This is a genomic window from Cellulomonas edaphi, assembly GCF_030362815.1.
GTDB classification, from domain to species: domain Bacteria; phylum Actinomycetota; class Actinomycetes; order Actinomycetales; family Cellulomonadaceae; genus Cellulomonas; species Cellulomonas edaphi.
This window is the reverse complement of sequence record NZ_JAUCGR010000001.1, coordinates 966,241-1,065,370: the sequence shown is the minus strand read 5'-3', so window position 1 is coordinate 1,065,370 and position 99,130 is coordinate 966,241. Positions and strand designations below refer to the sequence as shown.

At 73.4% G+C, this 99,130-nt stretch carries 77 protein-coding genes, 2 tRNA genes, 1 pseudogene and 1 riboswitch (1 of these 81 cut by a window edge); of the genes and pseudogenes, 37 read left to right on the top strand and 43 right to left on the bottom strand.

What is annotated here, in order from left to right; translation table 11 throughout:
* Window positions 1-1,833, top strand: a 1,833-nt coding sequence (locus QRT05_RS05005; protein ID WP_289445841.1) for a PKD domain-containing protein, incomplete at its 5' end; no start/stop codon positions are given.
* Between the two features lie 52 nt (window positions 1,834-1,885).
* Here QRT05_RS05005 and QRT05_RS15525 read toward each other — a convergent pair.
* A complete protein-coding gene (locus tag QRT05_RS15525) occupies window positions 1,886-2,143 on the bottom strand; it encodes a DapH/DapD/GlmU-related protein (protein WP_407650310.1) in 258 nt (85 codons plus the stop codon).
* A 465-nt stretch (window positions 2,144-2,608) separates the two neighbouring features.
* Here QRT05_RS15525 and QRT05_RS04995 point away from each other — a divergent pair, with 465 nt between their 5' ends.
* Complete coding sequence (locus QRT05_RS04995; RefSeq protein WP_289445839.1) at window positions 2,609-4,693, top strand: acyltransferase family protein; 2,085 nt, start codon at window positions 2,609-2,611, stop codon at window positions 4,691-4,693.
* Window positions 4,694-4,958: 265 nt separating this feature from the next.
* On the opposite strand, the gene QRT05_RS04990 is transcribed toward QRT05_RS04995, so the two are convergent.
* The 5 genes from QRT05_RS04990 to glmU form a co-directional block, all read right to left on the bottom strand.
* A complete protein-coding gene (locus QRT05_RS04990; RefSeq protein ID WP_289445838.1) occupies window positions 4,959-6,488 on the bottom strand; it encodes a sugar transferase in 1,530 nt (509 codons plus the stop codon).
* A 159-nt stretch (window positions 6,489-6,647) separates the two neighbouring features.
* Complete coding sequence (pth, locus tag QRT05_RS04985; RefSeq protein WP_289445837.1) at window positions 6,648-7,265, bottom strand: aminoacyl-tRNA hydrolase; 618 nt, start codon at window positions 7,263-7,265, stop codon at window positions 6,648-6,650.
* 73 nt (window positions 7,266-7,338) lie between these two features.
* Window positions 7,339-7,968, bottom strand: a complete 630-nt coding sequence (locus QRT05_RS04980; RefSeq protein WP_289445836.1) for a 50S ribosomal protein L25/general stress protein Ctc — start codon at window positions 7,966-7,968, stop codon at window positions 7,339-7,341.
* A 272-nt stretch (window positions 7,969-8,240) separates the two neighbouring features.
* Window positions 8,241-9,227, bottom strand: coding sequence for a ribose-phosphate diphosphokinase (locus QRT05_RS04975; RefSeq protein WP_289445835.1), 987 nt, complete (start codon window positions 9,225-9,227; stop codon window positions 8,241-8,243).
* On the bottom strand, window positions 9,224-10,849 hold the full coding sequence (gene glmU, locus QRT05_RS04970) for a bifunctional UDP-N-acetylglucosamine diphosphorylase/glucosamine-1-phosphate N-acetyltransferase GlmU (protein ID WP_289445834.1): 1,626 nt from the start codon (window positions 10,847-10,849) through the stop codon (window positions 9,224-9,226). Before glmU ends, QRT05_RS04975 begins: the two co-directional genes overlap by 4 nt.
* A gap of 257 nt (window positions 10,850-11,106) precedes the next feature.
* On the opposite strand from glmU, the gene QRT05_RS04965 reads away from it, so the two are divergent.
* Window positions 11,107-11,841, top strand: a complete 735-nt coding sequence (locus QRT05_RS04965; RefSeq protein WP_289445833.1) for a hypothetical protein — start codon at window positions 11,107-11,109, stop codon at window positions 11,839-11,841.
* 158 nt (window positions 11,842-11,999) lie between these two features.
* Complete coding sequence (locus QRT05_RS04960; RefSeq protein ID WP_289445832.1) at window positions 12,000-12,425, top strand: hypothetical protein; 426 nt, start codon at window positions 12,000-12,002, stop codon at window positions 12,423-12,425.
* A 578-nt stretch (window positions 12,426-13,003) separates the two neighbouring features.
* Here the strand turns inward: QRT05_RS04960 and QRT05_RS04955 are convergent.
* Entirely contained in the window at window positions 13,004-14,014 is a 1,011-nt protein-coding gene (locus QRT05_RS04955; protein ID WP_289445831.1) for a hypothetical protein, read from the bottom strand.
* 491 nt (window positions 14,015-14,505) lie between these two features.
* A tRNA-Gln gene (locus QRT05_RS04950) sits at window positions 14,506-14,577 on the bottom strand.
* A 117-nt stretch (window positions 14,578-14,694) separates the two neighbouring features.
* Between QRT05_RS04950 and QRT05_RS04945 the strand changes: the two genes are divergently transcribed.
* Both QRT05_RS04945 and QRT05_RS04940 read left to right on the top strand, forming a co-directional pair.
* On the top strand, window positions 14,695-15,303 hold the full coding sequence (locus QRT05_RS04945) for a TetR/AcrR family transcriptional regulator (RefSeq protein WP_289446120.1): 609 nt from the start codon (window positions 14,695-14,697) through the stop codon (window positions 15,301-15,303).
* Window positions 15,304-15,344: 41 nt separating this feature from the next.
* Window positions 15,345-15,854, top strand: a complete 510-nt coding sequence (locus QRT05_RS04940) for a MarR family winged helix-turn-helix transcriptional regulator (RefSeq protein ID WP_289445830.1) — start codon at window positions 15,345-15,347, stop codon at window positions 15,852-15,854.
* A 75-nt stretch (window positions 15,855-15,929) separates the two neighbouring features.
* Here the strand turns inward: QRT05_RS04940 and QRT05_RS04935 are convergent, their stop codons facing one another.
* From QRT05_RS04935 to QRT05_RS04885, 12 genes and pseudogenes are all read right to left on the bottom strand, one after another.
* Window positions 15,930-20,678 carry a GH92 family glycosyl hydrolase gene (locus QRT05_RS04935; RefSeq protein WP_289445829.1) on the bottom strand — a complete coding sequence of 1,583 codons (4,749 nt, stop codon included), beginning with the start codon at window positions 20,676-20,678 and terminating at the stop codon, window positions 15,930-15,932.
* Window positions 20,679-20,826: 148 nt separating this feature from the next.
* The gene (locus tag QRT05_RS04930; RefSeq protein ID WP_407650309.1) at window positions 20,827-22,146 is read right to left on the bottom strand and encodes an ABC-F family ATP-binding cassette domain-containing protein; all 1,320 of its coding nucleotides are present in this window, start codon (window positions 22,144-22,146) and stop codon (window positions 20,827-20,829) included.
* 2 nt (window positions 22,147-22,148) lie between these two features.
* A pseudogene (locus QRT05_RS15540) lies at window positions 22,149-22,614 on the bottom strand (ATP-binding cassette domain-containing protein); the annotation flags it as partial.
* Window positions 22,615-22,830: 216 nt separating this feature from the next.
* Window positions 22,831-23,298: an SRPBCC family protein gene (locus tag QRT05_RS04925; RefSeq protein WP_289445827.1), complete on the bottom strand. Its 468-nt coding sequence runs from the start codon at window positions 23,296-23,298 to the stop codon at window positions 22,831-22,833.
* The gene (locus QRT05_RS04920; protein WP_289445826.1) at window positions 23,295-23,621 is read right to left on the bottom strand and encodes an ArsR/SmtB family transcription factor; all 327 of its coding nucleotides are present in this window, start codon (window positions 23,619-23,621) and stop codon (window positions 23,295-23,297) included. Before QRT05_RS04920 ends, QRT05_RS04925 begins: the two co-directional genes overlap by 4 nt.
* Before the next feature lie 184 nt (window positions 23,622-23,805).
* Window positions 23,806-24,744 (bottom strand): 4-(cytidine 5'-diphospho)-2-C-methyl-D-erythritol kinase, encoded by a 939-nt coding sequence (locus QRT05_RS04915; protein WP_289445825.1) that lies wholly within the window; start codon window positions 24,742-24,744, stop codon window positions 23,806-23,808.
* A complete protein-coding gene (gene rsmA / locus QRT05_RS04910; RefSeq protein WP_289445824.1) occupies window positions 24,741-25,673 on the bottom strand; it encodes a 16S rRNA (adenine(1518)-N(6)/adenine(1519)-N(6))-dimethyltransferase RsmA in 933 nt (310 codons plus the stop codon). Before rsmA ends, QRT05_RS04915 begins: the two co-directional genes overlap by 4 nt.
* 85 nt (window positions 25,674-25,758) lie before the next feature.
* A complete protein-coding gene (locus QRT05_RS04905) occupies window positions 25,759-26,982 on the bottom strand; it encodes a resuscitation-promoting factor (protein WP_289445823.1) in 1,224 nt (407 codons plus the stop codon).
* Between the two features lie 305 nt (window positions 26,983-27,287).
* The gene (locus QRT05_RS04900; RefSeq protein WP_289445822.1) at window positions 27,288-28,487 is read right to left on the bottom strand and encodes an aggregation-promoting factor C-terminal-like domain-containing protein; all 1,200 of its coding nucleotides are present in this window, start codon (window positions 28,485-28,487) and stop codon (window positions 27,288-27,290) included.
* A 154-nt stretch (window positions 28,488-28,641) separates the two neighbouring features.
* Entirely contained in the window at window positions 28,642-29,571 is a 930-nt protein-coding gene (locus QRT05_RS04895; protein WP_289445821.1) for a TatD family hydrolase, read from the bottom strand.
* A 3-nt stretch (window positions 29,572-29,574) separates the two neighbouring features.
* Window positions 29,575-31,359, bottom strand: a complete 1,785-nt coding sequence (metG, locus tag QRT05_RS04890) for a methionine--tRNA ligase (protein ID WP_289445820.1) — start codon at window positions 31,357-31,359, stop codon at window positions 29,575-29,577.
* A 25-nt stretch (window positions 31,360-31,384) separates the two neighbouring features.
* A complete protein-coding gene (locus QRT05_RS04885; protein ID WP_289445819.1) occupies window positions 31,385-32,581 on the bottom strand; it encodes a PQQ-dependent sugar dehydrogenase in 1,197 nt (398 codons plus the stop codon).
* A 44-nt stretch (window positions 32,582-32,625) separates the two neighbouring features.
* On the opposite strand from QRT05_RS04885, the gene QRT05_RS04880 reads away from it, so the two are divergent.
* Window positions 32,626-33,204: an isochorismatase family protein gene (locus QRT05_RS04880; RefSeq protein WP_289445818.1), complete on the top strand. Its 579-nt coding sequence runs from the start codon at window positions 32,626-32,628 to the stop codon at window positions 33,202-33,204.
* Window positions 33,205-33,261: 57 nt separating this feature from the next.
* Here QRT05_RS04880 and rsmI read toward each other — a convergent pair whose 3' ends face one another.
* Window positions 33,262-34,107 carry a 16S rRNA (cytidine(1402)-2'-O)-methyltransferase gene (gene rsmI / locus QRT05_RS04875; protein WP_289445817.1) on the bottom strand — a complete coding sequence of 282 codons (846 nt, stop codon included), beginning with the start codon at window positions 34,105-34,107 and terminating at the stop codon, window positions 33,262-33,264.
* A gap of 95 nt (window positions 34,108-34,202) precedes the next feature.
* Here rsmI and QRT05_RS04870 point away from each other — a divergent pair, with 95 nt between their 5' ends.
* Window positions 34,203-36,125: a dolichyl-phosphate-mannose--protein mannosyltransferase gene (locus QRT05_RS04870; RefSeq protein WP_407650296.1), complete on the top strand. Its 1,923-nt coding sequence runs from the start codon at window positions 34,203-34,205 to the stop codon at window positions 36,123-36,125.
* Window positions 36,126-36,165: 40 nt separating this feature from the next.
* Here QRT05_RS04870 and QRT05_RS04865 read toward each other — a convergent pair whose 3' ends face one another.
* The 3 genes from QRT05_RS04865 to QRT05_RS04855 all read right to left on the bottom strand — a co-directional run bounded on the left by QRT05_RS04865 (window position 36,166) and on the right by QRT05_RS04855 (window position 39,307).
* The gene (locus QRT05_RS04865) at window positions 36,166-36,717 is read right to left on the bottom strand and encodes an isochorismatase family protein (RefSeq protein WP_289445815.1); all 552 of its coding nucleotides are present in this window, start codon (window positions 36,715-36,717) and stop codon (window positions 36,166-36,168) included.
* A gap of 57 nt (window positions 36,718-36,774) precedes the next feature.
* Window positions 36,775-38,238 (bottom strand): beta-N-acetylhexosaminidase, encoded by a 1,464-nt coding sequence (locus tag QRT05_RS04860; RefSeq protein ID WP_289445814.1) that lies wholly within the window; start codon window positions 38,236-38,238, stop codon window positions 36,775-36,777.
* Between the two features lie 82 nt (window positions 38,239-38,320).
* Window positions 38,321-39,307: a bile acid:sodium symporter family protein gene (locus tag QRT05_RS04855; protein ID WP_289445813.1), complete on the bottom strand. Its 987-nt coding sequence runs from the start codon at window positions 39,305-39,307 to the stop codon at window positions 38,321-38,323.
* A 95-nt stretch (window positions 39,308-39,402) separates the two neighbouring features.
* Here QRT05_RS04855 and QRT05_RS04850 point away from each other — a divergent pair, with 95 nt between their 5' ends.
* The 6 genes from QRT05_RS04850 (at window position 39,403) to QRT05_RS04825 (ending at window position 43,409) form a co-directional block, all read left to right on the top strand.
* Window positions 39,403-39,657: a GlsB/YeaQ/YmgE family stress response membrane protein gene (locus QRT05_RS04850; protein ID WP_289445811.1), complete on the top strand. Its 255-nt coding sequence runs from the start codon at window positions 39,403-39,405 to the stop codon at window positions 39,655-39,657.
* Window positions 39,658-39,751: 94 nt separating this feature from the next.
* Window positions 39,752-40,585, top strand: coding sequence for a hypothetical protein (locus tag QRT05_RS04845; RefSeq protein WP_289445810.1), 834 nt, complete (start codon window positions 39,752-39,754; stop codon window positions 40,583-40,585).
* Window positions 40,582-42,036: a hypothetical protein gene (locus QRT05_RS04840; protein WP_289445807.1), complete on the top strand. Its 1,455-nt coding sequence runs from the start codon at window positions 40,582-40,584 to the stop codon at window positions 42,034-42,036. Before QRT05_RS04845 ends, QRT05_RS04840 begins: the two co-directional genes overlap by 4 nt.
* Before the next feature lie 11 nt (window positions 42,037-42,047).
* A complete protein-coding gene (locus tag QRT05_RS04835; protein ID WP_289445805.1) occupies window positions 42,048-42,326 on the top strand; it encodes a hypothetical protein in 279 nt (92 codons plus the stop codon).
* A complete protein-coding gene (locus tag QRT05_RS04830; RefSeq protein WP_289445803.1) occupies window positions 42,323-42,952 on the top strand; it encodes a hypothetical protein in 630 nt (209 codons plus the stop codon). The genes QRT05_RS04835 and QRT05_RS04830 overlap by 4 nt, the downstream gene beginning before the upstream one ends.
* A gap of 16 nt (window positions 42,953-42,968) precedes the next feature.
* Window positions 42,969-43,409: a DUF3093 family protein gene (locus tag QRT05_RS04825; RefSeq protein ID WP_289445801.1), complete on the top strand. Its 441-nt coding sequence runs from the start codon at window positions 42,969-42,971 to the stop codon at window positions 43,407-43,409.
* A gap of 154 nt (window positions 43,410-43,563) precedes the next feature.
* Here the strand turns inward: QRT05_RS04825 and QRT05_RS04820 are convergent.
* The 5 genes from QRT05_RS04820 to galU all read right to left on the bottom strand — a co-directional run bounded on the left by QRT05_RS04820 (window position 43,564) and on the right by galU (window position 47,536).
* Window positions 43,564-43,636 (bottom strand) — tRNA-Ala (locus tag QRT05_RS04820).
* A 48-nt stretch (window positions 43,637-43,684) separates the two neighbouring features.
* Window positions 43,685-44,644: a hypothetical protein gene (locus tag QRT05_RS04815; protein ID WP_289445799.1), complete on the bottom strand. Its 960-nt coding sequence runs from the start codon at window positions 44,642-44,644 to the stop codon at window positions 43,685-43,687.
* A gap of 90 nt (window positions 44,645-44,734) precedes the next feature.
* A complete protein-coding gene (locus QRT05_RS04810; RefSeq protein WP_289445797.1) occupies window positions 44,735-45,349 on the bottom strand; it encodes a GNAT family N-acetyltransferase in 615 nt (204 codons plus the stop codon).
* On the bottom strand, window positions 45,349-46,572 hold the full coding sequence (locus QRT05_RS04805; protein ID WP_289445795.1) for a molybdopterin molybdotransferase MoeA: 1,224 nt from the start codon (window positions 46,570-46,572) through the stop codon (window positions 45,349-45,351). Before QRT05_RS04805 ends, QRT05_RS04810 begins: the two co-directional genes overlap by 1 nt.
* Window positions 46,573-46,627: 55 nt before the next feature.
* Entirely contained in the window at window positions 46,628-47,536 is a 909-nt protein-coding gene (gene galU, locus QRT05_RS04800; protein ID WP_289445793.1) for a UTP--glucose-1-phosphate uridylyltransferase GalU, read from the bottom strand.
* A 114-nt stretch (window positions 47,537-47,650) separates the two neighbouring features.
* Here galU and QRT05_RS04795 point away from each other — a divergent pair, with 114 nt between their 5' ends.
* Entirely contained in the window at window positions 47,651-48,298 is a 648-nt protein-coding gene (locus QRT05_RS04795; protein WP_289445791.1) for a 5-formyltetrahydrofolate cyclo-ligase, read from the top strand.
* Between the two features lie 27 nt (window positions 48,299-48,325).
* Here the strand turns inward: QRT05_RS04795 and QRT05_RS04790 are convergent, their stop codons facing one another.
* Entirely contained in the window at window positions 48,326-50,884 is a 2,559-nt protein-coding gene (locus QRT05_RS04790) for a penicillin acylase family protein (protein WP_289445790.1), read from the bottom strand.
* 148 nt (window positions 50,885-51,032) lie between these two features.
* Here QRT05_RS04790 and QRT05_RS04785 point away from each other — a divergent pair, with 148 nt between their 5' ends.
* The 3 genes from QRT05_RS04785 (at window position 51,033) to mscL (ending at window position 52,796) form a co-directional block, all read left to right on the top strand.
* Complete coding sequence (locus tag QRT05_RS04785) at window positions 51,033-51,359, top strand: FmdB family zinc ribbon protein (protein WP_289445789.1); 327 nt, start codon at window positions 51,033-51,035, stop codon at window positions 51,357-51,359.
* A 171-nt stretch (window positions 51,360-51,530) separates the two neighbouring features.
* A complete protein-coding gene (locus QRT05_RS04780) occupies window positions 51,531-52,208 on the top strand; it encodes an SAF domain-containing protein (RefSeq protein ID WP_289445787.1) in 678 nt (225 codons plus the stop codon).
* A gap of 63 nt (window positions 52,209-52,271) precedes the next feature.
* Window positions 52,272-52,796 carry a large conductance mechanosensitive channel protein MscL gene (mscL, locus tag QRT05_RS04775; protein ID WP_289445786.1) on the top strand — a complete coding sequence of 175 codons (525 nt, stop codon included), beginning with the start codon at window positions 52,272-52,274 and terminating at the stop codon, window positions 52,794-52,796.
* Between the two features lie 187 nt (window positions 52,797-52,983).
* On the opposite strand, the gene QRT05_RS04770 is transcribed toward mscL, so the two are convergent.
* Window positions 52,984-53,238 carry a hypothetical protein gene (locus tag QRT05_RS04770; protein ID WP_289445783.1) on the bottom strand — a complete coding sequence of 85 codons (255 nt, stop codon included), beginning with the start codon at window positions 53,236-53,238 and terminating at the stop codon, window positions 52,984-52,986.
* 49 nt (window positions 53,239-53,287) lie between these two features.
* The gene (locus tag QRT05_RS04765; RefSeq protein ID WP_289445780.1) at window positions 53,288-58,204 is read right to left on the bottom strand and encodes a hypothetical protein; all 4,917 of its coding nucleotides are present in this window, start codon (window positions 58,202-58,204) and stop codon (window positions 53,288-53,290) included.
* A 617-nt stretch (window positions 58,205-58,821) separates the two neighbouring features.
* Here QRT05_RS04765 and pstC point away from each other — a divergent pair.
* The 7 genes from pstC to QRT05_RS04730 all read left to right on the top strand — a co-directional run bounded on the left by pstC (window position 58,822) and on the right by QRT05_RS04730 (window position 69,343).
* Window positions 58,822-59,844, top strand: a complete 1,023-nt coding sequence (gene pstC / locus QRT05_RS04760; protein ID WP_289445778.1) for a phosphate ABC transporter permease subunit PstC — start codon at window positions 58,822-58,824, stop codon at window positions 59,842-59,844.
* Window positions 59,844-61,115: a phosphate ABC transporter permease PstA gene (gene pstA / locus QRT05_RS04755; RefSeq protein ID WP_289445776.1), complete on the top strand. Its 1,272-nt coding sequence runs from the start codon at window positions 59,844-59,846 to the stop codon at window positions 61,113-61,115. The genes pstC and pstA overlap by 1 nt, the downstream gene beginning before the upstream one ends.
* The gene (locus QRT05_RS04750) at window positions 61,112-62,800 is read left to right on the top strand and encodes a phosphate ABC transporter substrate-binding protein PstS (protein ID WP_289445774.1); all 1,689 of its coding nucleotides are present in this window, start codon (window positions 61,112-61,114) and stop codon (window positions 62,798-62,800) included. The genes pstA and QRT05_RS04750 overlap by 4 nt, the downstream gene beginning before the upstream one ends.
* Window positions 62,797-65,367: a RodZ family helix-turn-helix domain-containing protein gene (locus tag QRT05_RS04745; protein ID WP_289445772.1), complete on the top strand. Its 2,571-nt coding sequence runs from the start codon at window positions 62,797-62,799 to the stop codon at window positions 65,365-65,367. Before QRT05_RS04750 ends, QRT05_RS04745 begins: the two co-directional genes overlap by 4 nt.
* Before the next feature lie 110 nt (window positions 65,368-65,477).
* On the top strand, window positions 65,478-67,508 hold the full coding sequence (locus QRT05_RS04740; protein WP_289445770.1) for an Ig-like domain repeat protein: 2,031 nt from the start codon (window positions 65,478-65,480) through the stop codon (window positions 67,506-67,508).
* A gap of 1 nt (window position 67,509) precedes the next feature.
* Window positions 67,510-68,415, top strand: a complete 906-nt coding sequence (locus QRT05_RS04735; RefSeq protein ID WP_289445768.1) for a sortase — start codon at window positions 67,510-67,512, stop codon at window positions 68,413-68,415.
* A gap of 163 nt (window positions 68,416-68,578) precedes the next feature.
* Complete coding sequence (locus QRT05_RS04730; RefSeq protein ID WP_289446119.1) at window positions 68,579-69,343, top strand: phosphate ABC transporter ATP-binding protein; 765 nt, start codon at window positions 68,579-68,581, stop codon at window positions 69,341-69,343.
* 30 nt (window positions 69,344-69,373) lie between these two features.
* Here the strand turns inward: QRT05_RS04730 and QRT05_RS04725 are convergent, their stop codons facing one another.
* Window positions 69,374-71,059 carry a bifunctional 3'-5' exonuclease/DNA polymerase gene (locus QRT05_RS04725; protein ID WP_289446118.1) on the bottom strand — a complete coding sequence of 562 codons (1,686 nt, stop codon included), beginning with the start codon at window positions 71,057-71,059 and terminating at the stop codon, window positions 69,374-69,376.
* A gap of 190 nt (window positions 71,060-71,249) precedes the next feature.
* Here QRT05_RS04725 and QRT05_RS04720 point away from each other — a divergent pair, with 190 nt between their 5' ends.
* The gene (locus tag QRT05_RS04720; RefSeq protein ID WP_289445766.1) at window positions 71,250-71,822 is read left to right on the top strand and encodes a DUF998 domain-containing protein; all 573 of its coding nucleotides are present in this window, start codon (window positions 71,250-71,252) and stop codon (window positions 71,820-71,822) included.
* Between the two features lie 19 nt (window positions 71,823-71,841).
* Here the strand turns inward: QRT05_RS04720 and QRT05_RS04715 are convergent, their stop codons facing one another.
* The 5 genes from QRT05_RS04715 to QRT05_RS04695 are packed head-to-tail and all read right to left on the bottom strand — an operon-like array spanning window position 71,842 to window position 77,474.
* Window positions 71,842-72,333 (bottom strand): beta-ketoacyl-[acyl-carrier-protein] synthase family protein, encoded by a 492-nt coding sequence (locus tag QRT05_RS04715; protein WP_289445764.1) that lies wholly within the window; start codon window positions 72,331-72,333, stop codon window positions 71,842-71,844.
* The gene (locus tag QRT05_RS04710; RefSeq protein WP_289445762.1) at window positions 72,330-73,457 is read right to left on the bottom strand and encodes a beta-ketoacyl synthase N-terminal-like domain-containing protein; all 1,128 of its coding nucleotides are present in this window, start codon (window positions 73,455-73,457) and stop codon (window positions 72,330-72,332) included. The genes QRT05_RS04715 and QRT05_RS04710 overlap by 4 nt, the downstream gene beginning before the upstream one ends.
* A gap of 5 nt (window positions 73,458-73,462) precedes the next feature.
* Window positions 73,463-73,717 carry an acyl carrier protein gene (locus QRT05_RS04705; RefSeq protein ID WP_289445760.1) on the bottom strand — a complete coding sequence of 85 codons (255 nt, stop codon included), beginning with the start codon at window positions 73,715-73,717 and terminating at the stop codon, window positions 73,463-73,465.
* Entirely contained in the window at window positions 73,717-74,625 is a 909-nt protein-coding gene (locus QRT05_RS04700; RefSeq protein ID WP_289445758.1) for a C25 family cysteine peptidase, read from the bottom strand. Before QRT05_RS04700 ends, QRT05_RS04705 begins: the two co-directional genes overlap by 1 nt.
* Window positions 74,589-77,474, bottom strand: coding sequence for a hypothetical protein (locus QRT05_RS04695; RefSeq protein WP_289445756.1), 2,886 nt, complete (start codon window positions 77,472-77,474; stop codon window positions 74,589-74,591). The genes QRT05_RS04700 and QRT05_RS04695 overlap by 37 nt, the downstream gene beginning before the upstream one ends.
* Window positions 77,475-77,800: 326 nt before the next feature.
* Here QRT05_RS04695 and QRT05_RS04690 point away from each other — a divergent pair, with 326 nt between their 5' ends.
* From QRT05_RS04690 to QRT05_RS04670, 5 genes are all read left to right on the top strand, one after another.
* Window positions 77,801-78,181: a peptidase inhibitor family I36 protein gene (locus tag QRT05_RS04690; protein ID WP_289445754.1), complete on the top strand. Its 381-nt coding sequence runs from the start codon at window positions 77,801-77,803 to the stop codon at window positions 78,179-78,181.
* Between the two features lie 13 nt (window positions 78,182-78,194).
* Window positions 78,195-78,758 carry an RNA polymerase sigma factor gene (locus tag QRT05_RS04685; RefSeq protein ID WP_289445752.1) on the top strand — a complete coding sequence of 188 codons (564 nt, stop codon included), beginning with the start codon at window positions 78,195-78,197 and terminating at the stop codon, window positions 78,756-78,758.
* Window positions 78,755-79,822, top strand: a complete 1,068-nt coding sequence (locus QRT05_RS04680) for a hypothetical protein (RefSeq protein ID WP_289445750.1) — start codon at window positions 78,755-78,757, stop codon at window positions 79,820-79,822. The genes QRT05_RS04685 and QRT05_RS04680 overlap by 4 nt, the downstream gene beginning before the upstream one ends.
* Window positions 79,823-79,925: 103 nt before the next feature.
* Window positions 79,926-81,266, top strand: a complete 1,341-nt coding sequence (locus tag QRT05_RS04675) for an MFS transporter (RefSeq protein WP_289445746.1) — start codon at window positions 79,926-79,928, stop codon at window positions 81,264-81,266.
* A 67-nt stretch (window positions 81,267-81,333) separates the two neighbouring features.
* Window positions 81,334-81,894, top strand: a complete 561-nt coding sequence (locus tag QRT05_RS04670) for a type 1 glutamine amidotransferase domain-containing protein (RefSeq protein WP_289445744.1) — start codon at window positions 81,334-81,336, stop codon at window positions 81,892-81,894.
* Here QRT05_RS04670 and QRT05_RS04665 read toward each other — a convergent pair.
* From QRT05_RS04665 to QRT05_RS04650, 4 genes are all read right to left on the bottom strand, one after another.
* On the bottom strand, window positions 81,891-82,574 hold the full coding sequence (locus QRT05_RS04665) for an NUDIX domain-containing protein (protein WP_289445743.1): 684 nt from the start codon (window positions 82,572-82,574) through the stop codon (window positions 81,891-81,893). The two genes, QRT05_RS04670 and QRT05_RS04665, sit on opposite strands and share 4 nt — an antisense overlap.
* Window positions 82,571-83,164 carry a GNAT family N-acetyltransferase gene (locus tag QRT05_RS04660; RefSeq protein WP_289445742.1) on the bottom strand — a complete coding sequence of 198 codons (594 nt, stop codon included), beginning with the start codon at window positions 83,162-83,164 and terminating at the stop codon, window positions 82,571-82,573. Before QRT05_RS04660 ends, QRT05_RS04665 begins: the two co-directional genes overlap by 4 nt.
* 162 nt (window positions 83,165-83,326) lie before the next feature.
* Window positions 83,327-84,844, bottom strand: a complete 1,518-nt coding sequence (gene arfA / locus QRT05_RS04655) for an arabinosylfuranosidase ArfA (protein WP_289445740.1) — start codon at window positions 84,842-84,844, stop codon at window positions 83,327-83,329.
* 78 nt (window positions 84,845-84,922) lie between these two features.
* On the bottom strand, window positions 84,923-85,546 hold the full coding sequence (locus tag QRT05_RS04650) for a hypothetical protein (RefSeq protein WP_289445738.1): 624 nt from the start codon (window positions 85,544-85,546) through the stop codon (window positions 84,923-84,925).
* A 241-nt stretch (window positions 85,547-85,787) separates the two neighbouring features.
* Between QRT05_RS04650 and QRT05_RS04645 the strand changes: the two genes are divergently transcribed.
* The gene (locus QRT05_RS04645; protein WP_289445736.1) at window positions 85,788-86,426 is read left to right on the top strand and encodes a dihydrofolate reductase family protein; all 639 of its coding nucleotides are present in this window, start codon (window positions 85,788-85,790) and stop codon (window positions 86,424-86,426) included.
* Window positions 86,427-86,464: 38 nt separating this feature from the next.
* On the opposite strand, the gene QRT05_RS04640 is transcribed toward QRT05_RS04645, so the two are convergent.
* Window positions 86,465-91,792 carry a discoidin domain-containing protein gene (locus tag QRT05_RS04640; RefSeq protein WP_289445724.1) on the bottom strand — a complete coding sequence of 1,776 codons (5,328 nt, stop codon included), beginning with the start codon at window positions 91,790-91,792 and terminating at the stop codon, window positions 86,465-86,467.
* Window positions 91,793-92,091: 299 nt separating this feature from the next.
* On the opposite strand from QRT05_RS04640, the gene fdhD reads away from it, so the two are divergent.
* From fdhD to QRT05_RS04615, 5 genes are all read left to right on the top strand, one after another.
* Window positions 92,092-92,979 carry a formate dehydrogenase accessory sulfurtransferase FdhD gene (gene fdhD, locus QRT05_RS04635; protein ID WP_289445722.1) on the top strand — a complete coding sequence of 296 codons (888 nt, stop codon included), beginning with the start codon at window positions 92,092-92,094 and terminating at the stop codon, window positions 92,977-92,979.
* Window positions 92,979-95,252 (top strand): FdhF/YdeP family oxidoreductase, encoded by a 2,274-nt coding sequence (locus QRT05_RS04630; RefSeq protein WP_289445720.1) that lies wholly within the window; start codon window positions 92,979-92,981, stop codon window positions 95,250-95,252. The genes fdhD and QRT05_RS04630 overlap by 1 nt, the downstream gene beginning before the upstream one ends.
* A 124-nt stretch (window positions 95,253-95,376) precedes the next feature.
* Window positions 95,377-95,491, top strand: a riboswitch (SAM riboswitch).
* Window positions 95,492-95,677: 186 nt separating this feature from the next.
* Complete coding sequence (locus QRT05_RS04625; protein WP_289445717.1) at window positions 95,678-97,150, top strand: dicarboxylate/amino acid:cation symporter; 1,473 nt, start codon at window positions 95,678-95,680, stop codon at window positions 97,148-97,150.
* A gap of 40 nt (window positions 97,151-97,190) precedes the next feature.
* Window positions 97,191-98,714, top strand: a complete 1,524-nt coding sequence (locus QRT05_RS04620; protein WP_289445715.1) for a fibronectin type III domain-containing protein — start codon at window positions 97,191-97,193, stop codon at window positions 98,712-98,714.
* Window positions 98,715-98,832: 118 nt separating this feature from the next.
* Window positions 98,833-99,130, top strand: partial view of an Ig-like domain-containing protein gene (locus QRT05_RS04615; protein WP_289445713.1) — the beginning only. The gene runs 2,474 nt beyond the window's last position; 298 of the gene's 2,772 nt are visible here — the first part of the coding sequence; the start codon lies at window positions 98,833-98,835; its stop codon lies off the right edge, out of view.

The following is a 99,130-nucleotide window of genomic DNA, read 5'->3' as shown; positions in this document are numbered from 1 at the left end:
GGCTCCACCGGCACGGGCGTGACCCCCCAGCACACCTACGCCGCGGCCGGCACCTACACCGTCGGCCTCACCGTGACCGACGACGAGGGCGCCAAGCACTCCACGAGCGCCCAGGTCACCGTCCGGGTGCCCAACGTGGCCCCCGTCGCGGCGATGACCTCCAAGGTCACCGACCTCGCCGTCGCGTTCGACGCCACCGGCTCGCGCGACTCCGACGGCACGATCGCCTCCTACGCCTGGACCTTCGGCGACGGCTCCACCGGCACGGGCGTGACCCCCCAGCACACCTACGCCGCGGCCGGCACCTACACCGTCGGCCTCACCGTGACCGACGACGAGGGCGCCAAGCACTCCACGAGCGCCCAGGTCACCGTCAAGGCGCCCGCGCCGCAGTACCAGACCATCGCGGCCGACACGTTCTCGGCCAGCCGGACCAACGGCTGGGGCGCCGCGCAGACCGGCGGCACGTGGACGCACGCCGGGCTCATCGGCAACTACTCCACCTCGGGCGGCACGGCTCGCCAGCTCGTGAGCACCGCGGGCTCCACCCGGACCAGCGAGCTGCACGACGTCTCCTCGACGGATTCCGACCTGCGGGTCACCGTCGCCGTGGACAAGGCGCAGTCCGGCTCCGGCACGCAGCTGAACTTCTGGGCGCGCAAGGTGGGCAACTACACCTACGGCGCACGCATCAAGCTCACGGCGGACGGCAAGGCGACCCTGCTGGCCCAGGAGAACTCGACGACGATCGCGTCCGCCGCGATCGGCACGTACACCCCCGGGACCAAGCTCAACGTCCGCGTGCAGGCCACGGGCACCAACCCGACGACCGTGCGCGCCAAGGCGTGGGCCGCCGGCACCACCGAGCCCTCCGCCTGGCAGGTCAGCCAGACGAGCTCGGCCGTGGGTGCGCAGAGCGCCGGCTCGATCGGCCTGAGCGCCTACGTCGCGAGCAACGTCACGGCCGCACCGGTGACCGTCTCGTACAGCAACCTGTCCGTGGTCTCGGAGGCCTCGTCCGTGGGTGACGGCACCGTCGCGCCCCGTCCGACGCCCCCGGGGATGCCCGGGGCCGACTCCACCGGCGTCCCGCAGGGCACCGCGATCGCGAAGGTGCACGAGGGCAACCTCGTCATCGACAAGGCCGGCACCGTCATCGACGGCTGGGACATCCGTGGCTACGTCTCGATCAAGGCGAAGGACGTCGTGATCAGGAACTCCTACATCCGCGGCCCCCTGGTCCCCGAGAAGAACGACCTCGTCCGGGTCCAGAACAACGCCTACTCGGTCACCATCGAGGACTCCACGCTCGCCGCGCAGACCAAGAGCCCCGACGTCGACGGCGTCAAGGGCTGGAACTTCACGCTGCGCCGGGTGGACATCTCCAACGTGATCGACCCCGTGCACATCCACGGCAGCAACGTGCTGATCGAGGACTCGTGGCTGCACGACAACGCGCACTACTACAACGACCCCAACTGGAACGGCGGCCCGAGCCACAGCGACTCGATCCAGATCCAGGGCGGCGACAACATCGTGATCCGCAACTCCACGATCACGGGTTCGAAGAACGCGGCGATCATGGTGACCCAGGGCACCGGCCCGGTGTCCAACCTGTCCGTGACCGGCAACTACCTGGATGACGGTGCGTGCACCCTCAACATCTCCGAGGCGGCCTCCGGTTCGCCCACGGGCGTGACGGTGGCGAGCAACACGTTCGGCCGCGGCCAGCAGTACGCCAACTGCGCGGTGCGCATCCCCAGCGCGTACAGCCTGGACCTGCGGGGCAACGTCTACGAGGACGGGGCTGCGGTCACCCGCACCAACATCTGACCGCCTCCGACGTCGGACCCGTCCCGCTGCTGCGGGGCGGGTCCTCGTCGTCTCACTGGAAGGGCAGGTGCGTGCCCAGCTCGTAGGTCAGGTCGCGCGAGCGTGTGCCGATCTCACGGGCGGGGACGCCGCCGACGATCGTGTACGGAGCGACGTCGCGCACCACCACCGCGCCGGCCGCGACCACGGCGCCCTCACCGATCGTCACGCCGGGCAGGACCGTCGCGCGGCTGGCGACGTACGCGCGGTCCTCGATGACCACGGGCGCCCCGGTCGCACGGAAGCCGGCGTCCTGGGGGTCGTGCTCCATGGTGAAGATGTGCACGTGGCCGCCGATGTTCACGTTGCGGCCGATGGTGAGGCGCTTGCGGCCGTCGAGGAAGCAGTCGTTGCCCACCACTGAGCGCTCGCCCAGCGACACGCCCTCCGGCGCGAAGAAAACCGCACGCCAGTGCACCACCGCACCCGGCGCGAGCCGCATCCCGAGGCGGCGGTAGACGGCGTGCCGCAGCGCGAGCACCGGCACCCGCCCCACCAGGAAGGCGACGTAGAGGCGTGCGCCCTGTCGATAGCGCTTGAGCGACGTCATGGCAGTCCTTGTCTCGGAGGTGCTCATCGTGCCGGGCCGCTGCCCGGGGCGTCCATCGGCCCGCGCACCGGACAGCGGGCGAAATCCGGACGATCCGCCCCGGTCGCCGCTGGTCGCCTGTAGCGTTTCGATCTCGCGCGCGGCTCCGTGGTGCGTGCGTGCCGGGACCGCGACGGGAGGCCTCAGGTGAGCGTCACCACCAGCCCGTCACCGCTGCGAGCCCCCGAGCTGACCCGCGCGGTGCGTCCCGAGATCCAGGCCCTGCGCGCGGGCGCGGTGCTCCTGGTGCTCGCCTTCCACGTCGCTCCGCAGGGGCTGCCCGGCGGGTACATCGGCGTCGACGTCTTCTTCGTCATCTCCGGCTACCTCATCACCGCGCACATCGCGCGTCCGCTGCGCGCAGGGACGTTCACGTTCGGGGGGTTCTACGCCCGACGAGCGGTGCGCCTGCTGCCCGCGGCGATGCTCGTGCTGCTCGTGACGCTGGTGGGCACGTGGCTGTTCGTGCCCCGCACGCTGTGGCCGACGTTCGGCGAGCAGATCTCGGCGAGCGCGGTGTACGTGGAGAACTGGGTGCTGGCGGGCAACGCCACCAACTACTCCGCCCCGGCTGCCGGGGTCAGCCCCGTGCAGCACTTCTGGTCGCTCTCCGCCGAGGAGCAGTTCTACCTCGCCTGGCCGGCGCTGCTGGTCCTGGGCCAGCTCATCGCGGTCCGGGTGCGCCGGTGGCGGCGCGCCTACCTGCTGGTGCTGGGCCCGCTCGCGCTCGCCTCGCTCGCCTGGTCGGTCTACGCGACCGCGCACGAGCCCGCCTCCGCGTACTTCGCCACGACGACGCGCGCGTGGGAGTTCGCCGCGGGCGGCCTGCTCTGGCTGGTGGTGCACCGACTCGAGGTGCTGCCGGACCGGCTGCTCGCGGCGGCGAGCTGGGCCGGGATCCTGCTCATCGGGTACGCCGCGTTCACGTTCGACGCCGCGACGCCCTTCCCCGGCTGGCTCGCGATCCTGCCCGTGCTGGGCACCTGCCTCATCATCGCCGCGCGTTCGCCCCGCGCCCGATGGAGCCCCTCCGCGCTGATGGCGTGGCGCCCCGTGCAGTCGACGGGCGACATGTCCTACGCGCTGTACCTGTGGCACTGGCCCCTGATCGTGCTGCTCCCCTACGCCGCGGGCGCCTCGCTCGGGCTGCGCGGACGTGCGCTGGCCGTGCTCGTCGCGGTGCCGCTCGCCTACGTCACGCGCCGGTTCGTCGAGGTCCCCGTGCTCGCGGCATACCGCCCCACGGGGGGCTCCTTCTGGCGGCGCAAGTCGACCGTCGCGCTCGCCGTCGTGTCGGCGATCGCGGTGGTCGCGGTGCCGGCGCACGCCATGAACGTGCGCGTCGAGCAGGAGAAGGCCGACGCCTGGGTGGCGCTCGACGCGGCGCTCGCGGCACCGGGTCCGTGCTTCGGAGCGGCCGCGATGGCACCCGGCAGCGGCTGCGCCGAGCCGGCCGCGGCCGACCCGACCGCGGGTGTGCTGCCGGACCCGGTGATCGCCGAGTCCGACGACTTCGGCATCGAGCACGCCGGCTGCCAGATCCGGGGCCAGGTGACGGCGGCCGTCACCTGCACGTTCGGCGCGCCCGGTGGCACGCCCGTGGCGATCGTGGGCGACTCGCACGCGGCGCAGTGGACGCCCGCGCTCGCCAAGGTCGCGTCCGAGCGCGGCTGGCAGCTCACCACCTACCTCCGCTCGGGGTGCCCGCTGTCGGCGACCCCGCCGGCCGGCGGGGGCGCGACCAAGCAGGCGTGCGCCGTCTGGCAGGGCAACGTGCTCGACGCGGTCGAGCGCGGCGGCTACCACTACGTGTTCACCTCGGCTCTGTCCAGCACGCAGTACCGGGGCGGCGACGCGGTGGGCGGGTTCGTCGACGCGTGGCAGCGGATCGGCGCGAGCGGCGCGAAGGTCGTCGTGCTGCGCGACAACCCGGACCCCACCGCGGCGGGCATCGAGGCGACGCCCGTGTGCGTCGCCGAGCGCGGGGCGGCGGCGTGCGCCACGGCCGAGCGGACGACGCTGCGGCCCGACCCGTTGGTCACCGCGGCCCAGGCCTCTCCCGAGGTCGGGGTGGTGGACCTGACCGCCTCCTTCTGCGCGAGCGGGACCTGCCCGGCGGTCATCGGCGGCGTGCTGGTCTACCACCTGAACCAGCACGTGACGATGACCTACATGGAGACGCTGGTGCCCGCGCTCGACGCCGCGATCGAGAGCACGCTCGCCGCGAGCTGACACCGGCGAAGCGGCCAGGAGTGCCGGGCTCCCCGGACAATCGCGCCGCCCGAGGCCCGAGCTGGCCCGCGCCGCCCGAGGCCCGAGTTGCCCCGACCCGCGGCCCCGCCCGCTGGTCGTCACCCCGATGCCTGGGCCGTCGCGCCGCCCGGCCCGGCCCCAGAGCCCCCGGCGTGTGTGTGGCGGGCGACGCGCCGCGCTCTCCTCGCCCCCCGCAGCCCCGAGGCGGAACGCCTCGACCGCTCAGCTCACGCGCGGCGGGCGCTCAGTACGCGCCGGACCCCGTGAGCACGGCGCGGCCGGTCTTCCACAGGATCATGAGGTCCATGGCGACCGACCAGTTGTCCACGTACCGCAGGTCGAGGCGCACGGCCTCGTCCCACTCGAGGTCGGAGCGCCCGCTGACCTGCCAGAGGCCGGTGAGCCCGGGCTTGACGCACAGCCGGCGGTGCACCTCGTCCTCGTACGCGCCGACCTCGACCTCGAGCGGGGGACGCGGGCCCACGAGCGACATGTCACCGCGCACCACGTTCCACAGCTGAGGGAGCTCGTCGAGCGAGTACTTGCGCAGGAAACGGCCGACCGGGGTCACCCGCGGGTCCTTGCGCAGCTTGAACAGCAGCCCCGCACCTTCGTTCTCCGCCATGAGCGCGTCGCGGCGCTCGTCCGCGTCGACGTACATCGTGCGCAGCTTCCAGATCGTGAACGGCTTGCCGTCCACCCCCACGCGCGTCTGGCGGAAGAACGCGGGCCCGCTCGACGTGAGGCGAACGGCCACGGCGGCGCCGGCGACCACCGGGAGCAGCACGAGCCCGGCGAGGACCGCGAGGGAGACGTCGATGATCGACTTGGCGACGAGCCGCCGACGCGGCGTGTCCACCTCGACCTCGAGCAGCGAGAGGCCCGCGGTGGGGCGCACAGACAGGCGCGGGCCCGACACCTCGACGATGTCCGGGGCGACGACCATGTGCGCACCCGCGCGGCCGAGCGCCCAGGAGAGGCGACGCAGCGCGTCCCCGCTCAGGCTCGAGCCCGTGATGATGACGACCTCGGCGGCGCGGTCGGCGACCACCTGGACGACGTCGGCGACGGCGCCCACCACGGGCACGCCCGCGATGTCGTCGATGCCGTCCCCCGACTGCAGGCACAGGCCGTCGATGCGGTACCCGTGGTGGGGCGCCGCGGTGAGGTCCGCGATCACACGCTGCACCGACGTCGGGTCTCCGACGACGAGCGTGCTGCGCATGGCCGCGCCGGCGCGCCGCGCCTCGTGGAGCCGGCGCCGGCGCGCGTAGCGGACGAGGCAGGAGGCGGCCGCGACGAGCGGCACGCCGAGGAACACGGCCTCGCGCGGCACAGCCGCCTTGAAGAGGAAGGCGTACCCCACCAGGGCGACCGCCACCAGGGAGGCCGCGCGCAGCACGGCCTGGAACTCCCCAGGCCCGTCCCCGAGCCGGTCGCGCGCGTACCCGCCGCTGGCGGCAGCCATCGCGGTGAACAGGGCGGCGCCTGCCAGGCCGGCGAGCGCCGCCTGGCCGAGGGGGAGGTAGCCGACCGCGACGGCGTACCCCGCGATGCCGGCGATCGTCGCGTCCACCGTCGCGGTGACCGCGGCGTACTGGTGGCCCACGGCGCGCCAGGCGCTCGCGCGGCGCCGGCCGGCGACGTTGAACACCGTCTTGCGCGGCTCGAAGGGCTGCATGGACGCCCAGGACCGGCGGGGCTCGCGTGCCCTGCTGCGACGCTCGAACTCGTCCCCCGACCACAGCACGCCACGATCCGCGGTGAGCGTCATGTGTACTTCCCCCAACGTGAATCCGACGAGATCGTCGTGGACTAGTCGGAGGTTATACGTCCGGGTCTGTACTGATCAGTACGATCTGTCCGATTTCACCCTGTTCGCCAGGACTTCACCCTCGGAAGGGTGACGTGGCGCCGCCGGTGTGGGAAGGTCCTACGCCTTGGTGTGGAAGCGGAGCTGAGCGGCCTCGAGGCCGGCGGTCACCACGAGCTCGACCGCGTCGGCCGCGGCGTCCACCAACCAGGCGAGGTCCTTGCGCTCCGCCGCGGGGAAGTCGCGCAGCACGTAGTCGGCGGCGTCCATGCGGCCCGGGGGCCGCCCGACGCCCACGCGGACGCGGAGGTAGTCCTTGGTGCCGAGCGCCTTGGTGGTGTCCCGCAGCCCGTTGTGCCCCCCCTCGCCGCCGCCGCGCTTGAGCCGCACGTCGGCGAACGGGATGTCGAGCTCGTCGTGCACCATCACCACCTTCTCGGGCGGCACGTCGTAGTACCGCGCGAGGGCCGCGACCGGGCCACCGGAGACGTTCATGTAGGTGGTGGGCTTGGCCAGCACCACGCGAGGGCCGGGCGCACCGCCGGGCAGCACGCCGAGCCGCACGTCCGCCGTGACCGCCTGCGGGCGCCGGCCCAGCAGCCCGCCCGACGAGCCGAACGAGGCCGAGCCACGGCGCGCCAGCTCGTCGAGGACCATGTGGCCCACGTTGTGCCGGTTGCCCGCGTACTGGGCCCCGGGGTTGCCGAGCCCGACGACGAGCCAGGGTCCCTCACTCACGAGTCCTCCTCGATGCGCAGACGACGACGCCCGGCACCGTTCGAGACGGTACCGGGCGTCGAGGGGGTCAGGCTCAGGCGTCGCCCTCGGCGGCGGCGGCCGACGCGGCCGACTGCGCGGCGGCGATGTCGGCGGCGGCCTCCTCGGCGGCGACGTCCGCGGCGGACGCCTGCGGGACCGTGATCGTCACGATGATCGTGTCGGGCTCGGTCACCAGCGTCGCGCCCTTGGGCAGCTCGACCTCGCCGGCGGTGATCGTGGAGCCGGCAGCGGCGCCCTCGATCGACACGTCGACGTGCTGCGGCAGGTGCGTGGCCTCAGCCTCGAGCGCCAGGGACTGGATGTCCACGAGGTGGATGGTGCCGGGGGCCGACTCGCCGACGACGTTGACGGGGACCTCGACGGAGACCTTCTCGCCCTTCTTCACGATGAGCAGGTCGACGTGCTCGATCGTGTTCTTGACGACGTCACGCTGGACGTCCTTGGTGATCGCGAGCGTGGTCTTCCCGTCGAGCTCGATGGCGAACAGGGCGTTGGCCTGCTTCACGGCGAGCATCGTGGCGTGGCCCGGGAGGGCGACGTGCAGCGGGTCCGAGCCGTGCCCGTAGAGCACCGCGGGGATCTGGTCGGCGCGGCGCAGGCGGCGCGCGGCGCCCTTACCGAACTCGGTGCGGGTGGTGGCGGCAAGCTTGATCTCGGACACGATGACTCCCAGGAGCAGACGACGAGTGAGGCGCCGGGACGGCGCGATGATGGCGACAAGCGGTTCACGATGTGGTGGCCTCGACGCGGGGCGCAGGACGGACTGGCGCACGCACGGAGGCGTTCACCCTGTCGATCACGGACGGGGTGCGGCCTCGTGGCCGTCCGTCGTCCCTCGCCGAGGCAACTTGCCGATCTTACCTGCTGGCGGGCGGGACGAGAAACCCTCGGGCGTGCGACGACTGCCACACGCCCGAGGGTCTCGGGAGAAGGTCAGGCGTTGCCGTCGAACAGCGACGTGACCGACCCGTCGTCGAAGACCTCGCGGATGGCGCGGGCCACGAGCGGGGCGATCGAGAGCACCGTCAGCTTCTCGAACCGCTTGTCGTCCTCGATCGGCAGCGTGTCGGTGATGACCACCTCGCGCGCGCCGCACTCCTGCAGCCGGTCCACGGCCGGGTCCGAGAGGATGCCGTGCGTCGCCGCGACGATGACGTCCTTGGCGCCGGCCTCCATGAGCACGCGCACCGCCTCGGAGATGGTGCCGGCCGTGTCGATGAGGTCGTCGACCAGCACGCACGAGCGGCCCTCGACGTCACCGACGACGCGGTTGGCCACCGCCTTGTTGGGGCTCCGCACGTCGCGCGTCTTGTGCACGAAGGCGAGCGGCCCGCCGCCCAGCTTGGCGGCCCACTGCTCGGCCACGCGGATGCGGCCGGCGTCCGGCGACACGACGGTGACGTTGGAGACGTCGACGCGCGAGCGCACGTAGTCCACCAGGATCGGCATGGCCCACAGGTGGTCCACCGGCCCGTCGAAGAAGCCCTGGATCTGCGCGGTGTGCAGGTCGACGCTCATGATGCGGTCGGCGCCCGCCGTGCGGAACATGTCCGAGATGAGGCGGGCCGAGATCGGCTCGCGGCCCCGGCTCTTCTTGTCCTGGCGCGCGTACCCGTAGAACGGCGCCACCACGGTGATCGTCTTGGCCGAGGCGCGCTTGAGGGCGTCGACCATGAGCAGCTGCTCCATGATCCACTGGTTGATCACGGGCGAGGCGTGCGACTGCAGCACGAAGGCGTCCGCACCGCGCACGGACTCGCCGAAGCGGGTGTAGATCTCCCCGTTGGCGAAGTCGTAGGTGGTGGTCGGGAGCAGCTCGATGCCCAGCTCGTCGGCAACCTGCACGCCCAGCTCGGGGTGCGCACGTCCGGAGACCAGGACCAGCCGCTTCTCTCCGTCGTGGGAGACGATCCCGGTCATCGCACATCCTTCGTGGTCGTGCCGGCGTCCGCCGGCGGGGTGGTCCGCGGTGTCTCGGGGAAGTCGGGCGGCGGCGTCACGGGGATCCCGCGGGCGGCCGTGGCGGCACGCTCACGCTCCGCGCGCGCCTGGGGCGACAGCTCGTCGGGCGCACCCGCGGCGATCGCGGCTGCGGTGCCGGGACGCGCGCGCGCCACCCAGCCCTCGATGTTGCGCTGGGCGCCCGCGCTCACGCCGAGGGCACCCGAGGGCACGTCGCGCCGGATCACCGAGCCGGCGCCCGTGTACGCACCGTCGCCCACCGTGACGGGAGCGACGAACATGTTGTCCGCGCCCGTGCGGGCGTGCGAGCCGATCGTCGTGCGGTGCTTGTGCACGCCGTCGTAGTTCACGGTGACCGAGGCGGCGCCGATGTTGGTGCCCTCGCCGATGGTCGCGTCCCCGATGTAGGACAGGTGCGGCACCTTGGAGCCGGCGCCGATCTGCGCGTTCTTGGTCTCGACGAACGTGCCGATCTTCCCCTTCTCGCCCAGGTCCGTGCCCGGTCGCAGCAGCGCGAACGGGCCGACGGTGGCTCCCGCACCCACCACGGCGAGCGTCCCCACGGTGCGCGTCACGGTGGCCCCGGGGCCCACCTCGACATCGGTGAGAGTGGTGTCCGGGCCGACGGTCGCGCCCTCGCGGACCACGGTCGCGCCGTGCAGCTGCGTGCCCGGCAGCACGGTGACGTCGCGCTCGAGCTCGACGTCGACGTCGATCCACGTGGTCGCGGGGTCGATCACCGTGACGCCCTCGCGCATCCAGTCCTCGACGATGCGGCGGTTGTACTCGCGCGCGAGCACCGAGAGCTGCACGCGGTCGTTGACGCCCTCGACGACGAAGGGGTCGTCGGTGCGCAGCGCGCGGACGTGGCCGCCGTCCTCGCGGGCCAGCGCCAGCACGTCGGTCAGGTAGACCTCGCCCTGCGCGTTGTCGCGGCCCAGCCGCCCGAGCGCGCTGCGCAGCACCGTGGCGTCGAAGACGTAGATGGAGGAGTTGATCTCGCGGATCTCGCGCTGGTCGTCGGAGGCGTCCTTGTGCTCGACGATGCCGACGACGTCGCCCGTGCCCGGCTCGCGCAGGATCCGGCCGTAGCCGGTCGCGTCGGCGACCTCGGTGGTCAGGACCGTGACCGCGTTCTGGTCCTCGTGGTGCGCGGCGAGCAGCTCGCCCAGCGTGCCCGCGTCCAGCAGCGGGACGTCACCCGCGACGACGACGATCGCGCCGGTCAGCAGCGCAGCCGCGGCCGACCCGGGGGTCGAGCCGTCCGCGGAGTCGGCCTGCGCCGCGCCGTCGAGCCGTGTCATGGCCACCTGGACCGCGCGGCCCGTTCCCGGGATGTCGTCCTGGTCGGCGAGCAGCGCGGCGGCGTCGATCTCGGCGATGTGCGCGGCGACGCGCTCGCGCTCGTGCCGGACCACCACCACGACGCGCTCCGGCTCCAGGCCGCGGGCCGCGGCGAGCGCGTGGCCCACCATCGACCGCCCGGCGAGCGTGTGCAGGACCTTGGGGGTGGCCGAGCGCATCCGTGTGCCTTCACCAGCGGCGAGGACGATGACGGCGGCTGGGCGGGGATACGTCACCTTCGGGGTGCTCCTCGCGGGTCTGCCCGCACGTGCGGGCTGCGGTTCCGTGCGCGCGCCCACTCTACCGTCGCGCGCGGGCGGGGTCCGACGGGACAGGGGTCCCACCTCTTGTCCCGGTGGTCCCCATCGACCTGCACACACCGGATGAAATCGGCCGTGGCCCTTGCGCTCCGGGGCATCACAGGTCTACGCCGGACTGAGGCGGTGCCGCCCCGGGCGGCGCCGGAGGCCGATCCTCGACGAGGAGCGTCGCCATGACGACGGCACGAGCACGACGACGGAGCGCGACGTGGTGCGCGGTCCTTCTCCTCGTCGCCGCGCTCGGCCTCGCCGCCGCGCCGCCCGCCGCAGCGACGGGATGGCGGACGACGCTCGCGCTGCACGGTCCGGGCACCGTGGTGGCCGGTGTGCCGTTCGCCGTCACGGTCGCCGCCGTCGGTCCGCGAGGGAGGATCGACCATGCCTACCGCGGCATGGTCCGCTTCGGCACCGGCGACACGCTCGCCCGCGCGCTGCCCGCCAGGTACTCCTTCACGCGCGCGGATCGCGGCCGGCACACCTTCACCGGCGTCACGCTCGTGGGCACGGGCACGACGTGGCTCACGGTGCGGGACGTGCGCCGCGGCTGGCGGCACGACACCGACCCCGTGCGTGTCGCGAACGCGGGGGCCGCGCTCGAGGGCCAGGTGCTGTCCGAGCTCGACCCCGTCGAGGGCGGGATCGTGACCGTCTACGACGCGGTCACCGGTCTCGCGGTCGGCTCGGGCCCCGCCGACACCGACGGCTACCGCTACCGGATCACCGGGCTGCCCGCCGGCGCCGTCAAGGTCGGAGCCGTGGTGCCCGGCCCCTACGCACCGGACTTCGCCAACGACCGGAACACCCTCGCCGAGGCGGACGTGTTCGTGCTCAGCCCGGGCGCCACGCTGGTGCAGAGCTGGGAGGTCGCCGACTTCGGGCCGTACCTGGACGTGCGGCCGCTGGGCTGACGCCCGCGCGCGCGGTCTCGCCGCCGGTCAGCGCGCGGCACGCCGCACCCGGCACGCGCCCGCGCCCAGGACGACGGCGAGCAGGGCGACCGCCCCCGCTCGCTGCGGTCCCCGGCCGCGGACTGCTGCTCGCCGCCAAGGCGGCGGCGCTGGCCGCCGTGCTGCTGCCCGCGGCGCTCGTCGCGGCCGTCGCGGCGGCCGTGCTCGGCACGCGTCTGCTCCCGGGTGGCGCCCCGGCCCTCACGGACCCGACCGTGATCCGCGTCGTGCTCGGCTCGGTCGCGTACCTCGTCGGCATCGCCCTCATCGGCCTCGCGCTCGGCGTGATGCTGCGCAGCACGGCGGGCGCCGTCGCGGCGGTGCTCGGCGCCGTCATGATCCTGCCCGCCATCCTGGGAACGGTCCTGGCCGACTCCTGGTCCCGCGTGATCGAGGTGCTGCCGTCGTCGGCCGGTGACGCCCTCGTCACCACAGGACACGTCGACGGCGTGCTCGCGCCGCTGCTCGGCGGGGCCGACTTCGTCGCCTGGGTGGCGATGGTGCTCGCGCTCGCCGCCGTGTCGCTCACTCGTCGGGACGCGTGACCCACGGTGCCGGATGAGGGTCGCACGCCCAGGTTCGGATGGACGGTCGCACACCTGCCAAAGGTCATCTCCCAGCGCTCCACCATCGAGGTGCGTTCGACCTCTTGGTCGCCGTTTTAGCGCCGTGACCTGCCGTAACGCGAGGGCCGTGGTGTCCCTTCGGGGTATCGAGGTCGCTGGGCGGTGCATGAGTCGCGGCGTAGATGACGAAGTCGACATGTCGCGAATAGTGAGCAATGCACCCACGAAGATGCCAACGGACAATGCGAACCACCCAGGCTCAACCGGATGGTCCGAGGTCGGGTGGGCCAACCGTCCGCGCTGATGTGCAGGCGAGACCAGTTGACGGGTTTACGGCCGAGCAGCAGTGCGGCTCAGCGCGGCTGTTGCGGCTCGCTCACGGCGTGCCCCGTCTCCGCGCTGACGAAGACTCACGTTCCCTGACCCCGCCAGCGTTGAGTACCTCGTTCACGCGAGCATGTGCACGGAGAGCTTCATCCGTGTGCTGCTGGGCCGCACTCGGACCACAACTCCGCTCTTTGGACTTAAAGAACTCAACGTCAGCCCCGGCGCCGCAGTCACTCGTTCACTAGACGGTGGCTGACTTGCACGACAACCTGAGCCGTGGCGCCGTCACGACCGACAAGCGGACCCGCCAAGTACTCGCCTTCGTCACCAATAACCGTCCTGACGCGGTCCGGTTGACTGCGCGCGCTCACCATCGTGACGGTCACGTTGTACACCCCATGAGGAAGCGGCCCTCCGTTGTCAGAGAAGGGGCCGAACTCAGCGGCACCAGCGTGCAACGCTGTAGAGGCATGCGCATGAAACGCACCTTCGGCGGAAACAGAAGCGTGTAGCTCCGTACCTTCGGGCAAGTTGGACGACGCCCAGACGAATATCGTGCCATCTTCGTCGCTGATGTCCTGACCCACCGCAAGCTCAACCCAGAGCAGCTCGCGGCTCGGTGCGTCTCTGTGGTGACTTAGATCGTGCAAGCGGTTACGGGCGACGGCGCGGACGTCGGCGACGCGGCCGTGTTCTGCCAGCGCCTCGAGGACCACGCTCCTCGGGTTGTTCGCGGCAGCCGCCGCTTGGCCCCAGTCCGTCAAACGTGCGACGTCCCGCGCAATCGATTCGGCGTCATTCGAGTCGTGCAAGGCGCGAAGGTACGCAACTTCGTTTGCGCGCAAGCGAAGTTCCTTCCGGTGCGATGGGATGACCAGCCTTGCCCACGGTGCGGGATCCTCGGTCGGACCCGAGATGACGTCGATGGCGACTGCGCGGACGAGCCAAGGATCGGTCTCTTCGCGCAGCGACTCGTAAAGCGGTCGCAGTGTTTCGAAAGACCGGCTCTCATCGATCCCATCGAAGCTTTTTAGCGCACAACGATAGACCTGGTATCGATTCGCATCAACACGCAGGTCAAGGTTTGCGGAAGCGCCTTCCCCGATGTGAGCGAGGAGCGAAGAGAAAGCATCGATGCCGTCGGCCGCATTGCGCTCCACTCGACGCCCACGCGCACGGACGGCCACTCTATTCCACCTAAGAACCGCGGCCAGCCAGCCGTAGACGTCTTTTTTGTTCACGCTGCCACCACCCATCAGTAAGGCTTTGGTGTGCCGCCGGGCGGCACATAAGGATACCAATCCATAGATGCAGTGATCGCCTTGCGGTGCTTCTTAACGACGGCTCGCTGCTTCGGACTCAAAGCGCGTTCTCCCTTCAAGGGCTTCAAGTCGCGTCCCACGCGAACTTCCTTACCCTCCCCCTTGATGTGAACGTGCTCGGGCTCGTGATCAACCTTGTACCTATACACGCTAACGCGATTCGATTTAACGACCCGTGACGGCCTTCCGCCAAAGCCGCCGGCAGGCTCGCCAAATCCCCCGCTGGGCATCGTGGTCATCCACGTCAACCCACATCCTCGGCGCCCGATCCGGGCCGCTTCACGGGCCGCACGACCCCAAACTTGCTCGCCCCGCGGACCTACGCCCCGACAAACGGCGCCTGCGATTCCGCAGGTCAGGAGCATAGATTGCTGTGCGACCTCACCCCCGAAGCTGCGACCCGTCCCCGGCTCCGCCCCCAGGATTCGAACCTGGACTGCACGGCTCCAAAGGCCGGCGTGCTGCCGTTACACCAGGGCGGAACGACGGGCGCGGTGGCCTCGTCGGCGGCCCAGTCTGCCAGGCCGTCCGGGCGCGGGCCCCATGCACGGCATGATGGGCGCGTGGCTTCCGAGACCAAGCGCGTCCCCCGTTCGCGCATGACCGGCACGCAGCGGCGCGCGCAGCTGCTGGACGTCTCGCGCCGCCTGTTCGCCGAGAAGGGTTTCGACGGGACCAGCGTCGAGGAGATCGCGGCCCGCGCCGAGGTGTCCAAGCCGGTCGTGTACGAGCACTTCGGGGGCAAGGAGGGGGTCTACGCGGTCGTCGTCGACCGGGAGATCCAGGCGCTCACCGGGGCGCTGACCGGCGCGCTCGAGGGTGGTGGCCACCCGAAGGTGCTCGTCGAGCGGACCGCGCTCGCGCTGCTCACCTACATCGAGACGTCGGAGGCGGGATTCCGCATCCTGGTGCGCGACTCGCCAGTGGCGCAGGCCACCGGCACGTTCTCCTCGCTCATCGGCGACGTCGCCACGCAGGTGGAGCACCTGCTGGCGGACCAGTTCCGCACGCAGGGCCAGGACCCCAAGGCCGCGCCCATCTACGCGCAGATGCTGGTGGGCATGGTGGCCCTGACCGGGCAGTGGTGGCTGGACGCCCGGCGGCCAGGCAAGTCGGAGGTCGCCGCGCACCTGGTCAACCTCGCGTGGAACGGGCTCTCCGGCCTCGAGCGCCGGCCCCAGCTGACGCGCCCCGACGACCAGGGCTGACCTCCCCGGCGGGTGTCTCGACGTCGAGTAACCTCGGCCGCATGGCGGCTCCCGACGACGTGCGCGACGAGGTGGACCGCATCGTGCACGCCTGGCAGCGCGAGCGCCCGGACCTGGACGTGCGGCCCCTCGAGGTCCTCTCGCGCGTGTCGCGGCTCGCGCGCCACCTGGACCTCGCGCGGCGCAGCGCGTTCGCCCGCCACCAGCTGGAGACGTGGGAGTTCGACGTGCTGTCCGCCCTGCGACGCGCGGGCGCGCCCTACCGCCTGTCCCCCGGCGTCCTGCTCAACCAGACCCTGGTGACGAGCGGCACGATGACCAACCGCATCGATCGCCTGGTGGAGCACGGCCTGGTGGAGCGTCAGCCCTCGCCCGACGATCGTCGCGGGGTGCTCGTGCAGCTCACCGAGTCCGGCCTCTCCCGCGTCGACGCGGCGTTCGCCGACCTGCTCGACGTGGAGCGGGGCCTCCTCGCGGGGCTCGGGGACGACGCGCGGGACCAGCTCGCCACGCTGCTGCGCGAGCTGGTCACCCCGTTCGACGCGAGCTGACCCCGGCCGGCCCCTCCGGACCGCCCGGCACCCCCGCCCGCGAGGGCAGGAGCACCGGGCCGTCCGGAGCGAGGGTCAGCGCACCCTGGACGACGACGCCGTGGTGTACGCCTTCGTGGCGTATCCCGACCTCGTCAGGGTCACCTTGACCGCGATCTTCGCGCCACGGTCGGCGGACCGGAGCGTGTAGGCCGTCGACGTCGCCCCCTTGATGGCGACGCCGTCGCGCAGCCACCGGTAGGTCGCCTTCGCCGACGACGGGGAGGACGAGCCGCGCACCACCTTGAGGGTGGAGCCGACCTTCGCCGTACCGGCCACGCGAGCCTTGCTGGTGACGGTGATGGTCCCGGCCACGACCTTCGAGGTCGCCCTCGACGTGGTCACCACCGTCGCGTAGCCCGCCTTGCTCACCGTGGCCCGGACGCTGATCGCCTTGCCCTTGTCGGCGGCCGTGACGGTGTACCTCGTGGACGTGGCGCCCGTGATGGCGACGCCGTTGCGGAGCCACCGGTAGGCCACGGCCACCGACGACGGCGAGTACGTGCCCGGCGTGACCTTGAGCGTCGAGCCGACCTTCGCGGCGCCCGTGACGGCGACGTTCCGCCCGATCGTGATCGTCCCCGCCTTGACCGGAGCGGTCGTCGTCGAGGTGGTCACGACGGTCGTGTACCCGGGCTTGCTCGCCGCGACGCGCACGCTCATCCTCGCGCCCTTGTCGGCGGCCGTCAGCGTGTACGTCGCGGACGCGGCGCCCTTGACGCCGGCGCCGTTGCGCAGCCACTGGAAGGCCACCTTGACGCCGGGCACCGAGTAGGAGCCCGCGCTGGCGGTCAGCTTCTGGCCCACGACCGCGGTCCCGGAGATCGCCGGGGCCCTGGTCACGGTGATCGACGAGGCGACGACCGGGACGGTCGGAGCCGTCGTGACCGGCTCGGCCGGCGCGTAGCCGGCCTTGGCCGACGACACCGTCACGCTGACCCTGGTGCCGAGCTGCTCGGCGCCGAGCTTCAGCGTGGCGCCCGTGGCCCCCGCGATGACGGCACCGTCCGCACGCCAGACGTACGACTCGACGACGTCGGGCGTGCTGTACGTCCCGGCGGAGACGGACAGCGTCGCGTCGACCTGCGCGGTACCCGAGAGCGTCGGCTCCGTCAGCACCGTGTAGGTGCCGAGCGCGACCGGGTCCGTCTCAGGCGTCGTGGTGACGATGACGTTGCTCAGAGCCGGGTGCCGTGCGCTGACCGTGAGGGAGATCGTCGAGCCCGCGAGCTCCGCCGTGAGCGGGAGCGAGTCCTTCGTCGCCCCGTCTATCGGCTCACCGTCGGCCCGCCACTGGTAGGACTCCACGAAGCCGGCGGTCGGGTACGTGCCCGGCACGGCCTCGAGCGTGCTGCCCACCGCCACGGTGCCGCGGATCGCGGGAGCGACCGTGGCCGCGGTGTCGCGGGCGATCGCGAAGACGTGCACCTTGGGTGTGTTCGGCCAGGTGATCGACTGGAGGTCCTTGCCCGGGGAGAGGCTGTAGGACTTCGTCGCCCACAGGCCGCACGCCAGGTTCTGGATCCCGCCGGCCCAGCGCTGAGGCGTCTTGCCGACCAGGACGTTGCCCTCGGTCTGCGGGCTCCCGCTGCACCAGTCGGTGAAGCCGAAGTCCGCGATCGTCTGCGTCGAGCCGTCCGTGTACGTCAGCGTCAGTGGAGCAGGCGCGACCGGACCGTTGTTGACGCTGCCGATGAACGCGATCTTCGTCGCCCCCGCCATGCCCTCGGTCACGTCCGTGGTCTGGCCCTGCGCGAGCAGGTTGTCGTACTGCTGCGGCGTCGACTCGGGCCCCAGGTCGTGGAGCACGTAGGTCAGCGAGCTGTCCGTCGGCGCCGTGAGGACGACCCCGGGCGCCAGGCCGGCGCCCGCCATCCCCGAGCGGATGAGGAACTCGCCGTTCGCGAAGTTCGCCGAGCCGGCGACGGGCTGGCCGATGGCCTTGTTGTCGAAGGCCCCGGTGGCGGCCAGCCACGAGCGCTGGCCCACCGAGATGACGGCGGTCCCGCTCGCGGCGACGCCCTCCGTCGTCTCGATCCGCACGGTGATCGGGTAGACCCCGGGCGGCGCGTCGTCGGCGACCTTGAGCGGGATCGGCAGCTGCACCGAACCGCCGCGCGTGTCCGCGGTCCACTCACCCGAGCCGACGGCGCTGATCTGATCGGTGCCGACCACCGTGACCGTCCCGCTCAGGGCCTGGGGCCCCTGCACGATCGCCGCGATCTTGCCGGTGAGGGTCTCGCCCGGCTCGGCGGCCACCTGGGCCGTGCCGTTCGGGACGTACACCCGCGTGGGCGCCTCCGCGGTGGCGATGGTGCCGGGCGCGGCCGCGGGCGCGGTGGCCCACGACGACGGCGCGGAGCCCACCGTGTAGTCGATCGTGCCCGCGTTGACGAGCTCCGGGCCGGTCAGGTGGGCACGGTCGATCGTCTCGCCGCCCACCCGGAGGGACTGCACGTAGCGGTCGGCGTCGGTACGCCCGGGCGCGTTGATGACCAGATGGCCGTTGCTACCGGGGTAGAACGACTCGTCGAGCGTGATGTCGATCGAGGTGAACACCGGCGTGCTGAGTCCCCAGACGTCGGAGCCGGGCATGATCGGGAAGATCCCGAGCGAGCTCGCCACCGCCCAGGAGGACATCTGGCCGAGGTCGTCGTTCCCGGTGACACCCTGCGGACCGTCGGTGAAGAGCGTGAGCGCGGCGCGCACCACGTCCGTCGTCTTCCACGGCTGGCCCGTCCACAGGTACACGAACGGGGAGTGGAGGTCGGGCTCGTTGTTGGGGTTGTAGGTGGTGGTGCCGTAGTAGCTGTAGGCGCCAGTCACCCAGCCGCCCTCGCTGTTGGTCGCCGGCTTGGCGACCGCATTGGGCGTCGCCAGCAGCTCGGGACCGTAGACGAAGAAGTCGTCGAGCCGCTCGTTGGTGGCGTCGGTGCCGCCGAACAGGTCGATCAGCGCCGGGATGTCCTGCTGCGCGAGCCACTCGTACTGCAGCGAGGTGCCCTCGTGGAAGCCGTCGATCTGCGACGGGTCGGTCTCGGCGACGAACAGGCCGTCCGCACCGCGGGAACGGAACGTCCGGTGCTCGGCGTCCCAGACGGCGCGGAAGTTCTGGCCGCGCTGCGCGTAGCGCTCGGCATCCTTCTCGTGCCCGAGGTCGGCCGCGAGCGTCGAGAGCGTCGCGTCGGCGAGCGCGTACTCGAGCGTGGCCGAACCGCCGTGGGCGAGGTCGAAGTCGCCCGGCTTGTGGGCAGCGCCCGGGTTGAACGCGACGTAGCCGTCCTTGATGTAGGTCGGGTTGCCCATGCGGCCGTTGAACACCGACGACGCGGGCGGGACCTCGTCCGCGTTCTGCCTGAGCACCGCGTACGCGCGCTCGGCCTGGGGACGGGTGAGCAGGCCCTGGTGCCAGGCGCTGACCAGGAACGGCGTGACCGGGTCGCCGGTCATGATGTTGGTCTCGACCGGGCCGTAGCCCCAGCGCGGAGCCCAGCCGCCCTGCTCCGACTGGAGCACGACCGACAGCGCCATGTCCTTCGAGCGCTGCGGCTCGAGAAGCGCGAGCACCTGCTGCTGCGTGCGGTACGTGTCCCACAGCGAGTAGTTCTGGTAGTACTTCCCGAGACCCGGCTCGGCGTCGACGTCGTGGATGCCGGCGTCCCAGCCGCGGTAGCGCCCGTCGACGTCGGTGCCGGTGTTCGGCGCCAGGAACGTGCGGTACAGCGAGGAGTAGAAGGTTCGCAGCTGCGTCGCGTACGGAGACAGCGGGTCCGGGTCCGACGAGGTCGCGGGCACCTTGATCTTGGCGAGCTGGCTGTTCCACGTGGAGCTCGCGGCCGCCTTCGCCGCGTCGAACGTCGTCGCCTCGGCCGCCAGGTTCGCCTTGGCGCCCGCCTCGTCGACGTAGCTGATGGCCGTCTGGAAGGTGACGTCGCGGCTGTTCGCGCCCGACGTGTCGAACTGCAGCAGCGCGCCCGTGCGCTTCGACGAGCTCGCCTCGGTGCTCGCGCTGTACGTGTTGTCCACCCACGTCTTGGCGCTGGCGAAGGGGCGCGAGAACTTCGTCACCGAGTAGACGGTGAACGGGGCGGTCGCCTGGCAGAAGCCGCTCACGGTGCTCGTCGTCAGCACGGTGTCGTCGCCGACCACCGTGACGCTCGAGGCGCTCACCGACGACAGGGACTGCCCCGCGTTGATGAGCACGTTCGCGGTCGTGGTCTCGGGATAGGTGTAGCGCTGGAGGCCCGTGTGCTCGGTGGCCGTGAGCTCGGCCCGGATGTCGACGTCCGTGCCGGAGGTCAGCGTCGCGGTGTAGTAGCCGGGCGCGGCCGACTCGACCTTGGCACCGTCGACCTTCTTGAACGAGCGGTTGTAGCCGCTGCTGGCGTAGTCCGTGCTGCTCGGCGTCGAGGTGGTGGGCAGGATCGGCACGAAGCCGTCGAGCCCGCAGCCGACCCCGGACATGTGCGTCGTGGAGAACCCACGGACGGTGCCCTGCGTGTAGTCGTACCCGGTGTTGTGCCCGGTGTCCGGGGACAGCTGCACCATGCCGAACGGGACGGTCGCGCCCGGGTAGGTGTTCCCCTCGTCCTGCGTCCCGATGAACGGGTTGACGTACTGCGCGGGGTCGCTCACGTAGGCCACGGGCTCGGCGGCCTGGGCCGACGGCGCCACGATCAGGCCGGCGGCGGTCGTCGCCGCGGCGGCCACGAGTGCCGTGAGCGTGGCAGTGCGGCGGCGAGGTCGAGGCGTCTCGGGCGCGCGAGGGCGCAGAGTTCGGGCCATGAAGGAGATCTCCATCCACGTCGATGGGGGATGACAGCGTTGTCAGGTCGCGGAACTCTAACCCGGCAAATCCCTCCGGTCAACGCAGAGCGGGCAGGCAGCCGGCGACGGGATCCCCCGGACCGGCTGCTCCGAGCACGCGCGGATCTCAGTCCGCGAGGTCCGCCGCCTCCAGCCAGGCCGCCTCGAGCTCGTCCTTCTCGTCCGCGAGCGCGCGCAGCTCCGCGTCGAGCGCCGCCACGGCGACGTGGTCGGTCGCCTGGGCCGCCATCTTGTCGTGCAGGCGGGACTCGAGCTCGGCGATCTTGGACAGCCGCCGCTCGATGCGGCCGATCTCCTTGCGCGCGGCACGCTGGTCGGCCGCCGAGACGGCGCCCGTCCCACCGGGCGCCTGGACGGCGGCCGCGGGGGCTGGCGCGTCGACCTGCGCGAGGGCCTGCCGGCGCAGGTCCAGGTACTGCTCGACGCCGCCCGGCAGCTCGCGCAGCGCGCCGTCGCCGAGCAGCGCCATCTGCCGGTCGCACACGCGCTCGAGCAGGTAGCGGTCGTGCGAGACGACGATCAGCGTGCCCGGCCAGCCGTCGAGCAGGTCCTCGAGCGCGGCCAGGGTGTCGGTGTCGAGGTCGTTGGTGGGCTCGTCGAGCAGCAGCACGTTGGGCTCGCCCACCAGCAGCCGCAGCAGCTGCAGACGCCGGCGCTCTCCCCCGGACAGGTCCCGGACGGGCGTGCGCGCGCGCTCGCGCGTGAATCCGAGGCGCTCCACCAGCTGGGCCGCGGTGAGCTCCTTGCCGCCGACGACCACCGAGCGCTTCTCGGACTCGATGACCTCGACCACCCGCAGCCCGGCCAGCTCGTCGAGGTCCTCCACGTCCTGGCGCAGCTCGGCCACCTGGACCGTCTTGCCGCGCTTGACCCGGCCCTGCGTGGGCTGCAGCCGCCCCGACAGCAGCCGCAGCAGGCTCGTCTTGCCAGCGCCGTTGACGCCGACCATCCCGATCCGGTCACCGGGCCCGATCCGCCACGTGACGTCGTCGAGCAGCGTCCGGTCCCCGAACCGCAGCGTCACGTCCTCGACGTCGAGCACGTCCTTGCCCAGCCGCGCGGTGGCCATCTTGGACAGCTCCATGCGGTCGCGCGGCGGCGGCTCGTTCTCGATGAGCGCGTTGGCCGCGTCGATGCGGAACTTCGGCTTGGACGTGCGCGCGGGCGCGCCCCGGCGCAGCCACGCGAGCTCCTTGCGCAGCAGGTTCTGCCGCTTCTCCTCGGCGGTCGAGGCGGTGCGAGCCCGCTCGGCGCGGGCCAGCACGTAGGCGGCATATCCGCCCTCGTACTGGTCGACGACCCCGTCGTGCACCTCCCACGTGCGCGTGCAGACGGCGTCGAGGAACCAGCGGTCGTGCGTGACCACCACGAGGGCGCCGTTGTTGCCGCGGTAGCGGTCCGCGAGGTGGTCGGCGAGCCAGGCCACGCCCTCGACGTCCAGGTGGTTGGTGGGCTCGTCGAGCACGAGCACCTCGTCGTCGCGCACCAGCAGGGCCGCGAGCGCGACGCGCCGCCGCTGACCGCCCGAGAGCGTGGAGACGTCCGCGGTCATGTCGACGTCGGGCAGCAGCCCGTCGTGCACCTGGCGGATGCGCGGGTCGGCCGCCCACTCATACTGCTCGGTGCTGCCGTGGATGTGCTCGAGCACGGTGCCGGAGCCGAGGTCGTCGCGCTGCTCGAGCACCGCGACGCGCGTGCTGCCGGAGCGGGTGACGCGGCCGTCGTCGGGCGCCTGCACGCCGGACAGGACCCGCAGCAGGGTCGACTTGCCGGCGCCGTTGGGTCCGACCACGCCGATGCGCTGGCCGTCGTCGAGGCCCAGGCTGACCTCGTCGAGGAGCGTGCGCGTGCCGAGCGTGAGGGTGACGCGGTCCGCGCCGAGCAGGTGAGCCATGAGGGCTCCGAGGCTACCCGCCTCCGGCCGGATCCCCGTCGCCGCCCGGGGCCGTCACTTCGCCGATCCAGCACCGATCCGCCGATTCGAATCGGCGGATCGGTGCGGAATCGGCGAAGCGATCGGGCGACGAGCCGGACGCGTCGGACGAGCCGGGCGGGGCGGACGAGCCGGGCGTGGCGCGTGCCGGGCGTGGCCTGCGCGCTGCGCGTGGCGTCAGCGCGTCAGGAACGCGCCGAGGGCGTCGAGGATCCCGGCGCAGCCCTGCTCGCGCTGGGGGGCGTGGTCGAGCACGTCGAAGTAGACGCCCTGCTCGGTGTAGGTCAGCCGCGTGCCGCCGTCGACAGGCTCGAGCTCGGTGGTGGCGATCGACGTGGACAGGTGCTCCCCGTCCACCCACATGTCGTAGGTGTTGACGATGCGGCGGTTCTCGACGATGTCCGTGTACGTGGACACGTAGCGGCTGGTCGGGCCGTCGTGCCAGCGGCCGTCGTTCACGGTCCGCCCGCCCACGCGGAAGTCCTGGGTGTCCTCGGTCGCGACGAACGAGTCCTCGGCGCCGAACCACTGCACGCGCTGGGCGTTGTCGGCGTGCGCGGCCCACACGCGCTCGACCGGCACGGGGTAGGTGCGCTCGACGACGAAGGTGGCGTGCTGGGTGAAGCGGTCGGTGAGCGTGGTCATGAGAGGTCCTCCGGAGGTGACAGGTGAACGGAGAGGCGGTCGAGCCGGGCCTCGGCGGGCAGCCGCTGGCGGCCGATCCACGCGGTCGCGGGGCCGAGGCCGCCGGGCACGAGCTGCACGGTGCGCACGCGGCCGGTCTTGTGCGAGCTGACGATCCCGGCGGCCTCGAGCACCGCGAGGTGCTGGACGACGCCCGGCAGGCTCATCGCGAAGGGCTCGGCGAGCTGGCTGACGGATGCGGGACCACGCACCAGGCGTTCGACCATGGCGCGACGGCTCGCGTCGGACAAGGCACCGAACACCTCGTCCAGATTGTTAAGCATGTGCTTAAGTATTGCCCCGCGCGTCGGGATGTCAAGGGGTGAGCGAACTCGATGTCGCGGTGCTGCGCGGCGCGTCCGCGCGCGCGGGCACGTCTGGGCTCGGCAGGATTCGCCTCTGCGTGGCGGGTGAGCCACCGGGTGACGCGGGCACGCCTGCCCGCGGAAGGGCGGCCCGCGACCGCGGTCAGTCGGCGGCGAGCACCCGTGCGCCGGACACCGGACCCGTCGCGGTCAGCACCCGGTCGGCGACGCCCGACGCGGTGAACGCGGCCGCGAGCGCGAGCGCGTGCTGCCGGCTGCGCCCGAGCGCGGCGACCGTGGGCCCCGAGCCCGACACGACGACCCCCAGGGCTCCCGCGTCGGTGGCCACCGTGAGCGGCTCGGCCAGCAGCGGGTCGAGCTCGAGCGAGGCGACCTGCAGGTCGTTGTGCAGCGCGGCACCGAGAGCACGGGGGTCCCCGGCACGCAGCGCCTGCATGAGCGGCACGTCCAGCTCGGGGTCGGGCCCGCCCAGCGAGCCGCCGTGCACCTCGTCGAACGCGGCGTAGACCGCACTCGTCGACAGCCCGCGGTCCTGCACGGCGAACGCCCAGTGGAACTCGCCGCGCGTGAGCGCCGGCGTGAGCAGGTGACCACGGCCCTGGCCCACGGCAGTGTGGCCCATGAGGATGAAGGGCACGTCGGAGCCCACCTCCGCGGCGAGCTCGATGAGCTCCGGCCGGGACAGCCCCGTGTGCCACAGGGCGTCGCACGCCACGAGCGCCGCGGCGGCGTCGGCCGAGCCGCCCGCCATGCCGCCCGCGACGGGGACGCCCTTGTCGAGGTGCAGGTGCACGCCGTCGTCGATCCCGGTGTGGCGCGCGAGCACCTCGACCGCCCGCAGCGCCAAGTTGCTCGCGTCGGTCGGCACCAGCTCCGCCTGCACGCCCGACAGGGTCACGGTGCGCGCGTCGGACGGCGTCGCCACGACCTCCTCGTACACCGACACGGCCTGGAACACGGTGCTCAGCGGGTGGTACCCGTCCTCCTGGCGCGCGCCGACGCGCAGCGAGAGGTTGACCTTCCCTGGGGCTCGCACCCGGACCTCGTGCTCGGGCAGCGGCTCCACGGGGGTCAACGTCACGCTTCCACCCTGCCAGACAACCGGGGGGCACCACTCGCCAGGCGCTCGGCGATGCGCGCGAACCCGACGATGTCCACGCGCTCCCCGCGCGCCTGCGGGTCCACGCCCGCGCCCTCGATCGCGGCCACGGCGGCGTCCGCCGAGCCGGCCAAGGGCGCGAGGGCCGAGCGGAGCATCTTGCGGCGCTGGGCGAACGCCGCGTCGACCACCGCGAACACCTCGGCCCGCGACGCGGTCGTCGACGGCGGCTCGCGCCGGTCGAAGCGCACCAGCGCCGAGTCGACGTTGGGCACGGGCCAGAACACGGACCGCCCGATGGTCGAGGTGCGCCGCGTGGCGGCGTACCAGGCCGCCTTGGCGGACGGGACCCCGTAGGTGCGACTGCCGGGCGGCGCGGCGAGCCGGTCCGCGACCTCGGCCTGCACCATGACCAGACCGCGCTCGATCGAGTCGAACCGCTCGAGGAAGGTCAGCAGCACCGGCACCGAGACGTTGTAGGGCAGGTTGGCGACGAAGGCGACGGGCCGCTCGCCCGGGAGTGCGGTGACGTCGAGCGCGTCGGCCGTGACGAGCGTGAGCCGGGCACGCCCCGCCGGGTCCCGCAGCACGACGGCATCGCCCTCGGTCGTCGTGGTCAGGTCGGGCACGTGCCGGGAGACGGTCTCGGGCAGCAGGCGCGCCAGCACGGGGTCGATCTCCACCGCGGTCACGTCCGCGCCCGCCTCGAGCAGGCCGAGCGTCAAGGAGCCCAGCCCGGGGCCCACCTCGACCACCCGGTCGCCCGGCTCGACGTCCGCCTGGCGCACGATCTTGCGCACGGTCCCGCCGTCGAGGACGAAGTTCTGCCCCAGCTGCTTGGTGGGGCGGATGCCGGCCCGGGCAGCCAGCTCACGGATCTCCGTGGGCCCGAGCAGGGCGTTCGTCGACATGCGCCCGAGCCTATGCGAGAAGACGACGACGCCCGCCGCTCGGAGCGAGCGGCGGGCGTCGGACGTGGTGCGTCGGGCGTGTGCGTCAGGAGAAGAGGCGCTTGCCGCACACGGGCCACTGACCGGCACCCGAGCGGTTGTAGAGCATCTTGGCCCGAGCGGTCTGCTCCGAGGCGCTGGCCTGCGACGGGACGCCCGCGCCGCCGACCGCGTGCCAGGTGCTCACCGAGAACTGGTAGAGCCCGTGGTACAGCCCGTTGGACGACACGATGCGGGGGTTGCCGCCCGACTCGCACGCGGCGAGCGCGGCCCAGTTGAGGGAGTCGGCCTTGCCGCCCGCCTTGATGGGGCCGGACGAGGAGGAGCCGGAGCCCGAGCTCGAGCTCGAGCGGGTGGTCTCGGGGACGACGACGACCGGGCGCTCCTTGGTGCCGATCGCGACGACCTCGTCGACCGGCTTGCGCGTGACCTTGTCCGACAGCTTGACCCTGTCGGTCACCTTGCCGTCCACCGTGGTGACGCGGGTGACGATGGTCCGCCGGCCCTTCTTGCCCTCGGTGGTGACGACCTTGGTGCCCTCGTAGCGCGAGGCGTCCTTCTTCGTCGTCGAGTCGAAGCCGACCCTCTTGTGCGTCGTCTTCTCGGCGACGACCACCCGGTTGACGACGACCTCGACGCGGCCGGTCTCGCTCTGGCGCACGGAGACGCGGTCGAGCGGCGCGAGGGTCACATCGAGCTCGCCCAGCACCTGGCCCACGGACGCCTCGGCGTCCTGCCCGGTGAGGGTCTTGCCGTCGACCAGCACGTCCACCGACCCGTGCAGCACGAGGTCCAGCGGCAGGTCGGCGCGGCCGCCCGAGCTGCGCGACGCGACGAGCGACACCGACGCGTCGCGCGCGGCGAGCGTGTCGAGCGCCTCGTCGGCCGTGAGCGCCGTGGTCCAGACGGACCGGTGCACGCCGTCCTCGGCGACGGTGATCTGGTGCGCGTGCCGCACGACCACGTCCTGGCCCTCGGACAGCCCGCCGGTCGCGGAGACGGCGTCGCGGGCACCTACCCGCACGCCCTCGTCCGCCAGCAGGGCGTCCACCGAGCCGGCGAAGGTGCCGACGTTGCGGACCTGTCCGTCCACGTCCAGCTGGACGGTCTTGTGCACCTGCGCGTAGGCGGCCGTGCCGCCGGCGAGGACGAGCACCGTGGCACCGGCCACGATGGGCAGGGTGCGACGACCGGATCGGCGGTCCCCCTGCTCGTTGTCGGAGGGTCGCTTGCGCGTGAAGGGACCGAGGATGCGGGTCGTGAACTGCACGGGGCTCCAGCCGTCGAGGTGCCCGGGCACGGGGTGCGGAGCGCGTGCCGATCCCGGCACACCCGGCGGCGGCCCCGGTGCTGCGGGCCGGCGGACGCCTGGAGGGAGGCGTCCCCGTCGGTTCCGGATCCCCGATCCGGCCGTCTCGGCGCCCGGGCTCAGCCCGGGGCCGTCCGCTCCGGCGACGGGTTCAGGACGACCAATGAGGCGAATCCGTCAGGAGCGACACGCGACCGTAACCGAATCGTGACCGACGTGCCAACTCTGCGGCGGACTCCGCTCCGAGCCCTCCGGTCAAGCGTTGGTCAGTACCAGCCCTGCGCCTGGAAAGACGACCAGGCCCCGCAGGGGGTCTTGTACCGGCTCTTGATGTAGTTCAGGCCCCAGGTGATCTGCGTGACCGGGTTGGTGCGCCAGTCGGCCCCCACCGAGGCCATCTTGGTCCCGGGCAGGGCCTGCGGGATGCCGTAGGCGCCCGACGACCGGTTCTCGGCGTTGACCCGCCAGCCGCTCTCGTGCGTCCACAGCGGGACCAGGCAGGCGAACTGGTCGTCGCCCCACCCGCGCGCGGCGGCGAGTCCACGGGCGATCTCCTGGGCGCTGCCGGGTGCCACCTTGATGTCCGTGGGATCCGGCAGCACCATCGTGCCGACGTGGACCACCTGCGTCACGGGCTTCGTGGTGACGACCGACGAGAGTGCCTGCCGCCCGGTGACGACGCCGCCGACGGAGTCGAGCTGGTACGTGGTGGTGCGGATGCCGGCCTTGCCCTTGGTGACGATGACCTTGGTGCCCTTGGCCAGGCCGGGGTCCTCGATCTCCTCGGTGGCGAACTTGACGGCCTCGGTGCGCGTCTCGGCGTCGGTCTGCGCGCGGGTCACGAGCACGGCCAGGCCGTCGACGGCCGTCGCGTCCAGCGGCACCGACACCTCGTCTCCCTCGTTGAGCACCAGGCCGATGTCCTTGAGCGCGTCGCGCACCGTGGGCGCGCTGCTGACCCCGTCGATGATCTGCCCGTCGACCACCAGGTGGATCGTCTTCTGGGTGGAGACGCGCAGCGCCTCGCGGCCCAGCGGCGCCGACCGGGATGCCGACAGCCGCACGTCGCCGTCGCGCAGGCCCATGCCCTCGACGGCCTCGCCGACGGTCAGCGCCGTGGTCCACACCGTCTGCGGCTCGCCGTCGACAACGAGCTCAAGGTTGCGGCCGTGGCGGACGACGATCTGCTCGCCCTGGGTCACGCTGTCGTGCAGCGAGGGCGCGACGAGGTCACCGGCACCGACCTCGATCTCGGCTCCGGCCAGCACCGAGCCGACGGTGCGCCCGAAGCCCTCGACCTGGACGAGCCTGCCGTCGACGTCGACGGTGACCTGCTTGTGCATCACGGCGAAGGCGCTGGTCGCGCCTGCCACGACGGCGAGGACGGCGGCCTGCGCGACGAGGGTGCCGCGGCGCCGGCGGCGCGCGGCGGTGCGCGTCCCCGCGCCCTGCTCGCCGTCCCTCACGCGTGTCCTCTCGCCGTCCCGGCGGGTTCGTCCCGCCCGAAGCATCGTCAGACCGTAACCGATCCGTGACCGGAGCAGGAACCCGAGATCGGACACCGCGGGCCGCACTCACCCGTCTGCGTCGCGCGCACCGGCGTGTCGGGCGGCGTGTCGGTCACCAGGTGCCGTACACGGCCTCCGAGTTCACCGAGATCCTGCGGCACGCGCTCTCGAGGTCCAGCCCGAGCTCGTCCGCGACCACCCGCACGGTCCCCGGCAGCAGGTACGGGGCGTTCGGGCGGCCACGGAACGGGTGCACCGTGAGGTAGGGCGCGTCGGTCTCGACCAGCACGAGCTCCGCGGGCAGCTCGCGCAGGGCCGCCCGGAGCTCGCCGTTGGCCCCGAAGCTCACCGGACCGGCGAACGAGCAGTACCACCCCTGCTCGGCGGCGACCTGGGCCAGCGCGGGGCCACCCGAGAAGCAGTGGAAGACGGTGCGCTCGGGAGCGCCGTCGTTGAGCAGGACCTCCACGACCTCGTCGTGCGCGTCGCGGTCGTGGATCTGCAGGGCCAGGTCGAGCTCCTTGGCGAGCGCGACGTGCGCGCGGAACGCGTCGCGCTGCACTGCACGCCCCCTCGGCCCGGCGCGGAAGTGGTCGAGCCCGGTCTCACCGATCGCCCGGATGCGCGGGTTCGCGCGGGCGGCCTGCATCACCGCGTCGACCGCGTCGTCGAGCGACGACGCGTGCCGCGGCTGCGGGTCCGGGTCGAGCCCGTCCGGCGCCACCTCGTGCACACCCGCGTGCAGGACGGCCTCGTTGGGATGGATCGCGACGGCCCCCAGCAGCTCGGGGTGTGCGCGCACGACCCGGTCCGTCCACCTCACCGCGTCCAGGTCGCACCCCACCTGGACCATGCGCGTGACGCCGACGGCAGCCGCCCGCTCGAGCTGCTGCTCGAGGGTCGTCGTCCCGGCCGCGGAACCCTGCTCCCACCCGTCGGCGACCCACTCCACCACCGTGTCCAGGTGGGTGTGGTTGTCGACGACCGGCACCGGCAGCGGCTCCGGTGTCGCCGGCCAGCCGCGCTCGCGCGTGCGGGCCACGTGTCAGCCCTTCGTCGCGCGCTCGATCTCCTGCTCGACGATGTCGTCGTCGAGCTTGGTGAACACGGGGGTCGGCTTGCCGACGGGCGTCCCCGCGACCACCGGCACGGAGGCGAACCGCGGCGTGCCGCTGTAGTCGCCGGTGATGATCGGGTAGGTGCGCGAGTCGTCGTCCAGGTCGGTGACCTCGTCGATCCGCGGCTGCGGCGCGAACGTGCCCGTGCGCCCGAACGTCTCGTGCACCTTCTGCGCGGCGAACGGCAGGAACGGCGCGAGCAGCGTGTTGGCGTCGGAGACGGCCTGCGCGGCCGTGTTGAGCACCGTGCCGAGCCGCTCCCGGTCGCCCGAGAGCTTCCAGGGCTCGGTCTCCGAGATGTACCGGTTGGCCTCCTGCACCACGCGCATGGCCTCGCCGATGGCTGCGCGGTTGCGGTGCCCGCCCAGCAGGTCGCCGACCGACCCGAACGCCTCGCCCGTCGTCGCGAGCAGCGCGCGGTCCACGGGCTGCAGCTCGCCGGCGGCCGGGATCTCCCCGAAGTTCTTCGCGATCATGCTCGCGGTGCGGTTGACCAGGTTGCCCCAGCCCGCGACGAGCTCGTCGTTGGTGCGCCGCTTGAACTCGGCCCACGTGAAGTCCACGTCCTGCGTCTCGGGCCCGGCCACCGACAGGTAGTAGCGCAGCGCGTCCGGCTGGTACCGGCTCAGCATGTCGCGGACGTAGATGACCACCCCGCGCGACGAGCTGAACTGCTGGCCCGCGACGTTGAGGTACTCGCTCGAGACGACCTCGGTGGGCAGCTGCAGCGTGCCGTACGGGCCCGGCGCACCGCCCTTGTCGCCGCGACCGTCGTAGCCCATGAGCTCGGCGGGCCAGATCTGGGAGTGGAACGTGATGTTGTCCTTGCCCATGAAGTAGTAGCTCAGGGCCTCGGGGTCGTTCCAGAACGGGCGCCACGCGTCGTCGTCGCCCGTGCGCCGCGCCCACTCGATGGATGCGGACAGGTACCCGATCACGGCGTCGAACCAGACGTAGAGCCGCTTGTTCGGGTTGTCCTCCCAGCCGGCGAGCGGCACCGGGATGCCCCAGTCGATGTCGCGCGTCATCGCTCGCGGGCGCATGTCGTCGATGAGGTTGAGCGAGAACTTCAGGACGTTGGGGCGCCAGCCCTGGCGACCCTTGAGCCACGCCTCGAGCGCGCTCGCGAACGCCGGCAGGTCCAGGAAGAAGTGGGTCGACTCGACGAACTTCGGCGTCTCGCCGTTGATGCGGCTGTGCGGGTTGATGAGGTCGATCGCGTCGAGCTGGTTGCCGCAGTTGTCGCACTGGTCGCCGCGCGCGCCGTCGTACCCGCAGATGGGGCACGTGCCCTCGATGTACCGGTCGGGCAGCGTGCGCCCCGTGCTCGGGCTGATCGCGCCCATGGTCGACTGCTCGACCATGTAGCCATTCTTGTGCACCGTGCGGAACATCTCCTGCACCACGGCGTAGTGGTTGCGCGTGGTGGTGCGCGTGAACAGGTCGTAGGACAGGCCCAGCTGGGCGAGGTCCTCGACGATGACGCGGTTGTAGCGGTCCGCGAGCTCCTGCGGGCCGACGCCCTCCTGCTCGGCCTGCACCAGGATGGGGGTCCCGTGCTCGTCCGTGCCCGAGACCATCAGCACGTCGTGGCCCGCCATACGCATGTACCGGGAGAACACGTCCGAGGGGACGCCGAACCCGGCGACGTGACCGATGTGGCGGGGGCCGTTGGCGTAGGGCCACGCGACGGCGGACAGGATGCGAGACATGCGCCGATCCTAGGTGCCCGCGGGGTCAGCCCACCGTGATGCGCACGATGCGGTCGTCACCGTCGCGCGGCGAGCCCCGCCCGTCGGTGTTGTTCGTCAGCACCCAGAGGGAGCCGTCCGGGGCGAGCGCCACCGCGCGCAACCGACCCCGGTCCGTGAGGAGCGCCTGCGGCTTGCCGACCCCGTCCGCGCGCAGCGGCGCCCGCCACAGGCGCTGGCCTCGAAGGCCCGCGAGGTAGACGCCCTCGTCCGTCACCGCGAGCCCGCTGGGCGAGGCGTCGGACGTGGCCCACTGGCGCAGCGGGTCCGTGTAGCCCTTCTGCCGGCCGATGCCCTCGACGACGGGCCAGCCGTAGTTGCGCCCGGGCTCGATGAGGTTGAGCTCGTCCCACGTGTTCTGCCCGAACTCCGAGGCGAACATCCGCCCGTCGGCGGCCCAGCCCAGGCCCTGCACGTTGCGGTGCCCCAGCGACCACACGGGCGACCCGTCGAAGGGGTTGCCCGGAGCGGGGTCACCGTCCGCCGTGATCCGCAGGATCTTGCCGTTGAGCGAGTCCTTGTCCTGCGCGTCGGGCCGGTTGCTGGCGTCGCCCGTGGTGACGTAGAGGAAGCCGTCGGGACCCACCGCGAGGCGTCCGCCGTCGTGGTTGCCGGCCTTCGCGATCCCGGTCAGCAGGGGCGTCACCGTCCCGAGCCGCGCTCCGGTGAGCGTCGCGCGCAGCACGCGGTTGTCGTCGGCCGCGGTCGCGTACAGCGCGAGGTCGACGCCGTCGTCGTCGCTGCCCAGCACCGCCACACCCAGCAGGCCGGCCTCGCCGTCGGGCCGGACGAGCTCGTCGAGCTGGTCGGCCCCGGGGCCCGTCACCGGGCGCACGTCGCCGTCGGCGGAGACCAGGACCAGCTTCTTCTCGTCGCGCAGCGTCACGACCGCGTCACCCGACGGCAGGAAGGCGATCCCCCACGGCACGTCGAGGTCCGTCGCGACAACGTCCTCGTGCGTGACGGACACCCTGGCCGGACCCGCCGAGAAGGTCGGGGTGGACCTCGGGGTCGCCGCGGTCGGGGTGGGCGACGGCGCGGCGGTCTCGGTCGGGCTGGGCGACGGTGCAGGCGCCGCGGGCGTCGTCGGGTCCGCGACGTCCGCGCCGTCGTCGGTGCACCCGGCGAGCAGGGCGACGGCGGTGGCGGCAGCAACCGCGGCGACGACCAGCGTGCGAGGCATGCCCCAGCCCAACACGTCGGGCGCGCGCGTGCCACCCTGGGCTCATGAGCGAGCACCGCGCACTGGTCGTCGTGGACGTGCAGCCCACGTTCTGCGAGGGGGGCGCGCTCGCGGTCGCCGGCGGGAACGCGGTGGCCCGGGCGATCGCCGAGCACGCGGCGGCGCGCCGCGACCGGTACGCCCTGGTGGTCACCACCCAGGACTGGCACGTCGACCCGGGCGAGCACTTCAGCGACACCCCGGACTTCGTCGACACCTGGCCGCCGCACGGCGTGGCCGGCACGGCGGAGGCCGAGCTGCACCCCGCGCTCTCGGAGCTCGGACCGGACGCGAGCGTGCGCAAGGGCGCGTACGCGGCGGCGTACTCGGGCTTCGAGGGCACTGACGCGCAGGGGCGCCCGCTGGCGGCGATCCTCGCCGCCGAGGGGATCACGGCCGTGGACGTGGTCGGCATCGCGGAGTCGCACTGCGTGCGGGCCACGGCGCTCGACGCGCACGCCCTGGGTCTGGACACGCGGGTGCTGACCGACCTGACCGTGCCGGTCACCCCCGAGCTGGGCGCCGCGGCGCGTGAGGAGCTGCGGGCCGCGGGCGTCACCCTGACGACGTCGACGAGCCTCTAGCCGGAGGGGGTCCCGGCCCGCGCGCCGCCCCGCGCCGGAGGCGTCCCGGCCCGCCGGTCAGCGCGCCCGCGCCGCCAGGGCCGCGGCGTACAGGTCGCGCTTGGCCACGCCGGCGGCCGACGCCACGTCCGCGACGGCCTCCTTGAGCCGCTCCCCCGCGTCCGCTCGGGCGAGCACCTCCGCGACGAGGTCGGCCGTCGAGGCCTGGGGGCGCTCGGACCCGGCCACGACCACGACGATCTCGCCGCGGACCTCCGTGCCCTGCGCCCACGTCACGAGGTTCGCGAGCGAGTCGCGCAGCACCTCCTCGTAGGTCTTGGTCAGCTCGCGGCACACCGCCGCGGGACGCTCGGGACCGAAGGCCTCGGCCATGGCCGCGAGCAGCTCGCCCACGCGGTGCGGCGCCTCGAAGAACACCATGGTGCGGCGCTCGTCGGCCAGGTCGGCCAGCGCGCGCGCACGCTCGCCGGCCTTGCGCGGCGGGAAGCCCTCGAAGCAGAACCGGTCGGTCGGAAGCCCGGAGAGCGCGAGCGCGGTCAGCACGGCGCTGGGGCCGGGCGCCGACGTCACGGTCACGCCCGCGCGCACGGCCGCCGCGACGAGGCGGAAGCCGGGGTCGGAGACCGAGGGCATGCCGGCGTCGGTGACGACGACCACGGTCCCGCCGCCGTCCACCACCTCGAGCAGCTCTTCGGCCCGGGCCGCCTCGTTGTGCTCGTAGTAGCTGACCACGCGCCCGCCGACGGTCACGCCCAGCCGAGCCGCGAGCGCGCGCAGCCGCCGGGTGTCCTCGGCCGCCACCACGTCGGCCTCGGCCAGCAGCCGCCGCAGGTGCGCCGAGGCATCCTCCGCGTTGCCGATGGGCGTCGCCGCCAGCACGAGCCGTCCACGCTGCTGTTCCACCCGCCTACCCTCCCATCCCGCTCTTCGGCCGCCCGCCAGTCCCACACGGGGTCCCCAGCCGGAGTTCGGGGAGTTCGGGGCTTCCCGCCCCTACGATGACGGGCGTGCCGCCTGCCACCGACGACGACGTCCCCGCCGCGCCCGACGCCGACGGCCCGCCGCCCACCCCGGCGGGCGCGACGTCCGGGACGGAGTCGCGCGGCGAGGTGGGCGCGACGCCCGGCGCGGAGTCGCCCGCCGCTGCGGCCGCACCGAGCGCGCGGCCGGCCGACGACCGTGCCGGCGAGGCCGTCGAGCCCGCGGGCCGCGACGCGCTGACGGGCAGCGCCGCGCGGTCCTGGCCCGAGCTGGGCGAGACCGACGCCGAGGCCGCCGACGACGGCACGGACACCCTCGTCGCGACGGCGCCCCACGACGACGATCGCGCCGAGAGCACGCACGACCGCCTGCTGCGCCGGCTGCTGGGCGATGCCGCGCTGCGGCTCGACTCCACCCGGGCGGCGCGCATCCTCGGCTGGGCCCTGCCGCTGGCCGTCATGGTGCTCGGCGGGATCATGCGCTTCCTGCACCTGGGCACACCGCACCAGCTCGTGTTCGACGAGACCTACTACGTCAAGGACGCCTGGTCGCTCCTGCAGAACGGCTACGAGGCGAACTGGGACGACAACTCCAACCCGCAGTTCGAGGCCGGCGACCCCAGCGGCCTGCGGACGGACGCCGAGTACGTGGTGCATCCGCTGGTGGGCAAGTGGCTCATCGCGCTCGGCATGCACCTGGGCGGCGGCATGGAGAGCTCGACGGCCTGGCGGCTGTCCGCGGCGCTGTTCGGCACCGTCGCGGTGCTCATGGTGGGGCGGATCGCTCGCCGGCTCTTCGCGTCGACGGCGTGGGGCACGGTGGCGGCGCTGTTCTTCGCGCTCGACGGCCAGGCGATCGTCATGTCCCGCATCAGCCTGCTCGACGGCTTCCTCATGTTCTTCGTGCTCGCGGCGTTCGGCGCGCTGGTGCTCGATCGCGAGCAGGCCCGCAGGCGGCTGGCGGCACGGACCGCGGCCTGGATCGACGAGGGCAGGGACCTGGGGTGGGGCCCCGGGCTCGGCATGCGCTGGTGGCGCGTGGTGGCGGCCGTCATGCTCGGGCTCGCGTGCGGCACCAAGTGGTCGGGCATCTACTTCATCGCGGTGCTCGGGCTGCTCACGGTCGCCTGGGACATGGCCGCGCGGCGGATCGTCGGCGTGGACCTGTGGGCGGTCGCGGGAGCGGTCAAGGACGGGATCGTCGCCGGCGTGGTGCTGGTGGGCGGCGCGTTCGCGGTCTACCTGGCGTCCTGGGCCACGTGGTTCACGCACCCGGGCGCGTGGGGAAGGCAGTGGGCGGCGGAGAACCCGGGTCAGGGCGTGCAGTGGCTGCCCGAGTCGCTGCGCTCGCTGTGGAAGTACCACCGCGACATGTGGGACTTCCACACGGGCCTGGACACGCCCCACGACTACGCCGCGCACCCGCTGGGCTGGATCGTGCAGTGGCGGCCGACGTCGTTCTACTACCCGAGCAGCATCTCCGGGCTGAGCGGGCAGGAGGCCCTGGACGCGTGCGGCTCCACGAGCTGCTCGCAGCCGATCGTCGCGCTGGGCAACCCCCTGCTGTGGTGGGCCGCCGCCGCCGCGATCCTCGTCGCCGCGGTGTGGCTGGTGCGGTACCGGGACTGGCGCGCCGCGGCGGTGCTCTCCGGCATCGCCGCCGGCTGGCTGCCGTGGTTCCAGTACCCGCACCGGACCATCTTCACGTTCTACTCGGTGGTGTTCGTGCCCTGGATCGCCATGACGCTGGCCTACGTGCTCAGCCTCATCGTCGGGCCGCCCGAGCTCGACGCACGGGGCCGGCGCAAGGCGATCATCGCTGTGAGCGCCGTGGTGGCGCTCATCGTCGCGGCGGGCTTCTACTTCTACCCGGTGTGGAGCGGGTGGGTCATCTCCTACGACCAGTGGCACTCGCGCATGTGGCTGCGCTCCTGGATCTAGCCACCCTCGTCCGCGGCCCGGCCCCCGGCCCACGTCGCCGTCAGGTCAGCACCAGCTCGGCCGACTCGACGACCTGGGCCACGCGCCCCGGCCCGTCCTGGTACTGCCAGTAGAGGTTGGTGAGCGCGATGACCTTGTCGGGCGGCGGTGCACCCCAGTCCGAGAGGTCCTCCGTGGTGTGCGCATCGCTCACCAGCGTCGTGTCGTACCCCCGGACGAACGCCCCGTGGATCGTCGCGCGGATGCACGCGTCCGTCTGCGCACCGACCACGACCACGCGCCCCACCCGGTGCTCGGCGAGCACGGACTCGAGGGGCGTCGCCTCGAACGAGTCGCCGTACTCCTTGAGGATGCGGGCCTCTCCCTCGGCGGGCGACAGCTCGGGCACGATCGCCCAGCCGTCGCTCCCCTCGACGAGCCGCTCGTCCGTCTGCTGGACCCACACCACCGGCACGTCCGCGCCGCGCGCGCGCTCGACGACGCCCGCGATGCGCGCGACGGTGTCGTCGCGCTCGTGAGCGCCCTCGACCACGGCGTTCTGCACGTCGATGACGAGCAGCGCCGTCCGGTCACGGTCCTGGAGCGTGGTCATGGTGCCTCCTACGGTCGTCGTGTCCGTCTGACCGTAGGTGGCACCACCGACACGACCTCAGCGGCGCCACTCCACCTGCGGGCTCGGGTACCAGCGCAGGCCGAGCCGGTCCCAGAACGCCGCCTGGCCGGCCACCCGGTCGCTGAAGTCGTCCCAGTCGCGCAGCTCCTGCGCCGTCCACGCCACCTCGGCCACCGCGGCGAGGCGCGGCAGCAGCATCGACATGAGCGAGGGCAGGTCACGCAGGGTCTCCGTCCACACGGCCGCCTCGACGCCGATGACGGCCTCGGGCGGCATCCCCTCGATGAGCGTCGCGGGATCCCAGTCGTAGGAGTCGCGCAGCTCGATGTGCCCGGCCCACTCCAGGCCCAGCTCCGTGCTCGCGTCGTACTTCATGTCGAGGTACGCCTTCGACCCCGGGGACATGAGGAACTTCGCGCCGGCCTTGGCGGCCTCGACGAACGGTGCCGAGTCGACCCGCGGGTCCCAGAACTGCACCACGGTGCCCGGCTCGAGCGGCGTGTGCGCGATCTCCTGCCAGCCCACCACCTGCCGGCCGGAGGACCGCACGGCCTGGGAGGCGGTCGCGACGAGCGACGCGTACTCCTCCGGAGCCATCGTGAGCACCTCGTCGCCGCCGATGTGGATGTAGGCGTCCGGCGACACCGCCGCGACGTCCCCGAACACGGCCTGCAGGAACGGCGTGGTCGCGGGCAGGTCGGCGGTGAGGAAGCTGAAGCCCACCTCGATGCCGGTGTACGCGTCCGTGGGCTCCCCCGACGGCGTGAGCTCCCCGTACGCGTGGGTGGCGGCGTTCACGTGGCCCGGGACGTCGATCTCGGGCACCACGCGGATGCCGCGCGCGCCGGCGTACTGCACGAGCGCCGCGAAGTCGGACGGCGAGTAGAAGCCGCCCGGGTCGCCATCGACCGCGGTGCTCGCCGACAGACGGGTGAGGTTGGGGCGCGACGGGATGTGCAGCCGCCACCCCTGGTCGTCGGTGAGGTGCAGGTGCAGCACGTTGAGCTTGTAGTGCGCCATCACGCCGATGACGACCTTGAGCTCCTCGACCGTGAAGAAGTGCCGCGCGACGTCGACGGACAGGCCTCGCCAGGCGTACCGGGGCGAGTCCTCGATGCGCACGGCCGGTGCTGCGGTCCGGCCCGCCCGGTCGCGCACGAGGAGCTGTCGCAGCGTGACGACGCCGCGCATGAGCCCGGCCGACGAGCGCGCCTCGACATCGACACGGTCGGCGCGCACCGTCAGCCGGTACGCCTCCTCCCCGGCGGGCAGCTCGTCGGTGAGGCGCAGCAGCAGCACGCCGCGCTCGCCGGCATCCCGGTAGCGCACCTGGATGGCCTGCTCGCCCACCCGTCCCAGCAGGTCAGCGGCCAGCACGGCGATCTGGATGAGCTCCGGTCGGGGCTCCACCACGACGGTCGTCGCCTCGTCGAGCACGAAGGGGGGCGCGTCCTGGACCTCGACCGACCGAGGGCGAGGAACGAGGGCGATCTGGGGCACGGTGCTTCCTTTGCGACGCTCTGCGTGGATCTGGGGATGACGCTACTGGACGGACGGTCGCGCGGAGGGGACGACGGTCCCCTCAGTCGCGGCGCGTGGCCAGCCGCCGGGCGATCACGGCGCACGTCGCGAGCTGGAGCTGGTGGAAGGCGATCACGGGCAGCGCGATGCTCGCGGCCGTCGCGGGCGCGAAGAGCACGGCCGCCATCGGCAGCCCGGTGGCGAGGCTCTTCTTCGAGCCCACCATGAGCAGCGCGATGCGGTCGGCGAGCGGCATGCCGCGTCCGGTCAGCCACGTCAGGCTCAGCATCGCCGCCAGCATCGCGGCGCACACCGCGAGCAGCAGCAGCAGCACCCGCAGCGTCACGCCCGCCCACGCCCCGGACGTCTGGGCCTCGCTCACGGCGGTGTACGCCACGAGCAGGATGGTGGCCCGGTCGGTGGCACGCGTCAGCGAGCCGTGCGCGCGCACCCACCCGCCGATCCATGGCTGCAGCAGCTGCCCCGCGACGAACGGCACCAGGAGCTGGAGCAGGATGCCGCCGAGCGAGCCGGACGTGCTGGCCCCGGCGCCCAGGAGCAGCGCGACCAGCAGCGGGGTGACGACCACACCGGCGACGTTGGAGATGGTCGCCCCGGTGATCGCGCCCGCCACGTTGCCGCGAGCGATGGACGTGAACACGACCGACGACTGCACGGTCGACGGCAGCACGGACAGGTACAGCACCCCGCTGGCGAGCTCGGGCCCGAGCACCGTCTCCGGGAGCAGCTGGGCCGCGAGCCCGAGCAGCGGGAAGACGACGTAGGTCGCGGCGAGCATGGAGCCCTGCAGGCGCCAGCTGCGCAGGCCGTCCCACACCTCGCGCGTGGGCATGCGTGCGCCGTAGCCGAAGAAGAGCAGCACGATCGCCACGGTGCGCACCGTCTCCAGGACGTCCGCGGCCGTCCCCGTGGCCGGCAGCACCAGGCCGAGCGCCAGCACGGCCAGGATCGCCACCACGAGCGGGTCCACCCAGCCGCGCGCCGTGGCCACGAGCCCACGGCGCGGCGGGGCGTGGCGGTCGGGCACGGCGCCCATCCTCGCAGCGTTCGACAGGCGGGATCGGCCAATCCCGCCTAGCCTCCCCTTCGCGGCTCATCCGCCGAACAACGAGGGAGATCAACATGACCATCGAAGGCATCATCAGCGCCATCGTCATCGGGGCCATCATCGGGGCGCTCGCCCGGCTGATCCTGCCCGGGAAGCAGAACATCTCGGTCCTCGTGACGATCATCGTGGGCATCGTGGCGGCCCTGCTGGGCACCCTGATCGTGGGCAGCCTGCGCGACACCGACGGCATCGACTGGATCGAGATCGCGGCCCAGCTCGTGCTCGCCGTGATCGGCGTCGCGCTCGTGTCCGGGCGCAAGCGCCGCTGACGCGACGGCGGCGCCCGGCGACGGGCGCCGCCGGACGCCCGTGTCGGTACTCTGCTGCCCGGCACGGGACAAACGGGGCACCAGGGGGTAGGGCATGGCGCGGCTGGACGAGGTCAGGCAGCGGATCGAGCTGACCGACCACGAGCTCGAGACGCTGCGGCGGGTGCACAACGGCGAGCCTGTCGACGAGGCGCAGCGGCAGCTGCTGCAGGACACCGGTCTGGTCGACGCCGAGGGCGTCGTCGCCCCCCTGGTGCTCGACCTCGTCGCCGTGGTCACCGCGCCCATGATCGAGTGCTCGATCGAGACGGCCGGCCCCCAAGGCCCGGCCAGCGCGGTGCTCGCCGTCCGCGAGGAGACCGTCTGGTACACCGACCCGTGGCCTCGCGCGGACGTGGACGCGCCCGTCACCTACTGCCGCGACGAGCTGCCCCAGCTGCTGTGGATCCTCGCGCGGCTCGTCGGGCTGCGCCGGCACGAGGTGCCCCGTGCGGCCAGGTCGTTCACGGTCCCCCTGCGGGCGATCGACGCCGTGGTGCAGACCATGTCGCTCGAGGAGGGCCAGTGGGAGCCGGCCCGGACCGTGGCCACGGCCCAGCTCGACCGCTTCTTCCGTGAGGTCGGCGATCCTGACCGCACCATGCTCATGGCGACGCTGTCCCACCTCGAGGCCAGCAGCCGCGTGACCATGGTGTGGGGCCCCGACGTGGCGTCCGACGCGCGCGGTCTCGCGCTGTGGAGCTGCGGGGACGGCGGCTACTGGCTGCGGACCGCGCCCGCCGAGCCGCTCGCCGACGCCGACATCACCCCCGACACTCTCGCGACGTTCGAGCCCGTGACGGGTGGGCAGGTGTGGCGAGCCCTGGCCGACCTCCTGCCCTCGTCGGCCGAGCTGCGCGGCACGGTCGAGCGGGCAGCCGCATCGTGACCGTCCGCGTCGACAAGGAGGTCCTGGCCGCCACGGTCGTCGCGCTGGACAACCTCGCGGCCGAGCTGCCCGGCCTGTTCTCCCGCGCCGCGAGCCTGGACGCTCGGATCGACCTGGCCGGGCTCAACGGCGCGGACGCCTGGGCCGTCGACACGGTCAAGGACCTGCAGGGACGGATCGGCGTCCTGGAGCAGATGTCCGAGGCCAGCCCGTCGTTCGGCGGCGTGCGGATGACCGGCCCGCAGGCGCTGGAGATCGCCGGCCAGTCGATGCACGTCGAGGACGCGCTCGTCGCGCTGCGCACCACGGGCACGGCCGCCGGCGCCTGGGAGAACGAGGACCCGGCCAACCTCAGCGAGTGGTTCGACCAGCTCGAGGCCGAGGCGCTGCGCAAGCTCGCCGGGATGACCGACGCCGAGCAGGCGCAGAAGCTCGTCGACGCGTACCACGACATGCGCGACCTCCAGACGACGAGTGCCCAAGCCATCGCGGTCACCTCGCAGCTGCTGCTCAAGGGCGGTCCGGCGCTGGTGCGGTGGCTCGGCGAGCACCGGGTGCTGGCCGCACTCGACACGCTCGGCCAGCCCGGGAACAACCCGGCGCTGGCCAACAAGCTGCGCGCGGCGTTCGAGTTCGCCAACACCAACTACCTGCGCGGCAAGGCCTCGTTCACCGCCCCCGGCACCTTCGTGCCCAACCTGACGCAGCGCGTCCTGCTCAAGGTCAGCCCGGCCGTCGAGAGCTTCGACGAGTGGGTCGCGACGATGGCGGCGAAGCAGAAGCCCTACCAGGTGCTGGTGAGGGGCGAGTCGCAGCTGCGGCCGACGATCCTGGCGCAGCTCCTCCAGAGCAGGCAGGGCGTGACCGTCACGTCGTGGGTCTCCGACCTCCTCAAGACCGCGCCCGGCCAGACCGCATCGCGCCTCGCCGGCTGGGGCCAGACGTGGTTCGGTTCCGGGTGGGTCGACGCGGCGGGCAACACCTACGTCCGCGGCGGCGGCAACCTCCTCAAGCTCGCGGGCGAGTCGGGCCTGGCGACGGCGGCCAAGACCGCTGGCGTCCTGCGCGTCGCCGGCGTCGCAGGCAGCGCGTTCGCCACCGTGGACGGCGTCGTCGGGCTGGTGAACGACCGCGAGGAGAACGCGAAGGCGTGGTCCGAGGGCGGGACCACCGGCAAGGCCCACGTGATCGGCGAGTACGCCGAGACCGCGTTCAACGCGTCGATGACGGCGGCCCTCATCGCCCCCAACCCCGTGACGCTCGGCCTCGTGGCCGTCACGGGCGCGGTCTGGGCGGGCGCGGAGGTGGTCGAGCACTGGGACGACATCACGCACGCCGCCGACGTCGCCGCCGACTGGGCCGGGGACCGCGTGGACGACGCGGCGGACTGGGCGGGCGATCGCCTGGACGACGTGAAGAACTCCAAGGTCAACCCGATGAACTGGTTCTAGGGGGCCATGCCATGACATCCGTGGAGCTGTACGCCAAGGCCCACCACCTCGACGCGCTCGCCGACGACGTCGAGGTGTGCGTTGACACCGCGATCACCGTCTCGAGCTCCGAGAACTGGGAGTGCGAGAACGCCCATGACGTGCGCGACGCGCTCAAGCACTGGCGGTCGGCCGCCCGCAGCGCGGCGCGCAACCTGCGCGACGAGGCCGCGCGGGTGCGCGGGGAGGCGCGCCGTGCCGCCGACCACGAGAAGGAGGCGCGCGAGCGACGGGATCGGCAGCCGCAGTGAGCGAGGTGGACGTCTGGGCTCCGCTGGGCCGCGCGGGGCGGATCCCGGTCCGGGACGAGCTGAGCGTCACCGACCTGCTCACGATGCCGCGGGCGACGCCCTACGCCCACCGATGCGACCTCGACGTCGCCGGGCACCGGGTCGACCTGAGCTGGCACCACCGCGAGCTGGTGGCGTCGCTCGCCTCCGCCGACGGGCCGCGCGAGATCGTCCGGGCGACGGCCGAGTCCGGTTCGGGCCCCGGCGGGATCGTGTGGGAGTTCACCGTCATGCCCGCCCTGGTGCTGGGCTTGCGGGTGGACGTCCAGCGCCAGCGGAGCGGCCTCGACCGGTGGAGCCTCGCGGTGCACGGGCCCGGCGGACGCACCTGGCAATGGCGGCCCGAGGGCCGGATCCTCGCCGACCGGCTCGACCTCACGCGGGCCGGGGAGAAGGCTGCCGTGGTCACGCACGAGCTGCGCCCCGTCCCGGGCCGGTCCCGGTCCGACACCGGGCCCCCGCACGTCGCCTGGCAGGAGTCCGCCTCGCTCGCCGAGGTGCTGCTGCCCGTGATGTGGGTGCTCGACCGCGCGTACTCCGGCCTGCTGCCCAAGCAGCAGCGCATCGTCCAGTTCGACTTCCTGTGACGAGGGGGCAGGTGTGGTGATCCGGTACCAGGAGCGCTCTCCCGGTCGCCGTGCGTGGCTGGTGCTCCTCGGGGCGTGCGCGGTGGGCTGGGCGGCGCTCGCGCTCGCGGGCGGCGGCTGGGTGCTGGCCTCCGTGCTCGTCGGGATGCTCGGGTCGATCGCCGCACTGACCATGTGGAGCACCGGCCGGTACGGGAACATCACGCTCACCGACGTCGAGCTGCGCGCCGGGCGCGCGCGCATCCCGCTCGCCGACATCCAACCGTGGGGCGTCTCGCGGGAGGGCGACTCGATGGGCGGGCGGTTGGTGGGCGGCGCCTACGTCCAGACCATCGGGACCGCCGTGGTCGGCCTGACCATGCGCACCGGCGAGAACCTGCTCGTGCAGTCCCGGGACCCCGCGGCACTGCGCGCGGCGCTCGACGACGCGATGGCAACCTTCCGCGCAGGCGACTGACCCACGCGCCGGGCGGCCGCAGCCCTCGAGCCGGTCGTTGTCCACGCTTCCGGCCCGGAACGCGGGCAACCACAGGCTCGACCGCCGCGCGGCCCGTGCCGCCCTGACAACGACGAAGCGGGACACCTGACCGATGTCCCGCTTCATCCTTCGGTGGAGCTGAGGGGATTCGAACCCCTGACCTTCTCATTGCGAACGAGACGCGCTACCAACTGCGCCACAGCCCCTCGAGCGGGCAACACATTAACACCCTGCGGGCGTCGAACAGAAACCGCCTACTCGCCCGACGCGCGACGCTTCGCGAGCACGGCGTCCAGGTCGATCGACCCCGTGGTCTCGGCCACGGGCTCGGCCACGCGCACCTCCGTCCGGGCGTCCTCGGCGGGCCGCACGGCCGTCGAGCCCTCGAGGTTCTCCAGGGCGGCGGGCTCCCGGCGCGGGGCCGGCGCCTTCATCGTGTACGTGGGCCGGGGAACCGGGACCGGCGACCAGCCGTCGGCGTCGGCGGCGGGGCTGTCGATCACGACGGCCGCGAACATCTCGGTGTCGGTGTTGGAGGGCCGGACCGCGCGACCGGGAGCCGCACTGCGGGCGACCAGCGTGCCGCGCGCGGGCGTGGCGGTCCGGGCGGCAGCAGCCCGCGCCTCGGCGGCCTGACGGTTCTCCCACGCCACGTCGGCGGCACGACCGGCCAGGACGGCACGGCGGCCCAGCACGACGACGGTCGCGAGCAGCACCGTGGGGATCGCGCCGGCGACCCACGTCACGGCGGGCGCGACACCGGCGACGACCCACCCCGCCACGGTGGCGAGCGTCAGGAACCCGGCGAGCATGCCCCGTCGTCGGGCGGCGGCGCCCCGCCGCGCGGTAGCGGCGGCGTGCGCGGCACGGGCCTGCGCGGTGCGGCGCGCGGCCTCGGTGGCGATGCGGTCCTGGGTCGCGGTGGGTCGGTCCACGGTGGTACCTCCTGTGTCGGGACCCGACCGGCGGACCGGGACCCCCTTGCCCGGGGTCAACAACCCCGTGGTGCTGCGTGCTGCGGGTCGGCGCGCCTCGCTGGTGCGGAGCGACCGGCCGGACCGGTCGCTCACCGCCACCACACGCAACGCGTCCGAGTACCGGTCATCCGCCCGGGACTCGAGCAGCTGTTGCCGGTGCCGCAGCTTGTGCGGCACCAGGTAGGCGACCCACAGGACCACCAGCGCGAGCGCGACGGGTCCTGCGAGATCTGTCACGCACCGACGGTAGGGCGCGCGAGCCGCCCAACGCCGGAGCCGGGCGGCGTGTCGCCGGCTGTGAACCAGCGGTGCCCTCACCCGCGCCGCTTAGCGCGGGTCAGCGCCCCCCGAGCGGGTCGCGTGCCACCGTGCCAGCAGGCCCTCCGGGACGTCTTCGGTGGTCAGCGCGAACGTGCGGTGGTCGCACCACGCGTCGCCGATGTGCAGGAACCGCTCGCGCAGCCCCTCGTCGCGGAACCCGAGCTTGTCCACCACGCGCAGCGAGGGGCCGTTCTCGGGCCGGACGTTGATCTCGACCCGGTGCAGGTCCAGCACCTCGAAGCAGTGGTCCGTGGCCAGCGCGACGGCCGTGGGGATGATGCCGAGCCCGGCCACGTGCCGCGACACCCAGTAGCCGATGCTCGCGGAGCGCAGCGAGCCGTACGTGATCGAGGAGACGGTGAGCTGGCCGACGAGCGCCCCGCGGAACTCCACCGCGAAGGGCAGCGCCGTCCCGGCGCGTGCCTGCGCCGCGAGCGTGCGCACGAACGTCGGGAACGTGGGGCGCGGACCCTCGAGCGGCACCGGGCTCGTGGCGTCCCACGGTTCGAGCCACGCGGCGTTCGAGGCGCGCAGCAGCATCCAGGTGTTCTGGTCCCTGCGGCGCAGCGGACGCAGCACGACGTCACCGTCGACGAGGTGGGCGGGCCAGCCGACGGCCATCAGCCCTCCAGCACCAGGCAGTGGACCGTCTGCCCGGGCTGCACCGACAGGTCGTGCTCCCCGACCACGGCGAGCGCGTTGGCGTGCGCGAGCGCGCTGATGGACGGCGCCGAGGGGTCCCCCACGGGCGTCACGCGGTAGCCCTCGTCGGGCGAGCCGAGCACCACGGCGGGGACGAACTGGCGCAGCCCCGGCGGCGAGGACCAGCCCTCGGTCGCGCGCGCGGCGACCGACGGGCGGAACACCTCGGTGTGCCCGGCCATGGCGCGCAGCGCGGGCCGGACGAAGACCTCGAACGACACCTGCGCGGCGACGGGGTGGCCCTGGAGCGCGAAGATCGGGACCGCGCGCTCCCGGCCCAGCTCCGAGCCCACCGTGCCGAACCCGTGGCGGTGCCCGGGCGTCATGGCCACCTGGTCGAGGCGCACGGTGCCCAGCGGGGCGAGCACGTCCTTGACGGTGTCCTCCGCGAGCTCGGACAGCCCGCCGCAGACGACCACGAGGTCGGCGCGGACCAGCTGGTCCTCGAGCGCCTCACGCAACCGGCCGCGGTCGTCGCCCTGGATCGCCACCCGCACGGGCGACGCACCCGCGTCCCGCACGGCCGCCTCGAGGGCGTGACCGTCGGCCTCGAACACGGCGCCCTCCTCGAAGCGCGTGGACCCGGGCTCCACCAGCTCGTCGCCGACCGCGAGGAGCACCACGCGCGGCGTCGGGTGCACGTTCAGCCTCCCGCGCCCCAGCGACGCGGCGATGGCCAGCTGCCGCGCACCCAGGCGCGTGCCCGCCTCCAGCACCACGTCGCCCGCGCGGACGTCGGATCCCGCGGCCCGCACGTGCTGCCCCGCGACGGCCGGCCGCTGCAGGGCCACGCGGACGGTCCCCCGGTCCGACTCCTCCAGCGGGACCACCGCGTCGGCACCCAGCGGCAGCGGGGCGCCCGAGGCGATCCGCACGGACTGCCCCGGCGCGAGGCGCAGGGGCGCGCCGCGGCCGGGACGCACGTCGTGCGCGACGGGCAGCACAGCGTCCGGGTGCACGGTCTCGTGCGCGGCCACGGCGTAGCCGTCGCGCGTCGCGGCCGCGAAGCGGGGCAGGTCGGCGTCCGCCACGAGGTCGGCGGCGAGGATGCAGCCAGCCGCGTCGTGCAGCGCCACGTCCAGGGGCGCCACGGGCCCGACCGCGGCCAGCACCGCCGCCAGGTGGTCCTGGACCGATCTCATGCGCGCATTGTGCCCCGGCGGCGCGTCCGGCACCGGCGGGGCGCGACGGGCGCGATCAGTCCTGTCCGTCCAGCGACGGGACGAACTCGGACAACCAGGACCGGAAGTCGGGGCCCAGGTCCGGCCGGTCGACCGCGATGCGCACCACGGCCTTGAGGTAGTCGAGCCGGTCCCCGGTGTCGTACCGCCGGCCGCGGAAGACCACGCCGTAGACACCCCCGCCCTGCTCCGCGGGCATGCCCGCGAGGGTCGCGAGCGCGTCCGTGAGCTGGATCTCGCCGCCGCGGCCCGGCTCGGTGCTTTCCAGCACGTCGAACACCGCCGGGTTCAGCACGTACCGCCCGATGATGGCCAGGTTGCTCGGTGCCTCGTCGGCCGCGGGCTTCTCGACGAGCGCCGTCACGCGCACCTCGTCGTCGTCCGCGGCGCCCTCGAACGGCTCGACGGCCGCGCAGCCATACAGCGAGATCTGCTCCGGGGGCACCTCCAGCAGCGCGATGACCGACCCTCCCGTGCGCTCGGCGACCTCGATCATGGTGGTGAGCAGCACGTCGCGCTCGTCGATCAGGTCGTCGCCCAGCAGCACCGCGAAGGTCTCGGAGCCCACGTGGTGCTTCGCCTGCAGCACCGCGTGGCCCAGACCCTTGGGCTGGCCCTGCCGCACGAAGTGCACGTGCGCCAGCTCGGTGGACTCGCGCACCTTCGCGAGCCGCTCCAGGTCGCCCTTGGCCTCCAGGGCGGCCTCGAGCTCGGGCACCGCGTCGAAGTGGTCCGCCAGCGTGCGCTTGGACCGGCCGGTGATGAGCAGGACGTCGTCGAGACCCGCGGCGCAGGCTTCCTCGACGACGTACTGGATGGCGGGCTTGTCGACGACCGGGAGCATCTCCTTGGGCGTCGACTTCGTGGCGGGCAGGAATCGGGTACCGAGACCGGCTGCGGGGATGACTGCCTTGTGGATCGTCATACGTTCGGAGGCTAGCGGCGCACGCGCCGGCGCGCCGCACCTGGCGCCGACTCGTCATGTGACGTTCGCCGCGTTTGGTTCAAAGATCCGCTTGGAGTTTGGGAGAGTGGATGCATGAGCACCGCCGCCCAGCCGTACCCGCACGCCGCCGAGGGCGACGAGATCGAGGACGTCAAGGAGCGGCTGCGCACGGCGATCCGAGCCGGTCGCCGCGCGCGCTCGCAGCGCCTGCGTGACCAGGCCGCGGTCGCACTGGCCGACGTGGTCGCCGGGATCCCCGCCGTCGCCGAGGCCCCGGTGCTGTCGGTCTACGCGGCCCGCCCCACCGAGCCGGGGACGCTCGAGCTGCTCGAGCGGCTCGCAGCGCGGGGTGCGCGCGTGCTCTTGCCCGTGCTCGGCTCCGGGCTGCAGCGCGACTGGGCGGAGTACGCGGGCCCGGAGGACCTGCGCGAGCGCGCCCCCGGCAGGCCGCCCGAGCCGGGCGGGCCCACGCTGGGCCCCGACGCCCTTGCCCAGGCCGACGCGATCGTCGCCCCGGCGCTCGCGGTGGACACCGACGGCGCGCGGCTCGGGCAGGGCGGCGGCTGGTACGACCGCGCCCTGGAGCACGCCCGGCCGGGCGTCCCCGTGATCGCGCTCGTCTTCCCCGAGGAGCTCTACGACGCCTCGACCCGTCCCCTGCCGCGCGAGCCGCACGACCGCACGGTCGACATCGTCGCGACGCCGGACGGCTGGCGCTCGGTGGGCCCCGGCGCGCGCTGACACCCCGGCCCGAGCTCGGGCGCCCGGCTACGGCGTGAACGTCAGGTGGTCGCTCGCGTCGGCCTGGACGGCGGCGGGCGAGAACGGCCACGGGTAGGTGGTGCCGTGCGCCCACGCAGCGAACTGGTCGGTGTAGTGCTTGCTGGCCGGGTGTCCCGACGAGCCCGTGAGGTTCACCCAGGTCGAGGAGTCCAGGTCGCCGAGGTCGACCACCATGCGCATCGACGGGCCCGCCGTCACGCCGTACGAGTCAGAGCTGGCGTCCCAGGCGGTCGCGTCCACGATCGACGACCCGCCGCCCACCTGCAGCGGCTGCGGGTTGACCAGGCGGCGCACGAGCGCCGGGAGGCTGTCGCCGCCCAGCACGGCGTGCTCGGGCGCGGCGACGTGCAGGCGGCCCCAAGCCCAGTCCTGCGGGTCGCGCCCCAGCTTGGCCGTCAACTGCCGGCGTGCGTTCACCATGGCCCGCGTCAGCACCTCGTCGCGGCCCTCGACCACGCCCGGCGTCGACCGGTCGTCCCACCAGGGCGACTCCGGCTTGGACAGCAGCTCGCGCACCACCTCGAGCCACCGCGAGCCACCGTCGGGCGACTCCGCGTCCGGCAGGTCGTCGTCGAACGCCAGACGCAGCACGTCCGCCCACACGGCCGCGAAGTACGCCGCGGCGGCCGAGTCCTTCGCGTTGGTGCGGTCCCAGGTGCGCAGCAGGTCCTGCCCGTCGTCGTCGAAGTCGTTCTCGATGTTCAGCGAGAGGAGCGTCGGCACCAGCACGTCGGCGTACGGGTTGTGCTGGTCGAGCTGGATGGTGGCCATGTCGGCGACGCCGAGCGTGCCGTCGTCCTCCACGGCGGCGCCGAGCAGGTCGAGGATGCGCTGGCTCCGGAAGCCGTAGTCCCAGTCCTTGGTGAGGAAGGGCCCCGTGCCCCGGGGCGTGACCTGCTGGTTCGCCGCGACGATCACGCCACTGGCGGGGTCGAGAGCATGCGGCATGTCGGTCGGGTCGACGTAGCCCTGCCAGTCGTACGCGCTGTCCCAGCCCGGCCGCGGCCACGTGCCGTCCGAGGGCACCGCGCCCGGGATCCGTGCGCGGACGGGGATGCGGCCCGGCGCCTGGTAGCCGATGTGGCCGTCCGTGGTCGCGAACACGATGTTCTGCGAGGGCACCTCGAGCAGCCGGCCGACCTTGGCGATGTCGTCGGCGTCGCGTGCCGTGTCGATCGACAGCAAGGCGTCCGCGGTGTGCCCCGGTGCGAGTGCCGTCCAGCCCAGGGACACGGCGTAGCTGCGCCCCACGGAGCCGTCCGCCAGCGGCGCGTCGCCCACGGCGTCCGCGTCGATGACGTCGGAGATGATCGGGCCGTGCCGGGTGCTGCGCACCTCGATCTCGACCGGCTCGGCGCCGTTGACCTTGATGGTCTCGGTGCGGATGGTCATCGGCTCGGTCCCGCCGTCGCGCTCGACGACCGTGCCGTTGACGCGCTCGAGGAAGAAGTCGGTGACGTCCGCCCCCAGGTTCGTCAGTCCCCAGGCAAGCTGCGCGTTGTGCCCGATGACCACCCCGGGCATACCGGCGAACGAGAACCCGGACACGTCGTACGGGCACGCCGTGCCGACCTGCGCGCAGCGCAGCCCGATCTGCTGCCAGATGCCCGGCGCCGAGATGGACAGGTGGGGGTCGTTGGCCAGGATCGGCTTGCCCGACGCGGTGTGGTCGCCGCCGACCACCCAGGAGTTGGAACCCACGCCCTCGCCCTGGCCGACGAGGTGCGGGACCGCCGTGAGAGCGGCGTCCGCCGCGTCCAGCGCCTTCTGCAGGTCGGCGTCGTGCAGGTCGAGCGGGTGCTGCGACGCCACGGTGGTCGTGTCCTCGACCACGTCCGCGCGGCTGAGGATGGGTGCGTTCGTGTCCTCGGGGTACGTCGGGAAGAGCGCGTCGACCTTCTTGACGTCACGCACCGAGGCGAACGTGCGGGCGCGGGACAGCTCGTCGTCGTAGTTGCCGCGCAGGTCCCACGCCATCGCCTTGAGCCAGGCGAGGGAGTCCACGGGGTCCCACTTCTCCGGGGCGTCGACGTCGAGCTGCAGGCCGAGCACCGTGTACTCGACGGCGATCTGCGAGGGGGCCTTGCCGTCGAGGTAGGCGTTCACGCCGTCGGCGTAGGCCTGCAGCGCCGCCTTGGTCTCCGGCTCGATGAGCGACCACTCCTGCTGGGCCACGCGGCGCCAGCCGAACGTGCGGATCACCTTGTCCGCCTCGAGGGCGTCCTCGTTCTCGCCCACCAGCTCCGAGAGGCGGCCGGCCGTGACGTGGCGGCGGTAGTCCATCTCGAAGAACCGGTCCTGCGCGGCCACGTATCCCTGCGCCCGGAAGAGGTCGGCGCTCGTCTTCGCGGTGATGGTGGGGATGCCGCGGGCGTCCCGCGTCACCAGCACCGGCGCGGTGAGCCCGGGGAGCTTCAGGCTCCCGCTCGTCTGCGGCAGGGGGCGACGGATGACGACGACCGCCGCCACGATGGCCGCCACGAGGGCGACGACGAGCACGATGGCGACGGAGACGACGGTGAGTCGGACAGCACGGCGGGACACCCTGCGAGGGTAGTTCGTCCTCCGGGGGCCGACCGCCGACTCGCCCCGTGGAACATCGGACGGGTTCGGGCGGTTACGATTGGCACTCAGACCCTGTGAGTGCCAGCGGCGACGGCCGCCCGGCGAACGTCTGCCAGTGGAGAACCTTGTGCCTACCTACTCCTACGCGTGCACCGTGTGCGGCCACGCGTTCGACATCCAGCAGTCCTTCAGCGACGCGTCGCTGACCGTGTGCCCCGAGTGCGACGGGCGCCTGCGCAAGGTGTTCTCCTCGGTGGGCGTGGTCTTCAAGGGCTCCGGCTTCTACCGCAACGACGCGCGCGCCGGCTCGGGTAAGTCGTCCTCGATCCCCGCGGCCAGCTCGAGCGACTCGTCCACCTCCACGGCTCCCGCGTCGACTCCGGCCGCCCCGGCGCCCGCCGCTGCGCCCGCGTCCTCGGCACCGGCCGCCGCGGCCAAGCCCGCCGCGGGCTGACCCCGCCGCGGGCTCGGACTCGCCGCCGGCTGACCTTTCCGCCGGCACCTGAGCCAGCTGCGGCCCCTGCAGCGCGTCGAGGCATCCACAGCCGCGCACCGGGCGTGCCCGCCGCACACACGTGTCACGGGAGGCTGACCGGCAACTCCGGGCGTCGTTACCGTTCCTCGCGTGAGCCACTTCGCCTCCGCGCCCCCGCCGCTCGAACGCCGACGGGCACCCTTCGCGGTCACCGTGCGCGCGCTGATGTGGCGCGGACGCTTCGTGGTGGTCGCCGTCTGCCTCGCGGCCGTGGCCTCGTCGGTCGTGGACGCGCTGCGGCCTCCCGAACCGCCGACGGTCGGCGTTGTCGTGGCAGCGCGCGCGCTCCCGGCCGGGCGCACGCTGGGAGTCGACGACGTGCGCCTCGTCCGGCTCCCGGTCGCCGTGGCGCCCGACGGCGCGGCGCACGGAGCGGCGGCGCTGCTCGGCGCGGCCACCGCGGTGCCCCTGACCGCCGGCACGCCCGTGGTGCCGGGCCTGCTGGTTCCCGACGACCTCGCCGGGCCGCCAGGCACCGTGGTCGCGGCCGTCCGGCTGGCGGATCCGGCGGTCGCTTCCCTGCTGGCCGCGGGCATGCGCGTGGACGTGCTGTCGGCGACACCGGACGACGAGCGCGGGCGGGTGGTCGCGGCCCGAGCGCTGGTGCTGCCTGCGCCACCCGCCGCGGCGGACGAGCCCGGCCCCTTCGCCGTCCCCGCCGGTGACGACACCAGCTACCCCGTGCTGCTCGCCGTCGCCCCCGACGAGGTGGACGAGCTGGCGGCCGCCGCTGCGTCCGCCTTGCTGTCGGCGGTCGTCGTGCCATGATCGAGCCGGCCGGGGCATCGTCCCAGGCAGCGACGACCGTGGGGCACCAGCGAGGAGGCGTACGTGGCGAAGGACCAGGCAACGACCGCGACGGGGAGACGCCTGACCGGTCTCGCGAAGGTCGGTCAGGGGTTCAAGGACTTCATCTCGCGAGGCAACGTCGTCGACCTCGCAGTCGGCGTGGTCATCGGCGCGGCCTTCGGCAAGGTCATCAGCGCCTTCGTCGAGGCGGTCATCAACCCGCTCGTCGGGTGGATCTTCGGCCAGCCGAACCTGGACCACCTCTGGGACATCGGCCCCTACTCGTGGGGCGACGAGCCCGCCCAGCCCATCCAGGTCGGTGTGGTCATCAACGCGCTGGTCCAGTTCCTGCTCACCGCGGCGGCCATCTACTTCCTCATCGTGCTGCCGCTCAACGCGCTCGCAGCGCGCCGCAAGCGCGGCGAGGAGGCCGAGCCGGCCGCACCCGCCGAGGACATCCTGCTGCTGCAGGAGATCCGCGACCTGCTCGCTGCCCGCCCCAACGCGGCGGCCGCGAACGACGCCGGCCCGGCAGCTCCCCCGCCCGGACCCCCGCCCGCGTACTGACCGCGGTACCCAGCCGGCTACCGACCGCACCTTCCGGCCGCTCCCCGGCCCGCGTCGGCCGCTTCCCGGCACCTCCCCGGCCCGCGTCGGCCGCTTCCCGGCACCTCCCCGGCCCGCGTCGGCCGCTTCCCGGCACCTCCCGGGCCCGCGTCGGCCGCTTCCCGGCCCCGTCCTGACCGCGGGCCCGCTACCAGTGCGGCGGCTTGTCGCGCTGCAGCCGGTCGTCGTTACCGCCGCCCGCCTCGCCCCAGCCGAGGTCGGTGTCGTCCGCGCTGCGCAGGTCGATCGCCGGCTCGCGAACCGGGGAGGGGGCCGCGCTCACGGGCTCAGGCCGATCGGGGGCCGGCGCCGCGGGGTGCGAGGACACGAGCACCGCGTCGTCGGTGCCCACCGTCCCCGCCGGGCGCACGGCCCGGCGGCTGCGCGGTCGAGGCTGGTTCACTCCTCGATGATCCCACCGCACGCGATGGGCGCAGACCCGTCGGGAAGAGTCAGGACTCCGAGGCGAGGCCGCGGGTCACGGCACCCCGCACGGCGGTGTCGACGCGGTAGGACCGCCGGGTGATCCCCAGCTCGTCGCGCAGGGCCGCGGCCAGCTGGTCGCGGGTGCGCTCCTGCCCGTCGGACCGCAGCCAGGCGACGAGCTCGTCGAGCTGGTCGTCGGAGTAGGCACCGATCGGCAGGCCCTTGCGCACATCCGGGCGCTGCCGCGTCGGCACGGCGAGCACCAGCTGCAGGGGCTGGGACGCCGGCGCCGGCTCCGCGTCGGCCGCGTCGGTCGCGCGCTTGACCGCCGCGGCGGCCTTGGGCGACGGCGCGAGCACCCCGGCCGCAGGGGTGGAGACCGTGACCTCGAGCAGAGCGCCGGGGAGCGCCGGCTCCACCGGCGCGAGGATCTCCATCACGCCGCCGTGCACGGTCGCCATCGGCTGCGAGTGCCGCGCGGGCTCGTCGTCGGCCGGCGCCGGGCGCGATGCGGTGGGCACGGAGTCGGGAGCGGCTCGGTCGACCACGCCGGCGTCCCGCGCGTCCGCCACGGGTGCGGCGGCCTCGTCGATCACGCCCGCGTGCGGCGCGTCCGCCCCGGGTGCACCGGCAGGCTCGTCCGGACGCGCGCCGTCCGCCACGGCGACCGCCCGCTCGTCCGCCATCCGCTCGTCGTCGGCCCGCTCGTCGCCCTGCCCGGACGCGACCGGCGCGGGGACCGCGACGACGTCGTCGGCCTGCTCGGACTCGACCACCACCGGCACGCTCAGCGTGGCAGACCTCGGCTCGACCGGCTGCGCGGGCACGCAGGCGTGCACCGCGCGGCGGATCCGGTCCACCTCGGCCTGCGGGTCCAGGAACGCCGCGGCCGACCACACGCGGATCACCGACCAGCCCAGGTCGGCGAGCCTGTCGGCCACGAGCCGCTCACGCACGCGGATGCTCGGCTCCGCGACGTAGGCGTCGTCGTCCGTCAGCACCGCGACCAGCATCCGACCGGGCACGTCGGGGTGACCCACGACCATCGGGATGCGGGTGCCGCCGGGGATGCCGTAGTCGACGTCCACCACCAGGCCGTGCCGCCACAGGCGCTCGGCCAGGTCGAGCAGCAGGCGATCGGGCTCGGGGGCGGCGGCGGGGTGCTGGTCCGCAGCCGGGGCGTCGGTCGGTGCGGCGCCAGCGACCGGGCCGGCCTGCGTGTGCGAGGCGTCGTCGCCGGTCGGGACCTCGTCCGTCCGGGCGCCCTGCGGGCCGGCGTCAGCGGAGGAGGCGGCGCCGGTCGGAGCATCGGCAGAGCCAGAGCCAGAGCCAGCCTCGGAGTCAGATGCGGACTCGGCGCTGGCGTCGGAGTCCGAGCCGACGCCCGAGTCCTCCCGGAGCCCGTCGGCGGCGGCCACGGCGTCGCTGACGATCCCGACCAGCGACCCGGCCTCGGGAGCGAGCGGCGCCTCGGTCCAGTCGGCCTCGAGCTCGGTCCCGCCGGCCGCGCGGGACGCCGCGAACGCGAGCAGGTCGCGCAGCAGCCGCGGCCCCGGCCCGCGCAGGCGTGCCCGGTCCAGGTCGTCGGCCGCGAAGCAGGAGACCACCGTGAGCCGGTGCGCGGTCGACCCCAGCGCGTCCAGCAGCAGTGCGTCCCCGCCCGGGCCGCTGATCGGCCCGAAGGTGTGCAGCACCCGCCGGTGCGGCGTGCGCCCCAGCCCGAACGTGAGCAGCACCGCGTCCCGGCGCAGGCCGGCGACGTTCGTCAGGTCGGTCACGACGAACGGCTCCGCGCGCCCGGCGTCGAAGAACGCGGCCAGCGCGGGGTTGGTGCGCACCTCGGCGAGCACCGCCTCACGGACCGCCTCGGCGTGGGCGGGGGTGACGGTGACCACCGCGAGCGACTCCTCGGGGCGGCTCAGCGCGTGGTCGAGGACGACCTCCAGCACGCGGTCCACCTCGGCAGCCGTCGTCGCCACCATGCCCGTCTCGCCGTCCGGCATCCCCGTGCCGTCCACGAGCTCGAGGTGCACGAGCGGCTCCTGCTGCGGCAGCGGCAGCGCGCTGAGCACGCCCTCGTAGCCGTGCCGCGCCAGGAAGGCAGTGAGGTAGGGGTCGCGGCGCGAGGCGCGCGCGTGCAGCGCGACGCCCGGGAGGACCCCGGCGAGCTCGCGCACGGCGGTGCCCGAAGCACAGCGGGCGTCGCCGACGACGACCACCTGCCGCCCACGGGACACCGCGGCGAGCGCCATCTCCACCGGCAGGTGCGCGGCGGAGTCGATCACCACGAGGTCCACGGTGCGCGACGGCGGCAGCACCTGAGGCACCAGCATGGGGCTCGCGGCGATGATCGGGCGCAGGCGACGGGCCACGTCGGGGTGGCGGCCGAAGGTGTCGCGCAGCGACGTGAGGCGCTCCTCGACCAGCTCGGCGAACAGGTCCTCCGCCTGCGCGCGGTGCTGGCGCAGCACCGTGCTCACGTGGGCGACCGCGCCCGTGAGCACCGGTCCCGACAGGCGCGCGACGTGCTCCCGGTCCAGCTGCGCGTACTGCGCGGCGAGCGAGCCGAGCGCGGTCCCGTCGTAGCCGGCCAGGGTCGGCTCGGCGCCCAGGATCTGCTCGATCACGGTGCTCCACCACGCGAGGTCCAGCTCGGCCGCAGCCAGGCCCGGGTCGACCGACCGGTGGGCGAGGTCGTCGACCAGCTCGCCCAGGCCCGCGCCGCGCAGGCGGTGCAGCAGCGCGGTGCGGTCGGGCAGCGTGTCCAGCGCGTCGGCACCCGCGCGCAGGCGGGTGAGCCGCTCGAGCAGGGTGCTCAGCGGAAGGTCGGACAGGCCGGCGCCGTCCGGCGTCGTGGCGAGCACCCCGTCGAGCGCCTCGATGTCGCCGCGGAGCGCGGCGAGCTCCTCCTCGATCTGCTCCAGGCCGTCGGGCAGGCGGGGCCAGCCGCCGCCGGGGCAGTGCGCGTGCCAGATCTGCCGCTGCTCGGCGACCTCCAGGAGCGCGCCGTGCAGGTCGGCGACCGGCCGGCCCGGGCGCACCATGTCCTTGGCCTGCTTGCGCAGCCGGCGACGCACGACCGAGCCCATGTCGATGCCGCGCTCCTGCCGCCACTGCGCCGTGGCGGTCGCCGCGACGAGGTCGGAGGCGGTGCGCTCGAAGACGATCGGCTGGAACACGTCCAGCGCGGCGCGCACGCCGTCGAGCATGGCGAGCTGCTCGGACCAGGCGGCGAGCGTCGTCGCCCGGTTCAGGCCCGTCTCGTTCGCCACCTGCTCGGTGCGCTCGAGCAGCGTCGGGATCCCGGAGTCGAGCAGCCGCTCCAGGCGGCGCACGGCGACGTCCGCGTCGGCGCGCGTGCGCAGGTCGGCTCCGTACCAGGGCGTGTCGGTGGGGCGGACGCGGAACGCGCCCAGCTCGCCCACGCGCGTGAGGGCGTCGGCGAGGTCGGCCCGGGCCGCGGCGTCGAGCACGCGCGTGACGTCGGGCGCGAGCCGCACGGTGGTGCGGGGCGTCGGGCGCGTGGAGGTCAGGCGCGCGAGCTGCTGGAGCGCGTCGTAGGCCGAGACCCCCCACGGCTCGCGCGGCGCGTGCAGGCCGACGACGTAGCCTCGCAGCTGCTCGCGGCGCGCCACCAGCTCCGAGCGCAGCGTGTGCAGCCCGTGCGCGTCCACACCGGGCACCTCGAGGGTCATCGCGCCGAGCAGGCGGCGGGCCGCCGTCGTCCGCCAGCCCGCCTCGGGCGCGACGTCCAGGACCAGGTCGCCCAGGCCGAGTCGCTCGAGGCGCTCGACGAGCGCGGTCGCCGAGCGTCGGTGCCCGGGCACGTAGAGCACCGTCCGGCCCGAGGCCGCGGCGTCGGCCACCAGGGCGGCCAGGGTGCCCGTGACGTCGGCTCCCGTCGGGGCGTCGACGAACAGGTGCGTGCCGGTCGCGACGACGTCGAGGACGTGCTGCTGCGCCGGGTCGAGGTCACCGACGCCGCGCTCGAGCGCGGGGTCGCGGTCGCCCACCACGGGCTCGGGCAGCGCGCGGCCGGCGAGCGCATCGGCGTCGACGCCCGCGAGCGCCGCAACCACCTCGTGCCGGTCCAGCGTGCCGGCCAGCTGGTCGAGGTCGTCGACCAGCACCTGGCCCGGGTGTACGAAGGTGCCGACGACCACCCGCTCCGCGAGCGCGAAGTCCTCCAGCACGGCCTCGCCGAGCGACGCCAGCCGCTTGAGCGCGGCCCGCGGGTCGAAGCCCGACGGGGTGAACGCGCCGCGGGCGACCGCACCGGGATCGAGCAGCGCTCCCCGCGACCGCAGCGCACGGGCCAGGACGGGGTTCACCTCGAGCGACGGCTCGAGCGCGAGCTCGTAGTCGGCCTCGCCCGTCCCTCGCGCGCGCAGCGTGACGGGACGGAGCAGCACGGGGGCTCGGACGGTGCGCGGCGAGCGGTCGGCGGGCTCGTCGTCGGGCCGCTGGCGCTGCCGCGTGATCGAGGCGAGCGCGGCCACGTCGTCCTGCGCGGCCTCGGGCGCCGTGCGCTCGGTCCAGGTGGCGACACCGATCGCCACCGACGTGGGCGCGATGCCGTACTGCTGCGCGTAGGCCGCCGACCTGGCGCCCACCGCGCGGGCGCGCCGTCGCGCCGTCGAGAGGGCCGAGCCCTCCCGGACCAGGTTGGACAGTCGGGTCTCGCGGCCGGCGAACAGCTGCGCCATGCCCGAGGGGTGCGCGGCGGACAGGTCCAGCGCCGCGTCGCCGAGCAGCTCGACGTCGGCGAGCGTCGACCCGCCCGCGGCCTCCACGAGGGCCGCGCGCCACGTGGCGACGGCTCCCTCGACGAGCTCGTCGGCCGACGGGGGCTCGACGAGGACGACGGCAGGGTTGTCTGCGACGGGAACCTGCACCTGACCCGGTGTGGTTCCCGTGCCGGGCACGCGCGCGGGAACGGTCACGGATCGACGGTAACCGCGCCCCGGGCGCCAGCCGCGCAGACACTCCCGCACGCGGCGCGTGTTCCGCCACGCACGCGCCACACCTGCCCTGCGCGCGGCCTACCCCGCACGCGGCCTACCCCGCACGGACCCGCCCCCCACGCACGAAGGGCGGGACCGGTGGAGGTCCCGCCCTTCGCGGACGTGAGCGACGGTGCGCACCGCGCAGGGGGCAGGCGATACGCACCGTCGATGCGAGTGTGCGCCACGAACGGCCTGCTGGTCAAACGTCCAGGCCAGTTCGGTGGGTGATTCTCCCGGCCCGTCCGCGCGTGCCGATGACGACCGTCGAGGGACGCCTGCGTGGCTCCGCGACGGGGCGCACCGGCACGCCGCTCGCGCGCACCCGTGACCTGCACGTTCGCACGGCACGCGCCGGACCGAGCACCCCTGCGCCGCGCTGCCGGACTCGTCCGGGTCGCGCCACCACTTCATCCACGCGCCGGTTCCCCGTCACCCAGCCGACGCCTGGGCGTCGGCCGGACGCGGGACGGTCTGACCGGCCGCGCGGAACCCGTACGGCCGCGCGGCCGCGGTGCGGTCGTGCACGGCATGCCGCACGACGAGAGACGGGGTCCATGAGCGCGACCATGCAGGCGCCACGGGTCCAGCCGGAGGTCCCGCGCGACGCCGACGTGCCTCGCCCGATCGGCACCCGCCGCTCCCTCGGCGACCGCGTCTTCCGCGCGGTGCTGCTGTGCGGTGGCGTCGCCGTGCTCGCGATCATGGGGTTCGTCGGCATCTTCCTGTTCCTGCGGGCGTGGGACGCCCTGAGCCAGGCGGGCTGGGACTTCCTCACGACGCAGGCGTGGGAGCCCGACTCGGGGAACTTCGGCATCGCCGCGATCCTGGTCGGCACCATCCTCATCGCGACCGTCGCCGTCGTGGTGGCCGTGCCGTTCGCGGTCGGCGTCGCGCTCTACATCAGCGAGTACGCGCCGCCCAGGCTCCGGCAGTCGCTCATCAGCATCGTCGACCTCATGGCCGCCATCCCCTCGGTGGTGTTCGGCCTGTGGGGCTTCTTCTTCCTGCAGGGCCACATCACGGGGCTTGCCCGGTGGCTGTCGACGACGTTCGACTGGTTCCCGCCGTTCCAGGTGCCCGGCTCCGACCCCGACGACCCGCTGGCGACGGCGACCGTGTACACGTCGTCGACGTTCATCGCCGGCCTCGTGGTCGCCATGATGATCACGCCGGTCATCGCCTCGATCATGCGCGAGGTGTTCACCCAGGCGCCCGTGGGCGAGCGGGAGGGTGCCCTGGCCCTGGGGGCGACCCGCTGGGGGATGATCCGCCGCGTCGTCCTGCCCTACGGCAAGGGCGGGATGATCGGCGGCACCATGCTGGGCCTGGGCCGCGCGCTCGGCGAGACCATCGCGGTCTACATGATCATCTCGCCGGTGTTCGCCATCCAGTGGCACGTGCTGGCGAACGGCGGCAGCTCGGTCTCCTCGCTCATCGCCCTGCGCTACGGCGAGTCGACCCCGTTCGGGATGTCCGCCCTCATGGCCGCCGGTCTGGCGCTGTTCCTCATGACGCTGGCCATCAACTTCGGGGCGTCGTCGGTCGTCGCGCGGTCCCGCTCGGGGGCGAGCAGCTGATGGCCGACCTGGCACCGGCCCGCGGCGAGGTACGCCGTCAGCTCACCGGCCTGCGCATCAGCGACCTGCTCAACCTGTGCGGCGCCGGCGCGGCGGCCGTCGCGCTCACCGCGCTGATCAGCAGCCAGCTGGCCCCCGTCACCAGCCCGCTGGGCTTCGTCGCGCTCGCCGCGGCGATCTTCCTCGCGCTGTACGCCCTGCTCGTCTCGCTCGCCGAGCGCGGCGTCGCCGTGCGCGACCGGCTCGTCACCGTCATGGTGCACGGCCTCGCGTTCACGGTGCTCGCCGTCCTGGTGTTCATCGTGGTGTTCACGTTCGCCCGCGGCGCGGCCGCGCTGCCGCACCTCAACTTCTTCACCGACGACATGGCCAAGGCCGGGCCGCTGGACCCGCTGGACGTCGGCGGCATCGCGCACGCCATCGTGGGGACGCTGATCCAGATCACGATCGCGCTCGTCATCACCATCCCGCTGGGCCTGCTCACGGCGGTGTTCCTCACCGAGATGCCCGGGCGGTTCGCGCGGCTGGTGCGCACGGTCGTGGAGGCCATGACCGCGCTGCCGTCGATCGTCGCGGGCCTGTTCGTCTACGCGACGCTCGTGCTCGCGCTGGGCGTCCCCAAGTCCGGCGTGGCGGCCGCCACCGCGATCAGCATCATGATGCTGCCGATCATGATCCGGTCGGCCGACGTGGTGCTGCGGCTGGTGCCGGGCACCCTCAAGGAGGCGTCGTACGCGCTGGGCGCGGGCCAGTTCCGCACGGTGCGGCAGGTGGTGCTACCGACCACGCGGTCCGGCCTGACCACGGCGGTCATCCTGGCCACGGCCCGAGGCATCGGCGAGACCTCGCCGGTGCTGCTCACCTCGGGCTTCACGGCCGCGATGAACTCCGACCCGACCTCCGGGCCGATGGTCAGCCTGCCGCTGGCCATCTTCCAGTTCGTGAAGTCGCCGGAGCCGACGATGGTCGCGCGCGGCTTCGGCACCGCGGCCGTGCTCATGCTCCTGGTGCTCGCGCTGTTCGTCGTCGCGCGGGTGATCGGCGGCAGCAACCCGTTGAAGAAGGACGAGCGGCGTCGCGCCAAGGAGCAGGCACGCGCCCGGCGGCGCACCTCGCGCAGCAAGAGACCCGCGCGGCTCTCCTCGCTGTCCGCCCTCGCCCGCGAGCATGCCGCGGCGCCAGGCGGCTCCACCCCCGTCAAGCACACCCCTGTCGAGCACACCCCTGTCGAGCACCTCCCGCTCGAGCCCTCCCCCCAGGAGCAGTCATGAGACGCGCCCTCGCCCTCCTCGTCCTCGCGGGCTCGCTGCTCGCCACGGGCGCCGCGCCGGCGGCGGCCGACTCGTTCGTGCCCGTCAACGGAGCCGGATCCTCGTGGAGCTCGAACGCCGTGGACCAGTGGCGGCGCAACGTCGAGCAGTACGGCATGCGGATCAACTACGCGAGCACCGGGTCGTCGGACGGCCGCAACCAGTTCAAGGCCGGCACGGTGGACTTCGCGATCACGGAGATCCCGTACGGCCTCAAGGACGGCGGCGTGGTCGACACCCCGCCGAGCCGCGGCTTCGTCTACATGCCGATCGTCGCGGGCGGCACGGCCTTCATGTACAACCTGTCCGTCGGCGGCAAGCAGGTCACCAACCTGCGCCTGTCGGGCGAGGTGGTGACGGGCATCTTCACCGGCACCATCACCAGCTGGGACGACGCCGCGATCGCGAAGGACAACCCGGGGCTCGCGCTCCCCCGGCGCAAGATCGTGCCGGTGGTTCGCTCGGACGGCTCCGGCTCGACCGCGCAGTTCACCACGTGGATGGCCGCCCGGCACCAGTCCGCCTGGGACGCGTACTGCAAGGCGGCCGGCCGCTCGACGCCGTGCGGCGTGACGTCGTCGTACCCGACCATCCCCGGCAAGGGCTTCGTCGCCCAGCCCAACTCCCAGGGCGTGGCGGGCTACGTCGCCCAGCGCGGCAACGTCGGCACCATCACGTACGTCGAGTACTCCTACGCGCTCAAGACGGGCTACCCGGTTGCCAAGGTGCTCAACGAGGCCGGGTACTACGTCGAGCCGACCGCCTCGAACGTCGCCGTTGGCCTGCTGGGCGCGCGCATCAACACCGACGAGAGCTCGCCGAAGTACCTGACGCAGGACCTCAGCGGCGTCTACACGAACAAGGACAAGCGCACCTACCCGCTGTCGTCCTACAGCTACATCGTGGTCCCGACGAGCGCGCAGAACGGGTTCACCGCGCCCAAGGGCCACACGCTCGGCGCGTTCGCCAGCTACTTCCTGTGCGAGGGCCAGCAGCAGGCCGAGGTGCTTGGCTACTCGCCCCTGCCGATCAACCTGGTGCAGGCGGGCCTCGACCAGGTGGGCAAGATCCCGGGGGCCACCGACGCCAACGTCGACATCAAGAAGTGCCACAACCCCACGTTCTCGGCCGACGGCAGCAACACTCTCACCAAGAACGCGCCGCAGCCCTCCGAGTGCGACAAGCAGGGCAACGACCAGTGCGACAAGCCCACGGGCGGCGCCGCACCGGCACCCGGCAAGGGCTCGACGCCGTCGGGGGCCGGTGCCGAGCCGAGCACGCCCGCCAAGGGCACCACGAGCACGGGCGGCACCGGGACCGCGGGCACGGGCGACGACCCCGGGACGGACGGGGGCGCCGTGACGGGCCCCACCGGCACCGACGGGGGCGGCGACGCCGGCACGGCCGGCGGGGGTGGTGGCGGCGCGGTGGTCGCGGGAGCCACGACGGGCGGAGGCCCCGTGGTGTGCTCCGACGACACCGGCGAGTGCACCAACCTCGTGTCGATGCCCGTGGAGACGGACGCCCCGCAGTCCGGCGGCGTCGGACCGCTTGCGGTCGTCGCCGCGTGCCTCCTGGCGGTCGGCCTCGTCGTGATCCCGCCGCTGGTCTCCCGCGGCGCGGCGGCCCGCAAGGCACGACGGTGAACCCGGCACGCCTGCGCCGCGCGGGGGCGTGGCTCACGGTGGTCGGCGTGACGGCGGCGACGCTCGGCTCGGCGCTGCTGCTCGCGACGGGGAGCGCTGCCGCCGACGGCGGCCGTGCGCCGGTGGTCGAGGCCGTCGAGGGCGGATCGCAGGTGGTGCAGGCCTGGTCGGACGCCTCGCTCGTGGGCGAACGCGACCGCAAGGACCCCGACTACGCGACGTTCGCGAAGCTCGAGGTCACCGTGAGCCAGACCCGCAACCTGTCGCACCAGGGCGTCACGGTGGACTGGAAGGGCGCGCGCCCCACCTCGTCGGGGCGCTTCGCCACCGACTACCTGCAGATCATGCAGTGCTGGGGCGACGACCCGAGCGGTCCGGACCCCCAGCAGTGCCAGTGGGGCGCGCCCAACCCGAGCCTGAGCACGCTGCTCGGCGACCGGACCGGCCTGCGTGCGCTCAAGCGCGGGGAGGACCCGAAGCAGGCCTACGACGAGGCGCACCTGGTGCCGCCGCCGGTGACCAACCCCAACCTCAAGGCGTACACGGTTCCCTTCACCCCCGTCTCGGGCGGCTCGGTGACCGACGTGGCCGACTACTTCACACCGACCTCGACCAACGAGATCACGGCGGCCCGGACCGGGAGCGACGGCACCGGCACGGCCAACATGGAGATCCAGACCTCTCTCGAGGCACCGCACCTGGGCTGCGGGGCCACGCTCTCCTCGGGTGCGGCGCGCGGCTGCTGGCTCGTGGTCGTGCCGCGCGGCGAGACCGACGCCGACGGCTCCTTCGCGGACCAGTCGTCCGCCGGCACCATCTCGGGCTCGCCGCTGTCGGCGACGGCGTGGTCGCACCGGATGGTGTTCCCGATGCAGTTCGCCCCCATCGGCTCCTCGTGCGCGCTGGGCAACGCGGAGCAGCGGCTCGTCGGCAACGAGCTGTTCGCCGACGCGATGACCTCGTGGCAGTCGGCGCTGTGCGGCACCGGGACCACCTACGGCTTCTCGCAGGTGGGCGACGAGGAGGCGCGGGGACAGCTGCTCAGCGACGTCGCGGGCGCCTCGGGCCTCGCCGTCGTCAACCGTCCGCTCGCTCCCGAGAAGGACCGGCCGGTCGTCTACGCGCCCGTGAGCCAGACCGCCCTGGTGGTGGCGTACACGATCGACCGGCAGTACCGGCTCGGCAGCCCGCTCGCGGACCGGGCGGGCACGGCGGTCGAGGACCTCGTGCTCAACCCCCGCCTGGTGGCCAAGCTGCTGACCCAGTCCTACCGCGCGGACGTCCCCGGCGGCGGCGCGTCCGCCCCGGTCGCGAAAAATCCGCGCAGCATCGTCAACGACCCTGAATTCATCGCGCTCAATCCCGAGATGGCCGAATTCGTGCACACGGCCGCGCCCGACGGTCTGATGGTCGGGCTGGGGACGTCGGACGCCTATTCCGAGGTGTGGCGCTGGATCATTGCCGACCCGTTTGCGCGCGCATTTCTCGAGGGCGAGCCCGACGAGCACGGCATGACGGTGAATCCGGTCTACGAAAAGCTGGACCTGACGCACGACACGACGCTGGACAGCTTCCCCAAGGCCGACCTGTCCACGTTCCGCCAGGACGAGACGGTGCCCGCGCCGGGCTACGGCACGCTCGACCTGCGGCCGTACGCCTCGGACATGGCCGATGCCGCCGGGCGGACCCAGAAGGCCAACGCCGGCGCCAAGATCGTCTGGGACCTCAACAAGGTGCCCGCGGGGTTCACGTCGTCCGGTGCCCAGCTGCCGGGCCAGCGGTTCTCGCTGGCCATCACCGACCTCGTCTCGGCGCAGCGGTTCGGCCTGCGCACCGCCCGGCTGGTCAACGCGGCCGGGCAGTCGCTGGCCGCCACGGACGCGACCATGCGGGCGGCCGTCTCGGCGATGGGCGACACCGACGTCGACGGGGTCGTGGTCGCGGACCCGACGCAGCGGGTGCGCGACGCCTACCCGCTCACGCTCGTGGACTACGCGGGCGTCTCGGTGTGCTCGACGACGGCTGAGCAGCGCAAGGACTACGCCGCGTTCCTCAGCTACGCCGCGACGACCGGGCAGCGCCTCGGCGAGTCCAAGGGCCTGCTCCCCCGCGGCTACCTCCCGCTCGACGAGGCGCAGGTCGCGACCACCACCGCGGTCGCGGCCCGACTCGTCGACGACAGCGCGGTGGCCCGGACGTGCGGCACCGACGCCGGACCGGCCCCGAGCGCGACGCCCACCGCCTCGCCCACGCCGAGCCCGAGCGCGGACGTGGACGACGAGCCCACGCCACCGTCGGGCGGCGCCGTGGTGCCCGGGCCGTCGGGTCCCGCCGCGCCGACCGGCCCGGCGACCACGCCCGCGCCGGTCGACCCGGACACGGGCACGGCCACGCCGGCCGCACCCCGGCTGACGGGCGGTGGCCCGCTCGGGGCCGCACGCCTGGGCGTCGCGGGCTCGATCGGCCTGGGCGCCGCATGCGCCCTCACCGGCCCCCTTCTCATGCGCCGCGGGCGCACGCTCGCCGAGCGCGAGGAAATGGGCGAATGGCCGGGCGACTTCGTGTGACGACCGTCCCGGGTTTTCCTGCTGGACCGCCCGCGTTCGCCCGGCGTCCCTAACGTTCGGCGCGACGCGGGAATCGCGTCGATTCTCATGCCTCGGAGAGGAACAGTCAGATGAAGGTTTCTACCTTCGGAAAGCTCGGCCTGTGCGCCGGGATGGCGGCGCTCGCGCTCGGTGCCGTCGTCGCGCCGGCCCAGGCCGACCCCACGCCCGGCACGTTCGGCACGCTCGTGGGCCTCGGCTCGGACACCACGCAGGCCGTCGTGGGCGGGCTCGCCACCGCGATCGGCGGCAACGTCCTGGCGTCCTACGACGCGACCGGCAGCGCCTCCGTGCTCACGCGTGCGGGCGGCGTCGCGGTCCCGCGCGCGAACAACTCGGGCGGCGGGCGCGACCTGCTGCGCGTGGCCATCGGCCAGACCGAGACCGCCGCCATCCCGGTCTTCAACTCCTCTCCGGTCACGGTCACGACCTCGACGATCGCCGGCCAGGTCCAGTTCGCCCGCAGCTCCGGCGGCGCTGGCAGCGCGGACGTGGCCGACGACGGCGTGCTGACGTACATCCCCTTCGCGGTGGACGCCGTGTCCTACGCGACCGCCCCCAACAGCGTCATCCCGACCGACCTGACCAAGGCCCAGATCGTCTCGATCTTCAAGGGCGAGCTCACGCAGGTGATCGTCAACGGGAGCAGCACCCACCTCGAGGGTCCCGCGTACGCGCTCCAGGCGGGCGACGTCGCGACCCCGATCACCACGTTCCTGCCCGCGGTCGGCTCGGGCACCCGCTCCTACTGGCTCGGCCAGATGGGCATCACCGAGGCGAACATCTCCGCGGGCACCTACCCGAACCTCAAGGACAAGGACTTCGCCGGCAACGCGGTGCAGGAGCACCAGGGCGGCTCGCTCGTGTCGGGCACCGACGCGCAGGACTCCGGTGCGATCGCGCCGTTCTCGATCGCGCAGTGGGTGGCGCAGGGCAACGCCAAGACGCCCGACCTGCGCGCCGGTGTGCGCATCAACGCCGTCAACAGCCAGGCGGCCACGACGGGTTCGGCTGGAAGCTTCGCGCTCAACCCGTCGTACAACGCGTTCACCCGGCCCGTCTACAACATCGTCCCCTCCGTCCTGGCGGACGACCCCACCTCGGAGATCGCCAAGACCTTCGTCGGCTCGACGTCGCGCGTGTGCCAGCAGACGGGCACCATCACCGCGTTCGGCTTCGGCCTCCTGACCGGCTCGACGGCGTGCGGTGACACCACCACGCGCGCCTACAAGCCCTCGACCAGCGAGACGGGCCTGACCCTCTCGTCGAGTTCCGTCGTCTCCGGCCAGAAGGTCACGGCGAACGTCTCGGTCAGCTCCGTCGGCAACGGCGGCGGCACCGTGCGGCTCTACAACGGCTCCACGCTGCTGGGCTCTGTCCCGGTCGCGGCGGGCTCCACCACCGGCTCCGGCTCGATCACCACCTCGACGGTCGGCGTCCAGTCGGTCACGGCCGTGTTCCTGCCCAACCTCCTGGGCGTGGCGTCGTCCACCTCGCCGGCCTCGACCCTCGAGGTCACCCCGGTCCCCGTGGTCCCGGCAGTCGCGTCGAGCGTCAAGGTCGCCTCGAGCGCCAAGCCCGTGGTGGGCAGGTCGTTCACGCTGACGGCCACGGTCGCCGCCTCCAAGACGCCGGCCGGCTCGGTCGCGTTCTACGACGGCACCAGGAAGCTCGCCACCGTCAAGGTCGCCTCCGCCAAGGCCGCGCTCGCCCTCAAGGCCACCAAGACGTCGTACGCGATCAAGGCGTTCTACACCTCGTCCGCCCCCACCGTCGTGAAGAGCAGCACCAGCGCGGTCGTCACGGTCAAGGTGGCCAAGGCGACCCCGAAGGTCTCCTTCACGGCGCCCACGAAGGTCGCCAAGGGCGCGTACGCCACGCTGAAGATCACCGTCTCCGCGACGGGCGTCACGCCCACCGGCAAGGCGACGATCAAGGACGGCAAGAAGGTCATCAAGACCGTCACGCTCAAGGGCGGCAAGGCGACCGTCAAGCTCCCGAGGCTCAAGGCCGGCAAGCACACGCTGGTCGTGACCTACACGGGCTCGGCGACCGTCAACGCCAAGGCGTCGGCGGCCAAGACGGTCACGCAGGGCAAGTGACGTGACGACCACGATGCCCGAGGCGTCGAGCCTCGACGCCGCGATCCGGCCGGTCCCTGCCAGCGAGCGCGCTCGCCTGGTGGGCACCACCCTCGCGATCGTCGCGGCCCTGGCGCTGGGCATCGTGGTCAACGCCCTGGTGGTCTCACCGCTGCGGTACGAGCGGGACCAGGACGTGGCCAGCTGGGCGTTCCGCGCCCAGCTGGCCAACGGCACGGCGCCGGTCGGCCAGGTCACGTCGGCCGACCGGCTGCTGGCGCCGGGCACACCCGTGGCGATCCTCACGATCCCGCGGCTCGGGGTGGACGACGTGGTCCTCGAGGGCACGACCTCGAAGACGCTGCTGTCGGGGCCGGGCCACCGCCGCGACACCGCGCTCCCCGGCCAGGCCGGGCCCGTCGTGGTGATGGGCCGGCACGGCGCGTACGGCGGCGTCTTCGCCGACCTCGACACGCTGCGGCAGGGTGACGTGATCACGACCGTCACGGGCCAGGGGGAGGCCACCTACGCGGTCACGGGCCTGCGCCGCACGGGCGACCCGCTGCCCGACCCGCTCGCCGCCGGCGCGGGAAGGCTGACGCTCGTCAGCGCCACCGGCCCCCGATGGGCGCCCGACGACGTGCTGCGGGTGGACGCCGCGCTCGTCGGCGAGGCGTTCCCCACCCCCCGGGCCGTGCTGACCCCCGTGCTGCTGTCCGACGACGAGGCGGCGTTCGCCGGCGACGACGACGCCTGGCCCCTGCTGCTGCTGGCCCTCGCAGCCCTGGCCGCCTCCGCCGTGCTCGTCGCGGCGCTGCGTCGCTGGTGGGGCCACTGGCAGGCGTGGGTCGTGGGTCTCCCGCTGCTCCTGCTGTGCGGCGTGCTCGTGGCGGAGCAGATCTTCGTCCTGCTGCCCAACCTCGTCTGACAGCCGCCCGATGCCCGGCGTTCACCCGTCGGCCACCTCGATGCGCCAAGGTGCCCAGGTGAGCGTGGACTCCTTCGTCGCCCTGGCCCCCGAGGCCCCGGCCCTGCCCGACCAGCCGACCCAGGTCCTGGCCCCCGTCCCCACCGAGGTGACGCTGCCGGCCATGGAGGCGCGCGCCGTCTCGGCGTGGTTCGGCACGCACAAGGTGCTCGAGCGCGTGTCGCTGGCGATGCCTGCGGGCAAGGTGACCGCGCTGATCGGCCCGTCGGGCTGCGGCAAGTCCACCTTCCTGCGCATCCTCAACCGGATGCACGAGCTGATCCCGAGTGCCGCGCTGGCCGGCGAGGTGCTGCTGGACGGGCGCGACATCTACGACCCCGTGCGCCGCGTCACCGACGCCCGCCGCAACATCGGCATGGTGTTCCAGAAGCCCAACCCGTTCCCGGCGATGTCCATCCAGGACAACGTCACCGCGGGTCTGTCGCTCACGGGCGTGCGGATCTCCGCCGGCGAGCGCGCGTCGCTCGTGGAGGAGTGCCTCACGCGCGCCGGCCTGTGGAACGAGGTCAAGGACCGGCTGCGCGCCCCCGGCGGCGGCCTGTCGGGCGGGCAGCAGCAGCGCCTGTGCATCGCGCGCTCGCTCGCCGTGCGGCCCAAGGTGCTGCTCATGGACGAGCCCTGCTCGGCGCTCGACCCCACCTCCACGCGCCGCGTCGAGGAGACCATCGGCGCGCTGGCGGGCGAGGTCACCATCGTCATCGTCACGCACAACATGCAGCAGGCCGCGCGCGTCTCCGACCAGTGCGCCTTCTTTCTCGCCGAGCACGGCGTCCCGGGCGGGATCGTCGAGCACGGCCCGACCACGCAGGTGTTCGGCACCCCCCGCGACTCGCGCACCGAGGACTACGTCAACGGCCGGTTCGGCTGAGCGGTCGGGGCAGGATCCTTCGGATCCCCACTAGCCCTTCGCGTCCGCGTAGGAACGGGCCGCGGCCAGGCTGACCGGGAAGTCGACGGGGAAGTCGCCGAACAGCAGCCGCCCGGCCGCGGCGGCGGCCGCGCGCACCTGGTCGGCGACTGCGTCGGCGAGCTCGTCGGGCGCGTGGATCACCAGCTCGTCGTGCAGGAAGTAGACCAGGTGCGGGCGGCGTGCGAACGGCGCGGGTACCCGCCCCTCGCCTCCCGCCTCCCCCATCGCCCACAGCCGCCGACGCACCTCCGCGATCCAGCACAGCGCCCACTCCGCCGCGGTGCCCTGCACCACGAAGTTGCGCGTGAAGCGCCCCCAGGCGCGGGTCTGGGACCGCGCCCGGGACTGCGCGCCCGCGCCCGCGTCGTCGTCGAGCGCGTCGGCCTGGACCTGGTTCCACTGCGCACCCGGGCGAGGCGAGCTGCGGCCCAGCAGGGTGCTGACCACCTCGCCCCGCTCGCCGGCGCGCGCGGCCGCCTCGACGTGGGCCATGGCCGCGGGAAAGGCCCGGTTGATGCGGGGCAGGACGGCCGCGCTCTGCCCGGTGGTGCCGCCGTAGAGCGCGCCCAGCATGCCCAGCTTGGCGTGGTCGCGGGAGTCGACGACACCCGCGTCGACCATGCCTTGGTAGAGGTCGCGTCCGCGCCCCGCCTCCGCCATCTGCTCGTCGCGCGCCAGCCCCGCCAGCACGCGCGGCTCGAGCTGCGCGGCGTCGGCCACCACCAGCCGCCAGCCGTCGTCGGCCCGGACGGCGCGGCGCACCTGCTTGGGCAGCTGCAGCGCACCGCCACCGCTCGACCCCCAGCGCCCGGTGACGACGCCACCCACCACGTACTCGGGCCGGAATCGCCCGTCGGGCACCCACCGGTCCAGCCAGGTCCAGCCGTTGGCGCTGTTCAGTCGCGACAGCTTCTTGTACGCGAGCAGGGGCGCGACGGCGGGGTGGTCCACACCCTGCAGCTCCCACTTGCTGGTGGAGTTCACCGCCAGCCCGTTGCGTCTCAGCTCGCGCAGCACGTCCGGCAGCGAGTCCGGGTTGAGGCGGGGCGCGCCCAGCTCGGCGCGCACCTGCTCGGCGAGCTCGGCCATCCGCGGCGGACGCGCGTCGCCGAGCGGGCGCGGGCCGAGCTGCTCGGCCAGCACCTCGTCGTGCACCGCCCTGTCCCACGGCAGGCCCGTGTGGCGCATCTCCGCCGCGGCGAGCGCCCCCGCCGACTCGGCGACCAGCAGCAGCCGCAGCCGCGCGTGACCGGCGACCGCCTCGTCCTGCGTGCCGATCTCGGCGAGCAGCTCGTCCGCGCCGGGCCGGTCCTCCGTGCGGGCCACGTCGAACAGCGAGTCGACCGCATCCGGCTCCGGCGGCGCGTCCGGGGTGCCGTCGAACGGTCCGACCGGGCCGGTCGCGAGCCGCGAGCCCGCCGTCGTGGCCGAGCCCCGCAGCAGGCGGTGCGCGAGCCGCAGGTCGAGGCACCGCTCCACCCGCACTCCGTCGGCCAGCAGGCGCGGGTACCAGCGGGCGGTGTCGTCCCATGCCCAGCGCACGGCTTTCTCCCCGCCCACCGCCGCGCCGACCACGCCGTGCGGCGCGACGTCGCCCGGGACCTCGCCGACGCGGACCAGCCCGTCGGCTCCCTCGGGACCCGCGCGCACGGGCGCGGGCGGGGCGACGACCATGAGCACGCCCTCAGCCTGCCGCACACCGCCCACAGCCCAGGTCACCGGCACCGACGGGCACCGGCAGCGACGGGTACCGGCACCGAGGGTCACCGGCACCGAGGGTCACCGGCACCGAGGTGCGGCTGCACCGGCGTGCGGGTTGCACCGGCGCGCGGCAGCGCCGACGCCCCGCTAGCGTGAGGCCGCCATGACGCGCCGCTCCGCAGTCCCCCGCTGGTCGGTCGCCTCCGCGCTCGCCGCCCCTGTCGCCATGATCGGCGGCTGGACGATCGCCGCCGCGCGCCAGCCGTCCTTCGACCCGGTGGCCAGCACCATCAGCGACCTCGCCGCGACCACGGCGACCGACCCGTGGATCATGACCGCCGGTCTCGCGGTCACCGGCGTCGCGCACGTGCTCACCGCGGCCGGGCTGCGGCCGGTGCCGAGGCCTGCCCGGGTGCTGCACGCCGTCGGCGGTCTCGCGACGCTCGCGGTGGCGGCCCTGCCGGTGGACACCTACCCGCACCCGCACGGGGTCGCCGCCGCGGTGGGCTTCGGTGCGCTCGCGCTGTGGCCCGCGCTGGCCTGGCGGCGCGGCGGCACCGGCGCGCTGCGGCCCGCGGTGGGGATCGCCGCGTCCGTGGTGCTCGTCGGCCTGCTCGGGGCCTTCGTGCTCGAGCTCCAGCGCGACGGCGACGCCGTCGGCCTGACGGAGCGCCTGGTCGCGGGCGCGCAGGCGCTGTGGCCGCTCGCCGTCGTCGTCTGGCTCCGCCGCCGCTGAGCTCGTCACCCCGAGCGCGCTATCGGCCGGCCGCCGCCGCGACGTCCGGCCGGGCGTCGGCGCTGGGCGGCGACGCGACGACCCGGTCGACGAGGCGCCATCGGGTGGCCGGCGGAGCGGCCGTCGCCGCGGCGACCACGGGGTCCAGGTGCACCACGAGGGCGCGGTCGGCGAGCCCGTCCGCACGGTCCTCCCCCGCGACCTCGAGCGCCTCCGCGAGCGAGCCCAGCAGCGTGACCGAGGGACCGCGGATGCCGAGCGCGGTGCCGATCCGGCCCGCGGGCGCGTTGGCGAGCGTGTACGGGAAGGCACCGGGGGCCGCGAGCGCGAACCCCGTGGTCCGGGCCGCGGCCCAGAACGCGAGCGCCTCGCCCGCGCCCGCCTCGCTCGTCGCGACGTAGAGCGCGTCGAACCCGGCGTCGGGGCCCCACAGGTCGAGCAGCGTGGCCGCGGCCCACGCGCTCACCGCGTCCCCGGCGGCGACCAGCGGCGGCGACACGACCTCGCTCATGCCGCACGCCCCAGCACGAGGGCGGAGTCCAGCCCGCCGAACGCGTACGCGCAGTTGAGCACCCAGCGCACGTCACCCGGCCGCGGTGCGGCGACCACGTCCAGGCCGAGGCCCGGGTCGGCCGACGGCCCGTTCACGTTGGGCGGCACCACCCCCGCCTCGAGAGCGCGCACGGCGATCACGGTCTCGACCGCGGAGGCGGCGCCCATGGTGTGCCCGATCGCGCCCTTGATCGAGGAGACCGGCACGCCCGCCGGGAACTCGGTGCGGAGCGCGGCGGCCTCGGCGGCGTCGGACTGCGGCGTGCCGGTCCCGTGCGCGCACACCCAGTCGACGTCGTCGGCGGGCACACCGCTGCGCGACAGCGCCGAGCGCATGGCCGCCGCCATGCCGGACCCGTCCGCACGCGGCGACGTGGGGTGGTGCGCGTCGGAGGCGAGGCCCAGGGCGCCGACGACGGCGCGGGCCTGGCCGGCGCGCGCGGCCGACGTGATGACCACGAAAGCCGCACCCTCCCCCAGCTGCATCCCGCGGCGCCCTGCGACGAAGGGCCGGCACAGGTCGGGCGTCATGGCCCGCATGCGCGCGAACCCGACCATCGCGATCCGCGAGAACGGCTCCACGCCGCCCGCGATCGCGACGTCCACCCGTCCGGCGCGAACCGCCGCCGCGGCGGCCCCGATCGCGTAGTTGCCTGCCGCGCACGCGGTGCCGTACGCCCGCACCGGGCCGGTCGCGCCGACCACCCCGGCGACGTGCCGGGCCAGCGCCGCGCCGTTGTGCTCGTCGGCCGCGAACGCCGTGGTGGCCCGCTCGTAGCCCGCCGACTCCCCCATCGTCGTGCCGACGTAGACCCCGACGCGGTCGGACGGGACGCCCGGGAGCGCCCCGGGAGCCATGGCCAGCGCGTCGGCCAGGGCGGCGGACGCGAGGTCGCGCCCGCGGCGGACGGGGTCACCCGGCGGGAGCGACGTCACCCGGCACGCGGTCGTCACCGGGAAGCCCTCGTCCGCCAGGTCCTCCCAGCTCCGCGCGGCCGTGGCGCCCGCGAGCACGCCCGCCCAGGTGTCGTCGGCGGCCCCGAGCGCGGTGATCGCGCCGTAGCCGGAGACGACGGCGGTCATGTCGGTCACGGTCGGGTCCGGTGCTCGGCCACGTACGCCGCGAGGGAGTCGAGCGTGGCGACGGCCTGCCAGTCCTCGTCCGGCACGACGAGCCCGAACGCGGCCTCGACGCGGGCCACGAACTCGAGGACGTCGAGCGAGTCGATCTCCAGGTCGTGCTTGAGCGTCGCGTCCGCGGGTGCGGTCGCGGCGATGTCCGGGCGGACGGAGGCCAGCTCCGTGCGCAGCCGGGCCAGGACGTCGGTGTCGACGGTCGGCATCAGGGCACCTCCAGCTCAGGGTCCAGCTCAGGGTCGGGATCGAACGCCGGGTCGTCGAGCAGGGGGGCCGTGGGGTCGCCGACGATCCGGTAGAAGTCGGCGTGCGGGTCCGCGGCGGCGGCCGCCGCGACGAGCTCGCCGACCGTGGCGGCGCGGGCGGCGCCGTCGGCCACGCGCAACGCCCACCGGGCATTCGCGGTGTGCAGGGTGGGGCCCGTGGCCCCGACGGCCGAGGCGGCGACGCCGCGGACCACCAGGGCCTCGGTGAACGACAGCCCGGTGCGCTGCCTGCTCGCGGTGCGGCAGGCCAGCGACAGGACCGCGCCGACGGGGGCCCCCGGCGCCGCCGGGAAGTGGTGCGCCCGCAGTCCCGCGTAGCCGACCCACCCGATGGAGCGGCCGTGGCCGACGTAGACCGCGAGCGCGGGACCGCGCCGCAGGCCGGCCACCAGGTCGTCGCGCACCACGTCGTAGGACGTCCACCGCCGCACGGGTCCGTGGGCGGAGGCGACGCGCGCGATCCGCCCCGCGAGGTCGTCGTACCGGGACAGCCGCTGCCCGAGCACCGCGACGGTTCGGCGCCGGGATGCGCGGGCGTGCACGGACGCCGCCGCCCGCGCGAAGCGCGCGGTCGCCTCGTCGGACACCAACGGCAGCCACGCCACCGGGACGGGGCGCCCGTCGTCGAGCACCACGGGGCCGGGCAGGACGGTGCGGGGCGCGCGATGATGCGAGCCCGCGACGAGCACCGCGTCCGCGCCCCTCACCACCTGGTCGATCGGGGCCGACGGCGACGCGTAGGTCACCGACCAGCACGCCGTCAGCGGCGCGAGCAGTGCCCGCGCCGCCGACGGTGCCACCAGGACGACGTTCACGACGCCCGGACGGCCTGCACGTAGGGCTCCCACGCCGCGACCTCGGCCGCGGGTCGGGCCTGGAGCACCGCCCGCACGAACCAGTGCATGAGGATCTGGCCCTGCTGCTCGCGGTTGAAGTGGTCGAAGTCGCCGCCCGCCGCGATGAGGTCGTCCTGCGCGCCCTCGCCGGTCGCCTCGCCGCGGTCCTCGTTCCTGGTGGTGCCGGCGTAGTCGGTGACGATCGAGACGCTGGCGACGCCCTCGTCGTACCCGTAGTTGTAGCCGTCGCCTGCGATCTGGGCGTGGATCGCCTCGACCAGGTAGAACGGGCCCGTCGTCTTGAACTGCCAGACGTGGGTCAGCTCGTGGATCATCTTGCGGCGCTCGAGCGGGCCGTCGTCGACGTCGAAGTTGATCAGCGTGTCGGTGACGAACGCCCGGGAGTCCGGGTTGCCGGTGAAGAAGTCCTGGATGCCGAAGATGACGTCGTTGGTCAGGCTCTCGGTGGCGACGTACACGTCGGACAGGTCGAGGGCGGGGCCGAACACGAGCGCCGCGTCGGCCTTCTCCTGCGGCGACATCTCCCGGTAGGACGCCAGGGTCCGCAGCAGGATCGCGATGGCGGAGGCCACGGCCCCGCCCACGATCTCGAGGGCTGCCTCGAGGATCTCGACGACCCCGCGGCCCACCTCCTTGGCAGCGAGCACGAACCGCTCCCACGCCTCGCCCCCGATGCTCCACACGTCGTCGGCGATCGTGGAGAACGCCTGCCCGAGCGCGTCGAGCGCCTGGAGCAGGTTGCCCAGGGCGTCGCCCGGGTGCAGCAGCGTCGCGACGACGAGCTGGCCGATCGTGGCCCCCGCCGCCAGCAGCGCCTCGACGGCGGTCCGCAAGGTCGCCGCGGCCCGCTCGACCGCCCAGGCGATGATGCCGGCGATCGCGGCACCGGCACGCAGCGCGCCCTTGATGACCGAGGCGATCGCCGGCAGCACGTCGTCCTCGATGTACGACAGCACGTAGGACAGCGAGTTGCCGATCTTCACCGTGACCTCGCCCAGCCACTCGAGCGCCGCGGCACCGGCCGCGAGCGCCCAGTCGATGACCTCCGCGATGGCCGAGCCGACCGCCTCGATCGCCTTGACGATCGTCTCGAAGACCGCCTTGGCCTGGGTGAAGGCCCACGACAGGATCTCGTTGACGGCGTTCTTGACGAACCGGACCGCGAGCACCGCCTGTCGCCACAGCTCCGAGGCGAGGTCGGCGCCCCGGGCCAGCAGCCACCCGAAGACGGACGCCACCGAGCCGAGCGCCTGCAGGATGCCGTTGACCATGCGGCGGAACACGAAGTAGCCCTGCTCCACGACGGACTCGAGCAGGTCGGCCACCGCGGCGCCCGCCGCGATCGCGGCCTCCACGAACCGGGCCGCGGCCCGGTAGGTGTACCGGACCATCTCCGCCGCGAACTCGGCGATCGTCTTGCCCAGCTCGAACGCGGCCTTGAGGACGTCGCGCAGCGTGCTGACGACGGCCTTGGCCAGCTCCTTGAGCAGGTTCCCCAGCGTGCGGCCCAGCTCGAACACCGCCGCGACCACCTTCTTGAGCACCGCGAAGCCCACCTTCGCGACCTCGATGACGAGGCTGATCAGCGAGTTGGTGGCGGCGAGGATCCCGGCCACGACGGCCTTGACCGCGGCCGCCGCGGCCGTCGCGATGAAGGTCGCGAGGTCGGCCAGGGCCGCACCGATCGCCGCGGCCGCCTGCGCCATCTTGCGCAGGAAGTCCAGGCCGAGGGCGAGCGCGTCCTGCAGCAGCTGCCCGATCGCGCGGCCCAGCGAGACCAGGGTGGACACCACCTGCTTGAGCAGCTCGAGCGACTTCGCGACGATGGTCGCCAGGATCTCGCCGACGGCCTTGCCGAGCTCGACGAGCGCGCGCACCACCTTGTCCACGAGGGACAGCGCCGCGGCCGCGGCCTGCTCGATGAGGTTGCCGATCGTCTTGCCGATCGCCAGCAGCGCGTCGATCCCCTTGCGCACCAGGTCGGCGGCCTTGTTGACCAGGTACGACAGCAGCTGTCCGAGCGTTCGGCCCAGGCTGTCCATCGCCCGCAGGATCGACACGAGCGCGTCGCGCGCCAGCGCGAACGCCGCGTCGAGCATCTGGAACATCGACTTGCCGATGTCCTCGAGCCCCTTGACGATCTTGCGGAGCACCTCGTAGCCGGCCTCGATCACCTTGGTGAACAGGTCGGCCAGGGTGGCGAACGCGGCCACGAGCGACCGGGCCAGCGCGGCGACCTCGGTGGCCACCCAGTTGACGACGTCCGCGATCGCGGCGACGAAGTCCTCGATGGCGTCGCCGATCGCGTCGATCACGGAGCTCACCGCGTCGGAGATGGCGTCGCCGACGTCCTCGATGAAGTCCACGATCGCGTCGTCGTGGTCCTCGGGCGGCGTCGGGGTCTGAGCGGCGAGCAGCTGCTGGCCCGCGTCGCGCAGCCACAGGCCCACCGATGTGGCGCCGGCCTTGTCGATCGAGCCGTCGGGCTTGTGCAGCAGGTCCGCCATGATCGTGCGGCCCTCGGCGCGCGGCAGCAGGCCGACGGCGTGCACCACGGCCTGCGCCTGGCCGGCCTTGCGATAGCCGTCCACGAGCGAACGGTGCTCCCCTGGTTCCAGCTTGGCGGCCGCCTGGAACAGCTGGCGATGGTCGTCGAGCGTGGGCAGCGTCTTCGCGTAGGCGCTGGCGAGCGCGACCGCGCGGTTCGGACTCCTGCCGAACGCGTCGCTCAGTGCTGGTGCGAGCTCGACGGCCTTGAAGCCCGAGCCCGCGATGCTGGTGGCCATGGCGTCGACGTCCTTGAGCGGGATCCCGCCCGTCGCCTCCGTGATCCGGTTCATGCTGCCCTCCCCCTTGTGGGCCGTCCGGTCGGCGACCGGAGGTGTCACAGAAGGAGTGCCCGAGCCGTCGCTGTGATACCGGCTCTCTGGGCGATCAGGGCGGGGGGCGATCGGTGCACGCGCGCGACCGAGGCAGGAGTCGCGACCGCGGGTGAGGCCGCCCCCTACCCGGCCCCACCCTCGATCGCGACTCCTGCCCCCACCTCGTGAGTGCCCGCTCGAGCCTGCGGCGTGACGCCTCGTTAGAGTGATCCACGTCACATGTGCGGATGCGCACGGGCGGTCTAGGTTCTGCCTGACCGCGGAGGGGAGGCGTCGTGCACCGCGTGATCCATCTGGCAGCGAGCGGCATGCTCGTCGGCGCTCTCGTCGTGACTGCGGCGGCGACGTCCACGGCCGCGCACGCCGACGAGGACGACGACTCCGTGGCGCTCGTCTTCTCCGCGTCCGCGTGCCCGGACGGCCGGCTGTGCCTGTGGACCGTCGCGCCGTACGCGGGCGTGATGGTGAGCACCTTCTCGACCGCGGTGTACGACACCGGGCTGTCGACCGCGCGGTCGGTCAGCAACCGCGCCTCGACGGCCGCGCGCGTCTACAGCGGCCTCGACGGCACCGGGACCAGCCGCTGCTACCCGCCGGGGACCCGGGTCAGCGCCACCTCGGTGGCGGCTCGCTCGTTCCGTATCCTCGGAACCACAGAGTGCTAGACGGGTGCTAGCCGTGGCGATCCGACCGGGGGGTGGCGTGGTGCTCGACGCGCTGGCGCCCGGCCACGCGGAGGCGGCCGCGTCGTTCGAGGCGCTGTTCCGCGAGGTGGCCCCGCGCGTCCGTCGGTACGTCGCCCGCACGGTGGGCGACGACGCCGCGGACGACGTGGTCAGCGAGACGTTCACCACCGCGTGGCGTCGCTGGGCCGAGCTGCCCGAGGACCACGGCATGCGCCGCGCCTGGATCTACCGCACCGCGCACTACGAGTGCGCGCACGCGCTCCGCTCGCGGTCGCGGCGCCAGCACACCGCGGAACGGGCCGCGGCGCGGCGCGAGCTGGGCGACGACCCGACCGACCGCGTGGTGGGCGACGACCGCGTGGCCCGCGTGCTGGCCGCGCTGCCCGACACCGACCGGGACGCGCTCGAGCTCGTCGTGTGGCACGCCCTGACGCCCGCCGAGGCGGCCTACGCGCTGGGCTGCAGCCCGACCGCGATGCGCGCGCGCCTCAGCCGTGCGCGCCGCCGCCTGGCCGCCGTGCTGGGCGAGGGCGACCTGCGGGAGGTGGGCTCGTGAGCACGGACGACGACCTGCGCGCCGACAACGAGGCGCGTCGCCTGCGCACGCTGCTGGGTGCGCCCGAGCACGCCCCCCGGGAGCCGCTGAGCACGGCCGACGAGGCGCTGCTGGCCCGGATCCTCGCCACGCCGGTCGCGGTCCCCGCCGAGCCCGCGCGCCGGCCCTGGGCCGCGCGCGGACCGGCGCGCATCGCGGTCGCGGCGGCGGTCGTGCTCGGGCTCGTCGTGGCGGGCATCTCCTGGCAGTCCCGCGGGACGGGCGCACAGGCCGGGCCGCCGCCCGTGCTCGAGTTCTCCGCGGGCACCGTCGACGATGCGCTCGCCGACACCCTGCCGTCGGCGCGGGACACCCTGACCGCCATCTCCGGCGCGGCGGCCGCCCAGCCCGCGACGGGCGGCTCGGGCGTGCAGCGGATCCAGTCGTACGCCTGGTACCTCAACTTCGACGCCGCACGCCAGGACGCCGAGCTCGCCACCACGTTCACCGACCTGCGGATCTCGCCCGACGGCTCGGTCGTCAGCCGCGAGGTGCGGGCCCCCGCGCTCGACCTGCACGGCGACGTCATCGACCCCGACCGCTACCCCCTGGGCGGCGCGGCCAGCGTCGATCGGCTTCCCGCGGGCACCATGGACGCCGACTACGCCGCCCAGCTGCCGCGCGACCCGGTCGCGTTGCGCGACGCCTTCCTCGCCACCGACCCGCAGTGCCGCGCCTCCACCGACGACGAGGAGCGCTGCCTCTACTACGCCATCACCGACCTGTACGGCCGCGCGGTGGTCCCGGCCGACCTGTCGGCGACGGTCTGGGCGATGCTGGCCGACGAGCCAGCCGCCCGCACCCTGGGCACGACGCGCGACCGTGTGGGCCGTACCGGCGAGGCGGTCGTCATGCACGGGCCAGACGCGACCGACGCGCTGCGGCTCCTGGTGATCGACCCGGCGACCGGGCAGCTGCTCAGCTGGGAGCTGGTGGGCACCGGGCTGCCCGGGACCGTGTTCGACGAGCCCACGGTCACCAGCTTCCAGGCCATCACGTCGGCGCAGTGGGTCCCCGAGCGGTGACCGGAGCGGTGACCGGAGGCTTCGCCGGGCGGACGTACGCTGGTGTCTTCCCGCGGCACCCCTGGGGGTCGAGCACGCCGCACCGCTGATCGAGAGGCTGTCGATGTCGGGCGCGCCCGTGCCGGTTGCGGGCGCACGCGCACCCTCGATCGGCTCGGCCGGTCGCAGCGCCATGGCGGTCTGGACCTGTGCGGTGATCGCCTACTTCGTCGGGGTCACGCACCGCACCGCGCTCGGCGTCGCGGGCGTCGAGGCGATCGACCGGTTCTCGCTGTCCGCGACCGGCCTGGCCGCGCTGTCCGTGACCCAGCTCGTCGTGTACGCCGGCATGCAGATCCCGGCGGGCCGGCTGCTGGACCGCTTCGGGCCGCGCGCGGTCATCACCGCCGGCTCCCTGGTCATGGCGTCCGGGCAGCTGGTGCTCGCGCTCGCCGACTCGGTGCCCACGGCGCTCCTGGCCCGCGTGCTCATCGGCGCGGGCGACGCCGGGCTGTTCATCAGCGCCATCCGCCTGGTCACCGAGTGGTTCCCCGCCCGGCGCGTGCCCGTGATGGTGCAGGTGACCGGCCTGATCGGGCAGTCGGGCCAGCTGGCGTCCGCCATCCCGGTGGCGTGGCTGCTGCACTCGCGCGGCTGGGAGGCCACGTTCGGCTCGCTCGCCGCGGTGGGCGCGGTCGCGGGCGTCGTCGCGTTCGTCGGCATCCGCTCGTCGGGCCGCGTGCAGCCCGCGCCCGCGTCGAGGTTCATGCCGGCCGTGCGCCTCGCCACGCGCCCCCCGGGCACGCGACTGGGCTTCTGGAGCCACTTCGTGACGCCGTTCAGCGCGAACGTCATCGCGCTGCTGTGGGGGGTGCCCTTCTTCCTCACGGCGCAGGGCTGCACGCGTGCCCAGGCGAGCCTGCTGCTCACCATCCTCACGCTCACGGCGATGGGCACCGGACCGGTCGTCGGCATGTTCGCGGCCCGCCACCCGCTGCGCCGCAGCTGGGCGGTGCTGACCAGCTGTGTGGTCACGCTCGCGGCCTGGGTGCTGCTGCTGGCACCGTCGACGCCGCGGCCCATGTGGGTGCTCGTCGTCTTCGTGATCGCCGTGGGGGCGGGCGGGCCGGTGTCGCTCGTGGGCATGGACTTCGCGCGGACGTCCACGCCCGCGGCCTCGCTGGGCACGGCCACCGGCTTCGTCAACACGGGCGGCTTCATCTCGACCATCGGCGCGGTCCTGGCCGTCGGAGTGGTGCTCCAGCTCGCCTCGCCACCGGGCGCGACCACCTACTCGCTGGACGCCTACCGTCTCGCGTTCAGCTCGCTGCTGGTGCCGTGGCTCATCGGCGTCGCGGGCGTGCTGCACAGCCGGCGCCGCACCCGGGCCCAGCTGCTCGCCGACGGCACCATGGTGCCACCCGTGCGCCAGGTGCTCCGACGCCGCCGGACCCGCGGCACGTGATGCGGCCCGTCACCGCGCACCCACAGCCCGGTCGCCCTACCGTGGTGGCCGTAACCGAGGAGGAACCATGGGGAAGTCCCCGCTGAACGGCCGTCGCGTCCTGGTCATCGTCACCAACTACGGCGTCGAGCACGACGAGCTCGTGGTCCCGGTCGCGCACCTGCGCTCCTCGGGGGCCACGGTCACGATCGCCGCGGTCAAGGGCAAGAAGAAGATCCAGACCCTGACCGGCGACAAGGTGCCCGCCGACACCATCAAGCCGGATGCCAAGCTGGGCGAGGTGGAGGCCGGGTCCTACGACCTGCTGCTGATCCCCGGCGGCACCCTCAACGCCGACGCGCTGCGGCTGTCCACCGAGGCCCTGGGTCTGGTGCGGTCCTTCACGACGAAGGGCAAGCCCGTCGCCGCCATCTGCCACGGCCCGTGGGCGCTCGTCACCGCGGACGTCGTCAAGGGCAAGACGCTCACGTCCTACGCCTCGCTCGAGACCGACATCCGCAACGCCGGCGCCGAGTGGAAGGACGAGCCGGTCGTGGTCGACCACGAGGGCGGCTACGCGCTCGTCACGTCGCGCGACCCCGGCGACCTCGACGAGTTCCTCGGCGCGATCGACGCCCTGCTGGTCTAGCGCGCGAACGGGCCGCTCAGCGCGGCCCACTGCAGCAGCATGACCGTCTTGGCGTCGACGATGCGCGTGCCGATGCCGGCGAGCGCCTCGTCGAAGCCGAGCTCGACCACCTCGATGTGCTCCCCCTCGTCCGCGATCCCGGCGCGCGAGCCGCCGGGGCTGCCCGAGTACGGCGCGGCGTAGAAGTGCAGGCGCTCCGTGACCGACCCCGGGCTCATGTAGATGTCGAAGACGTGCTCGATGTCGCCGATCTGCACGCCCGTCTCCTCGGCCGCCTCGCGGCGCACGGCCTCCTCGGGCGCGTCGTCGTCGAGCAGGCCGGCGGCCGTCTCGAGCATCATCCCGTCGGGGTGCTCGTTGACGTAGGCGGCGTAGCGGAACTGCCTGGTGAGCAGCACCGTGCGCCGCTCGGGCTCGTACAGCAGCACGGTGGCCCCGTCGCCCCGGTCGTAGGTCTCGCGGCGCTCGGTGGTCACCGAGCCGTCGTGGAGCCGGTGGTCGTAGGTGGTGGCGCGCAGCACGTACCAGTCGGAGGCCAGCAGCTCCACGTCGCGGACCACCACGTCCGGGTTGCGGTCCAGGTCGCGGCCGGTCAGGTGCAGGCCCGTGCGGCCGCGCCGGTCGGGCACGTCGACGCCGGGGACTCCGGAGGCGCCGGAGGCTCGCGCGGCGCCCGTCATGCGTCCGCCCGCCCCGGTGCGATGACGCTGCCGAAGACGATCTTCCGGCGCACCTCGAAGCCGAGCCCCTCGTAGAGCCGGATCGCTCCCTCGTTCTCGGAGGCCGCGTGCAGGATCGGGAGCTCGCCGCGCGCGCGGATGCCGTGCGCCACCGCGAGCACCAGGCGGGAGGCCAGGCCCTGGCCGCGCGCCTCGGGGTCCGTGCACACCGCGCTCACCTCGGTGGCGCCCTCGGGCCGCATCCGCTCGCCCGCCATCGCCAGCAGCCGGCCGTCGCGCCGGATGCCGCGGTAGGTGCCCATGAGGTAGGTCTCCGGGGCGAACGGGCCGGGTCGCGTGCGCGCGGTGAGGTCGAGCATGTCGGGCACGTCGTCGGCCCCGAGCACCACGGCCTCCTCGTCGGGCGCGCCGACGAGCCGGTCGGTCCCCACCATCTGCACGCCCGGGATCGTCCAGCCGCGGGTCCAGCCGTCGGGCGCCTGGTCCGGTCCCCCCGCGATCGGCACCGCCTGGCCGGGCCCGACCAGCGCCGCCAGGTCCGCCCAGGACGCCGGGTCGCCCACGTCACGGAGTGCGGCGAAGGGCGACACGGCCGGTCGGTAGCGGCGGGCGTCGCCCGTTCCCTCGGCGAGCGAGGCGTGAGCCCCGGTCAGGGAGTGCCAGGCGGGATTGTCGAGCGCCTCGTCGATGGCCGGAATCGTCGTGTCCTCTCGCAGCGGGCTGAGCTGCGAGTCTAGGACGGACGACTGACATCACCTGGCACGTCGCTCCGCGGTCCCCGTGAACGCCGTCCACGACTCGGGCGGCAGCAGCACCGTCGACCGGTCGTCGTGCAGGACGCCGTCCAGCTCGAGCTGCGCCACGTGGCGCTCCGCCGTGGCCGCGGCGTGCGCGGGGCCGGGCTCGGCCGCGACCGTGTCGGCGGTCACCCGGATCCCGCCCGTGAGCGCGAGCGCGGACCCGGGGTGCAGGAGGTCGACCTCGACGGCGTCCGTGGACCGGTTGACCAGGAAGATCGCCGTCGCCTCGTCGTCCGCCACCACCGCGGCCGTCACCAGGGGCACGGCGCCGTGCCGCTCGGTGGGCATCGTCCCGCACGTGACGCGTGCGTCGAGGACGGTGCCGCGGGCCAGCCGCGCGGTGGCCGCGAACGGGTGGAAGGTGGGCTGCCGCCACGCCGGGCCGCCGGGCTCGGTCATGATCGGGGCGATGACGTTGACCAGCTGCGCGAGGCACGCCAGCGGCACCCGGTCGGCGTGGTTGAGCAGCGTCACCAGCAGGTCGCCCACCACGACGGCGTCGAGCGCCGAGTACACGTCCTCGATGATCCGGGGCGCCCCGTCCTGCACCGGGAGGTTGTCCGCACCGGGGAAGCGGGACAGGTACCAGACGTTCCACTCGTCGAACGAGATGGTGAGCCGGCGGTCGGAGCCCTTGCGCGCCGCCACCGCGTCCGCCGAGGCCGCGACGCGGCGGATGAAGCGGTCCATCGCCGTGCCGGAGGCGAGGAACGAGGCGCGGTCCCCGTCGTGCTCCTGGTAGTAGGCGTGCATCGAGACGTGGTCGACGACGTCCCACGCGTGCTCCAGCACCGTCTGCTCCCAGTCGCCGAAGGTGGGCATCTCCATCGACGAGGACCCGCACGCGATCAGCTCGATGCTCGGGTCGACGCGCTTCATGGCCTTGCCCGCCTCGGCGGCCAGGCGCCCGTACTCGTCGGCGTCCTTGTGCCCCACCTGCCACGGGCCGTCCAGCTCGTTGCCCAGGCACCACAGCCGCACGCCGTACGGCTCGACCCTCCCGTTCGCGACGCGCAGGTCCGCCCACCGCGTGCCCGCCGCACCGTTGCAGTACTCGACGAGAGCGGCAGCGGCCTCGACCCCGCGCGTGCCGAGGTTCACCGCCATCATCGGCTCGATGCCGTGCCGCTCGGCCCACTGCAGGAACTCGTCCGTGCCCACGGTGTTGGTCTCCACGGTGCGCCAGCCCAGGTCCAGGACGCGCGGCCGGTCGGGCCCCACGCCGTCCTCCCAGACGTAGCTCGAGACGAAGTTGCCGCCCGGGTAGCGGGCCGTCGTGATGCCCAGCTCGGAGGCGAGCGCGGCGACATCACCGCGGAACCCGTGCTCGTCGGACGTCGGGTGGTCGGGCTCGAAGATGCCTGTGTAGACGGCCCGGCCCATGTGCTCGACGAGCGTCCCGAACAGCCGCCGATCGACCGCGCCAACGCGGAAGCCGGGATGGAACAGGACGCTGGCGTGGTCGGGCATGACTCCCCTTGGGTCGGCTCGGCGGTGGGCATCGATAACGATATCGGTCCGTTCGCCCCGCCGAGGGCCGCGCCGCCCCTAGCCCTCGCCCGCGATCGCTTGGGACCGCTTGCGCTCGATCAGCCAGCGACCGTCGTCCGCCCGCGCCAGCGTCAGCCGGAAGCGGCTCGGCACCCCGCACGCCGTGGCCTCGTCGAGGTGGGTGTAGCACTCCTTGCCCGACAGGATCGCCGTCGCGTGCGCGCCGTCCACGCTGATGCCGGCGAACTCGTCGAGCTCGAAGCTCGCGTCGGTGTAGCCGAGCTGCGCGGCGGTGCTGGGCTGCTTGACGAGCGTCGCCACGCCCTCCTCGAGCCGCGGAAGCACCATGGCGACGCGCGAGGGCGCGGCGACCGCCGCCAGCTCCGATCGACGACGTTCGGCCGCAGCATCGGACAGGTTGAGCTCGGCCGTCGCGCGCCCGTCCGCGTCGAGCACCAGCCGGCCGACGTTCTCCTCGCGCGCGATCGCGTCCGGGAGCGAGCTCCTGATGGCCTCGACGTCCGCCGCCGGGCCGTCGTCGGCGAACGGCTGGAACGGGCCCGGCTGCTGCGCGCAGGCGGCCAGACCGAGGGTCGCGCCGACGACGAGGAGGGCAGCGAGCCGGCGGCGCAGGGCAACACGCCTGGCGGGGCGGGCGGGACTCGTCGTGGGTGCGACCATGCGCGCATCCAAAGCCCCGGGCGTCGGCGCCGTCAAAACCGGGGCGCTCGACGCCCGCCGCGCACCGGACCGCGGGCCGGTGCGGTGCCCATGCTGGTTCGGCCTGGACACCGACGAGACGCGCCTGGTACGCCTGTTCTTCCAGCCCGTGCTCAGTTCCGTTGGTCGACCGCTGCGTGGCGTCGACGTCCCGCGCCTGACGAGCATGGACGCATGCGATCGTCGGACCGGAGGAGCACCCGTGGGCCGCCTGCACATCGACCTGTTCACCACGCTCGACGGCGTCGCGCAGGCGCCCGGCGCGCCCGAGGAGGACCCCTCCGACGGATTCACGTTCGGCGGATGGCAGGCGCCTCTGGACGACGAGATGGTCGGCGAGCAGGTGGTCGCCGGGATCGCCGCGATGGATGCGCTGCTGCTGGGCCGGCGCACCTACGACATCTTCGCGGCGTACTGGCCGCTGCACGAGACGGGCCCGATCGGCACCGCGCTCGCCGAAGTGCCCAAGTACGTGGCGAGCCGCGGCACCCCGGAGCTGACGTGGCGCAGCTCGACCCTCCTGGGACCCGACCTCGCGGGCGAGGTCGGGGCGCTGCGGGAGCGATACGAGAACGTGCACGTGATCGGCAGCGTCGACCTGGTGCAGACGCTCGTGGCCGAGAACCTGTTCGACGTCCTCACCTTGTGGGTCTACCCGGTGGTGCTCGGGCAGGGGAAGAAGGTGTTCCCGGACGGGGCGACCCCCAACCGGCTCGAGCTGCTCGAGCCGCCGCTCACCGGCAGCCGCGGCACCGTCCAGCTGCGGTACGGGCCCACCGGGGCTCGGCCGACGACCGGGGACATGACCCTGACCGAGCCGGGCGAGGGCCCGGGCGCCTAGGCGGGGGTGCCGCGCGCTCGCGGCACCCCCGCCCGTGCTCAACGCACGACGCGGATGTACGCCGTCGCCTTCGAGGACCGCAGGCTCCCGTTGCCCGCGTAGGTGGCGGTGACCGCCACCTTCGAGCCTGTGCGGGTGAAGACGGGGAGCACCACCGTGGCCCGGCCGCGCGACAGCGAGACGGTCGAGACCGTCTTGCCGTCGACCTTGATCGCCACCCGGCCCGTCGCGTAGACCGACGCGCCCGGCACGGTCACGGTGACCGTGGCCCTCACCTTGGTCTTCTTCGCCGTCGCCGACTTCGACGAGAGCGCGAGCGCCACCTTGGTGGTCGCCTTCGCCACCGTGACGCGCGCGGCCGAGCTCGTCGCCGGGAGCAGGCTCACGGTGCCGGCAAAGGTCGCCGTGACGGACGTCGCGCCCGCCGTGGTGAACACCGGGAGCGTCACCGTGGCTCGACCACGGGACAGCGCGACGGTCGAGACCGTCCTGCCGCCGACCTTGACCGACACCTTGCCGCCCGCCACGAGCGCGGTGCCCGGGACGGTCACCGTGACGGTGGCCTTGACCCTCGTCGTCAGGGCCGACGGCGCGGTCGACGAGAGCGCCAGCGCGACCTTCGTCGGCGCCTTGGTGACCGTCAGCGTCTTGCTGACGACCGCCTCGTTGGCCTGCGCGCTGCCCAGGTACTCGACGCGCACGGTGTGCCGGCCGACCGCGAGCGTGCTCGGGAGCGCGATGCTCGCCGCGCCGGACGCCAGCGGCTTGGTGGCCACCGGCTTGCCGTCCACGTCGACGCGCACCGAGCCGGTCGCGGCAGCGCCCAGCGCGGTCACCCGCGCCTGGACCGTGGCCGGCTTGCCGTAGGTGGTGCTCGACGTCGCGGTCACCGACAACGTGGCCGCCGCCTTCGACACCGTGAACGCCACGGCCGTGCTGGACGGCCGCGTCCGCTCGTCGCCCAGGTAGGTGACCTCCGCGGTGTGCGTGCCCGCCGACAGGTCGGACGGGAGCGTCACGCTCGCCGCGCCGCCCGACAGCGTCGCGGTGGTCGCGGCCCCCTCGTCCACGCGCACCGTGACGGACCCGTGCGCGGCGGCACCCCCGGCACTCACCGAGACCGAGGCGACCGGGGCGGTGCCCACGACCACGGACGACACCGTGGCGGTGGTCGTCGAGTCCACGACGTCGTAGCCGGTCGTGAGCGTGACCGCTTGCGACGTGGCACCCGCGTAGGTGTCGGCCACGGCGCCGGCCGGCGTGAAGACGGCCGAGTAGTGCGTCGTGGTCTCGGGCGCGAGGCCCGTGACGGGGGTGGACGCCACGCCGTCGACCAGCGCGACGGTCGCGAGCGGCTGCCCCTCGGGCGTCGACGAGGCGTAGAACGCCACCGTGCCGGAGACGTCGGTGAGGACCGCGCCCCCCGAGTCCTCGAGCGTCGCGGTGAGCGAGCCGCTCGTGGTGGTGGCCACGGCCGCCGTGAGGGCGAGCGTCGTCGGCATCGCGCCGACCGTCCCCGTGAACGTCCGGGTGCTCGGGGTGCCGACCCCGTTCTCCGCGGTGACCGTGAACGAGAACGCGCCGCCCCGGGTGGGCGTGCCGCCGAACGAGCCGTCGTGCAGCGTCACGCCCGCGGGCAGCGCCCCGGCCGTGACCGTGAGCTCGACGCTCGGCGTCCCGCTCGCTGACAGCGAGCCGGTGGCGGGCGTGCCCACCGTCCACGCGGGCAGCTCGCCCGTGATGGCTCCCGGCGCGAGGTCCTGGTGCACGCCCGGAGGCAGCACCCGGAACGCGGCGAGCCCCGAGCGGCCGGCCGCCCACTGCGTGCTGACGGCGACGTACCGCACGGTCGCGTCGACGTCGATCACCGTGGTCGTGGCGTCACCGGCGGGCGCGCCCACGTCGTGGAACGTGAGTCCGTCGTCGCTGGTGGACACCACCGCGTCGGGCACGTCCGTGCCGTCCCAGACGAGCGCGACCTGGCCGACCGCGCGGGCCGCGCCGAGGTCGACGACCATCCGGCCGTCAGGCCCGGGCACCCAAGAGGTGGTCGCGTCGCCGTCGACGGCGAGCTGCGGATCCGTCATCCCCGGGGGCAGCACCGAGGCCGGGAACGTGAGCGTGCTCAGCGCGAGATCCTGCACGGGGTACGCCGTCGCGTCGGCGAACCGGAGCGTCGCGGCCTCGTCCGTGACCTGGGCGCTGAGGTGCGCACCGGTCTGCACGTTCTGCACGTCGAGCGTCGCCGGCTGGGCTGACGACACCTCAACCGACCGCGCGTCCCGCACGTCGGCGACCAGACCCGCCGCGGCCGCCGCGCTGCGCGCGACGTTCATCCGCGGAGCCAGCACGGCCGAGGAGCGCGCGGGCACCGTGACCGTGAGCGTGGAGGAGTCGGCGCCCAGGGTCTGCGACCCGGCGAACAGCGAGACCGTCTCGCCCGAGTACGGCAGCGTCACGTCCGTCGTGACGTCCGCGCCCGTGAGGTTGAACAGCGAGAGGTAGCCGTCGAGCGTGCTGGCGAGCACGCCGTCGGCGCCGACGGTCGGCTGCGCCTGCGCGGCCTCGGCCGCCGTGCCCGCGGCGTCGGTCGGCAGCATCTCCACCAGGAACGGGTGGCTGCCCGTGGTGGGCGAGTCGGCAAGGCGGATCACGTGGTGCGCGTCGTCGGCCTTGGACACCGTGATCTGCGCGCCGGAGCCACGCACGACGAAGCCCGCGGCGCCCTCGACGTTGAGCCACCCCTGGTCGGTGGCCGTGATCTGGTCACCGGTGTAGCGGAAGTGCGCCGCGTCGGTCCACGTGCTGCCGTCGAGCGAGGTCTGGATCAGGTAGTCGCGTCCGGCGGCCACCTCCCAGGCCAGCTGCACCTTGGCGACATCCTGAGCCGTGCCGAGGTCCACCTGGATCCACGAGTCCGCGCGGGGCCGCTCCTCCTTGGAGACCGCCCACCGCGTCGTCGAGCTCCCGTCGGTCACCGTGGTGGCCGCGTTGCCCGACGCCGCGCTCGACGCCGTCGCGGGCTTGCCGGCGGCGAGGTCGAGCGTGCCGGCCGCGCCGTAGACGCGGAAGTTGTACAGCGAGTAGCCGTACCCCGCGTCGCCCTGGATGCCCTGCATGCGCACGTAGCGGGCCTGCACCGGCGCCGGCTCCGAGCCGCCGGCCGGCGTCAGCGCGACGCTGTCCACCCGCGCGGCGTTCGCGTCCGCGGCGTTCTCGGGCCCGTACCGGACCTGGTCCGTCCACGTGCTGCCGTCGTCGGACGTCTGCACCAGGTACTGCGTGCCCGCGCTGGCCTCCCAGGCCAGGCGCACCCCGCCGACGGTCTGCTGCGAGCCGAGGTCCACCTGGATCCACGAGTTCGCGCGCTTGCGGTCGGCCGTGGAGACGGCCCACCGGGTGGAGGCGGTCGCGTCGGTGACCTTGGACGCCTGGCGGCCTCCGGCCGCGTCCTCGCTGGAAGCGGTGGCCGTGCGGCCGGCCGCGAGGTCGGTGGTCGACGTGGCGTCCGCGCCGTAGACGTGGAACGCGTACATCGAGTACCCGAAGGTCGCGTTGCCCTGGATGCCCTGCATGCGCACGTACCGCGCACTCACGGGCGCGAAGCTCAGGTTGTCGACGCGCGCGGCGCTGACGTCGAGCGGGTCGGCGGCCCGGGTCACGGGCAGAGACGCCGTCTGCGAGCCCTCGGCGGTGGTGTAGGTGCGCGAGCCGTCGAGCCCGGCGAACCCGCCCATCGCGAGGTTGCGCACGGTGAGCGCGCCGTCCTCGCGGCCGGCCCCGCTCGTCGCGTAGATCGCCGAGCCGGTGGGCAGCGTCACCTGGCCCGCGGAGGAGCTGCCGGTCGTGAACAGGGACGCGGTGCCGTCGAAGCCATCGCGCGGGCCCGTGTAGACGGCAGTGGTGCGCTTGTCGACCGTCGCGGCGGGCGTCGGGTAGAGGAACGGCGTCGCGCCCGACGTCTGGAACAGCCACGGGTTGTGCCCGGGTGCCCACGGGAACTTGACGTACCCCTGGCGGCTCGAGGCGCCGGCCCAGGACTTCTCCGACTGCTGCACGGTCAGGCCCGGCTCGTCGCCGTAGTCGCGCACGCCGGACAGCCGCGCGAAGTACTGGTCCGCGGGCGTCGGCTCCACCGTGCCCTCGTCGGACTCGGCGGCCGCGACGTGCAGGAGGTAGGCGATCGCGACCTCCGCGCGGGCCTCGGGCTCGTACTTGGGCTCGCCGGAGAACTTGGCCAACCGGTCCACCGGTGCGTACGCCTGGTACGCCGCCAGGGAGGCGGCCATGTTGGCCTCGGCACGCACGGCGTCGGGGTTGCGCAGCACCTGCCCGACGAACGCGAGCGGGATCACGTCCCGCCCGTACAGGAACTCGCGGTCCGCGTTCATGGACATGAACGGCTCGCCCTGCTGGCTCATCATGAGCTGCAGGGAGCGCCACAGCTCGGCCGAGTTGGGCTGGTGCTTGATGATCTCCGGCACGGGCTTGCCGTTGAGGATGAACTGGATCGAGTTGCGGCCACCCGAGCGCCAGAGGTCGGACTGGTAGTGCGGGGCCACCGTGTTGTGGTTCTCGGTGACGTACGTGTCGTAGATGTTGTGCAGCAGGTTGGTCGAGATGGCCTTGCCGCCCACGACGGCCGGGTTGTTCGCGTCGGCCGTCGGCTGGGCCACCGCGTTGCGCACCCAGTCGTTGAACTGCGCGCTCCAGGCGGCCGAGCTCGCGTCGTCCTCGGACCACGCGATGCCCGGGGCGAGCGCCTGGCTGTAGACGCCGGACTCCTCCGCGGCGGTGTCGCGCTCGAACCGGCCGACGGGCCACTCGGGCGTCCACGAGCCCGACATCGGGTCGTCGCCGTAGTTCAGCCCTGCCGTGTAGGCCGCCTGCCCGGCGGCGATCGTCTTGAGGCTCGCCTGCGTGGTCGCGTCGAGGTCGTCCCACAGCAGCTTGCCCGCGTCGAGGAAGTAGGACTGGAACGTCGAGTCCCAGAACAGCTGCTTGCCCCAGGTGCCGCCGGTGGGGTTCACGAACCGGTTGCGCGCCGCGTAGTAGGCGATGGTCGCGACCGTCCGCGCGCGCAGGGTGGCCTTGGAGACGCCCGCGAGCGACTCGTCATAGTCGCCGTGCGTCACGAGCACGGCGTTGCCGAGCACCACCGCGAAGTTGAAGTCGGCGGCCTTGTACACGCCGAGCGTGGAGTCGAAGACGGACTCGGTCCACCGGGTGTGGCGCAGCAGCGCCGCGTAGTAGTCGGCGGCGATGGCGTCGGGAGCCCCGAAGGCGGGGGCGTCGGCGGCCGCGGCGGGGGACGCGGGCGACAGGACGGCAGCGGGCAGCGCCACGGCGAGCGCGGTGGCGCCCACGACGGCGCGCTGAAGCAGGCGCGAGCCGTGGGCGCGCGGGACGGATCTGCGTGCGAGCGGCAACAGGGACGTGCGCGGGAACCGCGTCAAGGGAACCCCTCGATTTCTTCGTCGGAATCGGAACAGCGACAGCGCTGTGCAGGTGAGCGCACTCACCATGGCCGCAGATGACAACGCTGTCAACCGCCGTCCGGGTACTACACACGTCCGGGTGGCGGGCGAGTGGGAGCGCCCGCCGTCCCTCCCAACCCGTTCCGCGATCCTGGCGACGGGCGGCCCCAGGACTGGGAGGATGGCGTATGCCCAGGATCGTGATCCGACGACGTGTCACGCGCATCGACCTCGACGGCCCCGTGCGCCATGCGGAGGACTCACTCGCCGCGGAGGAGCCCCTCGAGATCCGGGTGGGCGGGCGTCCCCTCGCGGTCACCATGCGCACCCCCGGCCACGACGTCGAGCTCGCCGCGGGCTTCCTGGTGTCCGAGGGCGTCGTCGGCGCTGCGCAGGACGTCGCCGCGGCCCGCTACTGCGCCGGGACCGACGACGCGGGCGCCAACACCTACAACGTGCTCGACGTGACGCTGGGCCGCGGCGTGCCGCCGCCGGAGCCCAGCCTGGAGCGGAACTTCTTCACCACGTCGTCGTGCGGGCTGTGCGGCAAGGCGAGCATCGACTCCGTGCGCACGCGCTCGCGCTGGACGGTCGCCGACGACGACCTGGTGGTCCCGGCCGAGCTCCTGGCCACGTTCCCGGACCGGCTCCGCGAGCAGCAGGCGGTGTTCGACCGGACGGGCGGCCTGCACGCGGCCGGGCTGTTCGACGGACGCACCGGGGAGCTGCTGGTGCTGCGCGAGGACGTCGGGCGGCACAACGCGGTCGACAAGGTGATCGGCTGGGCGCTCGCCCACGGCCGGCTTCCGCTGCGCGGCACGGTGCTCATGGTGTCGGGACGCTCGTCGTTCGAGCTCACGCAGAAGGCGCTCATGGCGGGCATCCCCCTGCTGGCCTCCGTCTCCGCACCGTCGTCGCTGGCCGCCGAGCTCGCGCACGGGTCCGGGATGACGCTCGTCGGGTTCCTGCGCGGGACGTCGATGGTGGCGTACGCCCGGCCCGAGCGCGTGAGCGCGCCCGCGCCCTCCGCGCCGCTCGCTCACCCCGAGGAGCCCGCGCCGAAGGTCGCCGTCTGATGGCCGACGAGCACCTGAGCGTCCGCCCGCCGCAGACGCACTCCGTGGGGATCCCGGCCGTCGTCAACGCGCTGTCGTTCGCAGTCGACGGCATGGGGCCCACCCGGACGCTCAAGCTGCTCAGCCAGCTGAACCAGAAGGACGGCTTCGACTGCATGAGCTGCGCGTGGCCGGACCCGGGTCACCGTGGCCGGGCCGAGTTCTGCGAGAACGGCGCCCGCGCGGTGACGTGGGAGGCGACGCGCGCGACGGTCCCGACCCGGTTCTGGGCGGAGCACCCCGTGAGCGACCTGCTCGAGCGATCCGAGTACTGGCTGGGCCAGCAGGGACGGCTCGTCGAGCCCGTCCACAAGGCCGCCGGCAGCGACCACTACACGCCCATCACGTGGGAGGACGCGTTCGCGCTCATCGCCGACCGGCTGAAGGGCCTCGACTCCCCGGACCAGGCGGCGTTCTACACCAGCGGCCGCACGGCGAACGAGACCGCGTTCGTCTACCAGCTGTTCGTGCGCGCCTTCGGAACCAACAACCTGCCCGACTGCTCGAACATGTGCCACGAGTCCACCGGCGCCGCCATGGGCACGACGCTCGGCGTGGGGAAGTCGACCATCGCGTACGACGACTTCGCGCGGGCCGACCTCATCGTCGTCATGGGCCAGAACCCGGGCACCAACCACCCGCGCATGCTCACCGCGCTCGAAGCCGCCAAGCGCGGCGGGGCGAGCATCGTCGCGGTCAACCCGCTGCCCGAGGCCGGCCTGCGGCGCTACAAGAACCCGCAGACGCTGCGCGGCACGGTGGGCCGCGGCACCGACCTGGCCGACCTGTTCCTGCAGATCCGCAGCGGCGGCGACATGGCTCTCCTGCAGTGGGTCTCCAAGCGCGTGCTCGAGGCGGAGGACCGAGCACCCGGCACGGTGCTCGACCACGACTTCCTCGAGCGGCACACGCTGGGGCTCGAGGAGCTGCGGACCCACCTCGCGGCGCTGACCGAGCAAGAGGTGCTCGACGCGACCGGGCTCACGACCGCCGAGATGGACGAGCTCGCCGACCGCTACCTGGCCGCCGACCGCGTGATCATCACCTGGGCGATGGGCATCACGCAGCACCGCAAGGGCGTCGACACGATCAAGGAGATCGTCAACCTGCTGCTGCTGCGCGGCAACATCGGCAAGCCGGGCGCCGGGGCGTCCCCCATCCGTGGGCACAGCAACGTCCAGGGCGACCGCACGATGGGCATCTGGGAACGGATGCCCGACCGGTTCCTGGACGCCCTGGCCGCGGAGTTCTCGTTCGAGCCGCCGCGCCGGCACGGGCTCGACTCGGTGCAGGCCGTCCAGGCCATGCAGCGCGGCCAGGTCAAGGTGTGGTTCGCCCTCGGCGGCAACTTCGTCGGGGCCATCTCGGACACGGCGGCGGCGGAGGCCGCGATGCGCGGCACCGACCTCACGGTGCAGGTGTCGACCAAGCTCAACCGGTCGCACGCCGTGACGGGTGCCGAGGCGCTCATCCTGCCCACCCTGGGACGCACGGACGTCGACCTGCAGGAGACCGGCCCGCAGCTCGTGTCGGTGGAGGACACGCTGTGCGCCGTGCACGCCTCGCACGGCGCGCTGGCACCGGCGTCGGAGTCGCTGCTCTCCGAGATCTCGATCGTCACGCGTCTGGCCCGCGCGGTGCTGGGGGACGACGGCCCGATCGACTGGGCGGGCTTCGAGCGCGACTACGACCTGATCCGCGAGTCGATCTCGCGCGTGGTGCCGGGCTTCGAGGACTTCAACGCCAAGATCCGCACCAAGGACGGGTTCATCCTGCCCAACGGGCCGCGGGACTCGCGCACGTTCCCCACCCCGACCGGCAGGGCGATGATCACGGTCAATCACCTGGTCCCCCTGGAGTGCCCGCCGGGGCGGCTCATCCTGCAGACGCTGCGCTCGCACGACCAGTTCAACACGACGATGTACGGCCTGAACGACCGGTACCGGGGCATCCGGGGCGGCCGCGACGTCGTGTTCGTCAACCCGGAGGACCTGGTGGAGCTGGGGCTCGCCGACGGCGAGCGCGTGAACGTCGTCAGCGAGTGGCCCGACGAGCCGGACCGCGAGCTGCGCGACGTCCGCGTCGTGGCCTACCCCACGTCGCGCGGGTGCGCCGCCGCGTACTTCCCCGAGGCCAACGTGCTCGTCCCGCTCGCGAGCACCGCGCTCGGGAGCAACACCCCGGCGTCGAAGGCTGTCGTGGTGCGCCTCGAGAGGGCAACCAGCCCCGCGTAGTCCGTTTTGCCCCTCTCACCAGGGCTTTCATCTCAAGCGGTGGACTTTTCGGTGTCCATCGTTGACGCGCGATCCCGCAATCGCATAGAAATCAGCAACAAAGTTGACCTATCTGGTCGGCAATGGTCACGAGTGTCTCCGCCAAGCCCCGGCTCGGAGACCGGCAACCCTCCGTCCGTGGCGGGGTGCCCCGGGTGACGACCAGGTCGTCGCGCGCCGCGCGACGACAAGCACGGCGACACCGTCGCCACGATGCGACGAGGAGCACGACATGAGGCGCGAGGGCGAGCACCGCCGATGTCGCTGTCGTCTCACGTCGATCTCCCGGCGTGAGGTCCTCCACCACACGCGCAGCACCACTCCCCTTACCTGAGGGTCGAGACCTCCCACGGTCTCCGGGGCCCTCGCACGAACGGAGCACCCCCTTGAACGCATGGGACGCCATCGCGCTCGCCGTCACCGTCGGCCTCTTCGCCGGGATCTTCGCACTGTCGCGCAAGCGGCTGAACTTCAGCGTGCTGACGTTCCTCGCGCTGTTCCTGGGCGTCGGGGTGGGCGTGGTGTTCCGCGACCACGTCGAGTACGTCCAGCCGCTGGGCCGCGTCTACGTCAACCTGCTGCTGACCATCGTCGCGCCGCTCGTGATCGTCTCGATCCTGTCGAGCATCACGTCGTTGGGCTCCACCGCGCAGCTCAAGACGATCGGCGGGCGCTCGGTCTACTGGCTGCTCAGCCTCAACCTGGTCGCGATCTTCCTCGCGCTCGGCACCGCGCTGGCGGTCGGCCTGGGCAAGGGCGCGGAGCTGGCCACGACCGGCGTGGACACCCGCTCGCTCGACTCGGTCAAGAAGCCGTTCTCCGAGGTGTTCATCGGGTTCTTCCCCACGAACATCGTCAAGGACATCTCCGAGAACAACATCATCCCGATCATCCTGGTGAGCATCCTCGTGGCGGTCTCCGCGTCGCTGATCGCCGACAAGAACCCGCAGAAGGTCGCGCCCTTCAAGGGCGGCGTCGAGGCGTTCCGCGAGATCGTCTACAAGGCCGTCGGCTTCGTCATCAGCCTGACGCCGTACGCGGTGCTCGCCCTGACCGCCTCTTTCACCTCGACGGTCTCGGCCGACACCAGCCAGCTGTGGCCGCTGTTCACGCTGCTCGTGGTCGCGTTCGTGGTCTGCTTCGCGCACACGTACCTGGTCAACGGCGTGTTCCTGCGCGTCTCGGCCAACGTGAGCCCCACCGCCTTCTTCCGCAAGATCCTGCCCGCGCAGCTGGCCGCGTTCAGCACCCAGAGCAGCGCCGGCACCCTCCCTCTCACCACGAGCCTGCTGCGCAGCCGGGTGGGCGTCCCGTCGGAGATCGCCGGCTTCACCGCTCCGCTCGGCACCACCATCGGGATGCCGGGATGCGCGGGGATCTGGCCGATCCTGCTCGCCGTCTACGCGATCAACGCGCTCGGCCTGCCGTACGGCCTCGGTGACTACGCGGTGCTCGTCGTCCTGGGCCTGCTCGTCTCGATCGGCACCGCGGGCGTCCCCGGCACCGCCACCGTGACGGCCACGACGGTGCTCGCGGCCGCCGGCCTGCCGCTCGAGGTCATCATCCTGACGCTGCCCATCAGCGCGCTCGCGGACATGGCACGCACGACGAACAACGTGACGTCGGCGGCCGTCGCGGCGACGATCGTCGCCCGCAAGGAAGGCCGTCTCGACGACGCCGTCTTCCGCGCGCCCGACGCCGACGTGACCGCGAGCCTCGCCAGCCCGGGCGACGAGCCCCGGGCGGCCGACGCCGCCCAGCCCGCGCCGCTCCCCGCCGACGACGACCTGTGGGGCGGTGTGCCGGTCGGCGCCTGCGCCATCGACCCCAGCCCTCGCGAGCGCGTCGGCGCCCGCTGACCCACCGCACGCCTTCCCCCGGCCCAGAAAGCACATCACCGTGAACCTTCTCCACCTCGGCCACCGCGCTCGCGTGCTGGTCGCCGCCCTCTTCGTCACCGCGATCGGCATCGGCTTCCCGATCATCCAGGCCGCGCAGGCCGAGGCCGCGACGGTCGCCTGGGTGGACGGCGGCGACGACCAGATGTGCCTCCAGGACGACATGGGGGCAGCGCTCACGAGCCTCGCCGAGGACAAGTTCTGCCAGCCGATCCCCACGTGCCACGAGTACGACGGCAACAACCCCAAGTACAAGGGGCGGATCGTCCAGAGCAGCGCGAGCACCGGCATCTGGCAGGGCGACCCCAACGACGTGCTCTACGCCGACAACCTGCCGGCGGACTACAACCTGACCACGCCCACGCCCACCAAGACCCCGACGCCCACCAAGACGCCGACCCCCACCAAGGCGCCGCCCAGCAGCAAGCCCACCAAGGCGCCGACGAGCACGCCGTCGTCCGGCACCAAGGACACCTCGGGCGGCAAGACCGGGAGCACGGGCACCACGGGCACGGGCACCAGCACGGGGACCAAGACCCCGGGTACGACGACGACCACCACGACCACCACCACGAGCCCGACCGACGACCTGGGCATCGACCCGAACGAGACCGTCGTCGCGGGTGCGCCCTCCGCGCCCGGCACCCCGACCCTCACGGTCGACGGCTCGACGATCGTCGTGACCTGGAAGCCGTCGGCCGACGTGGACCTCGACGGCGTGACGGGCTACGTCGTCCAGCTCAGCGGCGACAACCGCGCCGAAGTGGACGCCGAGACCACCACGTACGAGTTCCGCGACCTGCCCGACGGCAGCTATCGGGCCGCCGTGCGTGCGGTCAACGCCACAGGCGAGTCGGCCGCGTCGACGCCGTCCGAGGCCGTCACGGTCGGCACCCCCGTCGCCTCGGTGGTCGGCACCCTGACGTGGGCCGGCGACATCACGCCGGGCTCGACCGTCACGCTGACCGGGTCGGGCTACGCCCCGAACGCCGCGCTCGACATCGAGCTGCACTCCGACCCAGTGCTGCTCACCACGGTCACCACGGACGCGCAGGGCGCGTTCAGCACCGACGTCGTCGTGCCGGCCGATGCACCGCAGGGCGAGCACCACTTCGTCGTCGCCTACCAGGGCACGGTCATCTCGGAGAGCCCGGTCACCGTCGCGGCCGCCGCACCCGTGTCCGGGGCCGCCGCGGAGGAGGCCGCTCCGGCGGCGGAGGTCGTTGAGACCGTGCCGCCGCTGACCGGCGTCGTCATCCTCGTCGCCCTGGCCCTCGCCGGCGTGCTGCTGCTGTTCACGCACTACGCCCGCGGCGGGTCGCGTCGCTCCGGCGCGGCCGCGCCCGCCACCCCGGCGGCGCCGGCCGCCAACGCCGCTCCGGTGACGGCCACGTTCGCCCCGATCCAGCTCGACAAGCCCAGCATCCCCGCGTTCCTGTCCGGGAGCGCCGTCGCACCCCCGCCTCGTCCGTCGTCGGAGTCCCTCCGCCCGGCGGAGCAGGTCAGCACCAGCACCACCAGGTAGTCCGCTCCACCCTCTCCACCACCGCGAGCACCGGCCGGCACCTGTCGGCCCGCTCGTTGCACGGACCAGACCCCACCCTGATTCCCCCTGCCCTCGGGCGGGAGAAAGTGATGCCCTCATGTCTGCCTCTCCCCTGCGGCGCAGGATCGCCGGGATCGTGGTCGCCACCCTGGCGGCCGCCCCCGTGGTCGCCCTGACCGCACCCGGCGCGACCGCCGCGACGCCGCCGCCCGTCACGTCCAGCGTGGACTTCGACTACCTCGCGGACGTCTTCCCGGCGCTCGCCGCCGAGCGCGGCCAGCACGTGTTCGAGACGATCACCATCGAGCGCCTGAAGTACCTGCTGCGCTTCAAGTCCGGCAAGTACGCCGTCCTGATCGGCGACCCCGAGGACGCCAGCGTCCAGGCGGAGATCG

What these genes read in the sequence shown, in the direction of transcription:
- QRT05_RS15525 (WP_407650310.1), bottom strand. Translation starts at nt 2,143, where the DNA reads ATGGAGCACGACCCCCAGGACGCCGGCTTCCGTGCGACCGGGGCGCCC.
- QRT05_RS04990 (WP_289445838.1), bottom strand. Translation starts at nt 6,488, where the DNA reads ATGACGCTCACCGCGGATCGTGGCGTGCTGTGGTCGGGGGACGAGTTC.
- QRT05_RS04975 (WP_289445835.1), bottom strand. Translation starts at nt 9,227, where the DNA reads ATGACCGGGATCGTCTCCCACGACGGAGAGAAGCGGCTGGTCCTGGTC.
- QRT05_RS04965 (WP_289445833.1), top strand. Translation starts at nt 11,107, where the DNA reads ATGACGACGGCACGAGCACGACGACGGAGCGCGACGTGGTGCGCGGTC.
- QRT05_RS04945 (WP_289446120.1), top strand. Translation starts at nt 14,695, where the DNA reads ATGACCGGCACGCAGCGGCGCGCGCAGCTGCTGGACGTCTCGCGCCGC.
- QRT05_RS04940 (WP_289445830.1), top strand. Translation starts at nt 15,345, where the DNA reads ATGGCGGCTCCCGACGACGTGCGCGACGAGGTGGACCGCATCGTGCAC.
- QRT05_RS04935 (WP_289445829.1), bottom strand. Translation starts at nt 20,678, where the DNA reads ATGGCCCGAACTCTGCGCCCTCGCGCGCCCGAGACGCCTCGACCTCGC.
- QRT05_RS04925 (WP_289445827.1), bottom strand. Translation starts at nt 23,298, where the DNA reads ATGACCACGCTCACCGACCGCTTCACCCAGCACGCCACCTTCGTCGTC.
- QRT05_RS04920 (WP_289445826.1), bottom strand. Translation starts at nt 23,621, where the DNA reads ATGCTTAACAATCTGGACGAGGTGTTCGGTGCCTTGTCCGACGCGAGC.
- rsmA (WP_289445824.1), bottom strand. Translation starts at nt 25,673, where the DNA reads ATGTCGACGAACGCCCTGCTCGGGCCCACGGAGATCCGTGAGCTGGCT.
- metG (WP_289445820.1), bottom strand. Translation starts at nt 31,359, where the DNA reads ATGTCTCGCATCCTGTCCGCCGTCGCGTGGCCCTACGCCAACGGCCCC.
- QRT05_RS04885 (WP_289445819.1), bottom strand. Translation starts at nt 32,581, where the DNA reads ATGCCTCGCACGCTGGTCGTCGCCGCGGTTGCTGCCGCCACCGCCGTC.
- QRT05_RS04880 (WP_289445818.1), top strand. Translation starts at nt 32,626, where the DNA reads ATGAGCGAGCACCGCGCACTGGTCGTCGTGGACGTGCAGCCCACGTTC.
- QRT05_RS04870 (WP_407650296.1), top strand. Translation starts at nt 34,203, where the DNA reads ATGACGGGCGTGCCGCCTGCCACCGACGACGACGTCCCCGCCGCGCCC.
- QRT05_RS04865 (WP_289445815.1), bottom strand. Translation starts at nt 36,717, where the DNA reads ATGACCACGCTCCAGGACCGTGACCGGACGGCGCTGCTCGTCATCGAC.
- QRT05_RS04850 (WP_289445811.1), top strand. Translation starts at nt 39,403, where the DNA reads ATGACCATCGAAGGCATCATCAGCGCCATCGTCATCGGGGCCATCATC.
- QRT05_RS04845 (WP_289445810.1), top strand. Translation starts at nt 39,752, where the DNA reads ATGGCGCGGCTGGACGAGGTCAGGCAGCGGATCGAGCTGACCGACCAC.
- QRT05_RS04835 (WP_289445805.1), top strand. Translation starts at nt 42,048, where the DNA reads ATGACATCCGTGGAGCTGTACGCCAAGGCCCACCACCTCGACGCGCTC.
- QRT05_RS04810 (WP_289445797.1), bottom strand. Translation starts at nt 45,349, where the DNA reads ATGGCCGTCGGCTGGCCCGCCCACCTCGTCGACGGTGACGTCGTGCTG.
- QRT05_RS04805 (WP_289445795.1), bottom strand. Translation starts at nt 46,572, where the DNA reads ATGAGATCGGTCCAGGACCACCTGGCGGCGGTGCTGGCCGCGGTCGGG.
- galU (WP_289445793.1), bottom strand. Translation starts at nt 47,536, where the DNA reads ATGACGATCCACAAGGCAGTCATCCCCGCAGCCGGTCTCGGTACCCGA.
- QRT05_RS04795 (WP_289445791.1), top strand. Translation starts at nt 47,651, where the DNA reads ATGAGCACCGCCGCCCAGCCGTACCCGCACGCCGCCGAGGGCGACGAG.
- pstC (WP_289445778.1), top strand. Translation starts at nt 58,822, where the DNA reads ATGAGCGCGACCATGCAGGCGCCACGGGTCCAGCCGGAGGTCCCGCGC.
- pstA (WP_289445776.1), top strand. Translation starts at nt 59,844, where the DNA reads ATGGCCGACCTGGCACCGGCCCGCGGCGAGGTACGCCGTCAGCTCACC.
- QRT05_RS04750 (WP_289445774.1), top strand. Translation starts at nt 61,112, where the DNA reads ATGAGACGCGCCCTCGCCCTCCTCGTCCTCGCGGGCTCGCTGCTCGCC.
- QRT05_RS04740 (WP_289445770.1), top strand. Translation starts at nt 65,478, where the DNA reads ATGAAGGTTTCTACCTTCGGAAAGCTCGGCCTGTGCGCCGGGATGGCG.
- QRT05_RS04730 (WP_289446119.1), top strand. Translation starts at nt 68,579, where the DNA reads ATGGAGGCGCGCGCCGTCTCGGCGTGGTTCGGCACGCACAAGGTGCTC.
- QRT05_RS04725 (WP_289446118.1), bottom strand. Translation starts at nt 71,059, where the DNA reads ATGGTCGTCGCCCCGCCCGCGCCCGTGCGCGCGGGTCCCGAGGGAGCC.
- QRT05_RS04720 (WP_289445766.1), top strand. Translation starts at nt 71,250, where the DNA reads ATGACGCGCCGCTCCGCAGTCCCCCGCTGGTCGGTCGCCTCCGCGCTC.
- QRT05_RS04715 (WP_289445764.1), bottom strand. Translation starts at nt 72,333, where the DNA reads ATGAGCGAGGTCGTGTCGCCGCCGCTGGTCGCCGCCGGGGACGCGGTG.
- QRT05_RS04710 (WP_289445762.1), bottom strand. Translation starts at nt 73,457, where the DNA reads ATGACCGCCGTCGTCTCCGGCTACGGCGCGATCACCGCGCTCGGGGCC.
- QRT05_RS04705 (WP_289445760.1), bottom strand. Translation starts at nt 73,717, where the DNA reads ATGCCGACCGTCGACACCGACGTCCTGGCCCGGCTGCGCACGGAGCTG.
- QRT05_RS04695 (WP_289445756.1), bottom strand. Translation starts at nt 77,474, where the DNA reads ATGAACCGGATCACGGAGGCGACGGGCGGGATCCCGCTCAAGGACGTC.
- QRT05_RS04675 (WP_289445746.1), top strand. Translation starts at nt 79,926, where the DNA reads ATGTCGGGCGCGCCCGTGCCGGTTGCGGGCGCACGCGCACCCTCGATC.
- QRT05_RS04670 (WP_289445744.1), top strand. Translation starts at nt 81,334, where the DNA reads ATGGGGAAGTCCCCGCTGAACGGCCGTCGCGTCCTGGTCATCGTCACC.
- QRT05_RS04665 (WP_289445743.1), bottom strand. Translation starts at nt 82,574, where the DNA reads ATGACGGGCGCCGCGCGAGCCTCCGGCGCCTCCGGAGTCCCCGGCGTC.
- arfA (WP_289445740.1), bottom strand. Translation starts at nt 84,844, where the DNA reads ATGCCCGACCACGCCAGCGTCCTGTTCCATCCCGGCTTCCGCGTTGGC.
- QRT05_RS04650 (WP_289445738.1), bottom strand. Translation starts at nt 85,546, where the DNA reads ATGGTCGCACCCACGACGAGTCCCGCCCGCCCCGCCAGGCGTGTTGCC.
- fdhD (WP_289445722.1), top strand. Translation starts at nt 92,092, where the DNA reads ATGCCCAGGATCGTGATCCGACGACGTGTCACGCGCATCGACCTCGAC.
- QRT05_RS04630 (WP_289445720.1), top strand. Translation starts at nt 92,979, where the DNA reads ATGGCCGACGAGCACCTGAGCGTCCGCCCGCCGCAGACGCACTCCGTG.